The sequence below is a fragment of the Bacillus sp. F2HM genome (genome assembly GCF_019266135.1).
GTDB classification, from domain to species: Bacteria; Bacillota; Bacilli; order Bacillales; family Bacillaceae; genus Bacillus; species Bacillus safensis.
Genome location: NZ_LRMO01000025.1, coordinates 1 through 85,178, shown reverse-complemented (window position 1 = coordinate 85,178; position 85,178 = coordinate 1). Strand labels below are relative to the sequence as shown.

General features: G+C 40.7%; 96 protein-coding genes, 9 tRNA genes, 3 pseudogenes and 1 riboswitch. Of the genes and pseudogenes, 27 read left to right on the top strand and 81 right to left on the bottom strand.

Features of this window, described 5'->3' with window-relative positions; all coding sequences use genetic code 11:
- Window positions 1–25: 25 nt before the first annotated feature.
- Together AWT60_RS16020 and AWT60_RS16015 are read right to left on the bottom strand one after the other, a co-directional pair.
- Window positions 26–99, bottom strand: a tRNA-Gly gene (locus AWT60_RS16020).
- An 11-nt stretch (window positions 100–110) separates the two neighbouring features.
- Window positions 111–187, bottom strand: a tRNA-Arg gene (locus AWT60_RS16015).
- A 369-nt stretch (window positions 188–556) separates the two neighbouring features.
- Between AWT60_RS16015 and gltP the strand changes: the two genes are divergently transcribed.
- On the top strand, window positions 557–1,807 hold the full coding sequence (gene gltP, locus AWT60_RS16010) for a glutamate-aspartate/proton symporter GltP (protein ID WP_024425437.1): 1,251 nt from the start codon (window positions 557–559) through the stop codon (window positions 1,805–1,807).
- Between the two features lie 35 nt (window positions 1,808–1,842).
- On the opposite strand, the gene AWT60_RS16005 is transcribed toward gltP, so the two are convergent.
- Together AWT60_RS16005 and AWT60_RS16000 are read right to left on the bottom strand one after the other, a co-directional pair.
- Window positions 1,843–2,862, bottom strand: coding sequence for a S66 family peptidase (locus AWT60_RS16005; RefSeq protein WP_041106450.1), 1,020 nt, complete (start codon window positions 2,860–2,862; stop codon window positions 1,843–1,845).
- Window positions 2,863–2,938: 76 nt separating this feature from the next.
- A complete protein-coding gene (locus AWT60_RS16000) occupies window positions 2,939–3,814 on the bottom strand; it encodes a DMT family transporter (protein WP_041106448.1) in 876 nt (291 codons plus the stop codon).
- 297 nt (window positions 3,815–4,111) lie between these two features.
- Between AWT60_RS16000 and AWT60_RS15995 the strand changes: the two genes are divergently transcribed.
- Window positions 4,112–4,837, top strand: a complete 726-nt coding sequence (locus tag AWT60_RS15995) for an AzlC family ABC transporter permease (RefSeq protein ID WP_041106446.1) — start codon at window positions 4,112–4,114, stop codon at window positions 4,835–4,837.
- Entirely contained in the window at window positions 4,834–5,160 is a 327-nt protein-coding gene (locus tag AWT60_RS15990; RefSeq protein ID WP_041106443.1) for an AzlD domain-containing protein, read from the top strand. Before AWT60_RS15995 ends, AWT60_RS15990 begins: the two co-directional genes overlap by 4 nt.
- Before the next feature lie 36 nt (window positions 5,161–5,196).
- On the opposite strand, the gene AWT60_RS15985 is transcribed toward AWT60_RS15990, so the two are convergent.
- Together AWT60_RS15985 and AWT60_RS15980 are read right to left on the bottom strand one after the other, a co-directional pair.
- A complete protein-coding gene (locus tag AWT60_RS15985; RefSeq protein ID WP_041106441.1) occupies window positions 5,197–5,859 on the bottom strand; it encodes an O-methyltransferase in 663 nt (220 codons plus the stop codon).
- 148 nt (window positions 5,860–6,007) lie between these two features.
- Entirely contained in the window at window positions 6,008–6,193 is a 186-nt protein-coding gene (locus AWT60_RS15980; protein ID WP_024425431.1) for a CsbD family protein, read from the bottom strand.
- Window positions 6,194–6,316: 123 nt separating this feature from the next.
- Here AWT60_RS15980 and AWT60_RS15975 point away from each other — a divergent pair, with 123 nt between their 5' ends.
- The gene (locus AWT60_RS15975) at window positions 6,317–6,868 is read left to right on the top strand and encodes a GNAT family N-acetyltransferase (RefSeq protein ID WP_218677463.1); all 552 of its coding nucleotides are present in this window, start codon (window positions 6,317–6,319) and stop codon (window positions 6,866–6,868) included.
- A gap of 4 nt (window positions 6,869–6,872) precedes the next feature.
- Here AWT60_RS15975 and AWT60_RS15970 read toward each other — a convergent pair whose 3' ends face one another.
- Window positions 6,873–7,460 (bottom strand): LysE family transporter, encoded by a 588-nt coding sequence (locus tag AWT60_RS15970; protein ID WP_218677462.1) that lies wholly within the window; start codon window positions 7,458–7,460, stop codon window positions 6,873–6,875.
- Window positions 7,461–7,571: 111 nt separating this feature from the next.
- Here AWT60_RS15970 and AWT60_RS15965 point away from each other — a divergent pair, with 111 nt between their 5' ends.
- Window positions 7,572–8,135 (top strand): helix-turn-helix domain-containing protein, encoded by a 564-nt coding sequence (locus AWT60_RS15965; RefSeq protein ID WP_075622432.1) that lies wholly within the window; start codon window positions 7,572–7,574, stop codon window positions 8,133–8,135.
- 29 nt (window positions 8,136–8,164) lie between these two features.
- Here AWT60_RS15965 and AWT60_RS15960 read toward each other — a convergent pair whose 3' ends face one another.
- From AWT60_RS15960 to AWT60_RS15935, 6 genes are all read right to left on the bottom strand, one after another.
- Window positions 8,165–8,464, bottom strand: coding sequence for a hypothetical protein (locus AWT60_RS15960; protein ID WP_256928533.1), 300 nt, complete (start codon window positions 8,462–8,464; stop codon window positions 8,165–8,167).
- Between the two features lie 350 nt (window positions 8,465–8,814).
- Window positions 8,815–9,867, bottom strand: a complete 1,053-nt coding sequence (locus AWT60_RS15955) for an LLM class flavin-dependent oxidoreductase (RefSeq protein ID WP_218677461.1) — start codon at window positions 9,865–9,867, stop codon at window positions 8,815–8,817.
- 17 nt (window positions 9,868–9,884) lie between these two features.
- Window positions 9,885–10,508 (bottom strand): nitroreductase family protein, encoded by a 624-nt coding sequence (locus tag AWT60_RS15950; protein WP_024425425.1) that lies wholly within the window; start codon window positions 10,506–10,508, stop codon window positions 9,885–9,887.
- Complete coding sequence (locus AWT60_RS15945) at window positions 10,492–10,965, bottom strand: MarR family winged helix-turn-helix transcriptional regulator (RefSeq protein ID WP_025093552.1); 474 nt, start codon at window positions 10,963–10,965, stop codon at window positions 10,492–10,494. Before AWT60_RS15945 ends, AWT60_RS15950 begins: the two co-directional genes overlap by 17 nt.
- Before the next feature lie 108 nt (window positions 10,966–11,073).
- Window positions 11,074–11,616: a dihydrofolate reductase family protein gene (locus tag AWT60_RS15940; RefSeq protein ID WP_171463998.1), complete on the bottom strand. Its 543-nt coding sequence runs from the start codon at window positions 11,614–11,616 to the stop codon at window positions 11,074–11,076.
- Between the two features lie 77 nt (window positions 11,617–11,693).
- Window positions 11,694–12,245, bottom strand: a complete 552-nt coding sequence (locus AWT60_RS15935; RefSeq protein ID WP_024425422.1) for a TetR/AcrR family transcriptional regulator — start codon at window positions 12,243–12,245, stop codon at window positions 11,694–11,696.
- 149 nt (window positions 12,246–12,394) lie between these two features.
- Between AWT60_RS15935 and AWT60_RS15930 the strand changes: the two genes are divergently transcribed.
- From AWT60_RS15930 to AWT60_RS15920, 3 genes are all read left to right on the top strand, one after another.
- Window positions 12,395–13,018: a GNAT family N-acetyltransferase gene (locus AWT60_RS15930; RefSeq protein WP_218677460.1), complete on the top strand. Its 624-nt coding sequence runs from the start codon at window positions 12,395–12,397 to the stop codon at window positions 13,016–13,018.
- 68 nt (window positions 13,019–13,086) lie between these two features.
- A complete protein-coding gene (locus AWT60_RS15925; protein WP_024425420.1) occupies window positions 13,087–13,482 on the top strand; it encodes a VOC family protein in 396 nt (131 codons plus the stop codon).
- The gene (locus tag AWT60_RS15920; protein WP_073204019.1) at window positions 13,479–14,018 is read left to right on the top strand and encodes a GNAT family N-acetyltransferase; all 540 of its coding nucleotides are present in this window, start codon (window positions 13,479–13,481) and stop codon (window positions 14,016–14,018) included. Before AWT60_RS15925 ends, AWT60_RS15920 begins: the two co-directional genes overlap by 4 nt.
- On the opposite strand, the gene AWT60_RS15915 is transcribed toward AWT60_RS15920, so the two are convergent.
- Entirely contained in the window at window positions 14,015–14,284 is a 270-nt protein-coding gene (locus tag AWT60_RS15915; protein ID WP_024425418.1) for a YesK-like family protein, read from the bottom strand. The two genes, AWT60_RS15920 and AWT60_RS15915, sit on opposite strands and share 4 nt — an antisense overlap.
- A gap of 41 nt (window positions 14,285–14,325) precedes the next feature.
- Here AWT60_RS15915 and AWT60_RS15910 point away from each other — a divergent pair, with 41 nt between their 5' ends.
- The gene (locus tag AWT60_RS15910; RefSeq protein WP_218677459.1) at window positions 14,326–14,799 is read left to right on the top strand and encodes a GNAT family N-acetyltransferase; all 474 of its coding nucleotides are present in this window, start codon (window positions 14,326–14,328) and stop codon (window positions 14,797–14,799) included.
- Here AWT60_RS15910 and AWT60_RS15905 read toward each other — a convergent pair.
- The 4 genes from AWT60_RS15905 to AWT60_RS15890 all read right to left on the bottom strand — a co-directional run bounded on the left by AWT60_RS15905 (window position 14,791) and on the right by AWT60_RS15890 (window position 18,769).
- Window positions 14,791–15,579: a GNAT family N-acetyltransferase gene (locus tag AWT60_RS15905; protein ID WP_218677458.1), complete on the bottom strand. Its 789-nt coding sequence runs from the start codon at window positions 15,577–15,579 to the stop codon at window positions 14,791–14,793. The genes AWT60_RS15910 and AWT60_RS15905 overlap by 9 nt on opposite strands.
- A gap of 189 nt (window positions 15,580–15,768) precedes the next feature.
- The gene (locus AWT60_RS15900; RefSeq protein ID WP_218677457.1) at window positions 15,769–16,797 is read right to left on the bottom strand and encodes an acyltransferase family protein; all 1,029 of its coding nucleotides are present in this window, start codon (window positions 16,795–16,797) and stop codon (window positions 15,769–15,771) included.
- A gap of 138 nt (window positions 16,798–16,935) precedes the next feature.
- Window positions 16,936–18,132 (bottom strand): MFS transporter, encoded by a 1,197-nt coding sequence (locus AWT60_RS15895; RefSeq protein ID WP_034622721.1) that lies wholly within the window; start codon window positions 18,130–18,132, stop codon window positions 16,936–16,938.
- 31 nt (window positions 18,133–18,163) lie between these two features.
- Entirely contained in the window at window positions 18,164–18,769 is a 606-nt protein-coding gene (locus tag AWT60_RS15890) for a TetR/AcrR family transcriptional regulator (protein ID WP_024427803.1), read from the bottom strand.
- 421 nt (window positions 18,770–19,190) lie between these two features.
- On the opposite strand from AWT60_RS15890, the gene AWT60_RS15885 reads away from it, so the two are divergent.
- The gene (locus AWT60_RS15885) at window positions 19,191–19,643 is read left to right on the top strand and encodes a MarR family winged helix-turn-helix transcriptional regulator (RefSeq protein WP_218677456.1); all 453 of its coding nucleotides are present in this window, start codon (window positions 19,191–19,193) and stop codon (window positions 19,641–19,643) included.
- A gap of 56 nt (window positions 19,644–19,699) precedes the next feature.
- A complete protein-coding gene (locus tag AWT60_RS15880; protein WP_218677455.1) occupies window positions 19,700–20,593 on the top strand; it encodes an alpha/beta fold hydrolase in 894 nt (297 codons plus the stop codon).
- Window positions 20,594–20,628: 35 nt separating this feature from the next.
- Here the strand turns inward: AWT60_RS15880 and AWT60_RS15875 are convergent, their stop codons facing one another.
- Window positions 20,629–21,777, bottom strand: coding sequence for a type II asparaginase (locus AWT60_RS15875; protein WP_218677454.1), 1,149 nt, complete (start codon window positions 21,775–21,777; stop codon window positions 20,629–20,631).
- Between the two features lie 275 nt (window positions 21,778–22,052).
- On the opposite strand from AWT60_RS15875, the gene AWT60_RS15870 reads away from it, so the two are divergent.
- A complete protein-coding gene (locus tag AWT60_RS15870; RefSeq protein WP_025093561.1) occupies window positions 22,053–22,421 on the top strand; it encodes a UPF0715 family protein in 369 nt (122 codons plus the stop codon).
- Here AWT60_RS15870 and AWT60_RS15865 read toward each other — a convergent pair.
- The 3 genes from AWT60_RS15865 to AWT60_RS15855 form a co-directional block, all read right to left on the bottom strand.
- Complete coding sequence (locus tag AWT60_RS15865; RefSeq protein WP_218677453.1) at window positions 22,418–22,567, bottom strand: hypothetical protein; 150 nt, start codon at window positions 22,565–22,567, stop codon at window positions 22,418–22,420. The genes AWT60_RS15870 and AWT60_RS15865 overlap by 4 nt on opposite strands.
- Window positions 22,568–22,653: 86 nt before the next feature.
- On the bottom strand, window positions 22,654–23,415 hold the full coding sequence (locus AWT60_RS15860) for an SDR family NAD(P)-dependent oxidoreductase (protein WP_218677452.1): 762 nt from the start codon (window positions 23,413–23,415) through the stop codon (window positions 22,654–22,656).
- 235 nt (window positions 23,416–23,650) lie between these two features.
- Window positions 23,651–23,920, bottom strand: a complete 270-nt coding sequence (locus tag AWT60_RS15855; RefSeq protein WP_041106399.1) for a DUF1433 domain-containing protein — start codon at window positions 23,918–23,920, stop codon at window positions 23,651–23,653.
- Between the two features lie 111 nt (window positions 23,921–24,031).
- Between AWT60_RS15855 and AWT60_RS15850 the strand changes: the two genes are divergently transcribed.
- Both AWT60_RS15850 and AWT60_RS15845 read left to right on the top strand, forming a co-directional pair.
- Window positions 24,032–25,447, top strand: coding sequence for a lipase (locus tag AWT60_RS15850; RefSeq protein WP_041106397.1), 1,416 nt, complete (start codon window positions 24,032–24,034; stop codon window positions 25,445–25,447).
- A gap of 12 nt (window positions 25,448–25,459) precedes the next feature.
- Window positions 25,460–25,759 (top strand): hypothetical protein, encoded by a 300-nt coding sequence (locus AWT60_RS15845; RefSeq protein WP_218677451.1) that lies wholly within the window; start codon window positions 25,460–25,462, stop codon window positions 25,757–25,759.
- A gap of 92 nt (window positions 25,760–25,851) precedes the next feature.
- Here AWT60_RS15845 and AWT60_RS15840 read toward each other — a convergent pair whose 3' ends face one another.
- From AWT60_RS15840 to AWT60_RS15830, 3 genes are all read right to left on the bottom strand, one after another.
- Window positions 25,852–26,754, bottom strand: a complete 903-nt coding sequence (locus tag AWT60_RS15840) for an alpha/beta hydrolase (protein ID WP_218677450.1) — start codon at window positions 26,752–26,754, stop codon at window positions 25,852–25,854.
- Window positions 26,755–26,948: 194 nt separating this feature from the next.
- Window positions 26,949–28,388, bottom strand: coding sequence for a DHA2 family efflux MFS transporter permease subunit (locus AWT60_RS15835; protein ID WP_218677449.1), 1,440 nt, complete (start codon window positions 28,386–28,388; stop codon window positions 26,949–26,951).
- 79 nt (window positions 28,389–28,467) lie between these two features.
- Window positions 28,468–29,043, bottom strand: coding sequence for a TetR/AcrR family transcriptional regulator (locus tag AWT60_RS15830; protein WP_206698596.1), 576 nt, complete (start codon window positions 29,041–29,043; stop codon window positions 28,468–28,470).
- A 268-nt stretch (window positions 29,044–29,311) separates the two neighbouring features.
- On the opposite strand from AWT60_RS15830, the gene bglS reads away from it, so the two are divergent.
- Window positions 29,312–30,040 (top strand): beta-glucanase, encoded by a 729-nt coding sequence (gene bglS / locus AWT60_RS15825; RefSeq protein ID WP_218677448.1) that lies wholly within the window; start codon window positions 29,312–29,314, stop codon window positions 30,038–30,040.
- A gap of 43 nt (window positions 30,041–30,083) precedes the next feature.
- Here bglS and AWT60_RS15820 read toward each other — a convergent pair whose 3' ends face one another.
- A complete protein-coding gene (locus AWT60_RS15820) occupies window positions 30,084–30,485 on the bottom strand; it encodes a MerR family transcriptional regulator (protein ID WP_008346757.1) in 402 nt (133 codons plus the stop codon).
- Between the two features lie 219 nt (window positions 30,486–30,704).
- On the opposite strand from AWT60_RS15820, the gene AWT60_RS15815 reads away from it, so the two are divergent.
- Together AWT60_RS15815 and AWT60_RS15810 are read left to right on the top strand one after the other, a co-directional pair.
- A complete protein-coding gene (locus AWT60_RS15815; RefSeq protein WP_008346759.1) occupies window positions 30,705–31,754 on the top strand; it encodes an NAD(P)-dependent alcohol dehydrogenase in 1,050 nt (349 codons plus the stop codon).
- Between the two features lie 339 nt (window positions 31,755–32,093).
- Complete coding sequence (locus tag AWT60_RS15810; RefSeq protein WP_139336392.1) at window positions 32,094–32,555, top strand: CarD family transcriptional regulator; 462 nt, start codon at window positions 32,094–32,096, stop codon at window positions 32,553–32,555.
- A 277-nt stretch (window positions 32,556–32,832) separates the two neighbouring features.
- On the opposite strand, the gene AWT60_RS15805 is transcribed toward AWT60_RS15810, so the two are convergent.
- The 3 genes and pseudogenes from AWT60_RS15805 to AWT60_RS15795 form a co-directional block, all read right to left on the bottom strand.
- On the bottom strand, window positions 32,833–33,036 hold the full coding sequence (locus AWT60_RS15805; RefSeq protein ID WP_003214229.1) for a cold-shock protein: 204 nt from the start codon (window positions 33,034–33,036) through the stop codon (window positions 32,833–32,835).
- A gap of 310 nt (window positions 33,037–33,346) precedes the next feature.
- A pseudogene (locus tag AWT60_RS15800) lies at window positions 33,347–33,856 on the bottom strand (GrpB family protein).
- Between the two features lie 217 nt (window positions 33,857–34,073).
- The gene (locus AWT60_RS15795) at window positions 34,074–34,871 is read right to left on the bottom strand and encodes an alpha/beta fold hydrolase (RefSeq protein ID WP_218677447.1); all 798 of its coding nucleotides are present in this window, start codon (window positions 34,869–34,871) and stop codon (window positions 34,074–34,076) included.
- A 334-nt stretch (window positions 34,872–35,205) separates the two neighbouring features.
- Between AWT60_RS15795 and AWT60_RS15790 the strand changes: the two genes are divergently transcribed.
- Complete coding sequence (locus AWT60_RS15790; protein ID WP_218677446.1) at window positions 35,206–35,769, top strand: GNAT family N-acetyltransferase; 564 nt, start codon at window positions 35,206–35,208, stop codon at window positions 35,767–35,769.
- A gap of 386 nt (window positions 35,770–36,155) precedes the next feature.
- Here the strand turns inward: AWT60_RS15790 and AWT60_RS15785 are convergent, their stop codons facing one another.
- From AWT60_RS15785 to AWT60_RS15710, 16 genes are all read right to left on the bottom strand, one after another.
- On the bottom strand, window positions 36,156–37,688 hold the full coding sequence (locus AWT60_RS15785) for an ATP-binding protein (RefSeq protein WP_218677445.1): 1,533 nt from the start codon (window positions 37,686–37,688) through the stop codon (window positions 36,156–36,158).
- 96 nt (window positions 37,689–37,784) lie between these two features.
- The gene (locus tag AWT60_RS15780) at window positions 37,785–37,928 is read right to left on the bottom strand and encodes a hypothetical protein (protein ID WP_218677444.1); all 144 of its coding nucleotides are present in this window, start codon (window positions 37,926–37,928) and stop codon (window positions 37,785–37,787) included.
- 594 nt (window positions 37,929–38,522) lie between these two features.
- Window positions 38,523–38,903, bottom strand: a complete 381-nt coding sequence (locus AWT60_RS15775) for an ATP-binding protein (RefSeq protein ID WP_483861526.1) — start codon at window positions 38,901–38,903, stop codon at window positions 38,523–38,525.
- Between the two features lie 119 nt (window positions 38,904–39,022).
- Window positions 39,023–39,106: transfer RNA gene (locus tag AWT60_RS15770), tRNA-Leu, on the bottom strand.
- A 48-nt stretch (window positions 39,107–39,154) separates the two neighbouring features.
- A tRNA-Leu gene (locus AWT60_RS15765) sits at window positions 39,155–39,237 on the bottom strand.
- A 7-nt stretch (window positions 39,238–39,244) separates the two neighbouring features.
- A tRNA-Lys gene (locus tag AWT60_RS15760) sits at window positions 39,245–39,320 on the bottom strand.
- A 31-nt stretch (window positions 39,321–39,351) separates the two neighbouring features.
- Window positions 39,352–39,426: transfer RNA gene (locus AWT60_RS15755), tRNA-Gln, on the bottom strand.
- A gap of 20 nt (window positions 39,427–39,446) precedes the next feature.
- Window positions 39,447–39,518: transfer RNA gene (locus AWT60_RS15750), tRNA-Glu, on the bottom strand.
- Window positions 39,519–39,527: 9 nt separating this feature from the next.
- Window positions 39,528–39,618 (bottom strand) — tRNA-Ser (locus AWT60_RS15745).
- 4 nt (window positions 39,619–39,622) lie between these two features.
- Window positions 39,623–39,697, bottom strand: a tRNA-Asn gene (locus AWT60_RS15740).
- Window positions 39,698–39,920: 223 nt separating this feature from the next.
- On the bottom strand, window positions 39,921–41,768 hold the full coding sequence (locus AWT60_RS15735) for a sigma-54-dependent Fis family transcriptional regulator (protein WP_218677443.1): 1,848 nt from the start codon (window positions 41,766–41,768) through the stop codon (window positions 39,921–39,923).
- Window positions 41,769–41,871: 103 nt separating this feature from the next.
- Entirely contained in the window at window positions 41,872–43,251 is a 1,380-nt protein-coding gene (gene lpdA / locus AWT60_RS15730; RefSeq protein ID WP_218677442.1) for a dihydrolipoyl dehydrogenase, read from the bottom strand.
- A 16-nt stretch (window positions 43,252–43,267) separates the two neighbouring features.
- On the bottom strand, window positions 43,268–44,407 hold the full coding sequence (locus tag AWT60_RS15725; protein ID WP_218677441.1) for a dihydrolipoamide acetyltransferase family protein: 1,140 nt from the start codon (window positions 44,405–44,407) through the stop codon (window positions 43,268–43,270).
- A gap of 17 nt (window positions 44,408–44,424) precedes the next feature.
- Complete coding sequence (locus tag AWT60_RS15720; RefSeq protein WP_008346887.1) at window positions 44,425–45,462, bottom strand: alpha-ketoacid dehydrogenase subunit beta; 1,038 nt, start codon at window positions 45,460–45,462, stop codon at window positions 44,425–44,427.
- Between the two features lie 20 nt (window positions 45,463–45,482).
- The gene (locus tag AWT60_RS15715) at window positions 45,483–46,460 is read right to left on the bottom strand and encodes a thiamine pyrophosphate-dependent dehydrogenase E1 component subunit alpha (protein WP_218677440.1); all 978 of its coding nucleotides are present in this window, start codon (window positions 46,458–46,460) and stop codon (window positions 45,483–45,485) included.
- 199 nt (window positions 46,461–46,659) lie between these two features.
- On the bottom strand, window positions 46,660–47,133 hold the full coding sequence (locus tag AWT60_RS15710; RefSeq protein ID WP_041107438.1) for a SprT family protein: 474 nt from the start codon (window positions 47,131–47,133) through the stop codon (window positions 46,660–46,662).
- A 99-nt stretch (window positions 47,134–47,232) separates the two neighbouring features.
- On the opposite strand from AWT60_RS15710, the gene cmpA reads away from it, so the two are divergent.
- Complete coding sequence (gene cmpA / locus AWT60_RS15705) at window positions 47,233–47,367, top strand: cortex morphogenetic protein CmpA (RefSeq protein WP_008346893.1); 135 nt, start codon at window positions 47,233–47,235, stop codon at window positions 47,365–47,367.
- A 20-nt stretch (window positions 47,368–47,387) separates the two neighbouring features.
- Here cmpA and AWT60_RS15700 read toward each other — a convergent pair whose 3' ends face one another.
- From AWT60_RS15700 to acpS, 14 genes are all read right to left on the bottom strand, one after another.
- Window positions 47,388–49,547 (bottom strand): Tex family protein, encoded by a 2,160-nt coding sequence (locus tag AWT60_RS15700; RefSeq protein ID WP_202739424.1) that lies wholly within the window; start codon window positions 49,545–49,547, stop codon window positions 47,388–47,390.
- Between the two features lie 76 nt (window positions 49,548–49,623).
- Window positions 49,624–50,223, bottom strand: a complete 600-nt coding sequence (locus AWT60_RS15695) for a PP2C family serine/threonine-protein phosphatase (protein ID WP_041107442.1) — start codon at window positions 50,221–50,223, stop codon at window positions 49,624–49,626.
- Window positions 50,223–51,011, bottom strand: a complete 789-nt coding sequence (gene sigB, locus AWT60_RS15690; RefSeq protein ID WP_024425394.1) for an RNA polymerase sigma factor SigB — start codon at window positions 51,009–51,011, stop codon at window positions 50,223–50,225. Before sigB ends, AWT60_RS15695 begins: the two co-directional genes overlap by 1 nt.
- Window positions 50,977–51,465, bottom strand: coding sequence for an anti-sigma B factor RsbW (gene rsbW, locus AWT60_RS15685; protein WP_041107445.1), 489 nt, complete (start codon window positions 51,463–51,465; stop codon window positions 50,977–50,979). The genes sigB and rsbW overlap by 35 nt, the downstream gene beginning before the upstream one ends.
- Window positions 51,462–51,791, bottom strand: coding sequence for an anti-sigma factor antagonist (locus AWT60_RS15680; protein ID WP_024425392.1), 330 nt, complete (start codon window positions 51,789–51,791; stop codon window positions 51,462–51,464). Before AWT60_RS15680 ends, rsbW begins: the two co-directional genes overlap by 4 nt.
- Before the next feature lie 59 nt (window positions 51,792–51,850).
- A complete protein-coding gene (locus AWT60_RS15675; RefSeq protein ID WP_041107448.1) occupies window positions 51,851–52,858 on the bottom strand; it encodes a PP2C family protein-serine/threonine phosphatase in 1,008 nt (335 codons plus the stop codon).
- Between the two features lie 10 nt (window positions 52,859–52,868).
- Window positions 52,869–53,270, bottom strand: coding sequence for an anti-sigma regulatory factor (locus tag AWT60_RS15670; protein ID WP_024425390.1), 402 nt, complete (start codon window positions 53,268–53,270; stop codon window positions 52,869–52,871).
- Window positions 53,271–53,272: 2 nt separating this feature from the next.
- A complete protein-coding gene (gene rsbS, locus AWT60_RS15665; protein WP_003214235.1) occupies window positions 53,273–53,641 on the bottom strand; it encodes an RsbT antagonist protein RsbS in 369 nt (122 codons plus the stop codon).
- Window positions 53,642–53,645: 4 nt separating this feature from the next.
- Window positions 53,646–54,476, bottom strand: coding sequence for an RsbT co-antagonist protein RsbRA (locus tag AWT60_RS15660; protein ID WP_163115573.1), 831 nt, complete (start codon window positions 54,474–54,476; stop codon window positions 53,646–53,648).
- Window positions 54,477–54,592: 116 nt separating this feature from the next.
- Window positions 54,593–54,943, bottom strand: coding sequence for a type II toxin-antitoxin system endoribonuclease NdoA (gene ndoA, locus AWT60_RS15655; RefSeq protein ID WP_024425388.1), 351 nt, complete (start codon window positions 54,941–54,943; stop codon window positions 54,593–54,595).
- A 4-nt stretch (window positions 54,944–54,947) separates the two neighbouring features.
- Entirely contained in the window at window positions 54,948–55,229 is a 282-nt protein-coding gene (locus AWT60_RS15650) for a hypothetical protein (RefSeq protein WP_003214273.1), read from the bottom strand.
- Window positions 55,230–55,523: 294 nt separating this feature from the next.
- On the bottom strand, window positions 55,524–56,705 hold the full coding sequence (gene alr, locus AWT60_RS15645; protein ID WP_218677439.1) for an alanine racemase: 1,182 nt from the start codon (window positions 56,703–56,705) through the stop codon (window positions 55,524–55,526).
- Window positions 56,706–56,846: 141 nt separating this feature from the next.
- Window positions 56,847–57,863, bottom strand: coding sequence for an outer membrane lipoprotein-sorting protein (locus AWT60_RS15640; RefSeq protein WP_087975235.1), 1,017 nt, complete (start codon window positions 57,861–57,863; stop codon window positions 56,847–56,849).
- A gap of 160 nt (window positions 57,864–58,023) precedes the next feature.
- Complete coding sequence (gene acpS, locus AWT60_RS15635; protein WP_163115575.1) at window positions 58,024–58,389, bottom strand: holo-ACP synthase; 366 nt, start codon at window positions 58,387–58,389, stop codon at window positions 58,024–58,026.
- Between the two features lie 94 nt (window positions 58,390–58,483).
- On the opposite strand from acpS, the gene AWT60_RS15630 reads away from it, so the two are divergent.
- Complete coding sequence (locus AWT60_RS15630) at window positions 58,484–59,089, top strand: rhomboid family intramembrane serine protease (protein ID WP_041116754.1); 606 nt, start codon at window positions 58,484–58,486, stop codon at window positions 59,087–59,089.
- A 54-nt stretch (window positions 59,090–59,143) separates the two neighbouring features.
- Here the strand turns inward: AWT60_RS15630 and AWT60_RS15625 are convergent, their stop codons facing one another.
- The 7 genes from AWT60_RS15625 to AWT60_RS15595 form a co-directional block, all read right to left on the bottom strand.
- Window positions 59,144–60,640: a PH domain-containing protein gene (locus tag AWT60_RS15625; protein ID WP_218677438.1), complete on the bottom strand. Its 1,497-nt coding sequence runs from the start codon at window positions 60,638–60,640 to the stop codon at window positions 59,144–59,146.
- Window positions 60,630–61,109, bottom strand: a complete 480-nt coding sequence (locus AWT60_RS15620; protein ID WP_024425383.1) for a PH domain-containing protein — start codon at window positions 61,107–61,109, stop codon at window positions 60,630–60,632. Before AWT60_RS15620 ends, AWT60_RS15625 begins: the two co-directional genes overlap by 11 nt.
- Before the next feature lie 114 nt (window positions 61,110–61,223).
- On the bottom strand, window positions 61,224–62,723 hold the full coding sequence (cshA, locus tag AWT60_RS15615; protein ID WP_034283956.1) for a degradosome RNA helicase CshA: 1,500 nt from the start codon (window positions 62,721–62,723) through the stop codon (window positions 61,224–61,226).
- Window positions 62,724–62,888: 165 nt separating this feature from the next.
- On the bottom strand, window positions 62,889–63,227 hold the full coding sequence (locus AWT60_RS15610; RefSeq protein WP_046313963.1) for an avidin-fold protein: 339 nt from the start codon (window positions 63,225–63,227) through the stop codon (window positions 62,889–62,891).
- A gap of 127 nt (window positions 63,228–63,354) precedes the next feature.
- Window positions 63,355–64,047 carry an alpha/beta hydrolase gene (locus AWT60_RS15605; protein WP_041107465.1) on the bottom strand — a complete coding sequence of 231 codons (693 nt, stop codon included), beginning with the start codon at window positions 64,045–64,047 and terminating at the stop codon, window positions 63,355–63,357.
- Between the two features lie 18 nt (window positions 64,048–64,065).
- The gene (locus tag AWT60_RS15600; RefSeq protein ID WP_041107467.1) at window positions 64,066–65,430 is read right to left on the bottom strand and encodes a UDP-N-acetylmuramoyl-tripeptide--D-alanyl-D-alanine ligase; all 1,365 of its coding nucleotides are present in this window, start codon (window positions 65,428–65,430) and stop codon (window positions 64,066–64,068) included.
- Between the two features lie 80 nt (window positions 65,431–65,510).
- Window positions 65,511–66,593, bottom strand: a complete 1,083-nt coding sequence (locus AWT60_RS15595) for a D-alanine--D-alanine ligase (protein ID WP_041089190.1) — start codon at window positions 66,591–66,593, stop codon at window positions 65,511–65,513.
- Window positions 66,594–66,777: 184 nt separating this feature from the next.
- Between AWT60_RS15595 and AWT60_RS15590 the strand changes: the two genes are divergently transcribed.
- A complete protein-coding gene (locus tag AWT60_RS15590) occupies window positions 66,778–67,098 on the top strand; it encodes a thioredoxin family protein (protein WP_034283964.1) in 321 nt (106 codons plus the stop codon).
- Between the two features lie 315 nt (window positions 67,099–67,413).
- Window positions 67,414–67,563: a Fur-regulated basic protein FbpB gene (gene fbpB, locus AWT60_RS15585; protein WP_065215285.1), complete on the top strand. Its 150-nt coding sequence runs from the start codon at window positions 67,414–67,416 to the stop codon at window positions 67,561–67,563.
- A gap of 96 nt (window positions 67,564–67,659) precedes the next feature.
- Here the strand turns inward: fbpB and AWT60_RS15580 are convergent, their stop codons facing one another.
- The 8 genes from AWT60_RS15580 to AWT60_RS15545 all read right to left on the bottom strand — a co-directional run bounded on the left by AWT60_RS15580 (window position 67,660) and on the right by AWT60_RS15545 (window position 76,339).
- A complete protein-coding gene (locus tag AWT60_RS15580; protein ID WP_017366657.1) occupies window positions 67,660–67,995 on the bottom strand; it encodes a hypothetical protein in 336 nt (111 codons plus the stop codon).
- 117 nt (window positions 67,996–68,112) lie between these two features.
- Window positions 68,113–68,880 carry an ABC transporter permease gene (locus AWT60_RS15575; protein WP_041107471.1) on the bottom strand — a complete coding sequence of 256 codons (768 nt, stop codon included), beginning with the start codon at window positions 68,878–68,880 and terminating at the stop codon, window positions 68,113–68,115.
- Window positions 68,873–69,784 carry an ABC transporter ATP-binding protein gene (locus AWT60_RS15570; protein ID WP_025093589.1) on the bottom strand — a complete coding sequence of 304 codons (912 nt, stop codon included), beginning with the start codon at window positions 69,782–69,784 and terminating at the stop codon, window positions 68,873–68,875. The genes AWT60_RS15575 and AWT60_RS15570 overlap by 8 nt, the downstream gene beginning before the upstream one ends.
- Window positions 69,785–69,910: 126 nt before the next feature.
- Window positions 69,911–71,152, bottom strand: coding sequence for a dicarboxylate/amino acid:cation symporter (locus AWT60_RS15565; protein ID WP_041107474.1), 1,242 nt, complete (start codon window positions 71,150–71,152; stop codon window positions 69,911–69,913).
- Between the two features lie 77 nt (window positions 71,153–71,229).
- Window positions 71,230–71,363: riboswitch (cyclic di-AMP (ydaO/yuaA leader) on the bottom strand.
- A 63-nt stretch (window positions 71,364–71,426) separates the two neighbouring features.
- The gene (locus AWT60_RS15560; protein ID WP_041107476.1) at window positions 71,427–72,449 is read right to left on the bottom strand and encodes an AI-2E family transporter; all 1,023 of its coding nucleotides are present in this window, start codon (window positions 72,447–72,449) and stop codon (window positions 71,427–71,429) included.
- A 197-nt stretch (window positions 72,450–72,646) separates the two neighbouring features.
- A complete protein-coding gene (gene dctP / locus AWT60_RS15555) occupies window positions 72,647–73,915 on the bottom strand; it encodes a C4-dicarboxylate transporter DctP (protein WP_041107478.1) in 1,269 nt (422 codons plus the stop codon).
- A gap of 124 nt (window positions 73,916–74,039) precedes the next feature.
- Window positions 74,040–74,723, bottom strand: coding sequence for a response regulator (locus AWT60_RS15550; protein ID WP_041107480.1), 684 nt, complete (start codon window positions 74,721–74,723; stop codon window positions 74,040–74,042).
- Window positions 74,720–76,339 (bottom strand): ATP-binding protein, encoded by a 1,620-nt coding sequence (locus AWT60_RS15545; RefSeq protein ID WP_041107526.1) that lies wholly within the window; start codon window positions 76,337–76,339, stop codon window positions 74,720–74,722. Before AWT60_RS15545 ends, AWT60_RS15550 begins: the two co-directional genes overlap by 4 nt.
- Before the next feature lie 67 nt (window positions 76,340–76,406).
- On the opposite strand from AWT60_RS15545, the gene AWT60_RS15540 reads away from it, so the two are divergent.
- Entirely contained in the window at window positions 76,407–77,504 is a 1,098-nt protein-coding gene (locus tag AWT60_RS15540; RefSeq protein WP_218677437.1) for a TRAP transporter substrate-binding protein, read from the top strand.
- A gap of 25 nt (window positions 77,505–77,529) precedes the next feature.
- Here the strand turns inward: AWT60_RS15540 and AWT60_RS15535 are convergent, their stop codons facing one another.
- A complete protein-coding gene (locus tag AWT60_RS15535; protein WP_163115584.1) occupies window positions 77,530–78,360 on the bottom strand; it encodes an EcsC family protein in 831 nt (276 codons plus the stop codon).
- 156 nt (window positions 78,361–78,516) lie between these two features.
- Between AWT60_RS15535 and AWT60_RS15530 the strand changes: the two genes are divergently transcribed.
- The 4 genes from AWT60_RS15530 to AWT60_RS15515 all read left to right on the top strand — a co-directional run bounded on the left by AWT60_RS15530 (window position 78,517) and on the right by AWT60_RS15515 (window position 81,280).
- Window positions 78,517–78,777: a GlsB/YeaQ/YmgE family stress response membrane protein gene (locus tag AWT60_RS15530; protein WP_024427360.1), complete on the top strand. Its 261-nt coding sequence runs from the start codon at window positions 78,517–78,519 to the stop codon at window positions 78,775–78,777.
- Between the two features lie 222 nt (window positions 78,778–78,999).
- Window positions 79,000–80,277, top strand: a complete 1,278-nt coding sequence (locus AWT60_RS15525; protein ID WP_218677436.1) for an Nramp family divalent metal transporter — start codon at window positions 79,000–79,002, stop codon at window positions 80,275–80,277.
- Window positions 80,278–80,348: 71 nt separating this feature from the next.
- On the top strand, window positions 80,349–80,918 hold the full coding sequence (locus tag AWT60_RS15520; RefSeq protein ID WP_041107486.1) for a GNAT family N-acetyltransferase: 570 nt from the start codon (window positions 80,349–80,351) through the stop codon (window positions 80,916–80,918).
- 98 nt (window positions 80,919–81,016) lie between these two features.
- Window positions 81,017–81,280: a hypothetical protein gene (locus AWT60_RS15515; protein WP_008346966.1), complete on the top strand. Its 264-nt coding sequence runs from the start codon at window positions 81,017–81,019 to the stop codon at window positions 81,278–81,280.
- Between the two features lie 40 nt (window positions 81,281–81,320).
- Here AWT60_RS15515 and AWT60_RS15510 read toward each other — a convergent pair whose 3' ends face one another.
- The 6 genes and pseudogenes from AWT60_RS15510 to AWT60_RS18655 form a co-directional block, all read right to left on the bottom strand.
- On the bottom strand, window positions 81,321–81,545 hold the full coding sequence (locus AWT60_RS15510) for a hypothetical protein (RefSeq protein ID WP_041107488.1): 225 nt from the start codon (window positions 81,543–81,545) through the stop codon (window positions 81,321–81,323).
- An 88-nt stretch (window positions 81,546–81,633) separates the two neighbouring features.
- On the bottom strand, window positions 81,634–82,080 hold the full coding sequence (locus tag AWT60_RS15505) for a toxin-antitoxin system YwqK family antitoxin (protein WP_218677435.1): 447 nt from the start codon (window positions 82,078–82,080) through the stop codon (window positions 81,634–81,636).
- Between the two features lie 297 nt (window positions 82,081–82,377).
- Window positions 82,378–82,887, bottom strand: a complete 510-nt coding sequence (locus AWT60_RS15500; RefSeq protein ID WP_218677434.1) for a hypothetical protein — start codon at window positions 82,885–82,887, stop codon at window positions 82,378–82,380.
- Window positions 82,888–83,141: 254 nt separating this feature from the next.
- Entirely contained in the window at window positions 83,142–83,687 is a 546-nt protein-coding gene (locus AWT60_RS15495) for a T6SS immunity protein Tdi1 domain-containing protein (RefSeq protein WP_218677433.1), read from the bottom strand.
- Between the two features lie 19 nt (window positions 83,688–83,706).
- Window positions 83,707–84,144: pseudogene (locus AWT60_RS18660) on the bottom strand (polymorphic toxin type 15 domain-containing protein); the annotation flags it as partial.
- Between the two features lie 72 nt (window positions 84,145–84,216).
- A pseudogene (locus AWT60_RS18655) lies at window positions 84,217–85,178 on the bottom strand (pre-toxin TG domain-containing protein); the annotation flags it as partial.

The following is an 85,178-nucleotide window of genomic DNA, read 5'->3' as shown; positions in this document are numbered from 1 at the left end:
AGTTTTCAAAGATCATGTTCAAAAATGGAGCGGGTGATGAGAATCGAACTCACGACATCAGCTTGGAAGGCTGAGGTTTTACCACTAAACTACACCCGCGTGGTTTGTATTGGCGCGCCCGAGAGGAGTCGAACCCCTAACCTTTTGATCCGTAGTCAAACGCTCTATCCAATTGAGCTACGGGCGCTTAATCAGGCGACTTAATTATCTTAACATATCGTTTTTATTAAGTCAACATCTTTTTAAAATTTGTTTGCCGCATGCGTGTGAACGTCTGTGTTTCAAATACGTCATCAGCGACGAATAAAAATATACCATGAATTATATAAAAGGGTCAATACATTTTTCTAAAAAAGTTTCATGTTTTTTAAAATTGATTTTTTCTTAGATCAATAGACATGTAATAGCCCTATTTTCTTTTCTTTCTTCATAATTCTAATGATTCTTAAATAAAATCTTTCTAAATACAAAGGAGGACAAAACATGACCACATAGAATTTTTATTTATTGGAAAATTCTTAATATTTTTCCAATCAATTAAAGGAGGTAGGAGATGATGAAAAAGTTTATCGCTTTTCAAATCATGATCGCTTTGGTGATAGGAGCTCTTATCGGCCATTTCTTCCCTGACTTCGGAATGGCGCTCAGGCCAATTGGAGATGGATTCATCAGGCTGATTAAAATGATCGTTGTTCCAATCGTGTTCTCTACCATTGTTATTGGTGCAGCCGGCAGCGGCGGCATGAAGAAAATGGGCAGCCTTGGATTAAAGACAATCATTTGGTTTGAGGTCATCACAACCATCGTTCTTGGGATCGGGCTATTATTGGCAAATGGGCTAAAGCCTGGCGTTGGCCTCGATTTCTCTAAATTAGCTAAGAAAGATATTGGGGAATTAGATGGTTATACGGAGAAGGTCGTTGACTTTAAACAAATGGTATTAGATATCATTCCAACCAATATCGTCGATGTTATGGCTCAGAATGATTTACTTGCTGTCATTTTCTTCGCCATCTTATTTGGTGTAGCGGCAAGCGGCATCGGTAAAGCTTCTGCTCCTGTTCTCACCTTCTTTGAATCAGTGGCACAAATCATGTTTAAGCTCACACAGATGGTGATGGTGACAGCACCTATTGGGGTTCTTGCATTAATGGCTGCTTCTGTCGGTCAATATGGCATTGTTTTATTAATCCCAATGATGAAGCTTGTCGGGACTGTATTTTTAGGATTATTCATTATTCTCTTTGCTTTATTCCCTCTGGTCGCACTGATCTTCCGTTTTAACTACTTCGAAGTATTAAAAATGATTTGGGATTTGTTCCTTGTTGCCTTCTCTACTACGAGCACTGAAACTGTCCTTCCTCAATTGATGGAACGAATGGAGAAATACGGGTGTCCAAAAAGAATCGTTTCTTTTGTAATTCCATCTGGTCTTTCTCTCAATTGTGACGGATCAAGTTTATATTTATCGGTTGCCTGCGTATTCCTTGCACAAGCATTTGGTGTCGATATGAGTCTGTCACAGCAGCTTTTGATGATGCTTGTTCTTGTGTTAACGAGTAAAGGTATTGCAGCTGTGCCATCCGGTTCACTCGTTGTTCTTTTGGCAACCGCTCATGCAGTAGGTCTTCCAGCAGAAGGCGTTGCCATCATAGCCGGTGTTGACCGAATTATGGATATGGCACGAACAGGCGTGAATGTTCCAGGGCATGCCGTTGCATGTATTGTCGTATCTAAATGGGAAAAAGTATTCCGTGAGTCAGCGTGGGAAGTTCCTAAAGCTGGTGAAGAAACAAAAGGGATGTAATGTTATATGAAGGAAAGGGTTCGCCCTTTCCTTTTTTATGCTAAAAATGTTTGCTTTAGTACGGCTTTTCCTTGAGGATGCAGCTGCACTTCTGCATATGCCCCATTAATCAGTGTCATTTGCGGCGGGACATGTCCACAATCTATGTCGTAAAAAATGGGGATTTGTAGTTCCTTTTGTAATTCTTCATATACATCCTGATACTGATACCCTTCAACAGGCACATCTACTGCACTTCGCCCAAACATCATACCTGAACAGTGATCAAACCACCCTGCTAGTTTTAATTGAACAAGTGATCTCTTCACGCTTGCAGCATTTAATGCGCAGTTTTCGAAATACCAGAGAATCGGTTCATCTTTTATGAATGTTTTCTGAAAAGTTTTTACGTCCCCATAAGGTGTCCCTGCTAAGTGACGTATAATATCAATGCAGCCACCCATCAGTCTTCCCTTCACTGTCATTTCTTGTTGATCAACCGTATGCCATGCGGTCGATTCTGTTAAATGAAAGACATGTTTACTCGGGTTGTCATGCTGCCATTCCTTTTGATACATAGATGAAGAAAACTGGGTTATCTCCGTCTCCCCTTTAGCGGAAAGTGTTCGTTCCCACATGGCAGTCGTTTGATCCAGCTCTTCTCCTCTTAGATCGACTAAGTTCGGTCCATGCGCTGTGGCAATGCCTGTTTTTAATGTTAACGCCAGCAGAAGTGCACTCGTATCTGAGTAACCAAGAATCCACTTTTTTTTCATCGATGAGAAATCAAGGTGCTCTAATACTTCCAAAAGCAGCTGTCCTCCCCATGGCGGGATGATGTGATCAATCTCCTCACATGTCATCATGTACTGAAGTTCGTTTGCTCGTTCTATCGCAGGCGCAGATTTTGCCTTTTCCTGCTGCCAGACCGTCTCTCCACATATGACATCATAGCCTCTATGTTTCATTCGTTCACATGAAAGCTGAAACATGTCATGCAAAGATGGCTGTACACCTGAGGAAGGTGCTGTGACGCCAATTGTTTGTCCTTTTTGCAAATGCGGAAATTGTATCATTCTGCTTCCCCCCAACCTCTACTCTCTTCCCTGTCCATTTTAAAGAAAATGCCCCTTTTATAAGGGACATCTCTTCTTATTCCTTTTGACGCAGTACAGTATAGACTCCTGCAAAGATACATAGAATCCCAATGAATGAGCGTATCCCCATCTCTTCACCTAAAAGCAGCCAGCCGAGAGCTGCCCCTACGATCGGTTGAAAGAAAAAGAACAGACCGCCGCTCGAGGCATCCATCAATTGAAGCCCTCTATTCCACAAAAAGAATGCTAGAGCTGTTGAGATGATGCCTAGATAGAGAATGCCGCCCCAAATCTCTGGCCTTGCCATCTGCTCCACATCTAGATAAGGTAAACGAAATAAAGCAGCTGGTGTTAAGACAATGAACGCAATGATGATCGCATATGTGGTCGTCACGACTTGAGGGTATTTTCCTGGAACTCGTTTCAGCAAAACAGACATCAGTGCCCAAGTTAAAGCAGCAAAAACTAATGAAAGACCGCCAACAAATTCATCTGTTTGCACTGCGACTGGTCCAATCATGAGCCATACACCTGCTGTCGCAAGCAGGATGGATGCGCACTTTCGAACAGTCATGGCTTCTTTTAATAGAAAGAACGCAAACAGCACCATAAAAGCAGGGGTCGCAGATGTGATCACAGCTCCCATTTGTGCCGACGTATACATGGTGCCAATTTCTTGGGTCACAATTGATAGGAAATTTCCGATCAATCCGATCATGACAACAAGCGGGATATCTTTTTTATCTAATCGAAAGGAATAGCCCAAGCGCCAAATGGTGCACACCAGCACGATTCCTGCTACAGCATATCTCATCCATACAAGCTCAAGCGGCGGAACCACCGCTACTGTTACTTTGACAACAACGTACATGCCGCCCCAAATACTTGCAGCGATTGCTAGGTAAAGGGCGCCTATATATTTTTCCTTCATCTTTTCCCCTCCGTTACTGGATATATTGATCGCCATATCCACAAACGGAGATCACTCTCCGTTATGGACGGAGGGTGTTTGGTACATCATGTTCAAATAAAGGCTTCCATAGCATTGTCGTCACCTCATTTGTTTTTATTTTCAGACTACTTTATAACAAATTCTGGTTGACTTCAATCCTTTTTTGTCACCATTTTTCTTCATATAATAGAAGATAAACGGATATTGACATGCTGAATTCGTTTTCATATAGTAAGTAAAACTATAGGTGGCCATGCAGAAAAGGAGTAGAGGACGTTGGATATTGAAGCGAGGAAACACATTCCCAGCACGGAACACGAACCGTTTCTTGAGGGAATAAAAGATTGTGTGCCAACCCTGCTCGGTTATATGAGTATTGGGTTTGCCTTCGGAATTGTTGGAATTAGCGCACAGTTAAGTATATGGGACATTGCGCTTTTATCGATTTTTATTTACGCAGGTGCTTCACAGTTTATAATCTGTGCACTGCTTGTGACGGGTAGTCCCCTTTCTGCTATTATTTTCACCACATTTATTGTGAATCTGCGTCATTTATTGCTCAGCCTGACGCTTGCTCCTCATTTTACACGCTACTCTGTGAAACAAAATATTGGATTCGGTCTATTGCTGACTGATGAATCCTTCGGTGTAGCGATGAATAAATTAGCGCAGCAAGGAAGGCTGAATAACAGGTGGATGCACGGACTAAACATAACGGCGTATTTATGCTGGATTGCAGCCTGCATACTTGGCGGCATTTTTGGACACTGGATTTCAGATCCTGAAGCGCTTGGTCTTGATTTTGCTTTATCAGCGATGTTTGCTGCACTGCTAGTCCTTTCGTTACAGACAGTACCAAAAAATAAGTTAACTCATCGCCTGTCGCTTGTGTTGTATATGGTCGTTGCCATGTTTGTTCTGCTTCATTTTGTTCCATCACATGTGGCTGTTCTCATAGCTACTGTACTTGTCGCAACCATTGGGGTGGTGACAGATAAATGATCAATAGCTTTATGTTATGGCTCATTGTTGGTTGTATGATCGTCACCATCATTCCAAGGGTCGTACCCTTTATATTTGTACGGAGTATTCAGCTGCCTGAAGTGGTGCTGAAATGGTTATCGTTTATTCCTATTTGTATCTTTACAGCTTTGATTGCAGAGCATCTCTTCATCCATACAACAACTGGCACAGGCGTCACTATCCACTGGATGTATCTGGCTGTATTGACTCCTACTATACTCATTGCTGTTTGGACAAAAAGCTTGTCACTTACTGTTCTTGTCGGCGTCATGCTGATGGGCACTGCTAGATGGTTTTTCTAAAAGAAAAAGCTTAACCGCATGTGGTTAAGCTTTGTTTCATTTGACGATTCCGTATACAAATCCATCATAACCTTTTTCCCCAACAGTTTGAATCGCTGTTGCCTCTATTCTCGGCTCTTGTTTGAGTAAATCGAAAAATTCACGAGTTCCTTGTACTCGTTCATCCCCATCAGAGTCATGAAGGACGGCTCCATTTCTGACGACATTGTCTGCAATAATGACGGTTCCTTTTTTCGAGAAATCTAATGCCCACTTCAGATATTTCGGATTGTTCGGTTTATCTGCATCAATGAAGATCAAATCGAATGGAAGCACAGCCCTCTCTTTTAACTGAGATAACGTATCTAATGCCTTTCCTTGCAAAATGCTCACTCGTTCCGATAAGCCCGCTCTGCTGATGTTTTGCTGTGCGATCTTTACATGATGGCTGACAGCCTCTAATGTGATGAGTTCCCCATCCTCCTCAAGAGCACGCGCCAGCCAAATAGTACTGTATCCACCGAGTGTCCCGATTTCTAAAATGCGCTTTGCATTCTTCGTTTTTGCTAATAAATAAAGCATTTTCCCTTGGGCTGGTGACACATCAATTTCTGGCAGACCTGCTTGCTTATTATGAGTAAGGGCTTGCTCCAATACATCATCTTTAGGAATCAACTTGTCTGTGATATACTCGTCGACTTTCTTCCACACGTGCTCCATTTCATCCATCTCCCTTGATCATGTCTTCTCTCTCAAGTCTACATGATGATCGTGAGAACGTATAATCAATTCTTTTCACACATCTATTCATTTTTTTGATGAAAAACATGTGATGAGGAATACATGAAGCAACGCACTAGTTTCGGTTCTACTGGTTCAGCTTATTTTTGACATCCCCTTTTTTATCTTGAAGCTTTCCTTTTGCTTGATCCTTTTTCCCTTCTGCTTTCAAGTTTTGATGATCGGTTGCTTCACCAAGCTTTTCTTTGACTTGGCCTTTGACTTGATTTGTTTTTCCTTTCGCTTTATCCATATGTCCTTTTTCTTTACTCATTTGTTCCACCTCCACGTTTGATACTATTCATTTAGCCTTTTTGAAAGATACAAAACATCTGAGTGTGCGATGTACACGTTTCAGGTATGATAGACATTAGAAGAAGGGTTGGTGTTCTATTTCATGATCGTCTCTGAAAAGATATTCACAGTTCGTGGGGTGACCTATCGTATCCGGTCCGCTTCAGCGGCTGATGCCAAGCAGTTATCAGCTCTCAGACTGAAAATCGATGGTGAAACAGAATATTTAGACCGTGAACCAGGCGAAGCCTTTCTTGATGAAAAAGCATTTGAGGCTTTGATTCAAGAGGATACCAAGCAAAGCCGGCATTTATTTTTGGTCGCTGCTATTGAAGGAAAAATTGTCGGTTTTTCAAGATGCGAGGGCCATTCACTCAAGCGATCTGCTCACAAAGTGACATTTGGCGTCGCCATCCAGAAAGATGCTTGGGGGTATCACATCGGGAAAGAGCTTTTAGCCGCTTCAATCGACTGGGCAGATCAGCAGGGTATTCAGAAGATATCACTTCAAGTGCTGGAAACGAACAAAAAAGCCATTCGGTTATATGAGAACCACGGCTTTTTGATTGAAGGCGTATTAAAAAACGATAAACGGCTGAGTGACGGATTATATTATGATACTGTTGTGATGGGCAGGCATCGGCCAAGCTCCTGACTACTTACATCACATAGCCCCATATCATCGAAATTGCACTGTATATCAGAAGCAGCCCCATCACATACTGGAACGGTTTTTCGTAAGCAGTCAAAAAACGCTTATACAAAGAGCCAAATAAGCTCCAGCTGAATGTACCGAGAAAGCCAATGAGTGCGAGAATCAGCGTCCATATGACATACTGTATATTAGATTGTCCATTTGGCAAAACAAATGTTGAAATCACAGTCAATCCATACAAGATCGCTTTTGGGTTGATAAATTGCAGCATCATACCAGGGATAAAATGATTGTAGCGATCAAGAGTTTCGTCATTCCCGCCTTTACTTTTCATGATTTTGACCGCTAAATAAATCATGTATGCAGCTCCGATGAACGCCATGACCCAGCCTATTTTCGGCATTACTTGATAAAGAATGAGATTAAAGAAGCAGCTCAAACACAAAATGACGAGAAATCCGATACCTACACCTAAACAAAATCGAAATGTTTGCTTGACCCCATATTTATTCGTAAAGACCATGGCCATGATGTTGTTGGGCCCTGGGGTAAAGCTGCTAACAAAAGCATAGATCAACATAGAAAGAATCAAAGTTGCCGCCTCCCTTGTACGTTATTAAGACTTTAATTACTTTATTGCGTATGTTACGTTTTATTGTAACGTTCGGTCTTTATAAAGTAAATAGAGAAAGGAGTTTTTTTCATGGAAGATGTACAATCGATTATTTCTAAAAATGTGAGGCTTCTTAGAGATCAAAAAAAATTGAGCCTCGAAAAGATGGCAGAATTAACTGGGGTCAGCAAGACGATGATTGGACAAATTGAAAGAGGAGAATCGACCCCTACCATTACGACTTTGTGGAAAATCGCCAACGGATTAAAAGTATCTTTTAGTGAGCTCATTCACGCACCGCAGCCTGAAATCAAGGTAGTACGCAAGGAAGATGCACAGGTTTTAACTGAAGATGATGGAAAATATCGTGTATACACGACTTTCCCTTTTGACGACCGGGGGAAATTTGAAATGTACCGAGTGGAAATTGATCGAGGCGGGTCGCTTCGTGCGAGTGAACACATTGGGGGAACAGAGGAATTGATCACTGTTTTTGAGGGAGTCCTTGATTTAACCATTGGTGATGAACAATACACCTTAAAAGCCGGAGACTCTATTCGTTTTAAAGCGGACCGGACGCACACGTATCAACAAGCCGGGGAACAAATGGTCCGGATGCAAATGATTCTTTATTATCCTCATGAAAAAAGCTGACAGGCTTGTCCACCTGTCAGCTTTGCGTTTTATTTAATTAAATCCTGGATCGCGTACCACTGTTCTCCAGTAAATGTGACACTATATTTTCCTAATCCTAATTCTTTAATAGAGGTTTGTTTTAAAATCCCGACCCAGCCATCCTCTGCATATACAATACTTTCTGGGATATTTGATGTTGTATATGTTCTTGTTACTGAAACAGTTCGACTGGCCTGAGCCGTTATTTCACTGTTTGTTTGCTCCTTTGCTTCCACTGGAGCAGCTGTGACCCCAGCACCCGTTAAGACAATTGCTCCAACCAAAACAGAAGACATGACCTTTTTCACAAAAAAATCCCTCCCTTTTTTGTTGAACGTATAAACTATACCATAATTTAGAACTTTTGTAAGTTTATTTTTTCATTTTTTTGAAAATTATGATATCATTGTCTTATGCTAGATAGAGTGCGTTACATACTTCTATGCTTTTATCCTCATCTCAATCTAGTGAAACAATTGTGAACGGAGGTGATTTCATGAAAAAATGGCTCATCTGTTTTCAACTTGTTTTCCTCTTCTCCTTGTCGATCACACCATTTGCTTCTGCTGCCAAATGCCCTACAGTAAAACCATGTATCACTGATCCTTAAGCATAAGAAAAGGCCGATCAAACCTATTCTCTTGATCGGCCTTTTTATTTATTTTTGCTCTGCTTCCCAGCGGGCAACCTCTTCTCTTACTTTAGGAGCCACTTCTTTTCCAAATAGCTCAATGGCTTTCAGCACTTGATCATGCGGCATTGAACCAACTGGTACATGAAGCATAAAACGTGTGATGCCTACATTTTTTCTAAGGTGAATGACTTTCTCTGCCACGGTATCTGAATCTCCTACATACAGCGCGCCTTCTAAAGTTCTCGCTGCATCAAACGTAGAACGAGTATAAGGTCCCCAGCCGCGCTCTCTCGCTAATGTGTTCATCACATGCTGTGTAGATGGGAAGAATTGATCTGCTGCCAGGTCTGTTTCTGCCGCAACAAATCCATGAGAATGTGATGCTACAGTTAAGTTCTCAGGGTCATGTCCAGCGTGCACTGCCGCTTGCTTGTACAGCTGAACGAGCGGTGCGAACTGTCTAGGACTTCCGCCAATGATGGCAAGTACAAGCGGTAACCCTAGTAATCCAGCACGTACGACAGATTCACGGTTTCCTCCACTGCCGATCCAGATTGGAAGCGGATCTTGAACAGGTCTTGGGTACACCCCAACATCCTGAATGGACGGGCGATGCTTTCCGCTCCATGTTACACGCTCTGACTGCTGTAATTTGAGCAGCAAATCAAGCTTTTCTTCAAATAATTCTTCATAGTCATCCAGGTCATAGCCAAAGAGCGGGAATGATTCAATAAATGAACCACGGCCTGCCATAATTTCTGCACGTCCGTTTGATAGTCCATCCAGCGTTGCAAAATCCTGAAATACACGAACAGGATCTGCTGATGAAAGAACTGTCACTGCACTTGTCAGACGAATATTTTTTGTTTGTGTGGCTGCAGCCGCTAAGACGACAGCTGGATTCGAAGCGGCGAAATCCTCACGGTGATGCTCACCTACGCCAAATACATCAAGACCGACTTGATCTGCTAAAATAATTTCTTCTACTACTTCTCGAATACGCTGTGCGTGACTGACTGTTTTTCCTGTTTGAAAATCGGGTGTTGTTTCAACAAATGTACTAATTCCTAGTTCCATGATGGGAACCCCCTGTCTTATAAATATGTCACAAATTCAGAAACTGGCTTTCTATAGCCTCTCGCTTGTCTGCTCTCTACTTTTTCTTTTCCGAGTGTAATCATTAACACAGGAACCAAATCTGATTGAATGTTTAATACCTTTTTCATTGCTTCGGGATCAAAACCGATCATCGGGCAAGTATCCCAGCCTTTATTTTTAGCGGCAAGCATAAACAGCATGGCAGATAAGGAAGCATTGCGGATCGCCTCTTCCTTCTGGAAATCGGCTCCTCTCTGCACATAAAAGCTCATGGTCTCTCTGACCATTTCTTCATATTGCTGCGCATTGATAATGCCTAGCATTTTTAGGCCTTCATATATGTTCCCTGCGTGCTCATAAGCTTTTGGATCTCCGAGTACGATGATCGCTGCTGAAGCAGAGTGCACTTTATATTGTCCAAATGCCGCTTCTCTTACTTGTTCTTTCAGCTCTTCTGTTTGGACGACAACATATTGTGTATGCTGCAAGTTAAAAGCGGATGGTGCCAGCTTGACCTCTTCAAATATGCTGTTAAGCTCTTCTCTCGAAATCGAGATATTTGGCAAAAAATTTGATGCGGATCGTCTTTCACGTACCAACGTATCAAAGCTGAGTGTCATCTTGTTTCCCCTTTTCGCGAAGTTGTTTTGCACCTAAACCGATTTTTTTCAGTAATTCAATGAGCTGCTCTTTTTCTTCTTTTTCAATAAAGGCTAGATTTTGCGAAATGACCTCTGTGTGTTTAGGGAAAATATCGTCAAACAATTGCTTCCCTTTTTCCGTCAGCCATACATGAAATACCCGCTTATCTGAAGGCGCACATTGCCTTTTCACCAGTTCTTGTTTTTCTAGTTTGTTCACGACATATGTCATGCTTCCACTTGGGATTGAGAGGATATCGCTAATTTTTTGAACAGGCTGAGGCCCTTTACTGTAGAGCAATTCAAGGATCTGAAAGTTTTCAAATCCGATATCATAACGTTCAATGTCTTTTTGGATATTTGTAAAAAGGGCTTGATAGGCTTTCATCCACACGCGGAATAGCCTTAAATCTAATTCATGATCATGCTGCACCATGGCAACTACTCCTTTTTCAAGAAATCCTAAAACTAGGATAAATTTATCCTAACACTAGGATATTTTCTTGTCAACGAGTTTATTTCATAAAAAAAAGACCACCTTGGTTCAGTGATCCTCTTCTTTTAAGATAAAATGCATTTCAGCAATTTGTTTATATTGATTTACTTCCTGTAATGAGAACCTAGATTCCAGATCCGCCGGCGAAAAGAGAGGAATTCCTCTTCCAATGATGACAGGTACGATTTGAAGAAAAAGCTCATCAACCAATCTTTCTTTTATGAAAGATTGAAGCAGTCCCCCGCCGCCGACAATCCAAATATTCCGGCCTGTTTCATTCTTTAATTTTTTCACAAATGATAAGACATCTTCGCGAATGATATGGGTTCCTTCCAGACTGTCTTGTAACGTACGTGACATGATATAACAAGTCTTTCCTTCATAAGGAAACTCATCTGGTGACAGCTGAAGAACTTGTTCATATGTATTGCGCCCCATGATCAGCGTATCGACTGACGCATAAAAGGTGTCATAGCTCGTTTCTTCTTCGCCCTCTGTCCCTATCAGCCAATCGAGCCGGTGATCCTCTCTCGCTAAATATCCATCGATACTCATCGCCCCATAAAAAAGCAGCTTCCTTTTCTCACTCACTCCCACCACTCCCTTACTTCAAATAAGAACATATATTCTATTTTATCAAAAAGGAAAGACAAAGGCTACATAACTTTTTACGATTCCTGTTCCACCTTGAGGAGAAGCTCGTATAATTTATGCGCGAGCTTGCCGGCATCAATGGTCATTTCTTCGTGAATCCATTCCTCGAGTACACCCACGACACCAGACACGACAAAAGAGGCCTCTATTTGTTCATTCTCTGTAATAGGACGCTGATCAAGCTGCCACTCTTTCATGATTTTTTCTTTGAAAAATGCTTTGAATTGGTTTGTCGTTGGACCATTTGGTTTTACAAATAACGTCAACATATATTGATTCTCTTTCAAGTACTCCGTCGTTTTGTTTAAAAAGGAAAGCATATCAAGAGGGTCCTGACTTGGAAAGGTTTCATCATATAACCCCCCGAGCTGATCGAATAGTTCTTTCTCAAGCTGTTCATATAAATCAAACACATCTTGATAGTGCAAATAAAAGGTTCCCCTGCCTAAATCCGCTTTCCTTGATAGCTCTGATACCGTAATCTGCTGCACTTCCTTTTCCTTTAACAGCTCAAGGAAGCTTTCCCGAATGGCTCTTTTTGTTTTGATTGTTCGTCTGTCCTTCATGACATCCCCTCCATTGTTGAACAATCAGGCGCCAAATGTCTATTTATGAACAGGATCTCATCCATTGCCGATGTTCGATTGGTTTACTTCTTATTATACTCAACACATGTTCAATAATCTATATGTGTTCAGTAAAGGAGGACCATTATATGTTTCATTTTAGACTTGCTAGAGAGGATGAACTGCCTCAAGTGGCAGAGTTGTTAGATGATTCGTTTCAGGACTATTCATTTTTTGACCTATTATGTGAAAAGGTCTCAAACCGGTCTGCTTTCGCTCGTCAGCTGCATTTGGTCAATACAAAGGTGTATTTTCAGCATCAAATCTGTTTGGTCGGGGTTGAAAACGAGAACATTGTGTCTGCTGCCCTTTTAAAGCATCCGCGTCTTCCTGAACCAAGCGTCATGGATTATGTGTTGTCAGGTGGGTTAAAGCTGCTCTTCATTGGCGGTATATCGGCGGTTCAGCATGTGTTCCGTGTGTTAAAGGAGGCGAAAAAGGCATGTTCTTCCTTAAAGCAGCCTTACTGGTATTTAGAAGCACTTGTCGTGGCAAAAGACCAGCAAGGAAAAAAACTCGGAAGCCGCATGTTAAAGCAATGCCTTTTTCCCTTTATCGCCCGGCAAGGCGGCGGACTGTTCACACTGATGACGCACAACGAGGCCAATCGTCATTTCTACCAAAAAAATGGCTGGATGGAGTTTGATGAAAGAGTACTGCGTGGAAAGGAAATGTCCTTGGAAAGCTGGAGCTATAAAACCGTGATTAAATAAGGTATCCTCTTCAGGTGATGATATAATAGAGTCAGTTCAATCAATGATCATACTTGGAGGAGAGACTGATGATACGACGACTTGATCATATCGTGTTGACTGTACAACATATGGAGGACACCATTCGCTTTTATACAAACGTATTAGGGATGAAGGAAGAAACTTTTGGTGAAGGCCGTAAAGCGCTTCGTTTTGGTTTACAGAAGATCAACCTTCATGAAGCTGGTCATGAATTTGAGCCAAAAGCAGCTCATCCTCTTCCTGGATCTCATGATTTGTGCTTTATCACCGATTTAGACATGGACAGTTTGCTGCTGCACCTCCGGAAGCAAGTGGTCCCCATTGAAGAGGGGCCGGTCAGACGCACAGGTACATTAGGTCCAATTGAATCTGTTTATATCCGTGATCCTGATCTGAATTTAATTGAAATCTCTCGATATATAGAGGAGGGTGATCCGTCATGACTCGTATATTTTTGAGACCGATTGAAGAGCAAGATTATCCTGGTATTCAAAGAGGATGCCAGCATGCAGAAACACTTTATATGACTGGCACACGCAAAACGTTCACACTAGAAGAAATTCGCTCCGCCTATACTCGCTTTTTGCAGGATGACAGCAGACGAGATTTCGCCATTTGTCTGCTAGACACGAAAGAGATGATTGGAGATGCGGCGATTGTGGACATTGATCCAATCAATCATACGGCAAGCTTCCGCATTGCGCTTCACGGGCCAGAGTATTTTCAAAAAGGCTATGGCACTGAAGCTGTTCGGATGGTTCAAGCATTTGCCTTTGACACATTAGAACTCAACCGTCTAGAGCTTGAAGTCTTTTCCCACAATCCAAGAGCCTTTCGAAGCTATGAGAAAGCCGGATTTCAATATGAAGGAAAAAGACGCCAAGCGCTCTATTTCAACGGTACATACTCAGATGTCATCATCATGGGCATCCTTCGTGAAGAATATAAAAACATGATGGATACAGATGCTCCTGCTTAAGAAGGGTCATCTTTTTTAAAAAATTGAATCCCAGTGACGATGATTAAACAAATGATGGAAGAGAGAACGATAGAGATACTCGCTAGACTAAGCACCATGCCTTCCCATCTGCCAATAAAAAAACTAACAATCAATAAAACCAAACCAAATAAAATCAAGCATATTGGGACAATGAACCCCGCATGGCGCTGCCGGCGTCTTTTCCCTGCCCACCATGAGAGACACAAGACAACGATTGTAAAAAAGGCGGTTTGCAGCCAGAACATGTGATATCAACTCCTAACCCATAACAATGGAGGTACTTCAAATGAACATTAGACCCATTGAGCAAAAAGACAACCCGTATATCGCAGCGATTATCCGCCAGTCACTAGAATCAGCGAATCTAGCGATTGAAGGAACAGCCTACACTGATCCCCAACTTGACCAGCTTTTCGAATACTATCAATCATTGACTCATGCAGCCTATTGGATTGCTGAAGAGCAGGGTGAGATTGTGGGCGGTGTAGGGATTGCTCCATTTACAAAGGGAGTATGTGAATTACAAAAGCTTTATTTAAGTCCAAAAGCACAAGGAAAAGGTGCGGGCAAACAACTGATGGATACGGCACTGGAATATGCCTCTGCATACTACGAAGCGTGTTATTTAGAAACCCGCCGGGAATTAACAGCAGCTATAGGCCTTTATCAGCGATATGGCTTTTCTCTTCTTTCAGAACCGCTTGAAGGCTCTGAGCATTCTGCAATGGATGCTTGGTATCTCAAAACCTTCTCATCTTGAACCATAAAACAATCGATAGGTTTTGAGCCTCTGAAAGCCTAACTTCTCTGCCAGTTTGATTGAAGCTAGGTGATGGACATCGCAATCCCAATGCGGTGTCCTCTTTTTTTCAAGACAGGTGCTGATCATATGCTGAGCTGACAGCAGCGCTAAACCTTTTCCGCGATAAGACTCATCTGTCCAAATATCTATCTCCGCACGATCCATACTTGAAAAAATAGAGACGCATTCACTTACCACGTTCTCTCCATTTAAAATGGCAATCCCGATTCCCTTTGATAGAAAACGAGCTGTTTCTTCCCAATAGGCTTCGTAATAGCTAGAAGGGAAAGCACTGCTTGCAGTCATCACCTGCTCATTTGTCCGCTCTACTCTATAGCCTGGATGAGGCTGAGTGGCATGAGAATATGCCTGTGAATAAACGTACGCATGTCTTTCCATTTCATTCAGATGTAACCCAAGACATTTTTTCATCATTGCATCTGTTAATGGATTTGCTGAAAATAAGGTGAATCGGCCGTTTTGTCTTTTCTGCCTTTCGTACACATCCACAATGAAGGCTGAGCAGCATAACAGCTCCGCTTCACTCCTTCCTGCTACATAATAAATGCCGCATGAAGCTTCGAGAAAATAAACAAGCGGATGCACTTCATCATCGACATAAAGATGTCCTTGTATCATGCCATCCATGACCGCATCTACAAACACTGGATATGCCGGATCGATCTGCCGAATTCCTTTTTTCATTGATGGTGTCTTTTGCTGCTTCAATAGATGCACGATGATCCCCCCTATCCTTCCATTATAAAGAAAAAGTAGCTGACATAGAGAATTCTTTGCAAAAAAAGGGATTTTGCATCAAAGGCGCCATTTTTTTAAAAAAGAGACCTCATTTAAAAGGTCTCTTACATTCTGGATGATATTATTCTGCTGATGCTTCTTCTGTCACCTTCCCCTTCCAAATCAGGGTTAAGCGACTGTTTTTCGTCTCGTTCTGTTGATTTTACCGACAAACATATAGCCATATTTATAATGATTCGCTAACCATGACAATAGGATAGATCCAGCAATTGCTAGTGCTGATATTATGATTGTCCCTACAAAGAATGGATAATCTTTTAATTGTCCCCATAGCAACACAGAGATACCTAGAAAATACCCGTGAAGCAAATAGATGGTGAATGAATATTGACTAATGACAGCTACGAAAGGTGGAACGCTTTCCACTTTAGAAAACAAGAGAAAACATAAGAAGACAATACTGATTGTATAAAGAACAACGTCTGGCCTCTTAGAAGAAGGCTCGAAAAAGCCTATATATGAATTGCTTAGAAGGGTCGCTGCGGAAATCAAAACAAGTCCATACACGGCATACTTAAAACGATGAAGTCTTGTGATAAACTGCTGATAATTCACTCCACAATAATAGGCTAAACAAAAATAGAATAACCACCCTGGAAATGGAATCCATTCTAAGCCGAACATTGGATTAGGTAAATGAGGTTGTGGGATTTTGACGAGGTTCATGACACTTAAATAACCAACTGTGATGATAAAGGAGATCGGCAATACCCATTTGGCTGAGGTACGCTTAGCAATTTTGTGAAAAAACATGTGCAAAAAGTAAAATTGAAAAATAATCAGAACAAAATAACCAATATAATTTCCCAATAAGACATTTGCTGAAGCTCTTTTAAAAAAGTCAGCTGCCCCTCCATTTAACGATGCCGAATGCATAAACCCATCGACAATCCCAATAAATACAAATGGGAAAAAGATGGCTTTCACTCTCTTCCACATAAATCCTTTAGGTGTACCATTTGGATAAGCATGCGCCAATAAAAACTCAGAAATGAAAATAAAACTCGGTGTACTGAACATGAGTAGTGCTACAAGAATCGATGATGATTGAGGACTAGATAAAATGGCTATTGCATGAATGAGCACAACACTCAAACACGAGATACACCGAATAAAAAAAATCTCTTTAATTTGCATTGAAAATCCCCCTCCTGTATTTGGTAAAACATGTATTAGATTAACATGAATAACACCTTATCAACAGGGACCTTGTGATTATATTCAAAAATCTATCCAAAAGGAACAAAAAAAAGAGCCCTAGTTAGAGCCCCTAATCTAATCAGATTCAACCGTTGCCTTCCCCTTCCAAATAAGGGTTAAGCCTAATCCAAGAAATAAGACAACACCTGCGAAAAGGAATGGGAAGTGAATATTTTGATCGAATAAAATGCCGCCAAGTGCCGGCCCGAAAATCGTACCTAGGCTTGTGTAGGTAGAGTTCATTCCTGCGACAAATCCTTGCTGGTTGCCAGCGATTTTGGATAAGAAGGTCGTTAATGCTGGACGCAATAAATCAAATGCAAGGAAAATGACACATGTGACAATCAGAACAACCAAAAAGCCTGAAACAACGGTTGAAACGAAAGCAAGGACAGCCCCGATAATCAGACATAGCTGAATGACTCTTTTTTCTCCTAGGGCATTTACCAGTTTACCAAACACAAGTACTTGGATGATGACTGCCACAATCGAACTGACGGTAATGATGACGGCAATATCTTTTGGACCAAATCCAAACTTATGATTTGTGAACAAGCTAAAGACTGTTTCATATGCAGATAGTCCAAATGCGAGGACAAACACAATGATAAAGGCGATGAGGTAGCTTGGATGAATTGATTTTTTCAAATCTTTAAAGAAAGTCGATTCTTTCACTTCATTCATTTGCTTCTCTCGCTCTTCTTTTGTTAAAGGCTCCTTCAGCATAAACATAGACGAAATGACGGCAATAAACGCAATCCCTGCCGCAAAGAAGAATGGCAGGCGTACGCCGTATTCTGCTATAAACCCGCCAATTCCCGGGCCGATGATAAAACCGGTACTAATGGCCGCAGAGACATAGCCCATCGCCTTTGATCTTTCTTGAACGGTCGTAATATCTGCGACATATGCAGTGACAGCCGGCATAATAAATGCCGCACTAATACCGCCTAGAAGCCTTGCAACATACAGGACGTACACGTGTGTTCCAAGACCAAAAACGAGTTCTGATAACGCGAATAGAAACAGCCCAGACACAATCATAATCTTTCTTCCGTAGCGGTCTACCCATCTCCCTGCAATAGGTGATGCGATGAGCTGGGCAACGGCAAACGCCGCCACAAGGTATCCCATTGTACTCCCTGTTAGATGCATGACATTCATAAATAGCGGCATGACAGGAATAATGAGACCGATGCCTAAAAACGCAATAAATATATTACTTAATAAAATCACGAGTACTGCTTTTTGCTCACGAATCGGTTTTTGCATGATGTTTGTTTCCCCTTTACTGACTCACTTGTTACTCATGATGGTTGATTCCGTGAATAAACAATGAGATCGCCTCTTTTTGCAACTCTTTCTTCTGCTCAATGGTGTCATTTTTATATAACACGTCTAATCCATAAAAAACGGAAAGTAATATTTTCACTTTTGACTCCACATGCTGGATCGACCAGCTGCCATCTTTGTTTCCTTCAAGTAAGATATCTCTCATCACATCATCAAAATCGACATCAATCTTGTTCAGCCGCTCCATGACTTCGTCTGATGTAAAGGCACTGGCACAAAATTCCTCACTCGCTCTCATTAATGGGTAGTTAATGCCCATTTGACTGAGCATCTCTGCAAATGCAGCGAGCTTATCGACAGCCCGGTGCTGTGTTTTCTTCTCCTCATGCCACGTTTCCATCATCAAACGGTGATCCTCTTCCATAATATGAAGAAACAAAAACTCTTTTCCTTTGAAATGATGATAGAGATTGCCTTTACTCACCTCAGCAGCCTCTAAAATATCGCGCACGGATGTTTCTGAATATCCTTTTTTCGCAAATAAATCACGAGAAGCTGTGACGATTTTTTGCTTCGTCTTCTCACTCTTTCCAGCCCCGCTTTGTGTACTTGTCATGTGTCACAATCCCTTTCTACCCTGCATTTCTTCATACGGAAAAAATAAAACCGACCAGTTGGTTTATTTTTTTATTATAAATGGATTTTCCTCATAATACAATGAAAAAGGCATTGGACTTCATAAGGAGTGATTCATGTGAAAACAAACAGAACAGTCATTTGCGCTATCACCAAAAAGGACTTATACGTATTTTTCTTCTGCGACCTTTTCATGGCTACTTTGGCGTACTACGTGTTCAAATTCAAGCCAACGACTTTTTATGAATGTGCGGGAATCATGGGAAGTATTCTTTGTCCCTTTTTGATGAAAAAGTGGATATACCGATGATCTCCCTTTCAGTATATCCGTCATTCATTTAACTTTTCTTTATATTTAACTTCACTTAAATATAAAGATTGCCTATAATAGAAAAGAGGTGATGTCATTGGATGAGGAAATCATTCATTACGGTAAAAAGATCATTGAATACTCGAATGCTCTAGGCTCAATTTATGTAGAAGAGTATCAACGATTCTTAAAACATGAGTATGCAGATTTATCAGCCAAACAAGAGCTGACACTTGAGCTATTGCGCACGAAAACGAGAACAATCAATGAATTAGCTGATTACTTTTCGATTTCTGCCAGCGCGGCTAGCCAGCTTGTATCAAAGCTTGAGAAGCTCGGCTATGTCAAACGAGAAATTAATCCACATAACCGAAGAGAAATCATTGTTGATTTTGCTCAAAAGGGCTATGACTATCACAAGAATACGGAAGACATTCAATTGCACCTTATTCAAAAATATTATGCAAAGCTTCCAAAAGAAGATTTAAAAACATTACTATCTCTATACGAAAAGATCTATCAGATTGCAAAAGAAGCGCCTTAATACGGTGTTTCTCTCACTAACATTTAAGTTAGCTAAACTATTAAGGAGATGAAAATATGCAAAGCATTCATTTACAAGATGGCCGGTACATTGGTTTGACTCAATACGGTGATCTTGAGGGGTTTCCAATTTTCTTTTTTCATGGAACACCTGGATCAAGAGTGATGTTTTTAGATGATGATCCAATCTCTCAAAAGCTCGGCATTCGTCTCATCTGTTTGGATCGACCTGGATTTGGTTTATCTACCCCTCTACCTGACCGTACAATTTTAGACTGGGCAAAAGACGTGCTGGAAGTGGCAGATGATCTTGGTATTCAACATTTTTCAGTGATGGGTGTATCTGGAGGCGGCGCATTCGCTGCTGGTTGTGCCTATCAATTGCCGGATCGCGTCCTTTCAGCTGCACTGATCTCAAGTACAACCCCTTTTCAAAGCGGAAAACCGCCGAAAAGCATGTTGAAAGAAAATAAATTAGCCTTTTTCCTTAGTAAGAAGTTTCCTTGGCTATTGAAAGCAAGCTATCGTTCCCAGAAAAAAATGATTGAGAACAAACCAGAGAAATTTAAGAAGCTGGCCAAAAACGGGAACAAGCATTTACATCCGTGGGATCGGCAATTCCTTCAAACCGATGAGCAGTTAGAGATGATGATGACCCATTTATACGAAGCGACTCGTCAATCGGTGGATGAATGTATTCGTGAACCCATTTTACTTTCAAAGCCATGGGCATTCGATATGAAAGATATTCAAATCCCTGTTGATGTCTGGCATGGAAAAGAAGATACGATGGCTCCATTTGTAGAAATAGAAAAAATAGCTCAGGCGATTCCAAACGTCAAAACCTATTATATCGATCAAGCAGGGCACTTTCTTACTGATGTAGACGATATTTGGCGAGATATTTTACTCTCTTTAAAGGAACGTGCTGAACATCAGGAACATGCATAAAAAAAGACCCAATATGACTTGGGTCTTTTTCTTCATTAATACTGTTCATAATACCTTTGCACTTTACCTGGATCTTTTGTCTTCGTCAGTGCCAGCATGAGCAGAATACGTGCTTTTTGCGGGTTTAATGAATCAGAGGACACAAAGTGATGTTCATCATCCGTTTTTTCGCGGGTGACAATTCCATTCCCCGTACGGCTTGATCTCACAACAACCACATCTTTTTTCACTGCATCTGTTGCCCCTTTGATGGCTTCTGTTGACATCGTTCCATTTCCTGCTGCAGCCACGACAATCCCTTTCGCACCTGCTTTGACTGCGGCATCATACATATATTTTTGATCATTTTGATAGCCGTATAAAATATCAACTTGCGGCAATTCTTTTATCTTTGATACATCAAATTCACTTTCAGTCGTATGTTTTCTTGTCGGTTCGTTATAAAAGGACACCACTTCACCAGTAACTTCTCCGATGTATCCTTGCTCAAGTGACTTGAAGGCATCGGTTGTGGTCGTGTTTGTTTTCGTAACAAATCGAGCCGATGCAATTCGGTCATTTAATGTGACCATGACCCCTTTGCCCTTTGCTTCTTTGGCTGATGCAATTTTCACCGCATGATACAAGTTGAGCGGACCATCCGCACTGATTGCCGATGCTGGTCTCATTGAGCCAACGACCACCACAGGCTTATCACTTTTGACAACCAGATGTAAAAAGTAAGCTGTTTCTTCAAGTGTATCTGTTCCATGCGTGATGACAATGCCATCCACTTGATCATCTTTTAATAGTTCATTCACTCGCTTGGCTAATTTTAAAAGAAGAGCGTTATCAACATTTTCACTGCCGACATTCGCAACCTGCTCACCCGTGACATTTGCAATATCTTTCAGCTGTGGAACTGAAGCAATGACTTTATCAATGCCGAGTGAACCAGATTTATAGCCCGTCGTATCTGTATCACTGTCTGAACTGCCAGCAATCGTCCCGCCCGTGGCTAATACCTTAATATTAGATAAGGACTTATTCCCTGTTTCAACCGCCTTGTTTTTCTCTTTTGTTTCACTCGATACGTTCTCTTTTTCATTTTGACTATTCTCTTGAGTGCCCGTGTTCGCACAGGCTGCTGTCACCAGTAATAAAACAGAAAGAAGGACAGCACCTAACCATTTTGTCATGTTCATTGGATCATCTCTTTTCCTCATTTGATGGATTCATGGCTAAACTCTATCTATAGGATTTACTTTATACCATACATTCATTCATCGGCATGAGGCTAAAGATACATAACCAAATAAAGGTAAAAAGGGCGTTATATTAATGATTTATTCAATTCTTAATACCTAAATTTGCTGTAATTAAGTTGAGTTTTGAAGGTGGCGTATTTTCAAAATAACCGATGCTTGATAATGAATTTATGATAAAATATAGTAAATTTTACAAAAAAGGAGTATACATTTTGCATTCGCTTCAACCCTTTTACAAAATCCTAATCACACTATTCATCAGCTCTATTTTACTCGGCTTGTTTGTCTGCTTATTTCCACCTATTCAAGCTGAGCCTGCGTTTCTGATATTTTATATTCCTATCTTTTTTGTTTTTTATTTCGTCTTTGCGGTTCCTTTGCAGTTATTGTTTTCTTTGCAGCCAAAGGCTTTCCATCCTCTTTATTTAGCTGCTTATTTATTGATTGCAATGGTTGTCATGCTCTTTTTCATTGATGGTATTGGGAGCCAGGCGTCTTTACCCATCATCATCATGAGCAGTCTTATCTACTGGACTTGTGATTCTTTGTTTTATCAAAGAATGCATGAAAAAAACACCTAACGCGAAGGTGTTTTTTTCATTAGTTTCTTTAAAGCATTTTTCTCATCAAATAATCGGTATCCATTTTGAGCGATCTTCCTAGGACGTACAAAATCCTTTTCTGTAAAGTGACGAAGGGCAATTTTGTAATGCTTAATCGCCTTCACTTGTTACATTTCTCCTATGCTTGACCACACAGCCAATCATGCCATAAAAAAATCACTAAGGAAATCTACCTCAGTGATAGGAATTGTTATTTCATACTTGTACCAGCGTGTGAAAAGATCATATCTTTCAATTCAAATTCGAATGTCTTTCCGTCCACAATACCGACTGTTTTTTCACTGTCATAAAGCTCAAGCATACAAGCTGCCATTTCTTTTGATGTATGATATTTCTTGAAATTGCCTTCATATTCAAATTCGTCTACATCCAATGAACGCTTTGCAAATTCTGATTCTGTCGCGGATGGCGCTAATACTTTTGCCTGTAATTTGGCTCCTTTTCCTTTCAACTCTAGGGCCAGCCCTTCTGTAAAGGCGCTCACGTAAAACTTCGTTGCTGAATAGGTGACGGCATTGCCGACGACTGTATAGCCGGCTCGTGAAGAAATGTTAATGAGCTGCGCTCCCTCTACTTGCTCATAATCACGAACAAATAAGGTGGATAGAATCGTTAATGCTTCGATATTCAGATGAAGCATATCCCCTATTTTACTTAAATCTTGTTCTCCTATAGAGCCAAAGTGACCAAACCCTGCATTATTAATGAACGTATCCAGCTCATAATCTGACAATGATTCATAAAATGAATACACTTGCTCTATGTTTGTTAAATCGACTGACTGTATGACTACTTTGATATCGGGATATTGATCATGAATCTTCTCCTTCAATTCTTGGAGTTTATCGAGCCGGCGTGCAGCTAATATAAGATTTTTCCCTCGTGCTGCAAAGGCGAGAGCCGCCTCATATCCAATACCTGAGCTTGCTCCTGTAATGACTGTATAACCCATGTTGTATCCCCCTCTTTTCTACTTATTCGATTATTTAGAACTAAATCATTATGTCAACAACTCAACATGCTTAAACTTAATATTTGTATAATTCATTCTCACAACCACCCGAATAATGTTATCCATTAATTGTAATCAATTCTGAAAAATTCACTTAAAACGAAGCTCTGGCTGACAAAAACAAGAAACACAAAATTTAGTCTGAACCGATTCTCCTTAGAAATATGAAAATATTTTATTTTTCTTCAGCATCGACAACAGCTACTCCAATTTTTTTATTTGTTGAATCATATATTCCAGAAAATTTTTTATTTCTATCATTATTTAAATACCCTGTTACTTCTACTCCGCCAGTTGGATCAATATTATATTCACTTGAGAAATCAATTTGTTTAATAGATTGATAACCCTCTTTTATATACTGTTCCATATGTTTCTTTGCTTCAATTACTAGAGTTTGTTCTTTATCTTTTAAACGCTCATTCTTATCGGATTCTAACTTCATAATAAATCCTCCAACTGCTATAATAAACACCAACAGTATAAATATGGTTTTTTTCACTGAATATCACCCTTTAATATAATTCTACATAAAATGAAAGGATTTGTATATATTTTGAAGGAGACTCAAAGGCGCCCAAATCTATCAGATGAAGAGTACTTTAGATTAAGTGGTCTAGCTTATAATGATAAAACAATTTCATTACATAATGAAATAAAAAAACCTCTAAAGATTAATGAACATTCTTATTGGTTTATAGATAAAATTGAAAAAGATCAAGATACAGGACTTGATGCTGTAGTCTTAGTTCAAGCAAAAAATAAAAATGGTAAATGGATTAAAACAAATACACCTAAAAATGTTGTCATAGCTTTCGCTGGCACTGATCCAAAAAATCAACTTGTTCAAGATGTTATAAAAGCTGATGGAGGAAACGTAGTAGCAGGGCTTCAAACTAAAACTAAAACACCTTATATCGTTAAAAAAGAGACTAAAAATTATACTAAGACCATTTCGAAATATACTGGTTCTCCAGGGCAAGAAGCTATGCTTAATAGTGGTGACTACAAACTCATCTCAAAAACGTCTCAATTCGATCAATCTGATCAGCTAGTTAGAGAAGTAAAAAGAAAGTACGCTGGTCCCAATACAATTATTTCAGCAACTGGTCATTCACTAGGTGGAGCAGAGGCTGATTATGCAGGAGTGATTAACGGCATCTATTCAGTTGGGTTCAATAATCCATCCATTGTAAAGCTTCATGATAAAGAAACTCAACAAAAAATAAAAAATGGTGATTTTAAAGCCATGAATAAATCCATTATTAACCCAGATGACATGGTTGGCGCCGGATGGGGACTTGAATATGATCGACACAACGGAACGACCATTTATACAAAAGATCCATCTGATGCAAGACTAAAAAGACATAAACGTTTAAAAACTTCTGCGCTGTCTGGTACGCTTATTCCAATTGCGGCAGACTTTATCATGCAAGCCCTTGGAATTGATGATACACATGCTATAAGCGAGTCTAATTTCAAATTTGATTCAAAAGGCAATATCATCAATGTCGACGGAAGTAAAGATGTGTATAATCGCGACTTAGAAACCATGACCTCTTATGCTAATATGGATGGTCAAACAATAAAAGTAGATAAGGCTGTTGCAAAAAGATTGGCTGATCAACTTACTTTAGCATTAGAGGAGTTAAAAAACGTAAAAAAAGAAGTAGAAGCATTTCCAAGAGAACACAGTTTAACAATATACAATCTTTCAAATCAATTCAAAAGTAAATTAGATCAATTTGAACAACTTGGGCCAAATGACGTCGATCAAGCCCTATTAGAAATAGCTCCGTATATTGATAAAGGAACGCCACTTTTTTATGATAAAGATGAGCAGTATAAATTTGAAGCTTCATTGCATTATATGATTCAGGATCTAGAAGAGATAACCCAATTCATTGTAAAAATGGCAGAAAATCTAACAGAAAAAGATAAAGAATTAGCAAGGTGGCTAAGGTTATAGGAGGTCAAATTAGTGCCTGATATGAACGCTGAACTAGAAATGATAAAAAAAGTGCAACAACAAAATGAGTTAAAAAGTCAGTTAAAAGCACAAGCAAAAACTGATGTAAGCTCATTAAAATCAGATATTACAAAAGCAACAAAACTAACAGAATCAACAAAAACTATTGCTCAGACATATTTAACACTGTTTTCAACATTTGAAGGGAAATCGCTTGATGCATTAGTGGATAGACTAAATCAAAATGCACAAAAAACATTACAGGTTAAGCATGATAGAAAAGTTTTTATTAATAGCATAAGAACCAAATAAAGGAAATAATTAAATCGATTACAATTGTAACAATAAAGAGAACTAAAAGCACAGGTTGCACCTGTGCTTTACCTATTTATGAAAAGAAGCCCTCAAGGTCTCTGTTCAAACGCTTTCTTTAATTGATCACCCATCAAATGCCAAGCCTCTTCAGCTATGGCTAAATCTCCGGCGTGCGTGAAGCCGTGTGGAACGCCTTTAAATTGTCTGTACGTGACGTCTACCCCAGCTTCTTTTAACTTAGCAGCATATTGCTCGGCTTCTTCAGCCAGCGAATCCTTCTCTGCTGTGATGACGAGAGCAGGAGGCATTTGTGCTAAGGATGAACGATCTGCAAAAACCGGAGAAACGAGCGGATTGTGCGGATCTTGGCCTTGCAGATAGAAGGAATTAAAGAGTCTCGCCAATTCAACTGGAATCGCTTCTTCAAACACTGGCTTTTGTGCTGGATCAGTGGCTAGATCAAGCGGCGGATAATCAAGCACTTGATAGGCAATTGGGAGTGTATTTCCTTTTTGAATATTCAATAGACAAGCAGCCGTTGCCAAGTTTCCTCCTGCGCTATGTCCACCAATGGCTAATGCATTCCGATCGATTTGAAGCTCGTCAGGATGTTCATACAGCCACTTCAGGACATCATAGCATTCATGAAGAGCGGCTGGGAATGGGTGCTCTGGGGCAAGCTGATACTCGACATTGACGACAATACATTGCGCCCTGTCTGCAATAACTGGACACCATGGATTATCCATTTCAGCACTGCCCATGATAAATCCGCCGCCATGTAAATTCACAAAAACAGGAAGCAGCTGTTTTGATGTGTTCACCGGCTTAAATACCCACACCTTTGTTTCACCAGCACTTGTTGGAATATCATATTCCATTTTGTTCACTTCAGGAGGATTTACTGGCTTTAGTTCCGATTGACTCGCTAATGAGTCTTCAGATGGCTGGCGTAATGAAGCAGCGATTTTGATTTGTTCTTCTAAGTTCATGATCTCAGACTCCTATCTTATTCATTTCTTAGTTACTCATTCGTTTCCTTTTCCTCTTTTCCTCTACTGAACCAGCAGTAAATTATCAATAATTCACTTTTTACCTATCTCCCCGTTTTCACTCTCTTTGAAACAAGCATTGAGCAAATAAAAAAAGCACTGCGGCGCTATGCCCTCAGTGCTTTTCATTTCTCTTATGATACTTGTTGTTCTACCTTCACTCGTTTAATGAAGAAAGCAATAATTAAACCAACGATGGTCATGATCACTGCAAAGATAAATGCGTGCTGGACGCCATTTGTAAAGGCGAGCAGCTGATTCACCGGATTTGCGGGATCAGACACATTTTCCATAAAGCTGCGGGCGCCTGAAGAAAGGATCGAGATACCGACCGCAGTACCAATGGCTCCCGACACCTGCTGCAATGTATTCATAATCGCTGTACCATGCGGATATAGCTCTGGCGGCAGCTGATTCAATCCATTTGTTTGAGCAGGCATCATGATCATCGCGATTCCGATCATTAAGGTAATATGAAGGGTTACAATGAATCCAATCGACGTATTCACACTTAGATTCGTAAAGCCAAACATCGTCGCTGCGACAATGACAAGACCTGGAATGACAAGCCATTTTGGACCAAACTTATCAAATAGACCACCCATGATTGGAGATAGCAGTCCGTTGATAATTCCACCTGGCAATAGCATTAAACCTGCTGTAAATGTAGAAAGCGCCAAGGACGTTTGCAGATACAATGGCAAAATCATCATAGCAGACAGCATCACCATCATACACACTAAAATCAGAAGTAACCCAATGACAAACATTGGATATTTAAACGGGCTTAAGTTCAACATTGGTTCTTTCATGTTCAACTGTCTTAAGGAGAACACAAGAATCCCTATGACACCAACTACAATTGCAACGATGACATGCATACTGCTCCAGCCGCCGCCTTCTCCGGCACTGCTAAAGCCATATACAATTCCGCCGAAACCAATGGTTGAAAGCACAATTGATAAGATGTCGATTTTCGGTCTTGTTGGTTCTGTAATATTTTGCATAAAAATAAAACCAAATACGAGTGCAGCAATTAATAAAGGAAGTGAAATCCAGAAAATCCAATGCCACGTCAGCGATTTCAGAATAAGACCAGAGACGGTCGGGCCGACAGCTGGTGCAAACATGATCACAAGACCAATAATCCCCATCGATCTGCCTCGTTTATGAGGCGGGATGATGACCAAAATCGTATTAAACATCAATGGCAGAAGCAATGCTGTGCCGACTGCCTGCACGACACGCGCTACCATTAAAATACTAAAGACCGGCGCAACCGCCGCAATAAATGTTCCGATGATTGAAAAGACGAGCGATGTAATGAAAAGCTGTCTTGTCGTAAACCATTGAAGAATGAGTCCTGAAATCGGTACGAGAATACCAAGTGTTAATAAATATCCTGTTGTCAGCCACTGAGCAGTCGTCGCTTCAATTCCAAAGTCTAACGTTAAACTTCTCAGCGCCATGTTTAATGCCGTTTCACTGAACAGGCCAATAAATCCAGCTGTGATAAAAGAAATAATAATAGGCAGCGTTCGAATGTCAGAAGCTGCTGCTTTCTGTTTGTTCATATTAAGTTGGCTCCTTTTCTTTTTCAATTTAGATGAACCTTAGGAAGTCAGGGTGGTCAGAAATGAGCCACTTTAATGTCTATTGAAAGACGGATAAAATCTGTTTTTCTGCAGCAAATTGAGCAATTTTTTCGATTGAATAGCCAGATTCATGTATATAAAACATGAGCTCAGGCGTCATTGGAGAGGACATACATAACGTTGTCAGTTCTATATCCTGTATGTTTGCTTCTCCCTTTTCTCTCGCTTCTTCAAGCAAATCACGAATGATTTGTCTAAGTGATTGACTGTAATGACTCTCATACACTTTACTTGTCTGCTCTAAATTCCCAGAGATTGTGAGCATCCGAATCCAGTCTAAATGGTGACCGACGATCAGATGAATTTCTTCGAGAACGTAGCGCAAACGTTCACGAACCGGCTGATCACTTATTTTGCTCAAGTAAAGATGCAAAGCTGGGATCAGTTGTTCAAATCTCTCCCCAAGGATAGAAAGGCACAAATCACTTTTATTGGCGTAGCGGCGGTAAAGAGTACCCTGCCCAACACCAGCTGTTTTCGCAATTTTATGCATACTGACATTTTCTACACCAAATTCTTGAAACAAGGAGAAAGCGATCTCTTCAATTTCCTCCCCAATATCCTTTTCCACCATGCTCACCTTCTTTACCTTCATCCACATGACACTCATCTCTATGTGTTAAATCAAAACACTTTAGGTTTTTCTTAGGACAATTGTCCCGATATTATCTTACGGACAACTGTCCGCAATGTCAATCATTATTTTTTACTTATGATCCTTCTTTCAATTCTATTAAATAATGCACACTGTTTATCATTATTTAGACCGATTTTCCCTTTTGAAAGAATCATGTATGATCAATAAAGAAAGCGCTTCCACAAAAGGAGAGGAGAATGCGAATATGTACCGTATGAAACGAATGTTGATGCTGGTTATCACTGGATTAGTCTTGAGTTTGTCCACATTTACAACTGGTGCCTCGGCACAAACGGGTGGATCGTTTTATGAACCTTTTAACAACTATAATACGGGGTTATGGCAAAAAGCCGATGGATACTCGAATGGAAACATGTTTAACTGTACGTGGCGTGCAAATAACGTGTCGATGACATCATCAGGTGAAATGCGTTTATCGCTCACAAGTCCCGCCTATAACAAGTTTGACTGCGGAGAAAACCGCTCCGTTCAAACGTACGGCTATGGGCTATATGAAGTCAACATGAAGCCAGCCAAAAATGTGGGGATCGTCTCTTCTTTCTTCACTTATACGGGACCGACTGATGGCACGCCTTGGGATGAGATTGACATTGAATTTCTAGGAAAAGATACGACAAAGGTACAGTTTAACTACTATACCAATGGTGTAGGAAATCATGAAAAGATCGTCAACCTTGGTTTCGATGCAGCGAACTCTTATCACACGTATGCATTTGACTGGCAGCCAAACTCTATCAAATGGTATGTCGATGGACAATTAAAACATACCGCCACCACTCAAATTCCTCAAACACCAGGGAAAATTATGATGAACCTGTGGAATGGTGCAGGTGTCGATGAATGGCTCGGCTCCTACAACGGTGTTACCCCGCTCCACGCACATTATAACTGGGTGCGTTACACAAAAAGATAACTCTATCAAAAAAACCTGTGACTTGTCACAGGTTTTTCTTCGTTTAATTAGAATGAGTTTTCAGCTGATGAGCGAGTTTTTTCTCATGATTGTGGATAATATCTTCATAACTTTCTATTTTGAAATCCAATCGTTTAATGGTCTCTTCGATTTCCTTTTGTTTTTGGACGAGTCTTTCTCGTTCATTGACCAAAATGTTTTTTCGCGAAGATAACGTATGATCATCATCCTCAAAAAATAAGGCTGTATATTCTCTAAGCGCATCAATCGAGAGCCCTGCATTTCTCATACACTTGATAAATTCAATCCATTGAAGATCATCCTCTGTATAATCACGAATCCCATGATCGTCACGTTTGATTTCCCTAATCAAACCAATATTTTCGTAATATCTAAGTGTCGCAGTGGATAAATCGAGCTGTTTTGCTGCTTGTGCTATTTTCATTGTGCCCTCCTTCTTTCTCTTACCTTCCGATCTCCCTTTTCTCATCATCTCCATTTTGAAAAAGAAAGCAAGATGCTTTTGGCTCAATTCTTGATATCAAGAATGTTGTAACAGCCTGAATTTATTATTACAGAAGGTTTTCTGTTGACTTATAGTTCACTTTAAGACGTACAGTATAGAGGAAAGAATCGAATCTTATTTTTGAAAGGATGATCAAGAATGTGTCAGACGCACCAATCAAACGTTTTAAGTGTATCACATGCCAAAGCGAATTTTGAACGGACGACCATTGAACGAAGAGCGCTTCGTCCACATGATATTTTAATTGATATTCAATTTAGCGGGATCTGTCATTCAGATATCCACAGCGCTTTTGATGAATGGGGCGGCGGCATTTTCCCGATGGTTCCAGGTCATGAGATTACTGGGGTCGTTGCAGCTGTAGGGGATGATGTGACGAAGTTTCAGATCGGAGACCGTGTAGGCGTTGGCTGCTTTGTGGATTCCTGCGGCACCTGTGAATATTGTCAAAATGGAGACGAGCAGTATTGCACAAAAGGGGTCGTCCAAACGTATAACAGCCGTGACTATGACGGGGAACCGACTTATGGCGGCTACAGTCAAAAAATTGTCGTGACTGAACGATTTGTCGTCAGCATTCCTGATCAACTGCCCCTTGATGCCGCAAGCCCTCTTCTCTGTGCTGGCATTACAACTTATTCACCATTAAAGCACTGGAAGGCAGGTCCTGGCAAGAAGGTTGCTATCGTCGGAATGGGCGGGCTCGGCCATGTTGCTATTCAATTCGCGAGTGCTCTGGGCGCTGAAGTGACAGTATTGAGCCGCTCTTTGAATAAAAAAGAAGAAGCACTGTCATTTGGCGCAAAAGACTATTTTGCTACAAGTGATCCTGATACGTTTCAGACACTAGCCGGTCAGTACGACCTCATTCTCAATACGGTCTCTGCCAACATTAACGTAGATGCCTATTTGTCCTTACTCCGTGTAGATGGAACCTTGGTGAACGTCGGTGCACCGCCTAAGCCGGATCAATTCCACGTTTTTTCATTAATTTCTGGCCGCCGCAGCATAGCTGGTTCACTCGTTGGCGGCATCCAAGAAACACAAGAAATGCTCGATTTCGCAGCTGCTCATAACATTGCACCACAAATTGAAGTGATCAATGCGAATCAAGTTGATGAAGCGTATGAACGTGTGCTGAAAAGTGATGTGCGTTACCGGTTTGTGATTGATATTTCGACGTTATGATCGGATTCTATTTTGAAAGACTGGCTCAATGGCTGGTCTTTTTATATTGCAGCTATTTAACATAATTTCCTCACAAACAGCTGTTTACGTTTGAAAGACTGGATGACGGATATAAAGGGTGGAGTCCGAGCAGTAATTGTGGATATCCTGTTTTTCTTATAGCGAGGAGGATATGTTCAAATTAAAAAAATCATATCAAAAATTCCCACAAAATAACCTCTCTTTTTTAGAACAAAATTTGTTGACAACAAATAAATAAACATGTTATTATTAAAAATTTGATTATTTAACCCCTAAGTGTGGTACCCTTAAAGTAGATACATTATGGAGGTGGATGATATGTTTCAAATTGGTGATAACATTGTTTATCCAATGCACGGAGCAGGTATAATTGAAGCCATAGAAGAAAAAGAATTCTCTGATGAAAAACAACAGTATTATGTGATTAAAATGGCAATCAGTCATATGAAAGTAATGATTCCAACACGGAAAATGTCAGGTTCACGTATTAGACCTGTTACAGATATACTGGCTTTAAAGGATGTAATGCACATTTTCCAGCATGGCAAATCAGATCAATTACTGACATGGAAAGAACGGCATACAATTAACACAAACAAAATAAAAACGGGTAACATCCAAGAAGGTGCTGAAGTTGTGCGTGATCTGATGCGTATGAAGAAAGAGAAAGCACTCAATGCAAGTGAAAAGAAAATGCTAGATGATGCCCATGAATTTTTGCTAAGTGAATTAGAAGTCATCAAAGGGATCACAGAAAAACAAATCAAAAGTTTCTGTTAAGAACCTCTTCCACACTCACCATTTTTGAATACATGTTCTCTACGAACATTTCCATCCTGCAATTTATTAAAGAAAAAAAGAATTTATTTAGGCAAATTCCGCATATTGTAAATCCAATATGCTATACTGTTGATAAACCTTTGAAGCATGAATTTTTTTACGATTACCTTGTAACACTTCCCTACTTGTACACTGAGTAGGGTTTTTTATTGAAAAAATGAGTGAAAGCATAAAAAAACAGGCTCTCTACAGAGAACCTGTTTTAAAAGGATGAAGATTAAGCAGTTTTTTGAACGTTAGCAGCTTGAGCTCCACGAGAACCTTGCTCTACGTCAAATGTTACTTTTTGACCTTCGTCTAAAGATTTGAATCCGTCACCTTGGATAGCTGAGAAATGTACGAATACATCGTCGCCTTCTTCACGTTCGATAAATCCAAAACCTTTTTCTGCGTTAAACCATTTTACTGTACCTTGTTCCATGTTTGTTGCCTCCTCGTGCGTATACCACACAATGTATTATACTATCCTTGCCCAAAGTATCCTCAAGACGAAAAGTCTTTCTTCATGCTATCCTTTACGCCGAACAAAAATAATTATTCTTATTGTAACACGAATCGGAAATAATTGCAATTTAGGATTTAAAAGAACACCACACCTGATATCGTGACACTAATTAGGCAGGAGGAGCTTAATGATGGAAAGATTTTGGTTAAAAAGAAGAAACTCCTTTTTGGCGAGTCCCCTTGTGCATAAAGTCAGTTATTTTGAACACCAAAAGAGAGAACCTTCTCTAAATTCTCTCTAAAATCGACTTAACAAAATCAGTTTTTCCCTTTGCGTATTTGTGTTTGTCATTTTTATTTACACTTGATAGGTTAAGTTTAAATTGCTCGTATATTCACTTCTTGCTAGTTCGTTACTTCTCAGGTAATCCCTAAAATTTATTTGTTCGAGTAGATATCTATTGCCCGTTTGATACATATGGATTTGGTGTGTACGTGGTTCTCCTTTGCTGAAATAGTGTCTTTCAGGTAACACATTGATCCCTCTATAAGAATAACCCAGCCCTTGCAAAGCTGTTACGCAATGTTCTCAGTCAAGAAAATGATTGATTTCAATTGCAATATCAATAATGGGTTTCGCACTCAAACCATTTTATTGCTGTACTTCCAATATGGTGTACATCCACTATGTACTTTCCGATAACTTCTATTATTTGTTTCTTTTCACTTTCAAATTCTTTGACCCATTCAATAGACCAAGGTACTAAAAAAACTTCCCCTCTTGGTAATCCAAGCATTTACTCAACCCCACTTTATGATTTTGTTGTTTGGAAATTTTCATTATACGTCACATTAGTAAAGAACATCTTACTAATAGTTGTGTAGCATTTCATCGGATTTACAATATAACCTTCTAAACAGTATTAGTATGATTGGAATGCATTATATAAAAATATTATTCTCAAACAAAAAGTCCACTCACTTAAGATGAGTGGACTTTCATTTAGATAAAACTTACTTAACATTTTCCGACTCAAGTCTGTTTAACCAGTTATGGACTAATGAGTTAAATACATCGGGTTGTTCGATTTGCAGGTTGTGGCCAGCCATATCAAGCACTGCAAAAGTTGCCCTTGGATAGTCTTCGATCAGCCGCCACGCATCGTGATATCCGACTACATTGTCTTGACGCCCTGTGATAATGAGCGTGGGATACTGAAATTCAGATGAAATGTCAAAGGAATAGCCATACCCATTTTGAAGAATGTTATTGATGAATTCATGATTTGTTTGTTTAGAAGGAAGGTAAATTTCATCTCGAAACCTCTCCCATTCCGTTTTTCCTTGCACAACGGCCATGGAGCAAAATTCATCCGTCTCCTCTGGAGAGAGTTGTGATATCAAGCTGCTGTCACTTTTTAGAACAGTCTTCTCCGGCACGACTCTTTTATCGAATACAGGTATAGTCATTGGGGCCACAAGTAGTAATCCACGAACGGTTTCCCGGCGAGAATGAACAATACCTCTAGCTATGTACCCTCCATATGAATAACCACAAACAATAAACTGTTCATCAGGGATAATCTCGTCCAAAAGACGCAATACCGCTTCTAACATATCATCAGAATTCTGAATAGACGGATGCGGCTCGGAACGTCCCATCCCCGGTAAGTCTATGTATATTCTTTTCCAACCGCTTTGTTTTTCAAATACCGGTTCCAATGCGTGTAACATCACTTGATGGTCAAGTGTCCAACAATGCAATATAACGATCGGAAATCCTTCTCCAATGACTTTATGATAAATTGACATCTATTTATTTCCCCTTTTCTAGGGCTTCCCTAGTAATCTCAAGATTTTTTGTTGTTTTTCTTGTTAGGAAACTATGTTGCGATATCCCAAAAAACTTCTAACAAGATTAAATGTTCTGAAGCCTGTTTATATTCTTTCAATTCATCATAACAAATCCCCATATTCATGTGTGACATTGAAATGCTTTATGTTACTTCAATTTAAAATTGTTCCAAATCTCTTGCATATTCTAATGAATTGATCAGTTTTTTGCTACAATAAATTGACAACAAATAGTTTGAACCACATACTCTCCATACACGCTAAAATATAAAATTCCGAGAGGAGAAATGAAATGAACCCTTTATTGTTAGATATTCCTTTACAGTTAGAAACAGAAAGACTCATTCTTCGAGCACCACACCAAACAGGAGACGGAAAAATTGTAAACCAAGCAATAAAGGATTCCCTTTCTGAATTAAAAGCGTGGTTACCATTTGCACAAGAACTTCCAACTGTTGAAGAAACAGAAATCAATTTAAGGAATGCTCATATCAATTTTTTAAAGAGAGAAAGTTTTCGTTTTCTTATTTTTGATAAAAACAGCAATCACTTCATTGGGGTAACTAGCCTTCAGAGGATTGACTGGAGCATTCCTAAATGTGAGATTGGGTACTGGGTAAATACTAAATTTAGTGGGAATGGATTTATGACAGAAGCAGTAAAGAAATTAGCTGACTTCGGATTAAACAATGTCAAATTTAGAAGAATTGAAATAAGGTGGGAATCAACAAACCTCAAAAGTCGGGCTATCCCAGAAAAACTTGGCTTTGTATTTGAAGGCACTTTAAGAAATGATGATTTATCCGCAGATGGCAGCAATCTGACTGACACTTGTTTTTATTCCATAATAAAGTAACATTGTACGCTTAAAAAACGGATGGTTATTAAAACAAAAAAGGCATAATATATTTTTTATGTATACTATGCCCTTTTATCTTATTAAACTATATACTTTTGCAGACAAATCAGGCTAACTTCTAAAAGTAAGTGGTCAGTTTTGGTTACAAAAAACAACAAGGGGCTCATCCCCTTGTGATGCAGCCAAGAGGACTTGAAACTCCACGAGGTATTCACCCACTAGGCTTTCAACCTAGAAAAAATGAATTACCTCTTACGAAAAGTTGATTATATTACAAAAAAATACATTTTTATATAAACACTTACTATTTCCATTAGAATATGGACAATAGATGGACAATTCCACCTTAACAAATTTTATATTCTAATATAACTTATTGATTATTAATTTTTATTTAATGTCTCCAAACAATAATTTAAGACTTCTTCGTTCTTTATAATAATTAGTTTCAACTTTTTTCTTGCCCTTGAAACATTTTGATATAACATTTTAGTCGGGTGATAATAAGGCTTGGATGCCCAACCCTTTGTGTCTAGAAGCCCCCTATCATTATAATAAAAATATTCATCGATAACGGCAACAACATTATCAAATTCCTGACCAACAACTTTATGTGAATTCGGTATATTTCTTAACAAATATTCATCATATGGATACACTGTTCTACTAGATTCAGTAAAATTTATGACTTTCCAGTCTGTATCTCTAGATAAATAGGTCAAATATTTTTTCGCGAATTCCACTTTCGAAAAATATTGTATATCTATGTTTGAGTATTCAACCTCAACATCAGAGGATTGATCAAACAAACTTTGTATAAAAGAAGCTAATTCTTTATTGGTTCTTATTTTTGTAGTAAGTTTAAATGAAGTTTTTTTGTTTACTAATTTATCAATATGACTCGGGATATCTCTATCAATTTCAAAACCAGCTAAACACTGTTTTTTGTCATACGAAAAAATGACCTTACTATTCGAACCTTCCTTATTAATAAACTCAATAATCTCTTTAAATTGGTGCAAGTATATCCTTTGAACTTCATCCAATAGAATTACTTTATAATCATTTAAATTATAAGAAGCTAAATACTTTATAGGAGCAACATTCCAACCTTCAGCTTGTAACCTTTCGTGGCCTTCGTTTATAACACCACAATGAAAAATTAAAACTGAATTATCTTTCTCTCTTAAATCTTTTATAATGTCATAAGCTAAAAGTGTTTTACCTGTACCTGCTCCTCCTTGTATCGAAAAATATTTATAGGACGTATTAAATATAGAGTCAATTATTTGTTTTTTTATATTTATTTGATGGTCTGTTAAAAAATAATTATTATTCAGGAACTCTTTTGTTGAATTAAAAGGTGATACCAAATAGTTACTTGGATTAAACAAACCATTAATATCCTCATTAAAGAATTCTCCATTTTGGGACTCCAAGTTTAATCTAAGATCGTCTATAGTCACTTCTTCTAATTCGTCTTCGTTATTTAACTTATATAACTTTTCCTCATCTGCTACAAATGTATAGTTAATAACTTCTACTCGTTTCAAGAATTCAAGATAATATTTATTTTCTATCAGTTGTTTTAACATTTTATTCCCAGTATTAGTACTCTTCAATTCTATGTTAATTATAGTCTGACTATTAATTCTCAATAAATCAAACTCCTTACTTATTTGAGGAATTGTATAACCCCAAAAAAAGTTTTCAAAGTTATTTATAGCTGTATTTTCACTAACTAAACACTTGATTAATTTTTGTATAGATAACCAATCAGTTTCTTTAACAGATTTTAATTCAATACCGAAATTTTTTAAATACAGATCAAGAAAATGATCATCTTCAAAATCTGCTTTTGCACAGGCAATTGACATTAGGTTGACAGGTCTCATATTTTTTCTAACATCTCCCATTCATTTAATCTCATAATAATACACTTTTCTTCCAAATAAAAAAAGAGTCTAGACAAATAACGTCTAGACCCTACATTAATTCAATTTGTTTAGTGGTTAACTTCCTACCCGTTCAGCCAGAATCCTTAATTCTTTATTAAATGCTTCTTGTAAATAAATATCTTTACTTTTTGTTAAGTTTCCTGAGATACCTATGCTCCCGACTATCATCAATGCTAAGATAATCATTTTTATTTTCATATATGATTTCTCCTTTACAATATTATAATAGTCACTAGCCATTTCAAATCTTCCAGCTCTTCTAAAGTATTCAGTTGCTTCTAATGCAAAGTCTTCAATATCACCCTACATTTGCCTACCTTTAAAGAATGCAAATAACTAAACTTGCATTTTGTTAAACAAAAATGTAGTTATAAAAGAAAAACATGCCTGCTAATCAAGCAGTCACGTTTTTTTGGTTTCAACAAAAGTCAAAAAGATGTACAATAAAAAAGAATACACGCTATTGCGAGTAGCATGTATCCCCACGCCTCACACAAGGGAGGTGAATTTTTATGCTTGCATTAGAGATTACAGCAAATTGTTTTAGTATGATCGCTTCTTTTATGACGATCAGTTTCTTACTAAAACAGAAGCAAGCGTAATTGATGGACCCGATTATCGGGTCTTTCTTTATTTCCTCCGTCTACTTCAAGGAGACCTCATCGGAATGTAAGAGAAATCAATGTATTTATTTTGCTTCAATATTGGAATGCAAGAAAAATGCAATTATTTGTTGCGCTTCAATGTTTCGTTGCACTTCAATTGCAATACTTTTGTTTAATGACAAGTTCATTATAGCATCATTAAAATACAAATTACAAATAACGCAAAAATAAATACATCAACAAAACAACAAATACATCTCTTCAGCATATGCCACTTCACTTTTATTGATGGTCTCGAAAGCACCCATCCACTCTTCAACAGGCATTCAATTGAGATTTTTGAGTTACGCCCGTAAATATCTTTAAACAGGCATTGGCCTTGAAACATTGAACCAAGCATCTTTTGATTTTCTATACTTGGTTCAAGATTCATCCATTTCAAGACATCTTCCCTTTCACTTGGTTCATCGAATGCAAATGCGACACCAAAGTTTCCTTTGTCAACATCATGTAAAGCATCCTTTGTTAATTGCGAGATGGAGAACTTAGCATTATTGTAAGAACGCACCTAATACGCTCTCATTCATTTGATACTCTATTTTTGCTTTTGGTGAAGGTTGTACTATCCTGCCAGCAACATTTAGATAAGACAAAAAACCAAAGGTCTACAACCTTTGGTTTCTTAGATGCGGCCGAGAGGACTTGAACCTCCACGGGTTATTCACCCACTAGGCCCTCAACCTAGCGCGTCTGCCATTCCGCCACGACCGCGTGTATGATGTGCTCATATATTCATAAGTGCACTGTTTGAAAAAACAATGCGGGTGAAGGGACTTGAACCCCCACGTCATAAAGACACTAGATCCTAAGTCTAGCGCGTCTGCCAATTCCGCCACACCCGCGTGACAATGGTGAGCCATGAAGGACTCGAACCTTCGACCCTCTGATTAAAAGTCAGATGCTCTACCAACTGAGCTAATGGCTCATCTGCTATGCAGAAAAACATATATAAAAAATGGCTGGGCTAGCTGGATTCGAACCAACGCATGACGGAGTCAAAGTCCGTTGCCTTACCGCTTGGCTATAGCCCAACGAATCAAAAAACAAAACATGACCCGTACGGGATTCGAACCCGTGTTACCGCCGTGAAAGGGCGGTGTCTTAACCGCTTGACCAACGGGCCATACAATAATGGCGGAGAAGGAGGGATTTGAACCCTCGCGCCGCTCGCGCGACCTACACCCTTAGCAGGGGCGCCTCTTCAGCCACTTGAGTACTTCTCCATTATGGCTCCGCAGGTAGGACTCGAACCTACGACCGATCGGTTAACAGCCGATAGCTCTACCACTGAGCTACTGCGGAATAATAAGACATGTTTCATTATATCTATGCCAAAAAAATGTGTCAAGAATTTTTAAGTGTTTCATTCCTGTCTCATTAGCGACGGCTTTTATAATTTAACATATACTAATATAACAGTCAAGCCTTTCTTCCTTCCTTTTTGTTTTCTGTTTAGACATGACAGAAAGACCCCGACCTCTAACTAAAAGACCAAGGCCTTCTTGCTGCTGTGATCCCTATGAGTTTATGACAGCTTATACTTCCGCATCCACTTGTAAAAGGTGCTTCTTGGCACCCCTGCTGACCTCGCTGCTTCTGACACATGACCTTTCGTTTTGTGCAGTGCTTCTATCACCGTTTGCTTTTGAATGCGCTCCCTTAGCGTGAGTTCTTTTGGATTCTCTGTATATTCTGGTAGATGCAGCTTCTGAATTTTCTGATCCATCGCCTCTAATACCGCCGCATATTGCGATTCACCAATCCATCCTCCTTTAGGAAACAGTACCCTTATATGTTCAAACAGATTAAAAAGCTCTCGTATGTTTCCTGGCCAGTGGTACGCTTCTAGCTTACGAAAAAAAGATTCAGGAAATGTCGCATTCCATTGGTGTTTCTTTTGGTAATAGCGATAGAAATCAATAATGTCTTCTTTTCTTTCTCTAAGCGGCGGAATGTTGATTGGATAGACATGAAGACGGTAATACAAATCTTCACGTATTTTTCCTTCCTTCAGCAGTTCGTTCATATTCCGGTGTGTCGCTGTTATGATTCTAATATCCAAAGGGATTTCGCGTGTCCCGCCGAGCGGTACGACTTTTCTTTCTTCAATGACCCTAAGAAGCGCCACCTGCATCGCATAAGGGATTTCGCCAATTTCGTCTAAAAAGAGCGTTCCTTTCTGCGCCTGTTCAAATTTCCCCTTTGCTCCATGACGTTTTGCCCCTGTAAAAGCTCCTTCAGCATAACCAAATAGTTCGCTTTCTAACAGGCTTTCTGGTATGGCTCCACAATTAACGGCAATAAACGGTCCTTTATGTCTTTCACTAGCTAAGTGAATTGCTCGAGCGGCCAGTTCTTTCCCTGTACCTGTTTCTCCCCAAATATATACATTTACATCTGTTTGTGCCGCTCGTTTCAATTCGCTGAGCGTCTGCTGAAATACTGTACTTGTTCCAGATTCCCCGGGAAATTGAGCAAAAGAAACGGTGATATTGCTCTTCGCTGCTTCTTCGAGAGAAAAAGACATCCAAAGCAGCTCTCCGTCTTGTTCTGACTGAATGAGACGCTTGTCTCGTGTAACAAATGTATCAGCCATGAGCAGCTCAACATCCATTCCGTACCAGTCTGAAAATCGATCTCTAATCGGCTTGCTTGCCAAAACAATCTGCTTTTTCTCATTACAGACAACATACGGCTCGTCCGCTTCTACCTGCTGGAGACAATGACTGACCAGCTCCATCTCTTTCCTTTTTTTCTGGACCTGAATTTCTCTCTCTATGGCATATGCAACTGTTGAAGCCATCCCAAGCATAAAAGGATGCCTTTGATCCGCCATACAGGAGATATCAATGACTCCTATGATCGTGCCGTCTGCATCACGAATAGGGGCCGCTGAACAACTCCAATGGTGGGAAGCGACTGAAAAATGCTCAGTTCCGTTGATCGCTACAGCTTCCCCAATGACCAGTGCCGTTCCAATAGCGTTCGTCCCCACATCGGCTTCGGTCCAGCGCGCGCCCTCCATAAAATTTATTTTTTTCGCTTCTACCAGCGTCCTTTGGCTTCCTGTCAGACTTAGCACATAGCCATCTGCATCGATGAGTAAGGCCATCATGTCCGATTCTATTAATTGCTGACTAATTTTATTTAAGTAAGGAAGAGCGGCATTTAGGAATAGTGAGTACTTCTTTTTTTGAATACTGAATAATTCCTTTTCTAACAACGACTGTCCTTTATCTAAATACGGGTTCACATTTGCCTGTTTACATCTGTGCCATGACTCCATCACTCTCTTATCCAGACGAGACCTATCAAGTAAACCTTCACGAACAAAACGTTTCCAAGTATTTAAATAACAAGGCGTCGGATTCATTCCATCCTCTCCTCTGGGGGCTTTTTATCCATTATAGATAATTATAAAAGCGCTTTCAATTATTGGCTGACCCAGGAATTCATTCGGATAAAATGTTTCTCTATCAGCAGTGCACCGCTCGTCCATTTGTTTGCAGCAAGGCTTCGTGTATCGCCTCAGAGAGTGTCGGATGTGCCGCAATAAACTGCTCTAATGTATCAGCTGTCAACTCTGTATGCATCATCACTGCCGCTTGTCCAATCAGTTCTGTGGCATTTGGCCCGATAATGGATACACCTAAAATTTCTTGATATTTCGGTTCGACAATGACCTTTACTTGACCTGCTGGCTGATTTAAAATGAGTGCTTTTCCATTAGCAGAAAATGCGAATTTCCCTATCCGAATCTCCCCATATTGTTTTCTAGCACTCTCTTCATTTAAACCGACACTCGCGATTTCTGGAGACGTATAGATGCACCTTGGAATCACTTGTTCATTGACCTTTACATCTTCACCTGATGCATGTGATGCCGCAATCGTTCCTTCATGAAAAGCAGCATGAGCAAGCTGAACACCGCCTGTCACATCACCGCACGCATAGATATGCGGGAGATTGGTTTGCATATGCTCATTGACGCAGATGCCGTTTCTGTCAAATTCTATGCCGACCTGCTCAAGATTCAGCTCTCCCAGCCTCGGCTTTCTGCCAATGGCGACTAAACAATGATCGGCCTTGATGTCACAGCGCTCTCCATGATCCTTCTCAACCACCACTTTTTTTGAGATTGCATCAAGCTGTTTGACTGCTGCTGATGTCAAAATCTCCACACCAGCTTTTTGAAGCTGATCGTGAAGACAGTTAGCGGTATCGTGATCTTCTTCAGGTAATATGTGTGCTGCCTGTTCAACCATGACAACCTTTGATCCCATTCTGCTAAAGATGCTTGCAAACTCACAGCCGATCACTCCTCCGCCAATGATACAAAGCGAATCTGGTATTGAAGGGAGCGTCATCGCATCCTTACTATCAATGATCCACTCTCTATCAAATGGGGCGAAAGGTAAAGCAGCAGGTTCTGATCCTGAAGCAATAATGATTTGTTTTGCTTGAATGATGTCTGATTTCCCTTCACTTTCTATCAATAGCTCATGTGCTGAAAGAAATGATGCTTTCCCATTTAACACGCTGATTTTGTTTTTATTCATCAAATAACGAACGCCATCAGTCAGCTGCTTCACGACTGACCGCTTCCGCTTTTGAACAGCATCCCAATGAATGATAGGGTCATTTTCTGGAAGCTCAATTCCAAAATGACCAGCTGATTTCACATGCTCGTACATATCGGCGCTTTGCAAAAGGGCTTTCGTTGGGATACAGCCTTCATTCAGGCAGGTACCTCCTAACAGGCCTCGGTCGATTAATACAACCTCTCTGCCAAAACGGGCGGCTGTTATTGCCGCCACATATCCTGCTGGCCCGCCTCCTATAATGACAAGCGTCATTCATTTCACCTGCTTCCTATAAAAGAATGGATACTGGATTTTCTAAATACGCTTTAACAGTTGATAAAAATTGTGATGCCGGAGCCCCGTCCAGCACGCGATGGTCAAATGTCAGACTGAGTGGCAGGATCGTCCCTTTACATAATTCATTCCCATGATAAACAGGCATGTGATCCGCTTTTCCAACGCCAAGAATACCTGCTTCCGGCGGATTCAAAATCGGGGTAAAATGTTCCACACCATAGGCACCTAGGTTAGTGATTGTAAAGGTAGAGCCTTCAATTTCATCGTGGAGAAGTTTGCCTTCACGTGCTTTTTTGCCATACGATTTGATACTCTTCGCCAGCTCAATAAGTGAAAGCTTTTCCGCATGCCGAATAACAGGTACTGCCAGCCCGTGAGCTAAAGCAGCAGCGATTCCAAGATGTACATGCTCAAAAGTTTCGACTCTATCATGTTGATATTGACTGTTCATTGTAGGGTGCTTTTGCAGAGAAAGAATCACTGCTTTGGCTACAAAATCGGTCATGGTTAATTTCATATCGTGTTGTGCTCCAGCTGTTTCGTTCAACTCAGACTGTAATGCTGTAAGTTTTGTCACATCCGCTTTCATCGTTATTGTTAATTGTGCACTTGTTTGCAGGCTTTCCATCATTCGCGAGGCAATGGTTTTCCGCATCATGCTGACTGGCTGATGCTTTGTTGGTTCATTATGTTGTTTTTCTTTTTCTTTTTCATCAGGAAGTGCCCGAAGCACATCCGCTTTCGTGATTCTCCCATCTGGACCTGTTCCCACTAGTGTATGAATATCCAAATTAGCACTTTGAGCAATCTTACGTGCAACAGGGGAGATTTTTATTCTCTCTTTCTTTTGTTTTGGGGGCAGGTCTTTTTCTTTCTTTTCCTCGACCTGTTCATTTCCTTCACCGATATAGCAGATGACCGTGCCAGGCGGTACACCTTCTCCCTCAGACACTTTTATATCCAATATGGTTCCTTCTGCAGGTGATTCGATCTCCATTTCAATTTTTTCGGAGTTGATGCTTGCAATGCTTTCCCCTTTATTCACGGTCTCTCCGATCTCTTTATTCCAGACAGATACCGTTCCTTCTTTCATTGACATGCCCAATTTCGGCATCACAACCTCGACAGCCATCTCCCTCTCTCCTTTCTTTAGTTCAAGATCTTGTCATGACTTTTTCCAACCATCTCTAAGACAGTGTTCACAACCTTATCAGGTGTCGGCAAATAGATATCTTCAAGCGGTGGTGAAAATGGGACCGGTGTATGAGGAGCCGTCACTTTTTTGATTGGTGCATCGAGTAAATCGAATCCTTTATCCGCAACCAGAGAAGAAATATCTGCGGCAATTCCGCATCTTGGATTTGCTTCATCCACAATGACAAGCCGATTTGTTTTCTCTACTGAAGTCAGAATGGCCTCTTCATCGAGCGGCGACAAGCTTCTAGGATCAATCACCTCGGCTTCAATTCCTTGCGCAGCTAATTGCTCTGCTGCTTCGAGTGCTGTATGAACTTGTTTGCCTACTGCAAAAATGGTCACATCTGAGCCTTCTCTTTTCACATCTGCTTTGCCAAGCGGCAGCGTGTAATATCGCTCCGGAACATCTCCTGTAATATTGTAAAGCGTTTTGTCTTCAAAAAAGATGACAGGGTCCTGATCCTCGATGGCTGCCAGCAGCAATCCTTTGGCATCGTATGGTGAAGAAGGCACCACCACTTTCAATCCAGGGATGCTTGTAAATAGCGCATACAAGCTTTGCGAATGCTGAGCAGCTGCTCTAAAACCCGCTCCATGTGTCGTTCTGATTGTGATTGGCACCTCTGCTTTTCCGCCAAACATGTATCGAAATTTAGCCCCTTGATTCAGCACTTGGTCCAGACAGGTCCCGATAAAATCATTAAACATGAGCTCCGCAATTGGCCTTAGCCCTGTGGAAGCAGCTGCCATGGCCGCACCTACATAGCCAGCTTCACTAATTGGTGTGTCAAGGACTCGCTCACGTCCAAACTCCTGAACGATTCCTTTCGTTACACCGAGCACACCGCCCCATGCTTCATCATCCTGTAAGTGATCTACATGAGCGCCTCCAGCAACATCTTCCCCCATTAAAATGACATCCTCGTCTCTTCTCATGGCAAGCTTAATCGCTTCATTCAATGCACTAGACATGCTGATTTCTCTTGTCATTTTCCTCTCCTCCTTCTGATTTATTGATACGAAACATACACGTCGGTCAATAATTCGGTCTGATCTGGATATTCACTTTCTTCACTGAATTGAACGGCTTCATCTATCGCTTCAGTTACTGCCGCTTCAATATTTGATAGCTCTCCATTCGTCAGCAGCTGCTGCTTGATCAATTCATTTTTAAAAAGAGTGATCGCATCTCTCTCTTCTTGATGTTCTGTTTTTTCTTGATTGGTTTTGTAACGCTGGGCATCTCCTTCGAAATGGCCATAATTCCGATATGTCATGCATTCAATCAATGTCGGACCTTCTCCATTTTTCGCTCGTTCAATTGCTTGTTCTGCGGCTTGATAAACGGCCATCACATCTTTTCCGTCTACTTGAATCCCAGGAATGTTATAACCGGCCGCTCGATCGACGATTGATTTGCAGCTTGAAGCATAGGAAAATGGTGTCGCTTCTCCGTACCCATTGTTTTCTGCGATGAAAATGACGGGCAGTTTCCAGATGGCCGCGAGATTGATTCCTTCGTGGAAAGTCCCTTGATTGTTTGCACCATCTCCAAAAAAGCAAACGCTTACATTTTCGGTCTTTTTATATTTGGCTGTGAGTGCTGCCCCGCACGCAAGAGGAAAGCCGCCTCCAACAATTCCGTTGGCACCAAGCATTCCTTTATCAAAATCTGCAATGTGCATGGATCCGCCTTTGCCTTTACAAAGACCTGTGGCTTTTCCATAGATTTCTGCCATCATTCCTTTTAGATCACAGCCCTTCGCTATACAATGGCCGTGGCCGCGGTGGGTACTTGTAATACTGTCTTTTTCATTCAGATGAGCACAGACTCCTACGGCAACAGCTTCTTCGCCAGCATAAAGATGGACAAACCCCGGCAAGATTCCTTTTGTAAAAAGCGTGTGCACCCGGTCTTCAAATTGGCGGATTTCCTGCATCTTTTGATACATCCATACGGCTTTTTCTTTAGTCAATGCCATTTCCATTTGGTAAAACCTCCTATCTTTTTTGCTTGCACTTCTATACAAGCAAAAATCGTGCCAACATGACGACGCATGAACACTTAGGATTTGACCGAATCACACCGATGAAAAAAGAGACAAAATGAGACATGCGTCTCTTTTTGTCTCAATATGTCCACACATCTATTGGAACAAAAAAAGCATCCCCATAGAGGAATGCTTATCACAATGAATCGGTTGTGCGCAGCCACTTTAATTTCCCTTTGCAGACGCCGCATACATAACGAGAGGTATCAAACCGTCTTTTCCTAATAAAAGACCGGCCGCATCCTGTGCAAATATATTCATGGCGTTTCTCCGCACGGCGCTTATTTTGCATGGTCTTTAGCGGTGTACAAAAACGCGGTGCTCCTACTTGTTTTAATAAGGCTTTAAAATCACGGTCACGATGCTGATAGCCCTTTCCCTCAAGGTGCAGATGATAATGACACAGCTCATGCTTGATGATCCCGATTAATTCTTCTCGCCCATGCTCCTCTAGGTATCGGCGGTTCAGTTCGATGTTGTGTGTACAAAGTAAATATCGTCCGCCTGTCGTTTTTAGACGGTCATTAAAAACAGCCTGATGGCGGAATGGCTTGCCAAAGAACTGCTGGGAAATGTGCTCTGTTAACTGCTGTAACTCTCTCTCGTTCAATCAAGATCGTTCCTTTCTATAAAAACCTCGAACGGGACAATTTCCCCTATGCATACATTGAAGGTACACCCACTGTTTCGATCAAAGGAGGAATGGGCGATGCCCAACTGGCTGAAAAATCAGATGCAGAAGGCATTTTATGAGAAAAATCATTATCAAATCAAATTGCTGAATCAATGCTGGTACTTCTATAGAAAAAAACATTCAGTCACATCAAGGCACACCCCATCCTAAGGTGCGCCTCGTTTTTTTGTTTACTCTGGTTTCAGCATGGAGAGGGCAACACGACCTTTTGCCTGGTCAACAGAGTCCACCCATACGGTCACAATGTCACCAACTGATACAACATCAAGCGGATGCTTCACAAAACGGTTGCTTAGCTTGGAAATATGCACAAGCCCATCCTGCTTTACGCCAATATCAACAAATGCGCCGAAGTCTACAACGTTTCTTACTGTTCCTTGCAGCTCCATTCCTTGCTTCAAGTCTTCCAATTTCAACACATCTGTTTTGAGCAGCGGCTTTGGTACTTCATCCCGCGGATCACGCTCAGGTCTTGTCAGCTGATCAATGATATCTTGAAGTGTAATTGTCCCAATGTCTAGCTGCTGGGCTGCTTTGTCCAGTTTAACCTCAGCAATTTTCTCTTTTAACTGCTCTGTGCCAAGGTCGTCTGGCGTCATGTTAATCATGCGTAAAAACTGTTTTGTTTCTTTATAGCTCTCAGGGTGAATACCTGTACGATCAAGCGGGTCTTGTCCATCTGTAATGCGAAGGAAGCCGATACACTGCTCATATGTCTTAGCTCCGAGCCTTGGGATATCCTTCAATTCTTTTCTGCTTGTGAATCTCCCAATCTCTTCGCGGCGCTTGATGATATTCCCCGCGACAGCTTTTGAAAGGCCTGATACATATTGCAGCAGCGCCTGTGAGGCGGTATTGACGTTTACACCGACTTGGTTGACGACTGTTTCTACCACAAAGGTTAACGAGCTGTTTAATTGCTTCTGGCTGACGTCATGCTGGTATTGGCCCACACCAACAGACTTCGGATCAATTTTCACAAGCTCTGCTAAAGGATCTTGTAATCTTCTAGCGATTGAGATGGCGCTTCGTTCTTCGACTTGCAGATCTGGAAACTCTTCTCGCGCAAGTGCTGATGCGGAGTAAACACTTGCTCCTGCTTCATTCACAATCAAATAAGACACCGGCTGATTTAGTTCTTGAATCAAGTCTGCAATGAATTGTTCTGTCTCTCTTGAGGCTGTTCCGTTTCCAATCGCAATGACTTCGATGTTTGATGATTGAATGATCTCTTTCACTTTTTGTTTCGCTTCCGCTTTTTTCTGCACGGGCGGATGCGGGTAAATAACGCCAATATGATGGACTTTGCCTGTATCATCCACGACAGCTAATTTACAGCCTGTCCGAAATGCGGGGTCGACTCCAAGTACACGTTTCCCTTTCATTGGCGGCTGAAGCAGCAGTTTTCTTAAGTTTTCAGCAAAAATATGAATTGCTTGTTCCTCTGCTTTTTCTGTCAGCTCTTTTCGTATTTCTCGTTCGATGGAAGGCTGAATGAGGCGTTTATACGCATCATCGATTGCCGCTTCAATAAACGGTCTCGCCGTCGTCTGTTTGCCTTTAAGAACTTGTTTGTCGAGATAGAAGCGAATATTTTCAGCAGGTGGTTCGATGGCTGCTTTTAAAATGCCTTCTTTCTCCCCGCGGTTGACCGCTAGTACACGGTGCGGAACAATCTTTTTGATTGGCTCTTGATAATCATAATACATTTCATAGACGTTTTTCTCATCGCTTTCGACATCTTTTCCTGATGTGACCAGACTGCCCTTTTGGTACGTTTCACTGCGAATCCATTTTCGCATATCAGGATCATCTGCCAGCTGTTCAGCAATGATGTGCTGCGCACCTTCAAGTGCCTCTTCTACATTTGTCACTTCTTTTTCTTCGTTAATAAAAGCAGCTGCTTTCTTCTCGATCTGATCGCTTGGCAGCGTGAGTAAATATTCCGCCAGCGGCTCCAGCCCTTTTGCTTTGGCTACATTCGCCTTTGTTTTGCGCTTTTGTTTGAATGGCCGGTATAAATCTTCGACCTCTTGCAGTTTATGAGCTTGTTCAATTTTCTGTTTTAATTCATCGGTTAGTTTGTCTTGTTCAGCAATTAAGCGAATGACTTCTTCTTTTCGGTTCGTGACATTTTGGATATATGTATAGCGCTCTGAAATGGTCTGAATTTGCACCTCATCCAGTGAGCCTGTCTGCTCTTTCCGATAACGGGCAATAAACGGGACGGTGTTGCCATCCTCTAAAAGCTTGATCACACTTTCAATTTGTTTTGTTGAAAGCTTTAATTCTGTCGCAATTTGTTTCAATAAAAAGTCAGATGTCTTCATACTTTGCATCCTCTCACTGTGTCTTCTCTTTTAGTGTATCAAAAAAACCGGCAAAACAGAAAAAAGGTCAGCTATTTTACGTGAGCTGACCAAGTACATAGGTGAGATCGTCCTTTTTTTCTTGTGTGTATGTTTCAAGCTGTTTGGCAATGTCTTCAACTGAATGTCCATGCTTTAAACACATGCGCATGTTTGGCACATTCAGTCCGTCTGAATACATAATGAATATCGATCCTTTTTCGTAGGGATAGGAGTATGTTTTATATTTTCTAGGTTTCCCTGATAAGTATCCTGATGTCGGAAATGGATAAATATAATCGCCAGAAGGTGCATTCAAGATAAACCGAATATTACCAACCGAACAATAGGTAAATTGCTGCTGGGAAAAATTCACCTTTAATATGGCCACAGTGGCCCCGCGTTTATTTTTCATGGCCTGATTGCATCTGTCGATGAGGGTCGCCACATCCTCATGTCCATATTCTTCGACAATTTCGCTGACTAAAGAAGATGATTCATTGGCGTACTGGCCGCTGCCTAATCCGTCTGCTACAGCACAAATTAGTTCTTCATCATCTGCTTTAATAAAAAAACTGTCCCCGCAGCATGACTTCCCTTCTTTATTCGATTGATAGATAATGGCTTTTACATGCTCATGCTGTTCAATCTGTTTCATTACCCTAGCTCCATAGACGCATCTTCTGATAATGCATCTCGCAGTTTTTTCACTGCCTTCCGCTGCAGTCTTGATACATGCATTTGGGATATACCAAGTAAATCGCCTGTCTCTTTCTGACTCTTATTTTGCAAGTAAGTCAGATTGATAATCTCTTTTTCTCTATCCGACAGCACATGAAGCACACTCTCAAGCATCAATTTTTGGTTCACACGTTCGTAGCCCTCTTCCTGTGAGCCCACAACGTCTAAAATCGTCACAGTACTTCCTTCAGAATCAGCCTCTACGCCTTGGTCAACAGACAGTGCTTGATAGCTTTTGCCCATCTCCATGGTTTCAAGTACTTCTTCTTCTGTTACATCTAGGTATTCTGCAATTTCTTGGACTTTAGGTGACTTCTGTGTCTCTGTTGTCAAATGATCGACTGCCATTTTAATTCTTGGTCCAAGCTCTTTGATCCGCCTTGGTACATGGACACTCCATGTCTTATCTCGTAAAAAGCGTTTGATTTCCCCGATGATGGTTGGAATGGCAAAGGCTTCAAATGATTTACCGACGAGCGGGTCGTATCGTTTAATGGCGCCAAGTAAACCTATCATTCCAACTTGTCTAAGGTCCTCATGAAAGCTTTTTCCTTTAGAATATTTTTTCGCCAGCATATCAACCAAGTTTGTATAGCATTCGACCAGCGTGAGCTGTGCCTGCTCGTCTTGATTGGTTTGATAGCTTTGGATGAGGCGGTCTACTTCATCTTTAGTTAGTTTCATAGTTTTGGATGGTTGTGTCATGGTCAACTCGCTCCCTGTTTAAAAACTTTGTCATCGCCACGGTAACTCCGGAGTTTGCTTGCACCTCGACTTCATCCATCAATGTTTGCATTAAGTATAAACCAAGACCTCCTTCTGCCAATTGATCCACCGTATGAGCAGATGTGTACGGTCCGAGGTCTTCCTGTTTTTGCTTAAAGTCAAAGCTACCGCCTTTGTCAGCGACAATGATTTCTAGACGATCCTCGTAGACAAGAAAGCGAACAGCCACCTCTCCATCTTCGCCGTCTTCACCTTTGTAGGCATGCTGAACTGCATTTGTACAGGCCTCACTGACGGCAATTTTTAAGTCCTCAATCTCTTCATAGGCATAGCCCATCCGGCTCGCTACGCCTGACAGAGTCAAGCGAATGATGCCTACATATTCTGGTTTTGCCGGTATTTTCATCTCGATTCGATCTACTGATTCGTTCATTGTACCCCACCCTCTGACTTTGCAGAAATGTCAATGATGTCCTTTAATCCAGTGATTTCAAACAACCTTACAAGCCGTTCTGACAAGTTCTCAAGCTTTAATGTGCCACCTGCTTTTTGAGCCGCTTTAAACAGCCCAACGAATACACCTAAACCTGTGCTATCCATATACGTAACATCCTTTAAACAGATTTCAAGATGCTCTCCCGCCTCAGCTTTAGGCATGAGCGTTTCTCTTAGCTCAGGAGCGGAGTACACATCAATTTCTCCGCTGACACTGATTTTCGTTTTTTGATCTATTTGATGCTCTTTTACAGACATATTCATTATGCATTCACCTCGAAATTCTTGTTTCCTAAAGTTTTATATACCCGCATGTTCACTTTCTAAACCTTTCTTTTGAGAACAAGTAAAGTAAAGTCATCATGCAGCTGAAAATCCTGCAGTTTGAGTAAGCTGGCGTAGATGGCATCCACCATTTCTTGAGCTGAATAGGATAGGTGCTCTGATATGAGTGTTTTGATGTCCTCCCGCTCTAAGAAACCATCCTCTGACTTGGATTCTGTGACCCCATCAGAGAATAAGATCACCATGTCTCCTACGTCCAAATGCTTCTCATACTGTCTGTAGTCAAAGTCTGGTGCGATTCCAAGGACAAGCCCTTTTGCGTCTAAATCGTAAAATGTGTTCTCTTTTTTGCAATAGAAAAAGCCCGGCTCATGACCAGCCGATGCGTATTTAAACTCATGCGTTTCTTTATTATAGCTGCCATAAAACATCGTGATAAACATACTTGGGTCTACGTTTTGCTCGACTACACGATTCAGTGTTTTCAGCACCTTTGTTGGGCCGCTCCCTGACTCTGGCAAGGAATCCATCGCATATTTAATCATCGACATACAGAGCGCAGCCGGGATTCCCTTTCCAATGACATCTGCGATCGCGATATTGATTGTATCGTGATCCGTCACAAAGTGGTAATAATCTCCACTCATCTGTTTTGCCGGTACACTAATCGCACCAATATCAAAGGTATCTCCTTCTGGAATTTTCGTTTCCAGAAGGGTTTGCTGAACATTTGCAGCAATTTCGATTTCAGATTTTATTTCTTGCTGGATGCCTCTGAGTGTTAAATGTTCTTGGTAGGCAAGTCCGTACCCAATCATGACTTCAATTAAGAAGTCTAGTGAATGAAAAACATCTTCCGGCAAATCAGGGTAAAGCTCCTGAATCACTTTTCGGTGAACACTCACTATTTCTTCAGGAGGTATTTGATGCTCAATGGTTTTACGGCTAAATTTTTGAGCTTGATAAAGCGATGTTTCAGTTAAATCACTGATATAACGACTGAGCAGCTGATGGTACCGCTGCTCCATTACCTCCTTAAAATCCATGGTTTCCCTCCTAGCGAAGCCACTTAACAGCTTGTATCTCCGTTCCTTGTTCTGGTGCAGAATCTAATTTAAATTCATCCATCAGTCGTCTGACGCCCGGAAGACCTGCTCCGAGCCCGCCTGATGTTGAAAATCCGTCTTCCATTACTTTACGTATATCCATGATACCTGGCCCCTCATCGGCTGCGATGACTTTGAGTCCACGCTTTCCGCGCTCCATCACTTCATCTATACAAATCTGACCTTTACCAGCGTATAAATAGATGTTTCGAGCTAATTCTGAAATGGCCGTCGTAATTCTTGCTTGGTCAACTGTTCCAAATCCAAGTTCTTTTGCAACATTGCGCCCCAGTTGTCTTGCTGCGACTATGTCCCATTCCGTCAATATTCTTACACAGGATTGGTCTTTCATATCTATTCCCCCAATTCCCGCTTCAGTGTCTCAAGCCCTTGTTCAAGATCTAGTGCTGTCTGAATTTCTTCAAGCGATATTCCAAGTTCAATCAGCGTCACAGCGACTGCCGGCTGTATTCCTGTTAATACAACTTTTGCTCCCATGAGCTTGGACATCGTGATCACATCACCTAATACCTTTGCAATAAAGGAATCAATCATGTCAACGGATGTAAGGTCAATGACAACACCGTTTGCTCCTGTTTCATGAATTTTATTCAGCAAGTCTTCTTGAAAGTGGAGAGCTGTTTGATCATCAAGCTCCCACTGTATCGAAATCAGAAGACAGTTATATAGTTTTAAGATTGGAATCTTCGGGTGATTTCTCACTGGGTTATCCCTCCAATGAAACAATTTTTCGATTTGTCATTTCCAAAGCAGTTTGAATTCCTTTTTGAAGGGTATTCTTTGTTGTAACTTGAGATAAATCAATTCCAAGGTTCACAATGGTTTGGGCTATTTCTGGACGAATACCGACAAGCAAGCACTTCGCACCTACTAATCTCACAGCCTCTGATGCTTGAATGATATGATGGGCCACCATTGTGTCAACGACAGGTACACCCGTAATATCAATTAAGACGACTTGTGAGCGATGTTTGACGACACCGTTGAGCAGATTCTCCATAATTTTTTTGGCACGTTCTGTGTCAATTGTTCCAACAAGCGGCATGACGGTAATGTGCTCAAATACTGGGATCAGCGGGGCAGAAAGTTCCTGCAGCGCGATTTTTTGAAGGTTGACTGTTTTCTCCCATGAGATGGAATACTGGTTTAAGATCTCGTTATGAATAGGTGTGATGAATCGATCAATTTGCCAGATGAGGTCATGACTTTCTTCTGTTGTATTTTTGTCATCGTTCATTTTTTGATATAAATGAGTACGGATTTCTGTTAGACCATTTGCCAGCAACTTAAGTGATATACCCATTTGAACAATTTTTAAAGCAAAAGTTTGGACTTTTTCTTCAAAATCTTCAGCATACCCTTCTGAAAGAGATGTAATGATTAAATGAACATATTCCGAACAGATGGTTTCATACATATTGTCGTTCAGCATCATGTCCGTTTCCTTTTCTCCGAGTCGTCTAAAAATGTCCGTCCACTCTTTTTGTAATTCCTCTCGATGCTCTCTTGCAAAAGCTAACACGATATGATTCGACATGTTTTACCCCCTACGTACATTAACAGCACTTCTTTTTAGTCTTTCTTCATTATAACGTTAATAAAAATTGAACACAAAAAAAGTTGCTCCCAAGAGAGCAACCAAATCTCACCATATTAAAAATCAATAAGAGCCAAACTCACTTGTAAGGCTTCATCAACCTTCTCCATCATCTCATCATCAAGATGTGTGATTTTATCTGTCAATCTTTGTTTATCGATTGTACGAATCTGCTCCAAGAGAATGACAGAATCTCGTTCAAAGCCGTAGCGCTTTGCATCAATTTCGACGTGAGTCGGTAATTTCGCTTTTTGTATTTGGGCTGTTATGGCTGCAACGATAGCAGTCGGGCTGAAGCGATTTCCAATGTCATTTTGAATCACCAATACTGGGCGAACCCCGCCCTGCTCGGAGCCAACAACAGGAGATAAATCAGCAAAGTAAACATCACCGCGTTTAACAATCAAATGTTTAACCCCCGCTGACTAATCGCTCAACTGTATTCTCAGCCTCAAATTCTGCGTATTGTGCCTCTGAAGAGATATTCAGATTAATTTTCGCCATCTCCATGTAGCCGCGTCTCATCGATTCACGATTTTGTCGAATATTACGTTCACGAATATACGTTTTTGTCGCTCGGTAGATCAATTCATTTCTTGTTACCTTATCCTGCTCTGCTACTCGTTCGATTTCAGACATCAAAGCCTCCGGTAGTCGAATCTTCATTTCGTTTGTTGCGCTGGATTCAGACAAAAAACATACACCTCCACAAAACTTACGGATACCGTTTCGATCCATTCCAAGACTAATCATACCATTATTCAATGCGCAAGCAAAGCTGTTTTTTCATGATTTCTTATTAGAACATGAAGCGGCTGTTCACCCGTAAATCAAAGATGATAATGGAGTTCCTCTTTCACATTATACGCTTTTTTCCGAAAATCATACGGTATTTCCAAAATCTCTAAAAAAGGGAGAATGTTTACCCCTTTTTTGTCGAATAAAAAGGAACGATGTCAGTTTGACGATCGTTCCTGTGAAAGCTGCTTAGAAAAAGCTTGACCCGCCTTGAAGCAGCGGATTTCGCACATGCACCCTTTTGCCGTCCTCTATATATACTCTTGGGACGCGATGGCCGATGGAGCAAGTGACTTCATAGTTAATGGTTTCAAGCCTTTTTGCAATTTCATCGACTGATACCATTTCTTCACCTTGTCCACCAATCAAAACGACTGGCTCCCCTGCTGGAAGGTTCTCTTTCAGTTCAACCATGAATTGATCCATACATACCCTTCCGGCAATCTTCCGGCGCTTTCCGCCAACAAGTACTTCCGTGCCTGCCAGCTTCCGGATCCACCCGTCTGCATAGCCGACTGGTACCGTACCGATCCATGTATCTTGATTAGCTGTATACGTCGCCCCATAGCTGACACTCTCACCCTTTTGAATAAGCTTCACATGGGCAAGCTTTGTATGAAGAGACATGGCTTCTTCCAGCTTGAAAGGAAGTTCATCTTTGATTTCCTCTGATGGTGACAGCCCGTACATACTGATGCCGAAGCGAACCATATTAAACAACACTTCTTTAAACCTTAAACCCGCTGCACTATTGGCACAATGAACGAGCAGCTTTTCCGTATGAAGCGGCTGAAGCAGGGTTTGAAAGGTGTCAACCTGCCGATCAAAATAGTTCTCATCCTTTTCATCCGCGGTCGCAAAGTGAGTAAATACTCCTTCCAGCTGTAAATAAGTATGCTCGCTGACGAGCTTCTTTACTTCGCTGACTTGCTCCAACGTTTTCACACCTAAACGGTTCATTCCGCTGTCTATTTTCAAATGAAAACGAATGGGTTGTCCCATCTGCCCTTTCACCATGTGGGCGACTTCCCTCAGCCACTCTATGGAGTAAGCAGTCATGATCACATTGTATCGAACAGCGGTTTTGACATACTCCGGCGGTACTGCGCCAAGTACAAGAATCGGTGCTTTAATGCCTTGATTTCTTAAAGAAATGGCCTCATCTAAAAAGGCTACAGCTAACAAGTCTGCTCCTTCTTTGAGTGCAGCTCTTGCCACTTCTATATCTCCATGTCCATATGCATTGGCTTTCACAACAGCCATCAATTGAACATTTTGACCGATATGATCTTTCATATGTGAAACATTGTGCTTGATTGCTGTTAAATTAATTTCTGCCCATGTGTCTCTATAAAAGGCATTTGTGTCCATCAGTCACACTTCCCTATTGAATGATTCAATCCCTTCATATGATACTAAAAATCAAGAATAATGTGAAACAAATCAAAGAAAATCAGCCCTTGCACAGGGCTGATGCTTCATTTATTAAGGCTTTCCGCCTGAGAACTTCATTTATTTAGCTGACTGGCCTTCTACACTCTTTGCGACCATCAAAAGCTCTTCTTTCGATAGATCACTTGAGGAAATTAAGTAGTCAACTCCGTCAGATGTCCATGAGAGGGATTGATCTGTCAGAACCCCTACTGTCATACCAAGATCGACCGGCTCGCCGTTCATCGTGACAGGCGTAGACGCTTCAGCTACTCGCGCTTTTTCCTGAATGAGTGTGAAGGATTTCTTGCCGCCGTACGTAATCACATAACGCTTCCCAGCATCTGTCGTCATTTCTTTCTCTTCCATCTTCTTCACGCCTTCTGGCATATCAACTGGTGTTTTCACCGCAAAGCTGTCAGATGGGTCTGCACTTGTGGCAACATCCATTTGAGAGAGTGTCATGTTTTTCTTCTCATCAAATGCATCTTTGTCAAAAGATTTATTGAATTCAAAGTGAGAGAATTCCACTTTCACCATTGGCTTTTTGTCGCTATCCAGCACTTTCACACTGGCAGGCGCCATTGTTTTCTTATGAAAGGTAATCTCTTGGGTAGGCAGCATTTGGTTGTGCTGATAATTGGTCTTCGTTTCGAACACATACTTTGACTCTTTCGCTTTGAACTGAGCTGCGCTGTCATTTTTAATATCCTTCACAAGTGATTCGAATAAATAGACCTGACTGCTATTATTCGGCCAATCACTATGGAAACGGAAGCTCTTGTTCAATGAAGGTGTCAGCACAAACACACCATTGCCATTTCTTAAAATGACTTGACTCTGATCCTTTTTCGGATTTTCTAAATAGACACGGTAAAGCTCCGGCTTTTTGTACCAAATTTCTACCTGGTACTCCTGCGGGTCATTTCCTGTCTCAATGGTCATTTTTGCTTTGGCTTTGTATGATGTCATTTCCTCTGCCTTTTTGTTTAAATCTCCAACGATATCCTGCTGAGATTTTTGACCGCATGCGGAGAGAATCAGTACAAAAAGGATTCCCGTTACAAGCAAAACAAAGCTTTTTCTCACCCTTTTCAACCCCTTCGTTAATTGTGTTAAAAGGAAGAAACCGCTTGTTTGACTTTAACAGTACGCCTCAAGAGTTAATTGCGTACCGCGAACCATCAAAGCCTGTTAGCAACTCGCCCTTCCTTATCGCACTACCCAATATATGAAGGGGGGACAAACAATATGCAGACTAGCTTGACAACCTTTCAATTAAAACTTGTGCAGCAGCATATTCCTTTGTATGGGTAATGGACACATGAACCTGATCTCCCTCTGCTTTCTTGCTTTTGATGAAGGGTTTTCCCTTAACGTCTTTTTGAATGTCTATGTCATGAAAGCTTAAATGCTGACCGATTCCTGTTCCATATGCTTTAGCGAAAGCTTCCTTTGCCGCAAAACGCCCTGCCAAAAATTCCAGCTGTCTTTTTTCATTGAGTGTACGAAAGACGTCCTGTTCACTTAAAGTCAAAATTCGTTCCGGTAAACGAGGCTGTCTGCTGAGCACTCGCGAAAGACGGTCGATCTCTACAATATCAATGCCTATTCCTTTGATCATGAGGTACCTCCTATGATACTCGTACTAATTTGAGTGTTCGCTTCATAAACGTGTTACTATAAACTTACCATTATCTAGTCAAAAGGGGTTTGTTATGTTTATTCGAACGGAGAGCTTTCAACAATTTATTAGATCGTATCCAATCGTAACAGCGATCCTTGCTTTACAAATTGGCCTGTGGCTTATATTTGCGGTTCCTATCCCTATTATACAGCTTGGACAGGATCATCTCGTCGGTTTCAATTATGGTGTAGCGGCTGGAGAATGGTGGCGGCTCGTCACACCTATTTTTCTTCACGGAAGTCTCACGCATATTTTATTTAATTCCATGTCCCTTTTCTTATTCGCCCCAGCGCTTGAACATTTGCTTGGGAAGGTTCGATTTCTGATCATTTATCTTGGTGCAGGATTCATTGGCAATCTCGGAACCTATTGGGTGGAGCCTTTAGAGTATGTACACGTTGGCGCTTCTGGTGCGATCTTCGGTTTGTTTGGTGTTTATCTATACCTTGTCCTGTTTAAACCGCACATGATGGACCGCGGAAATTCACAAGTGATTTTAACGATTCTTGCTGTTTCTGTCATCATGACGTTCGTCAATTCGAACATCAATATCATGGCTCACTTATTTGGATTGATCGGCGGTATGATTCTAGCACCGATTACGCTGCTTTTCCATTCGAAAAAAAGACGCTATTGATCTCATAAAAAATGTCGATCACTCCTCAAGCAGGAGCTGATCGACATTTTTCGTTTAAGACGATTGATTTTTTTCATACGAATACCAATCAAATACACGTGCCGCATCTTCTTCCTCAAGGTGATGCACACCAAAGGAATCAAGCAGCGCAGAGGATTTCACAAAGGTATGAATACTTGCGACCCGGCCTTTCTTTTGGAAAAAAGATTGCGTCATCGTATAGTTTTGCATTCGTTTTCTCAAGACAATGCCAGTGGTCTTGCCAATGCCTCTTGATGTCATTTGAATCAATGAATCTTTGATTGTATATCCTGATTGTTCATAAGCTAAATAGCCAAAGAATAGAGCTAGTGGTAACGGAATGAGTCCCAAATATCCCCATGGCGGAAAGCGTACCGACAGGATGACACCTACAAGTAACGGCACAAAACCATATGAGATCAGGTAGCGTTTGAGTGAACGTTTTGGCACTTTTTTCAGCTCTGTTTCTGGTGCTACATGATAATGATCGGTGAATTGTGACAGCAATTCATTTATTTTTTTCTTCCGAATGAGCGGAAATAAGACGGAAGAGGTTTCTTTCTCTGTCATTGAACCTCCTGCACTAACAAGCATCACCGTCGCAAAACCAAAAGGCTCACGGATCATATTCTCTTTGATTTTCACTGCTTGAATTCTCGCAAGTGGAATGGTCATTTGATGTCTCTCGATGAGCCCTCTTGTAATGATGATGTCATTCCCTTTTCGTTTTGCAGCAAAATTTGCATACTGAAGTGCTGTTACCCCAACACTCAGGATCCAAGCGATCAATACGGCAAGAAATATTAAAATCGCATAGATTTCAATGCTCGCATGACTTAAAAAAGAGAACTGCTTGAAGAACCCGTCCAAAGGGAGAATTTCATCTATTTGCGTGTAGATGGCGAGACACCCGGAGATAATGACACCAATACCGCTTGAAGTGGTCGCAGCCAAAAGCAATTCTGGCACACCCATACGATAGGAGACATTGATTTCTTCCTGCATAGGTTTTTGCGCAGTCAAATGGCCAGGCAGAACACCTGCTTCATCCGTCATTTCTTCTTCCTGCAAGCTTTTCTTCCGGTTGAAAATCGACTGCTTTAATTGTTCCGCTTCTGCTTTTGTAATCGCGGTCAGGCTCACTTCTGGACCATCCGTTCCGCCTGCCGTTTCGATTTGAACCCGCACTAAACCGAAAATCCGCTGAAAAATGCCTTCACTTGTATTAACCGTTTGAATTCGTTCTAACGAGATATATTTTTTCTTTTTCGTAATCACACCCGATTCCACACGAAATTCATCGTCTTCCATCCGGTAAGTGAATCGTCTCCATTCTAAAATGGTAAAAACGGCTTTCCACAAAAGAAGCACACCAAGAATGATAAATGCATAAAAGCGAATGCTCGAATTCGAGTTCACAAAAATCAACACGAAAAAAGGGATAATGAAGTTTTTGATCATGGATACAGCATCTGCTATAAAATCAATGAACATCGAAATGGGATGTACACGTTTTGGTTCAGACATCATCTTCCGTCACCCTTGCTAAACGAGATATGTAATCACGAAGCTCATCTGCCTCTTCTAATTCTAGCGCTGGTATATCATGAACTGTGGCAGCAGTCGAAATTTGAACAGATGCCAAACGGTAGCGCCTTAAAAGCGGCCCTTGAGATGTATCAACATGCTGAACACGAACCATTGGCACAATGACACGTGTGACGCGAATGAGTCCATGCTGTATTTCAATTTCATTTTCGAATACTTCGTAGCGCCAGATGTGGTGGCGGATTTTTGGTATGAGCCAAATGCCAAAAATGACCTGTAAGACCCATAAACCAGAAAGGATCGCTCCAATCCAATATGGCCATTGAAAATAGTAGCTAGCAACAAATACCCCAATGATGATGAGTAAGAAAATCAATGAGATAATTCCATTTTGAAGACGCCATACCTTTAAACCATTTAAACTAATTTGACGTTGCGGCTGTTTTCTCACATTCTTCCCCCATTCTCTTACTTTTCTATCAATATATTACGTAACAAAGCCTAAAAAGTTTCAATTTCAGCCTGTTAAAAAAAGCGAACCCTGCAAAGGATTCGCTCTTGTATGTTAGTTGTTATAAGATTTCTTTTGACGACGATCATTAGAAGAACGATTGCGGTCATTTGAAGAACGCTTTTTATCACCATAAGATGAACGGGTGTTCTTACCTTTTCCACGGTAGCCTCCGCCACCGCCGCCGTCTCTGCGTTTAGAAGAGCTGCGGTTGTTACGATGACGTTTAGAAATCATCGGTGCTTCATCTGTTAAACGAACAGGCGTTGCATCCGGCTCTTTTGTCATCATTTTGATCGCAGCTGCAACCACTGTTACAGAATCATGATCTTCCAACAATTCAGCAGCAGCTGTCATGTAGAAGTTCAAGTTGTTTTCACTGATGATTGTTCGTAGACGGTCAACTGTTACTTGCTGTTGTCCTTCAATCGCCTCATCTAGTGTAGGTTCTTTCATACGATCCATTTTACGTTTAGTCGTTTGCTCAATCGCACGAAGCATATCTTTTTCACGTGGTGTGATGAATGTCATCGCCATACCTGTACGTCCAGCACGTCCTGTACGTCCAATACGGTGCACGTAGCTTTCTGGATCTTGCGGTACGTCAAAGTTATACACGTGTGTTACGCCTGAGATATCAAGTCCACGTGCTGCAACGTCTGTTGCGACAAGCACATCGATTGAACCCTCTTTGAATTTACGAAGCGCAACCATACGTTTTGCTTGAGTCAGGTCACCATGAATTCCTTCAGCTGTATAACCTCTAAGGTTAAGTGCTTCAGTCAATTCGTCAACACGGCGTTTCGTACGGCCGAAGACAATTGAAAGCTCAGGTGATTGAATGTCAAGAAGACGAGTCAATGTATCAAACTTTTTGCGTTCGTGAATATCCAAATAGAACTGTTGGATGTTAGATACAGTCATTTCTTTCGCTTTTACTTTCACGTGTTCTGGGTTTGTCATGAAACGCTCTGCAATGCGCTTAATTGGTGCAGGCATTGTCGCAGAGAATAAAAGTGTTTGGTGTTCACTTGGTACATTTGAAAGGATCGCTTCAATGTCTTCGATGAAACCCATGTTTAGCATTTCGTCTGCTTCATCTAGCACAACTGTTTCAACGTTTTGAAGACGCATTGTACGACGGTTAATGTGATCGAGTAAACGTCCTGGAGTCCCTACGATGATATGAGGATTTTTCTTGAGCGAACGGATTTGACGGCCGATATCTTGTCCACCGTAAATAGGAAGTACGCGTGCACGCTTGTCTTGGCCGATTTTATATAGCTCTTCAGATACTTGAATCGCTAATTCTCTTGTTGGCGCAATAATAATCGCTTGGATATTTGGAGACGCTGGGTCGATTTTTTCAACCAGAGGAATACCAAATGCTGCAGTTTTTCCTGTTCCTGTTTGTGCTTGTCCGATGACATCTTTATTTTGAAGACCGAGAGGAATCGTTTCTGCTTGAATCGGTGTTGCTTCTTCAAATCCCATGCGGTTAATAGCCTTCATGAGACTTTCGCTTAATTGAAAATCTTGAAACGTTATAGTCAATTTATTCAAACTCCTTCTAATTGCTGTTTCAGTAATCTCGTGAATGATCATTAAAAACTGCCCTTTTCTGAAAGGACAGGTCCATTATATACAAAGCCCGAATTACCCTACCTTATATCTTACCATTACACTATTTGTTTTTCAACAAGACAGAAATGGATATATCTACTGTTCTACAATGACAGATTCACCTTCACTTTGATCTCCGTCCATCCATTTCCACTTTTCAAACAGTTGAATTTTTCCGTTATCCAGCTGCTTTGGAGTGGAATTGCAAGTCCCGCTTCTCATACTGCCGTCCTTGCTTACATGGTGGTATCTAAAATGAAGTGTTCCATCCTCATTCACAGTTCCTACAAGTACGCCAGATATAATACTGCCGCCTTGATATGTGCCCGTTAATATATTCCCGTCCTGACGATATTGAAATATGGTTCCTGCTGATACTTCTCCGTTACTCGAATTAGATTGCGGGATAAAGGTTTTTCCGTCATATTGAAACAACCGAATCAACCACCTTTTCTTTCCTATTGTACCATATGCCTGTCACTCATTCGACAAAAATGATGCAAATTTTAACAAGTGGGATTCAATTTATATTAGTTTAGCCACATTTTAGCTTTTCTATATATTAAATTGCTTTTTTTAGAAAATGTTCTACTTTCTCAAACAATTGCTGGGCACATGGCTCATGACAAACATGATGTTTACAATCGGGCAAATAAAACATTTCTTTCTGGCGAGACGGGACTTTATGATAAATAAATTCTGCACTTGAAGCGGGCACAATTCCGTCGCTTTCCCCTTGAACAATTAACACAGGCAGATGAAGCTTCTCAAGCGAATTCTTCGTTTGCTTTACCAGCTTCATAAATTCTATCGCAGCTGACAGCGGCGTGCTTGTGAGCTTATGACGATATCGATCATACAAAGGGTTTGTATCAATTAACCCAGACAGGGACTCCTTTACCATCTGCCTTGTGTCTTGCATCATTTGTTTTGGGTTCACATATTTAGCCGCAGCACTTAATAGGACGAGACGGGCAACTGGGTACTTCGCTGCTAAGTAAGAAGCAATCATTCCGCCCATAGAAAAGCCAATCAAATACACGGTGTCACAAGTTCGATAAAGGGATAGAAGTTCGAGTTCAGCTGTCGCTATCCATTCTTGATAAAGAATGCCTTTTAACTGAAGCTCATCCCCATGCCCCGGAAGCGTGACAGACTGCACTTCCCAATCTGCCGTCTGTTTTAAATATTGCGCCAGCGGTTCTACTTCATAAGGGGCACCCGTAAAACCGTGGATACATAAACAGCCAATCATTCTGTCACCTTCTCACTTTTATAGTGCAGTAATGACTTCTTCCAATTTCATACCGCGTGAGGCTTTGACAAGCACAACATCGTCAGGCCCTGCCACTTCAGCTAGTTTTTTCTTCAGGTCCTCTTTGTCCATAAAGGAGAATACGTGCTCAGCTCCGAATGATTTTTTCGCTCCTTCAGCAATGAATGCACCTAGACGGCCATACGTCATAACATGATCAATAAATTCCGGCTTGATGTAACGGCCAAGTTCATAATGATACATTTCTTCTTCACTGCCCATTTCGAGCATATCTCCAAGTACAAGAATACGATTGGCGAAGCCGTCCATATCCCCTACAAGATCAATAGCTGCTTTCATAGAAGTAGGACTTGCATTATACGCATCATTAATGACAGTGATTCCTTTGTCTGTTTTAAACAGCTCAAGACGCATCCCCGTCAATTTCGTTTGCATCAGTCCTTGGGCAATTTGTCTTTCATTCAGCCCAAAATGCTGGCCTATAGCAATAGCAGCAAGTGCATTCTTCACATTATGTTTCCCTAATACAGGAATGAGAAAACCTTGGGCATACCCTTCGACCTGAAATTCTGTTCCTTCTGCAAGCTGGTTGATGTGCGTTACCTTGATATCACAGTCCTCTGCTTCTCCAAAGGTTTTTACACGCTGAGAGAGTGAACTTGCTCTTTCGCGAAGCAAAGGCTCATCACCTAAGTAATAAAAGATGCCGTCTTCTTTTAAGCCTTTTACGATCTCACATTTTGCATCAGCAATGGCTTCTCTTGATCCTAAATCTTGCATATGAGATTCCCCGATATTTGTGATGACTGCTGCATCCGGCTCAGCGAGGTCTGATAAAAATTCGATTTCGCCTTTTGCACTCATGCCCATCTCCAAAACCGCAATATCGGTTCCTTCTGGCATTGCAAGAATGGTGAGCGGAAGACCGATATGATTATTAAAGTTACCGTCTGTTTTATGAACTTGATACGCTGTTTGCAAGACGGAATGAATCATGTCTTTCGTTGTGGTTTTCCCATTACTTCCTGTAATACCGACAACACGAGGGTTTTCTTCTTTTAAGTATGATTTCGCCAGCTGTTGAAGCGCAGCTAGTGTATCCTCTACAAGAATTACTGGAACGCCTTCTGGCGGATTGGCTTCTTTTTGATTCCAAAGAACAGCTGAGGCTCCTAGCTCCACTGCTTTTGAAGCAAATGTGTGACCGTTAAAATGTTCTCCGATAAGCGGGATAAACAGGGCGCCGTTTGATACTTTTCGTGTATCTGTTGTCACTCCGTGAATCTGCTCTTCGCCAAAAGCTTGATTAGATAGGGTTCCACCAGCCATTTGGGCGATTTGTTTCACTGTACGTTTGATCATGATTTTTCGCCTCTCTTTCTCATTTCACGTTTGAAGGAAAAGAGACACTACCTAAGGATAGTGTCTGCTTGCTGCTCACATTAAAAAGTTGTTTTAATGGTTTGTTTTTCTTGATGGCGTTCAATTGCAAGTGACACCAGCTTTTCAATCAACTCTGGATACTCTACACCAGTGTGTTTCCAAAGTAATGGGAACATACTAAAAGGTGTGAATCCAGGCATTGTATTCACTTCATTGATCAACACTTCACCTTTTTCTGTAAGGAAGAAGTCTGCACGTACGAGACCAGATCCATCAAGGGCTTTAAATGCCTTAATCGCCATGTCATGAATCGTCTTATATTCATCCTCTGACACACTCGCAGGAATGATCAAATCTGTATCGCCATCTTCATATTTTGCTTTGTAATCATAAAAATCTGTTTTAGGTGCAATCTCACCAACAACAGAGCATTTCGGCTCATCGTTGCCTAATACACCAATCTCGATTTCTCTTCCAACGACGCCTTCTTCTACGACCACACGACGATCATATTGGAAAGCGAGGTCAAATGCAGTCTGCAGTTCTTCTTTGCTGCGGCATTTGCTAATTCCAACACTCGACCCCATGTTGGCAGGTTTCACAAAGCATGGATAGCCAAGTACTTGTTCCACCTGTTCTAAGCTGTCTGGTGTCGCTTTCTCATAGTCTTTTTTATTGAAAGAAAGGTGCTTTGCTTGTGCAAGTCCTGCTTGTGCAAAAACATCTTTCATCATGACTTTATCCATACCCGCAGCAGACGCGAGAACGCCGTTGCCGACATACGGGATATTTAACAGCTCAAGTAATCCTTGCATTGTGCCATCTTCTCCATTTGGTCCGTGCAGCAACGGGAAGACAACATCAATTTTCTCATCAGCCGATGCTGGCTGTGGAAACATGCTTTCATTTAAAGAAGTTGGTAAAAACGTCTTTGCGTTCTGTTCAAATTGAAGCATTTTGACGTTTGATACTGGTTCAGTGAGTTTTTCCCCTCTTAACCATTCACCCTCTTCTGTAATATAAATTGGATGTATATCGAACTTCTCAGTGTTAAGTGCTTTTGTAACTGCAAGGGCTGTTTGCAGTGATACATTATGTTCGGCTGACTTTCCGCCGTAAATCAATCCTAAACTTATTTTCAATGGATACTCCCCCCACTAAAATTCATCTTTACTATCTTATCACTTTCAAGCAAAAATGCTCTAATTAATTTTTGTTGTTACGTAATTGAAATGATTTGTAAAGGTTGTAAGCGCCTCCCGAGCATTTGTATGTCATTCGCCTTTATTTTATATTAAAATGACATTGAAAAGGAGTTGTGACAAATTGAAAAAAATCACAAGTACTGAACAATTCAATGAAATGATTCAATCAGACAAAGAAGTCATCGTTAAATTCTTTGCAACATGGTGTCCTGACTGCACAAGAATGGACATGTTCATTCCAGACATCCTAGAAGCTTATGCTCACCATGAATGGTTTGAAATAAATAAAGATGATTTCCCAGAATTAGCTGAAACGTATCAGGTAATGGGCATTCCAAGCCTGTTAATTTTCAAAAATGGTGAAAAAACAGGTCATTTACACAGTGCAAACGCAAAATCGCCTGAAGAAGTGACAGAATTTCTTCAAGAGCACGTTTCTTAATTGATGAAACGAAGGACATCAGCAAACTCTTGCTGATGTCTTTTTTCTTTTTAAATCTCTTCATAAGACGAGCTGCACAGCCAAAACGTTTCAAATTGATGTTTTACTTACGACAAGTCATGACAAAATTATTTCCTGGGAAAGAATGCAGCGTCGAACGAGCTTGGAATATGTCGGTTACGTGAATTTTCTGAATTGAATCTTTACTTCTGACATTTGTCTTTGTATAATGGAATTGCTAATTGAAAATGATTATCAATTTCATCTATGTGAAATCCTATAGACGTCCATTCTTATTAAGGAGCGATGAGTCACATGTCTAAGAAGAAAATTAAAACCTACCAGCAATTGATTGAAGAGAACAAAAAGGCCATCATGCGCGATCCTCAAATGATGGAAAGTATTTACGAAACCATCGACAAAAAACACCAGAAGCAGCTTGCAGCTGCTGGGCGTGAATCATAACTATTAGAGAGCAGTCATCACTGACTGCTCTTTAGTCTGCTTCAACAAAATAAAAAAGCCGATAAAATCTGTTATTCGATTTTATCGGCTTTTGTTTTAATGTGATTTCGCTACACGGTCCTGCTTCATTCCTAAATAAATGAGCATATATGTGAGATAACCCATTGTCATCGTTAAACCACCGAAGAAAAATTGAGAAAAGACTGGTTCCTCAAATGTCGTGACGGCAGCAAGAACGATCCAGCTCGCATATAAATAGACCATGAACCATTTCATGTTTCTTTTAAGTGTATAGAGAAAGAAAAGACCCGCTAACGAAAAGATCCCCAGCGCTAGTCTGAAATAAACAAGGTGATCAAACTGGAAGGCAAAAGACACAAACGAAAACGACAGCAGCAACAAAATTGGTAAAGCCGTAATGAAATTTTTCACGATAGTGCCACCTCCATGACTCCTTCTTATTATAAGACAAAATCAGCCGGTTATCGTGAAATACAGACTCGTTTTCACAAAGATGTCACGAATTTTTCTTGTTATTTGACACAATTTTTACACATTTACATCACGTTTCCAAAAAAGAATCCAAGCCGATCCAATAAAGAAAACAAAATGCGCCCCTACTATAAATAGAGAAAACAAAAGGCTCATCCCATGAAAAGGAGGCGGTCCTTGAAAGCTGTACTGAGTAAAGTCCGTATTCGCAAAAAGGAGGATTTTCCCCCACTGATTTTCTAAGAGAGACATGATGGGTACAAGTGATTTCGCCGCATATAAAACAAAAAACGAGGTCACAAGGGCAACAAGACTATTTCTAAACAAACTGGAACACATAAAAGCAAAGCTTGCCATCATGATCACTTCCACCCACTGAGATCCAATGACGGCAAACGTATGCTGAAATAATTGCCCCGTTCTTTCATCAAAATCAGTACCGAAGAAAATAAGACCAAATAGAAAAGCCAAAACATAATAAAAAACAAACAAATAAATGACTGTCAGCACAAGTGTGATGTATTTTGACAGAAAAATGTGCAGTCTTGTTTTTGGCCGGATCAATAAAAACTTGATCGTCCTTTTCTGAAACTCTGTTGAGATCAAGGTCGCGCCAATAACGACAGCAAGCACCTGCAAAATAAACACGACGTTCGTGGAATAAGCAAAATAGTTCGCGACTGTGTCTTGTCCACCAAAGCTTGATATGACTCGTTTCAAGGTTAGAGCCATGGCCAGTTGAAATACAACGATCAATAAAAGAGCAATGAATGTGATCTTTTTCTTCATGATTTTCTTATGCTCATTTTTGATGAGGTTAAGCATCTGTCGTCCCGCCTTCCGTCCATTTCATAAATGCCTCTTCAATTGACTGCTTTTGAGGCATCATTTCAAGTACATCAAACCCCGCCAGCACAAGCTGTTTGTTCAGCTCTGGCACACGTTCTTTGTTCAGTTGAAGCAGTACACGCGCTCCATTTCGTTCATATGTATAGTCGTGTGCGTCAAGCCATGAGACCGCCTTTTCTACTGGCTGAATATTCATCAGCACCTGCTCTTTCCCCTCCATATCCCGGAGATGAGTACTAGCTTTGATCTGTCCCTTTTGAATGATAATCATGCGGTCACATAGCTCCTCTACCTCATGCAATAAATGCGTCGCAAATAACACCGAGGTTCCTTCTTCCTTTACAAGCATTTGTAAGTGCTCCCGGAATTCCTTCATTCCTGCAGGGTCCAGTCCATTTGTCGGTTCGTCTAAAATGAGCAGGTTCGGCCGATGCAAAATAGCTTGTGCAATCCCAAGCCTTTGTTTCATCCCTAGTGAATACGTCTTGACCTTCTGATGAATGGCATCCTCCAGACGAACTCTTTCCACCACTTCCTGAATGCGTTCCTCGGTCACGCCATCGTGCATCGCTGCATACATTTCAAGGTTTTCAAAGCCTGTTAAATACGAATAAAATTCTGGGTTTTCTATGATCGCACCAACAGATGACATCGCTTTAAGAAAATCCTCATCTTGTGAATATCCATTGATCATGATGTTGCCATTGTTTTTTTTCATCAAGCCAACGATCAATCGAATCAAAGTTGTTTTCCCAGACCCATTGGGTCCAAGTAATCCAACAATTTCTCCTTGCCCAATGTCTATAGAAATATCCTGTAAGATCATTTTCCGGCCAATTTGTTTATCGACTTTTTCTACTTTTAAAACAGCAGACTGCAAAGTAGTTCCTCCTTCTGATGTAAACCTATGGCGGCATGTATGGCCGCTCATTCTGTTAAAAGTATATCACGCAGGACAAGGGACTCCATGAAAAAAAGGGCTGATCAAATCAGCCCTTCTTTCACATTACATGGATAGATTCGGTGAAGCTGTATCTTTCTCATGTTTTTTCTCGGTTTCTGTCACGATCACCGCACATGCTGCGTCACCTGTAATATTGACAACGGTTCTTGCCATATCTAGTAGGCGGTCGATTCCAAGAATAAGCGCAATGCCTTCGACAGGAAGTCCAACTGAATTCAAGACCATCGCAAGCATGATCAAGCCAACGCCTGGTACACCGGCTGTCCCGATACTGGCTAAAACTGCCGTTAATACAACTGTGAGCATTTGCATCAGCGTTAGCTCCACACCAAACACTTGAGCAATAAAAATGGTTGCAACCCCTTGCATAATCGCTGTCCCATCCATATTGATCGTAGCGCCTAACGGCTGTACGAAACTAGAGATCGGCTCAGGTACTTTCAATTTCTTTTGAGCGGTTTCCATTGATACAGGGAGAACTGCACTACTGCTGGACGTACTAAAGGCTACGACCATGGCAGGTGAAAAGTCTTTAAAGAATGTAAATGGATTCCTTTTTGCAAATATAGCCAACGTTGAGCCGTAAGTGAGAAAGAAATGCACCAATAGCGCTACTAACACCACTGTAAAATAAAGTCCCATGGCTTTAATGGCATCAAGACCTTGACTCCCAATCGCCGTCACAATTAAGCCGAATGTTCCGTATGGAGCAAATTTCATGACCACACCTACAAGGTACATCATGAGTTCATTGCCTTGTTCTAATATTTTAAGTAATCCTTCTGTCTTTTTACCTAGCACTGCAATTCCTAGTCCTAAGAAAACACAGAATACAATAATTTGCAGCATATTTCCTTCGACTAAAGATTGAACTGGATTTGATGGAATGATGTTTAATAAAGTGTCGGTCGTTGATGGTGCTTCTTGAGGTTTGTATTCTGCCCCTTTCGTATCGAATGAACCAAAGGAACCAGGTTTGATCAATAATGCCAAAGACATCGCAATGATAATAGCGAATGTTGTGGTCAGTAGAAAATATAAGATGCTTTTTGCGCCAATTCTGCCAAGCTTTTTTGGATCGCCGAGGCCTGCCACACCAAGTGTAATGGAAAAGAAGACGATCGGTACAACTAGCATTTTGATTAGATTTAAGAAGATTTGACCTAGAGGTGTGAATAGATAAGGGTCTAACGTTTTGAATACATTTGGAGCGAAAATGTTAAGCAAAAGTCCCGTGATTGCACCTACAATAAGGGCAATAATAATTTTTGTAGCCAGCTTCAATAAAATCTCCCCTTCCTCGTCAAAAAGACCCACGAGAGAGTTTTCTCGTGGGCCTGCGTGTCCTTACGTGTACCACTGTCTACTCTCTTCACGCTGATGAGGTTAGCTGACGGGTTAGGACGAAGAGATGTCCTTTTTTCTCAGATAAGAAAAATTCACCCCAAAAACATGGGTCCCCCATTCCTTTAGAAGGATTAAGCGTGTGGTAATATGATATTTTCATACCATTTATACCTTATTTTTAGAAAATTGTAAACAGGTTCATATGAACTTTTTAATTACTTTCTTCCCTATTTGTAACTTCAAGAATATCTAAAATAAAGACAAAGATTGGGATACCGATGATAAGTCCCCAAATGCCAATATAGTGTTCAGAGAAAATCAGCACAATAAACGTGAAGAAAATAGGGAGTTCTGTTTTAGCTGACATGAGCTTCGGATTCAAGAAGTATGCTTCAATAGCATGGATAATCACAATCACCAGCACAATATACAGGACATACATTCCGCCTCCGAGTGTATACGCAATGATGCTGAGTGGAATAAGAGAGATAACCACACCCGCTACTGGGATTAAGCCTAGCAAAAAGACCATGACCGCTAATCCAAATAACTGCGGGAAACCCATAATGCCTAACGCAATGGTCGTTAGCACACAATTAACGGTTGCAATAATAAACTGAGCTTCAAGTACTTTTCCAAACGTTCGGGAAAATTTACGTCCAAAGAAGGCAATTTCATGATAGAACACGGAGATTTTACTCGTTTTGAACTTGTTCATGAATTGAATGAGGCGTTCTTTTTCGAACAGGAAGAACATGCTTAATATTAAGGACATAATGACCTGGATACTGAACGTGCTGAAATCGGTTATGTATGTATAGAGGAAATTAAACCCTTTCTCAAAGAAAGCTGATATTTTAAAATCTCCGAATACGTTCGTGATGACGTCAAAGAAGGGTAAATCTTGTGGGTGATCTGCAATTTTCTTTCCTAAACGGAATAGCTGCTCTACCTGTTTGGCGATGATTGGTACAAAAACGAATCCGCCAAATGTCAATCCACCAGCCAGAAGAATATACAAAATGGTAATGACCGATTTCTGTCCTATTTTCAGGAAGCGATTTAAAAAGCCTCTAATGACCTCTTCCAACCGATTCATCAAAAAGGTGAAAATGAAGGTCAAAAGAATTAAATTCATCATTCCTCTTAATAGATATAATGCTGTGGCTAATACTACAAATACTGAAAACCGCTTAACACCGGGTTTTTCGAACAATTTTAAAAATGCCGTCATTACGTTACACACCTGCCAGGACTAAAGTCTATTTTTCATCGTATCTGATATACATTATATCGGATCTTTCTGTAAATTATATAATAAAAGGTCAAAGAGGTCTTACGATTTGTATTAATTTTATTGGTTTTTCTTTTTTACACAAAAAAACCGAACCCATGTAGAACATAAGGTTTCGGTTTTTGGTTGTTTTTATACTAAACAGCCTGCTTCATATTCCGCATTTCCTGAAGTGCTGTTTTGCTCTTCGCTTCGTCAAATTCACCTTCACTCTTCGCGACAACAATTGTTGCAATTCCATTTCCAATGAGATTTGTAATCGCTCTTCCTTCACTCATGAAGCGGTCAACCCCAAGCAGCAGTGCTAGACCCTCTAACGGAATGACCTGTAGTGCCGCAAGAGTAGATGCAAGCACGATAAATCCGCTTCCTGTCACCCCAGCTGCTCCCTTTGATGTAAGCATTAGAACAAGGATAATAGTGATCTGCTGACCGATCGACAGGTCTACCCCAAACACTTGCGCCAAGAAGACGACGGCCATTGATAAATAGATTGAAGTTCCGTCTAGGTTAAAGGAATAACCTGTTGGAATGACAAGACCAACAACAGACTTAGAGCACCCGTAGCGTTCCATTTTATCCATCATTCTTGGCAGTACGGATTCTGAAGAACTTGTGCCAAGAACAATCAAAATTTCATCCTTGATAAACCTTAAATAACCTAGCAGGCTGAAGCCATACATTTTACAAATGATGTTCAGCACAACGAAGATGAACAGGAACATCGTCATATAAACGGAGAGCATCAGACTTGCCAGCGGTTTAATCGATGCCAGCCCAAAGTGTCCGATCGTATAAGCCATTGCCCCAAACGCACCGAGCGGCGCAGCACGCATGATATATCCAATGATTTTAAAGAAAACAAGTGACAGCTTATCAAGCCATTCGATGATGCCTTTCCCCTTCTCACCAAGTGCAGCGAGCGCAACACCGAATAAAATAGAGAAGAATAAGACCTGTAAAATATCACCCTTTGCGAAAGCATCAACCATGTTAGATGGCACGATGTGTGTAACAAATTCCATCCAGTCGATACCCTGTCCGCCATTTTGGGTATATTGTGAGACATCCCCTTTTTCAAGCTTGCTATAGTCAAGACCTGCACCCGGCTTCATGATATTCACAACAAAAAGACCGATGACCAGAGCAAGTGTCGTGACGACTTCAAAATAAATAAATGCTTTTCCCCCAACTTTTCCAACCTTTTTCATATCACCCATCTTGGCAATACCAAGAACAATGGTTAAGAAAATAATTGGTGCAATGACCATTTTAACGGCATTGATAAAGGTATCACCAAGCGGCTTCATTTCTTTTCCGACGTTTGGCCAAACCATCCCGACAATGATCCCGATGATGACAGCTGCAATCACCTGAAATGTCAGGTTCTTCAAAAGCCTTTTCATAAAAAATCAACTCCCTCACCCTTTGATGTAAACGCTTAACTATTATCTGTAGATAAATGATAGCGATTTCACCAAAGACTGTGAAGCTTATGGACATATCGTACATTTTGGTCTTTTTGGTCTCTTAGTCAGAATGTACGATATATTTATTCACAGGCCTTCCAATCCCCCCATATTGCATATCTAATTTCAGCTCGCCTTCTTTTACGAGGAAGTCTAAATACCGGCGTGCCGTGACGCGGGCAATGCCAAGTGAATTGGCGACTTCTTCTGCAGACTGCGCGCCTTCCTGCAAGCCCATATACGCTTTAATTTCGTTCATCGTATGCACATTCAGCCCTTTAGGAAGCCAAGTATCTTCCTGCTTAACAGCAGGCTTTCGTATGATATCATCGAGCATCTCCTGAGAAAATTCTGCTGCAGTTTGGATTTTTGATTTAAACGCCTTATAGCTTTCAAGTGATTCTTTCATTCGTTCAAATTTGAATGGTTTAATAATATAATCCCGCGCACCATTTTGAAGCATGATGCCGATGGTCTCTTTGTCCTTCGCTGCTGAAATGACAATCACATCCACTTTCATCTTCTGTTTTCTGATGTCTTGCAGCGTTTTGACGCCATCCTTTTTTGGCATATATACATCAAGTACCACGAGGTCTGGACGAATTTCTTTGATCAGCTGGATGCCCTGCTCCCCATTCCCAGCGACAGCTGCAACTTGAAAGCCAGGAACACTCATAATGAACTCTTTATTCACTTCTTGCACCATCGGGTCATCTTCAATTAACAGCACCTTAATCTGAGTCATCTGTCTCTCTCCTCTATTGTCATTGGGAATTCGATTGAGAAGGTGGTACCAATGCCGATGCTTGATGTGACCTCTACATTTCCCATCCCTTTGTCGATAATCGTTTTTACAATATACAGGCCATAGCCTGTTCCGCCCTCTTTGCCGTGTGTGAAGCCTTTATCGAAAATATAAGGAATCAGTTCCTCTTCGATGCCGGAGCCATTGTCTTCAATTAAAATCGCAAGAACATCTTCCGTTTGATCGATACTAATGGAAATGACTTTTGTGTCTCTTTCTACAGTATCATACGAGGCAAAGGCGTTCTCAATGAGATTTCCAAGCAGCTTCGTCATATCATGCTGATCAAGCCGTTCTGGGAAATCACGGAGACAGCTATGTTCATCTACTTCGACCTTGATGCCAAGCTCCTTGCCCCTTCTGATTTTGCTCATCAATAATCCTGCGACAGCATCATGCTGAATGACGCGATGAAGAAAGTCCGTCACATGTTCCTGCTCCTCTGTTGTTTGAAAGGCTAGATCGAGCGCCTGATCGGCTTTACCAAGCTGAATCAGCCCGGCAATCGTATGAAGCTTATTCATATGTTCATGGTTTTGCACCCGCAAACCGTCCACAAAGTTCTTAACCCCTGTGAGCTCCTCCGCCAATTTTGCCGCTTCTGTCCGGTCCTGAAAAATGGCGACCGCTCCGATGATCTTCTTTTTCATGACAATTGGAATCCGGCTGCTCATGATCCGCTTTCCGCTCATATGAATTTCTTCATTGTAGACGGGTTCTGCGCGATCAATAATCTCAGGAAGTCTTGTATCAGACAGCACACCCCAAATATTTCGGCCCACGACATCACCTGTTACGCCAAAAATCTGCTTCGCCTTTTCATTAAAAATGGTGATCATGTGCTGATTATCAATGGCGATGACCCCTTCATTAATAGAGTGAAAGGTTGCAGTGCGTTCCTCTAGCATTCTGACAATCTCATGCGGCTCCAGCTTAAACATTTGCTGTTTAATATGACGGGCGAGCAAAAATGAACCCACAAGCCCAAAGCTGAGCGTCAGCAGGAGAATCATGAGGATATCCTGCTTCATTTCTCCTAATATATCTGCCATACTTGGCAGAGTTCTTCCTACAAGCACAACCCCTGTTTGATTAAATTGATCATCCTTGACTGGATAAAAAGCTCTGATGGCTGTTCCAAGCTCTCCCTCTGCTTCTGAAAAATAAATATGCTCTGCAAAAGCCGGCTCTTCATCAGTTCCTTCTGAGCGCTGGCCAATCCTCGTTTTCACTGGATGCGTTAATCTCACATGATCCATATCCATCACGACAATATAGTCAGCATCTTGAATAATCCGAATCTCTTCGATTGCATGCTGTAATTGATCACGATCCTTTGTCTGATCAGCTAACGCCTGCTTCACCTCATTCATCTCAGCCACGGTTCTCGCCGTGTTCATGAGTCTTTTTCGAAGCTCCCGTTCCTCTGTTTGCTGAATTCCCCCAACAAGAACAATTCCTCCGATTAAAAGGGCGAAAATGACAACGAAATATGTGAGGATGGTAAGCTTCCATCTAATAGATAATTGTTGTAATTTCAATTGATTTCTCATCATTTTTTCACCTGTATCTTTACGAATTCTTCCTCTGTCAAGTATGCTTGACATAAGGGGGATCTGACGCATGAAGAATTTACTCGCTTATACACTATTGCTCATGATCGGTTTTGTAACCGCTTTATACTTTGGTTTTTATCATATGATGCCAAAATCAGCGACAACCTTTGATGATGAACAGACAGGGCTGAAGGACCAGCTTGTGTTCAAATTCAGCCATGTCGTGGCAGACAATACACCTAAAGGACTTGCCGCAAAGAAATTTGCTGAGCTCGTGCACGAAAAATCCGATGGAAAGATCAGCATTCAAATTTTCTCCAACGGAAGCCTTTATTCTGATATTGAAGAGATTAATGCACTCAAAGAGAATCAAGTTCAATTTATCGCTCCGTCTACCTCGAAGCTCGGCATGCTGTCCCCTGAGTGGCTGGCACTTGATCTTCCCTTTGCTTTTTCAAATTACAATGCGGTTCAAGAAGGCCTGCACGGTACAATTGGACAAAGGTTGTTTGGCACGCTGCAAAAAGATGGATTAAAGGGAATGGCTTATTGGACAAATGGCTTTAAGCAAATTACCTCTAATAAAGGGCCCATCAAACAGCCGGCTGATTTAAAAAACCAGTCTCTCCGCATTATGCAAAGCGACATGATTGAAAAACAATTCAAACTCCTTGGCGCAAAGCCCTATCAGGAATCATTTAATTCAACGTTTCAGCTATTAGAAACCAAAAAAGTAGACGGCGAAGAAAATACCATTTCAAATATTTATTCAAAAAAATTCTATCATATACAAGACTATATGACGATCAGCAATCACGGGTATTTAGGCTATGTGGTCTTAACAGATCAATCCTTCTTTGACCGCCAGACACCCGAAACGAAACGAATTTTACTTGAAGCCATGGAAGAAACAACGGCTTGGAATGAAAAGCATGCAGAACAGATGAACAAAGATCAGCTGGAGGACATTAAACGTGAATCGCCGATTGCCATTCATGAATTGACGCCAGCTGAAAGACAAAAATGGATGAAAGCCCTTGATCCTTTGTATGATGAAGCCGAAAAAACGATCGGCTCCACCCTCATCAAACAGATCCGCGAACTGCGTGCACGTTATGAACACTCACCTATTCATGCTTTTCAGGAAGAGGATGAGAGCAAATAAAAAATCCCTTTGATATGGGATTTTTTTATGCGCCGGACTCACTCTGTTCTTGCTGCGTGAGCTCTTCTAATCTTGTTAAAATTCTTCGCTTTCGGTATTGCATCATGCCTGTTTCGGCAATTCCTTTTAATTGGGAGCGGTTCGAAACGGCACCAAACAAAATCCCAGCTATGGGAACAAGCTGAAACAGTTTCTTCCAGCCAAACGAATCCCGGTAATTATAGACGACCTCACGCCACCCTTGGATTTGGGAAATCATGTTTTCGTGTTTCCCATCGGATGCATGATAGCTTTTCAGCTCTTTTAGAATCGATTTCTTACCAACGACATCCGCAGAGTTCAGCTGCAAGCATTTAATGATGAAGACCCGCTCCTCTTTGTTTTTAGGATCATAGCCATAGGTGACAGCAATATCCTGTAATGTTTTCAGAGAGAGACCCAGGACCGCAGGAATATCAGCGGCTAGCGTAAACATTCCGCCGACACCAGTTGTCGCCCCTTGCACCGTCGCAAGATTCGTTCTGTTTTTCCCCATATGTTCACTAATGGCATCCATCATTTCGATCGGGGCCTTTCCAATATCCTCTATGCGCTGAATGGATTCGCCCTCACACTTCTTTTGAAATTGATGAATGATGCCTTTTTCCGACGTCAAATAGGCACCACCAGATTGAATGTAATGACCCATTTCGTCTAGCAGCACACCGATTTTTTTCTGAATAAAAGCAGGCGTCAGCTTGTCCAGCATTTGAAATGGAAGGCGGCTGAGCTTCTCCCAAAACCATACCTTTTGCTGGTCTTTCTCCCACTTTTCAATCTCCTTTAATTGTGCTTTTAGCCATTCTCTTTCCTCCATGTCATATGCCTCCTTAGATGCCGCTGAAGTATTTGTCTGTTATTATACACAATCCTTGTCCATCATACGTATAGAACATTGAAGCGGTTCCGAAAGGTTTTAATCTTTTTCAAAACGGTTATTGCTTAATAAACAAACAAAAGAGGAGTGATCAACATGTTAGGATTTCTAATTTCATTAGTTGTGGCGATTGTCATCGGTCTCATTGGGAGTGCACTCGCTGGAGGCAGTGTACCAGGAGGATGGATCGGCTCAATGATTGCCGGGTTTGTAGGCGCTTGGATTGGTCATGGATTACTTGGAACGTGGGGTCCTAGTCTGGCAGGCTTTGCGATCATTCCAGCGATCTTAGGAGCAGCAATCTTTGTCATTATTTTAAGCCTGATCTTCCGCAGCGTGGGATCAAGGGTATCTTAAAAAAACAAATAACAGAGGAAGCAGTAGAGACACCGTCTAAGGGGCGGTGTTTTTTATGTTGCGCGTTGACAAGGTATCTATTTTTTTCACTTACATATGATAAACAAACCTATTAGTTCAGATAGTTGACTTTTCATGAGGATGGGCATATGATGATTAAAAATTGCATGAAGGAAACTTTTTGTGCCCAAGCAAAACTTTGTAGAATCTAGGTGATGACATATGACAAACAAATACATCGAGGCACAGGCACACATGTCAGCGGCAGCTGAGCGTGCACTTGAAGGTAAGGTCAAAGGATTTAGAAGGCTTCTTCCTTTTCTAGGCCCTGCTTTTATCGCTGCCATTGCATATATTGATCCAGGGAATTTTGCCACCAACATTGCGGCTGGCTCTAAGTATGGATATCTTCTCTTATGGGTCATTCTTATATCAAATCTTATGGCGTTGCTCATCCAATCCTTATCCGCAAAGCTTGGAATAGCGACAGGGAAAAACTTACCTGAAATCGCACGTGAAGAGTTTCCGAAACCCGTCTCTATCGGTTTATGGATTCAGGGCGAACTCGTTATTATTGCCACAGATTTAGCTGAGTTTATTGGAGCGGCACTTGGTTTATACTTGCTCTTTCGGATTCCTTTGCTTGAAGCATCCATTATTGCAGCCATCGGATCATTTGCGATTTTAGAATTGCAAAGACGGGGATATCGAGCATTAGAAGCCGGCATCACCGGCATGCTGTTCGTTGTCGTGATCGCTTTCGCTGTGCAAACCTTTGTCGCCAAGCCTGATATGGCAAGTGTCGCAGGCGGGCTTTTCATTCCAAAATTTGATGGCGCAGATAGTGTACTGCTTGCAGCTGGAATTTTAGGTGCCACTGTAATGCCGCACGCGATTTATTTACATTCAGCATTAACCCAAAGAAGAGTCGTCGGCAGAACGGAAAAGGAGAAAAAACAGATTTTTCGCTTTGAGTTTTTAGATATCCTCATTGCGATGCTAGTTGCTGGAGCCATCAATGCCAGTATGTTGATTGTGGCAGCCGCTCTATTTTATAAAAATGGTCTTTTTGTTGAAGATCTGGATGTTGCGTTCCAGCATTTTAACACACTCGCAGGTCCTGTATCAGCTATCTTATTTGGTGTAGGCCTGCTTGTAGCCGGACTATCAAGCTCTTCTGTCGGTACATTGTCAGGCGATATCATTATGCAGGGTTTTATTCAATACCGCATTCCACTGTATGTCCGCCGGCTGATTACCATGATTCCCCCTATTGTGATCATTGCATCTGGGGTGAATCCGACATCCGCACTTGTGATGAGTCAGGTGGTCTTATCCTTTGGTATTGCCTTTGCTTTAATTCCGCTCATTTTATTTACAAGTAAAAAACGAATTATGGGCGAATTAACGAATGCCCGCTGGGTAACAGGAATATCTTGGGTGATAGCAGCTCTCGTTGTCGCACTCAATCTCTTTTTAATTGTGGATACGTTTATGTAAAAGACAGTAGTGATGCTGTCTTTTTCTTTTCATATGGTTATGGTAAAATTCCCCTGAGAGGATGTGGGCACATGTTTTTTTATCAGGATCAAGAGATAGCTATGCGGCTGCTTGAGCCAAGAGACGCACGAAGTCTATATTTGCTCATCCAGCGGTCAAGAGAGCATTTACGTGAATGGATGCTTTGGGTGGATTCAACGAAAACAGAGGAAGACAGCATGGCGTTCATTCAAGGCGCAATGCAGCAAGCCTTGCAGAACAACGGTTTTCAAGCGGGCATCTGGTCACATGGAGAGCTTGTCGGGATCATCGGCACCCACCAAATTCATTGGATCGACAGGACTGTTTCAATTGGCTATTGGCTCGGAGAAGGCTATCAAGGAAAAGGCATCATGACAAAAGCGTGCAAAGCAGTCATTCGTTATTTATTTGAAGAATGTGGACTGCACCGCATTGAAATCAGGGCTGCTGTCGATAACCTGAAGAGCAGACGCATCGCAGAGCGATTATCCTTTTCGCTTGAAGGCATTTTGAGACAATGTGAATGGCTGGGCGACCGCTTTACGGATCATTGTGTATACGCCCTTTTGCAGCCTGAATATATGAAAGAAAAAACGCATTCTATGAATCAGCCCACGTAATTGTGTCGATTGCATGAATTATTTTACAAAGTGAAGCTTTGTAGTATCGGTTGCGATCAGCATCTGATAAAATAGAAGGAAAAATCGAGGTATGAAGTATGTCTCTTATTATTTTATTTTACTTATGGATTGTCCCTTTATTATTTGGCATTTTCTTCTCATTCTTAACAAAGAAAGCCACCTACAAACGCCGCTTTGTCCCATCATATAGCATGGCAGGACTCAGCATCGTTTTTCTCATTCTGGCACTTGTCTTTTCAGCCAGCCATTTTCTATTCATTTGCGGTATGTTCCTATTTGCCACAACCCTTGTCGGCACAGGCATTCCTTTATTTTTAGCCTTTACAAAAACACCATCATAAACAAAAACCACCTTTTCGCAATGGAAAGGTGGTTTCTTTTTTATTGATTTGGCATTCTGTAAGTCACAGTGGCATCTTGATTGGCTTCAATCGTTTTCACAATGTCTTGAAGGACCTCTGCTGCACGATCATTTGAGTCATACTTACCGAGAGTCTTGACCCAAGTATCGCTTCCTGCGATCATCCCTTCAATCTTTTTGCCGGCTACTGTGATTTCGTGGACATGAACGAAACTTTGCTGGTTTTGTGTGAAAATCCATAGCATGGTTTTAGCTCCTTTACGATTTGAAATGTTTTTATCTGCTTTCTTCTCATTTTAAACTTCTTTAACTAAAAATTCATTTGAACATTGATCAACCATTGAACTTTTCGGCATACATGAGATCTGATTCACTAGGTTCTGCCTTAAGTTCTTTCACATTACCTTCTTTATCATATTTTATATAAGTCATCTCTCGACCAGCAATACACTCACATTCATATTTTTTATTTCCATTCTCAAAAAACTCGACTTGATATCCATCCACAGCGTTCTTCCTCATATACCCTATTTTTTTCACAAAGCCATTTGGATAAAATTCCACATACTTCCCCTGTTTAATACCTTTCTCTACATAGAAATAACTTTCAAGATGTCCGTTTTCGTACACATCATACGCTAGTCCAGTAAAGAGTTGTTCTTCCCCTCCTGAAGTATATTCCACAATTGCTAGTTCGTAGGGTCCCCCATACTCTAGAGATTTTTCAAACTCAGTACCACTTTCTAGAACTATCTTCTTTGACAATATATCATTTAACATATAAAAAACCCTTTCAGTTTTCTAACTTTCAGCAAAATGAAAATCTAGGTTAACTAAAATGAAATCTCCTTACCCACTGCTCAAGAAATCATTCCTAACACTTTCTTTTCGCATTCTAAATTTGCGTCTGTTTCAAAAAGGATTCACTTCGAAAAATGTTCTGTCATTGATCTTAACTATGTTATTTACTGTATCACCAGAATCAATAGCAGAAGGTTTTAAATACACTTTTCCCCTGAAACACAAAAACCTCGAAAGTTTTTTAGCCATCAAGGTTTTTTTGTATTTCATAATTCTCTAATTCAATGCATCTTCTAATGTTTTCTTTTCATGTTCTAACATACCACTTATGATAATCCCACATACTACCTCATCTTTGTCCAAAGCAAATCCTACTGTATCGTTTTGTAAAACAGACACTGTATCATTTTCTGAAAATGAAATTAAAACCTTATCTAACCCTATATATACGTCTAATTTACCTTTCTCATCTATATAGGTCTTATCATTATGTTCTTCTACTTGAAAATTTGGTACTCCTTTAATCACATTTATATTTTTCTTATCCAATTTAAGGTTTTCCATTTTGTGTACATTTTCACTTAATGTTAGTGTAATTGAACGAAGGCTACCTGTATATTTCCCTATACCTATTTCAATTAAAGATTTCTTGAAATCTCCAGTTCGCCAATATATCGTTGGCTCTTTTGATATATTCCAACTACCAAATTCTATATTAATCGGTGTATAAAGATCATATTCAATATTTATAGACTGACTGTCTTTGTATTCTGTTACTTTTAACATCATCATGTCTCCTTCTAAGGCATATACACAGCATGCTTTATTACAGGAAGTAATCCGTCTCCGCGGGGTTTACTAAATATTAATTCCCAATTTCCTACTTTCATAATTTCTTCGTATTTAATTCCTTGCTTAGCAAATACCCTCTCTTGTCCCGCTATCCTATATTATTAATAAATTTCTTATAGAAATAAAAAACACCCGTTGCCTAAGACAATCAAGTGCTTATAGTTAATTCTGTAACATAATCTTGAACTTTACTGAACTGGCCCCATAAATTCAGTAATAATAAGAATATGTTCCTTCAATTTGACTTTTTTTAGATTCTCTACTTTTTCTGCTCCTCCTAAACTTAATAGAGGGGTGTATCCAAAACACTCGTCATAGCCAGGGGCACTGTATTTACTAATCGCTTCAGGATAAGGCTGCCACATTAATTCTTCGTTCATAAATTCATTATCTTTTAAGTCATCAAAAAAGAATTCAAATCCTGATGAAACAACATGGACATATCCTTTCCTAAAGTTTAATAAATTTAAATACTTATCTTTTTCCCATACTATAATATCACCCATCGCAGTGGTAAAAATAGGAATTGCCTGTTCATACCTTAGATAACTTCTTTCTAAAATATCTAAATAATCGTCTGGATTGATAACTTTTAAAAAGTTATTTACGAAACTACCAAAACCAAATTTTTTCCACGTTTCTATTAATTCTTCAGGAATTTTATTCTTATATTTTAAAATAACATCTTCATCAACTGTTTCATATTTTATATAATCACTAAATATAGTTTCCAATTAAAATACCCTCCTTTAATTATTGAGTTAATTTCACATTTAAGTAAGTATTCTTTAGCTGCTCAGGTGACATATTCTTAGCAATTCCCCTAATTTGCTCATCAGCAACATCAATTCTATATTTCCATTGTGAACCTATCGAGGAATTTACTTTTTTATCCCCCAAACCTCCAATAATGTCTGCTCTTCCTCCAGCTATTTGATCTGGATTATGCAGTGCTGCTTTTGTTTCCAGCCATTCCGTAGCTTGCTTTGTCGCAGCTGCTCTGGAAAGTCCTTGTTTTCGTAGTTCAGCAACTTTATCTTTAAGTGCTTCTTGCCTAGCCATTTTTTGAGCTGCATTTCCTTCTATCGCTCTACCTTCAGCAATATATCTATCTCTATTTTTCAGATACTCGTCAACCGTTAACTCATTCATACCTTTTTCTTGATCTTTTAATTGTCTTGCGAACTCTTCAGAATCATGTTTAACATTTCTTTTAAAATTAACTTCAATTTCTTTTATTCTAGGAGCATCTTCTAAATGCATTTCATTACCCGCACCCTTAACCCCCATCTTACCATGAAACCCTTTCGCTCCAAACGGCAAAAGCATCCCCAGAGCCGCGTTCATACTCGCTTCCTGCTGTTCTTTTGAGATCTTGTTTCCAAACATATCTCGGCCTGTGATCGCTTCGCTGAAGCCGTTGGTGGCGGTGAGGCCATATAAACCTTTTTGAGATGTTTTCAGGGCGTCAAAGGATTTTTGTGATGTCTTGTAGATATCGACCGCCCTGACTGCGGCTGATGTGGCTTGGGTCGTTTTATAGACAGCTTTCCCGCCTTTGAAAATGCGCCCTGCCCAGCCGACGATTGGGATGTAACCTGCTGCTGCCATGCCGCCTGCAGCGACTCGCTGGCCTGCGGTGAGTTCCTCGCCTGTGATTGGATCAACACCTGTTGCGGCACGTTTTGCATCATTCACACCCGTTAGTTCATTGACAATATTTCCGCCATAATCGAGCGCTTTTTCATACCAAGGACGGTTGGCGAGGTCTTCTTGTTCCTTTGCGATCTCGCGGGCTTCTTCTTGTTCTTTTTTGATTTTCAGATATTCAGAAGTTTGCTTCTCAATATCGCTTTTTGCCTTGTAGATTTCGCTATTTTGATACGCTTTCTTATCAAAATTCATAGGCGAAATCGCTTTTCCGTCATTTGTCGCATTCATCATTTCAGCGTACAATGCCATTGTAGCTTGCTGCTCCGTCTCTGACAAAGCATATTCATCTTTTAAATTTTGATCAAGCTCTCTTAGTTCTTTGACTGTCTTTTTTCGTTCATCTTCCGCATCTTCTATTTTTTCATCAAAGGTTTGGCTATCAAATACCTCTAGGGAAATGAGGTCATCAATATCTTGAAAAATCGTTTTGAGTGCCTTTTTTTGATCCTTCACAATGCTTTTGGCATTCTTGATGCCCATATGTACTGCGTTGTCTAAAAAGTGTTCTTCTA

What these genes read in the sequence shown, in the direction of transcription:
- AWT60_RS15510 (WP_041107488.1), bottom strand. Translation starts at nt 81,545, where the DNA reads ATGCTATGGATTTTCACACAAAACCAGCAAAGTTTCGTTCATGTCCAC.
- AWT60_RS15560 (WP_041107476.1), bottom strand. Translation starts at nt 72,449, where the DNA reads ATGACGGCATTTTTAAAATTGTTCGAAAAACCCGGTGTTAAGCGGTTT.
- AWT60_RS15530 (WP_024427360.1), top strand. Translation starts at nt 78,517, where the DNA reads ATGTTAGGATTTCTAATTTCATTAGTTGTGGCGATTGTCATCGGTCTC.
- sigB (WP_024425394.1), bottom strand. Translation starts at nt 51,011, where the DNA reads ATGACACAACCATCCAAAACTATGAAACTAACTAAAGATGAAGTAGAC.
- AWT60_RS15890 (WP_024427803.1), bottom strand. Translation starts at nt 18,769, where the DNA reads ATGACAAGTACACAAAGCGGGGCTGGAAAGAGTGAGAAGACGAAGCAA.
- AWT60_RS15990 (WP_041106443.1), top strand. Translation starts at nt 4,834, where the DNA reads ATGATCAATAGCTTTATGTTATGGCTCATTGTTGGTTGTATGATCGTC.
- AWT60_RS15600 (WP_041107467.1), bottom strand. Translation starts at nt 65,430, where the DNA reads ATGATCAAACGTACAGTGAAACAAATCGCCCAAATGGCTGGTGGAACC.
- AWT60_RS15885 (WP_218677456.1), top strand. Translation starts at nt 19,191, where the DNA reads ATGTCATTGGATGAGGAAATCATTCATTACGGTAAAAAGATCATTGAA.
- AWT60_RS15780 (WP_218677444.1), bottom strand. Translation starts at nt 37,928, where the DNA reads ATGAAAATAAAAATGATTATCTTAGCATTGATGATAGTCGGGAGCATA.
- AWT60_RS15500 (WP_218677434.1), bottom strand. Translation starts at nt 82,887, where the DNA reads ATGTTAAAAGTAACAGAATACAAAGACAGTCAGTCTATAAATATTGAA.
- rsbW (WP_041107445.1), bottom strand. Translation starts at nt 51,465, where the DNA reads ATGAACGAATCAGTAGATCGAATCGAGATGAAAATACCGGCAAAACCA.
- AWT60_RS15985 (WP_041106441.1), bottom strand. Translation starts at nt 5,859, where the DNA reads ATGGAGCACGTGTGGAAGAAAGTCGACGAGTATATCACAGACAAGTTG.
- AWT60_RS15720 (WP_008346887.1), bottom strand. Translation starts at nt 45,462, where the DNA reads ATGACAAGAGAAATCAGCATGTCTAGTGCATTGAATGAAGCGATTAAG.
- AWT60_RS15700 (WP_202739424.1), bottom strand. Translation starts at nt 49,547, where the DNA reads ATGAAGACATCTGACTTTTTATTGAAACAAATTGCGACAGAATTAAAG.
- AWT60_RS15830 (WP_206698596.1), bottom strand. Translation starts at nt 29,043, where the DNA reads ATGGTGGAAAAGGATATTGGGGAGGAAATTGAAGAGATCGCTTTCTCC.
- alr (WP_218677439.1), bottom strand. Translation starts at nt 56,705, where the DNA reads ATGGACACAAATGCCTTTTATAGAGACACATGGGCAGAAATTAATTTA.
- AWT60_RS15965 (WP_075622432.1), top strand. Translation starts at nt 7,572, where the DNA reads ATGGAAGATGTACAATCGATTATTTCTAAAAATGTGAGGCTTCTTAGA.
- AWT60_RS15660 (WP_163115573.1), bottom strand. Translation starts at nt 54,476, where the DNA reads ATGTCGAATCATATCGTGTTAGCTTTTGCAAGAGAGCATCGAGAGGAA.
- AWT60_RS15505 (WP_218677435.1), bottom strand. Translation starts at nt 82,080, where the DNA reads ATGTTAAATGATATATTGTCAAAGAAGATAGTTCTAGAAAGTGGTACT.
- AWT60_RS15670 (WP_024425390.1), bottom strand. Translation starts at nt 53,270, where the DNA reads ATGAAAGACCAATCCTGTGTAAGAATATTGACGGAATGGGACATAGTC.
- AWT60_RS15735 (WP_218677443.1), bottom strand. Translation starts at nt 41,768, where the DNA reads ATGAATCCGACGCCTTGTTATTTAAATACTTGGAAACGTTTTGTTCGT.
- AWT60_RS16005 (WP_041106450.1), bottom strand. Translation starts at nt 2,862, where the DNA reads ATGATACAATTTCCGCATTTGCAAAAAGGACAAACAATTGGCGTCACA.
- AWT60_RS15515 (WP_008346966.1), top strand. Translation starts at nt 81,017, where the DNA reads ATGTCTCTTATTATTTTATTTTACTTATGGATTGTCCCTTTATTATTT.
- AWT60_RS15820 (WP_008346757.1), bottom strand. Translation starts at nt 30,485, where the DNA reads ATGAAAATAGCACAAGCAGCAAAACAGCTCGATTTATCCACTGCGACA.
- AWT60_RS15900 (WP_218677457.1), bottom strand. Translation starts at nt 16,797, where the DNA reads ATGCAAATTAAAGAGATTTTTTTTATTCGGTGTATCTCGTGTTTGAGT.
- AWT60_RS15535 (WP_163115584.1), bottom strand. Translation starts at nt 78,360, where the DNA reads ATGGAGGAAAGAGAATGGCTAAAAGCACAATTAAAGGAGATTGAAAAG.
- AWT60_RS15855 (WP_041106399.1), bottom strand. Translation starts at nt 23,920, where the DNA reads ATGAAGTTAGAATCCGATAAGAATGAGCGTTTAAAAGATAAAGAACAA.
- AWT60_RS15955 (WP_218677461.1), bottom strand. Translation starts at nt 9,867, where the DNA reads ATGGAACTAGGAATTAGTACATTTGTTGAAACAACACCCGATTTTCAA.
- AWT60_RS15840 (WP_218677450.1), bottom strand. Translation starts at nt 26,754, where the DNA reads ATGAACTTAGAAGAACAAATCAAAATCGCTGCTTCATTACGCCAGCCA.
- AWT60_RS15695 (WP_041107442.1), bottom strand. Translation starts at nt 50,223, where the DNA reads ATGAAACAGATTGAACAGCATGAGCATGTAAAAGCCATTATCTATCAA.
- AWT60_RS15680 (WP_024425392.1), bottom strand. Translation starts at nt 51,791, where the DNA reads ATGAATATGTCTGTAAAAGAGCATCAAATAGATCAAAAAACGAAAATC.
- AWT60_RS15930 (WP_218677460.1), top strand. Translation starts at nt 12,395, where the DNA reads ATGTTTCATTTTAGACTTGCTAGAGAGGATGAACTGCCTCAAGTGGCA.
- AWT60_RS15790 (WP_218677446.1), top strand. Translation starts at nt 35,206, where the DNA reads ATGAACCCTTTATTGTTAGATATTCCTTTACAGTTAGAAACAGAAAGA.
- AWT60_RS16000 (WP_041106448.1), bottom strand. Translation starts at nt 3,814, where the DNA reads ATGAAGGAAAAATATATAGGCGCCCTTTACCTAGCAATCGCTGCAAGT.
- acpS (WP_163115575.1), bottom strand. Translation starts at nt 58,389, where the DNA reads ATGATCAAAGGAATAGGCATTGATATTGTAGAGATCGACCGTCTTTCG.
- AWT60_RS15785 (WP_218677445.1), bottom strand. Translation starts at nt 37,688, where the DNA reads ATGGGAGATGTTAGAAAAAATATGAGACCTGTCAACCTAATGTCAATT.
- AWT60_RS15625 (WP_218677438.1), bottom strand. Translation starts at nt 60,640, where the DNA reads ATGATGTCTGAACCAAAACGTGTACATCCCATTTCGATGTTCATTGAT.
- AWT60_RS15835 (WP_218677449.1), bottom strand. Translation starts at nt 28,388, where the DNA reads ATGAACAAACAGAAAGCAGCAGCTTCTGACATTCGAACGCTGCCTATT.
- bglS (WP_218677448.1), top strand. Translation starts at nt 29,312, where the DNA reads ATGTACCGTATGAAACGAATGTTGATGCTGGTTATCACTGGATTAGTC.
- AWT60_RS15715 (WP_218677440.1), bottom strand. Translation starts at nt 46,460, where the DNA reads ATGGAAATGGCATTGACTAAAGAAAAAGCCGTATGGATGTATCAAAAG.
- AWT60_RS15860 (WP_218677452.1), bottom strand. Translation starts at nt 23,415, where the DNA reads ATGGGTTATACAGTCATTACAGGAGCAAGCTCAGGTATTGGATATGAG.
- AWT60_RS15925 (WP_024425420.1), top strand. Translation starts at nt 13,087, where the DNA reads ATGATACGACGACTTGATCATATCGTGTTGACTGTACAACATATGGAG.
- AWT60_RS15910 (WP_218677459.1), top strand. Translation starts at nt 14,326, where the DNA reads ATGAACATTAGACCCATTGAGCAAAAAGACAACCCGTATATCGCAGCG.
- AWT60_RS15805 (WP_003214229.1), bottom strand. Translation starts at nt 33,036, where the DNA reads ATGGAACAAGGTACAGTAAAATGGTTTAACGCAGAAAAAGGTTTTGGA.
- AWT60_RS15550 (WP_041107480.1), bottom strand. Translation starts at nt 74,723, where the DNA reads ATGACTCAGATTAAGGTGCTGTTAATTGAAGATGACCCGATGGTGCAA.
- AWT60_RS15630 (WP_041116754.1), top strand. Translation starts at nt 58,484, where the DNA reads ATGTTTATTCGAACGGAGAGCTTTCAACAATTTATTAGATCGTATCCA.
- AWT60_RS15815 (WP_008346759.1), top strand. Translation starts at nt 30,705, where the DNA reads ATGTGTCAGACGCACCAATCAAACGTTTTAAGTGTATCACATGCCAAA.
- gltP (WP_024425437.1), top strand. Translation starts at nt 557, where the DNA reads ATGAAAAAGTTTATCGCTTTTCAAATCATGATCGCTTTGGTGATAGGA.
- AWT60_RS15545 (WP_041107526.1), bottom strand. Translation starts at nt 76,339, where the DNA reads ATGATGAGAAATCAATTGAAATTACAACAATTATCTATTAGATGGAAG.
- AWT60_RS15880 (WP_218677455.1), top strand. Translation starts at nt 19,700, where the DNA reads ATGCAAAGCATTCATTTACAAGATGGCCGGTACATTGGTTTGACTCAA.
- cmpA (WP_008346893.1), top strand. Translation starts at nt 47,233, where the DNA reads ATGCCCAACTGGCTGAAAAATCAGATGCAGAAGGCATTTTATGAGAAA.
- AWT60_RS15525 (WP_218677436.1), top strand. Translation starts at nt 79,000, where the DNA reads ATGACAAACAAATACATCGAGGCACAGGCACACATGTCAGCGGCAGCT.
- lpdA (WP_218677442.1), bottom strand. Translation starts at nt 43,251, where the DNA reads ATGACGCTTGTCATTATAGGAGGCGGGCCAGCAGGATATGTGGCGGCA.
- AWT60_RS15540 (WP_218677437.1), top strand. Translation starts at nt 76,407, where the DNA reads ATGAAGAATTTACTCGCTTATACACTATTGCTCATGATCGGTTTTGTA.
- AWT60_RS15605 (WP_041107465.1), bottom strand. Translation starts at nt 64,047, where the DNA reads ATGATTGGCTGTTTATGTATCCACGGTTTTACGGGTGCCCCTTATGAA.
- AWT60_RS15935 (WP_024425422.1), bottom strand. Translation starts at nt 12,245, where the DNA reads ATGAAGGACAGACGAACAATCAAAACAAAAAGAGCCATTCGGGAAAGC.
- AWT60_RS15725 (WP_218677441.1), bottom strand. Translation starts at nt 44,407, where the DNA reads ATGGCTGTCGAGGTTGTGATGCCGAAATTGGGCATGTCAATGAAAGAA.
- dctP (WP_041107478.1), bottom strand. Translation starts at nt 73,915, where the DNA reads ATGAAAAGGCTTTTGAAGAACCTGACATTTCAGGTGATTGCAGCTGTC.
- AWT60_RS15920 (WP_073204019.1), top strand. Translation starts at nt 13,479, where the DNA reads ATGACTCGTATATTTTTGAGACCGATTGAAGAGCAAGATTATCCTGGT.
- AWT60_RS15945 (WP_025093552.1), bottom strand. Translation starts at nt 10,965, where the DNA reads ATGGTGCAGCATGATCATGAATTAGATTTAAGGCTATTCCGCGTGTGG.
- AWT60_RS15795 (WP_218677447.1), bottom strand. Translation starts at nt 34,871, where the DNA reads ATGTCAATTTATCATAAAGTCATTGGAGAAGGATTTCCGATCGTTATA.
- AWT60_RS15950 (WP_024425425.1), bottom strand. Translation starts at nt 10,508, where the DNA reads ATGACACTCAGCTTTGATACGTTGGTACGTGAAAGACGATCCGCATCA.
- AWT60_RS15980 (WP_024425431.1), bottom strand. Translation starts at nt 6,193, where the DNA reads ATGAGTAAAGAAAAAGGACATATGGATAAAGCGAAAGGAAAAACAAAT.
- AWT60_RS15895 (WP_034622721.1), bottom strand. Translation starts at nt 18,132, where the DNA reads ATGCAAAAACCGATTCGTGAGCAAAAAGCAGTACTCGTGATTTTATTA.
- AWT60_RS15575 (WP_041107471.1), bottom strand. Translation starts at nt 68,880, where the DNA reads ATGCTTAACCTCATCAAAAATGAGCATAAGAAAATCATGAAGAAAAAG.
- fbpB (WP_065215285.1), top strand. Translation starts at nt 67,414, where the DNA reads ATGTCTAAGAAGAAAATTAAAACCTACCAGCAATTGATTGAAGAGAAC.
- AWT60_RS15675 (WP_041107448.1), bottom strand. Translation starts at nt 52,858, where the DNA reads ATGGATTTTAAGGAGGTAATGGAGCAGCGGTACCATCAGCTGCTCAGT.
- AWT60_RS15520 (WP_041107486.1), top strand. Translation starts at nt 80,349, where the DNA reads ATGTTTTTTTATCAGGATCAAGAGATAGCTATGCGGCTGCTTGAGCCA.
- AWT60_RS15810 (WP_139336392.1), top strand. Translation starts at nt 32,094, where the DNA reads ATGTTTCAAATTGGTGATAACATTGTTTATCCAATGCACGGAGCAGGT.
- AWT60_RS15875 (WP_218677454.1), bottom strand. Translation starts at nt 21,777, where the DNA reads ATGAACATGACAAAATGGTTAGGTGCTGTCCTTCTTTCTGTTTTATTA.
- AWT60_RS15915 (WP_024425418.1), bottom strand. Translation starts at nt 14,284, where the DNA reads ATGTTCTGGCTGCAAACCGCCTTTTTTACAATCGTTGTCTTGTGTCTC.
- AWT60_RS15975 (WP_218677463.1), top strand. Translation starts at nt 6,317, where the DNA reads ATGATCGTCTCTGAAAAGATATTCACAGTTCGTGGGGTGACCTATCGT.